The sequence below is a fragment of the Gracilimonas mengyeensis genome, from assembly GCF_900182705.1.
Taxonomy (GTDB): domain Bacteria; phylum Bacteroidota; class Rhodothermia; order Balneolales; family Balneolaceae; genus Gracilimonas; species Gracilimonas mengyeensis.
On the sequence record NZ_FXTP01000007.1, the window covers coordinates 115343 to 230685 of the forward strand.

The 115343-nt window shown below is 44.1% G+C and carries 93 protein-coding genes, 1 tRNA gene and 2 pseudogenes (2 of these 96 running past the window's edge); 52 read left to right on the forward strand and 44 right to left on the reverse strand.

Features of this window, described 5'->3' with window-relative positions; translation table 11 throughout:
- The 5 genes from FN815_RS09305 to FN815_RS09325 all read left to right on the forward strand — a co-directional run.
- Positions 1 to 367 carry the 3' portion of a PH domain-containing protein gene (locus FN815_RS09305; RefSeq protein ID WP_142454356.1) on the forward strand. The gene continues 119 nt to the left of window position 1, outside the view, so 367 of the gene's 486 nt are visible here — the last part of the coding sequence; its start codon lies off the left edge, out of view; its stop codon occupies positions 365 to 367.
- Positions 368 to 450: 83 nt separating this feature from the next.
- Positions 451 to 1350: a deoxyribose-phosphate aldolase gene (deoC, locus tag FN815_RS09310; protein ID WP_142454357.1), complete on the forward strand. Its 900-nt coding sequence runs from the start codon at positions 451 to 453 to the stop codon at positions 1348 to 1350.
- Between the two features lie 337 nt (positions 1351 to 1687).
- A complete protein-coding gene (locus FN815_RS09315) occupies positions 1688 to 3190 on the forward strand; it encodes an aldehyde dehydrogenase family protein (protein ID WP_142454358.1) in 1503 nt (500 codons plus the stop codon).
- Positions 3191 to 3287: 97 nt separating this feature from the next.
- A complete protein-coding gene (locus FN815_RS09320) occupies positions 3288 to 4157 on the forward strand; it encodes an aldehyde dehydrogenase family protein (protein ID WP_142454359.1) in 870 nt (289 codons plus the stop codon).
- Positions 4157 to 4696, forward strand: coding sequence for an SPOR domain-containing protein (locus FN815_RS09325; RefSeq protein WP_185957238.1), 540 nt, complete (start codon positions 4157 to 4159; stop codon positions 4694 to 4696). Before FN815_RS09320 ends, FN815_RS09325 begins: the two co-directional genes overlap by 1 nt.
- A gap of 102 nt (positions 4697 to 4798) precedes the next feature.
- Here FN815_RS09325 and FN815_RS09330 read toward each other — a convergent pair whose 3' ends face one another.
- Positions 4799 to 6925 carry an elongation factor G gene (locus FN815_RS09330; RefSeq protein WP_142454361.1) on the reverse strand — a complete coding sequence of 709 codons (2127 nt, stop codon included), beginning with the start codon at positions 6923 to 6925 and terminating at the stop codon, positions 4799 to 4801.
- Between the two features lie 214 nt (positions 6926 to 7139).
- Between FN815_RS09330 and FN815_RS09335 the strand changes: the two genes are divergently transcribed.
- From FN815_RS09335 to FN815_RS09355, 5 genes are all read left to right on the forward strand, one after another.
- Entirely contained in the window at positions 7140 to 8138 is a 999-nt protein-coding gene (locus tag FN815_RS09335) for an asparaginase (protein ID WP_142454362.1), read from the forward strand.
- Between the two features lie 150 nt (positions 8139 to 8288).
- Positions 8289 to 9275, forward strand: a complete 987-nt coding sequence (locus tag FN815_RS09340; protein ID WP_142454363.1) for a Gfo/Idh/MocA family protein — start codon at positions 8289 to 8291, stop codon at positions 9273 to 9275.
- A 150-nt stretch (positions 9276 to 9425) separates the two neighbouring features.
- Positions 9426 to 10142, forward strand: coding sequence for a ribonuclease H-like domain-containing protein (locus tag FN815_RS09345; protein WP_142454364.1), 717 nt, complete (start codon positions 9426 to 9428; stop codon positions 10140 to 10142).
- 39 nt (positions 10143 to 10181) lie between these two features.
- Complete coding sequence (locus FN815_RS09350) at positions 10182 to 10520, forward strand: DUF6883 domain-containing protein (RefSeq protein WP_142454365.1); 339 nt, start codon at positions 10182 to 10184, stop codon at positions 10518 to 10520.
- Positions 10517 to 10732 (forward strand): DUF4926 domain-containing protein, encoded by a 216-nt coding sequence (locus tag FN815_RS09355; protein WP_142454366.1) that lies wholly within the window; start codon positions 10517 to 10519, stop codon positions 10730 to 10732. The genes FN815_RS09350 and FN815_RS09355 overlap by 4 nt, the downstream gene beginning before the upstream one ends.
- Before the next feature lie 9 nt (positions 10733 to 10741).
- On the opposite strand, the gene FN815_RS09360 is transcribed toward FN815_RS09355, so the two are convergent.
- Positions 10742 to 12226 (reverse strand): dihydrolipoyl dehydrogenase family protein, encoded by a 1485-nt coding sequence (locus tag FN815_RS09360; RefSeq protein WP_142454367.1) that lies wholly within the window; start codon positions 12224 to 12226, stop codon positions 10742 to 10744.
- A 213-nt stretch (positions 12227 to 12439) separates the two neighbouring features.
- On the opposite strand from FN815_RS09360, the gene FN815_RS09365 reads away from it, so the two are divergent.
- From FN815_RS09365 to FN815_RS09405, 9 genes are all read left to right on the forward strand, one after another.
- Positions 12440 to 12521 (forward strand) — tRNA-Leu (locus tag FN815_RS09365).
- A gap of 142 nt (positions 12522 to 12663) precedes the next feature.
- Positions 12664 to 13248: a hypothetical protein gene (locus FN815_RS09370; RefSeq protein WP_142454368.1), complete on the forward strand. Its 585-nt coding sequence runs from the start codon at positions 12664 to 12666 to the stop codon at positions 13246 to 13248.
- A gap of 103 nt (positions 13249 to 13351) precedes the next feature.
- On the forward strand, positions 13352 to 13585 hold the full coding sequence (locus FN815_RS09375) for a cold-shock protein (protein ID WP_142454369.1): 234 nt from the start codon (positions 13352 to 13354) through the stop codon (positions 13583 to 13585).
- Between the two features lie 18 nt (positions 13586 to 13603).
- Positions 13604 to 13939 (forward strand): hypothetical protein, encoded by a 336-nt coding sequence (locus FN815_RS09380; RefSeq protein ID WP_142454370.1) that lies wholly within the window; start codon positions 13604 to 13606, stop codon positions 13937 to 13939.
- 234 nt (positions 13940 to 14173) lie between these two features.
- Positions 14174 to 14578: an acyloxyacyl hydrolase gene (locus FN815_RS09385; protein ID WP_246075220.1), complete on the forward strand. Its 405-nt coding sequence runs from the start codon at positions 14174 to 14176 to the stop codon at positions 14576 to 14578.
- 5 nt (positions 14579 to 14583) lie between these two features.
- The gene (locus FN815_RS09390; protein WP_142454371.1) at positions 14584 to 15114 is read left to right on the forward strand and encodes a peptidylprolyl isomerase; all 531 of its coding nucleotides are present in this window, start codon (positions 14584 to 14586) and stop codon (positions 15112 to 15114) included.
- Positions 15115 to 15300: 186 nt separating this feature from the next.
- Positions 15301 to 16875 carry a hypothetical protein gene (locus FN815_RS09395; RefSeq protein WP_185957239.1) on the forward strand — a complete coding sequence of 525 codons (1575 nt, stop codon included), beginning with the start codon at positions 15301 to 15303 and terminating at the stop codon, positions 16873 to 16875.
- Positions 16876 to 17262: 387 nt separating this feature from the next.
- Positions 17263 to 17829 (forward strand): peptide-methionine (R)-S-oxide reductase MsrB, encoded by a 567-nt coding sequence (gene msrB, locus FN815_RS09400; RefSeq protein ID WP_142454372.1) that lies wholly within the window; start codon positions 17263 to 17265, stop codon positions 17827 to 17829.
- An 81-nt stretch (positions 17830 to 17910) separates the two neighbouring features.
- Positions 17911 to 18435: a PH domain-containing protein gene (locus FN815_RS09405; protein ID WP_142454373.1), complete on the forward strand. Its 525-nt coding sequence runs from the start codon at positions 17911 to 17913 to the stop codon at positions 18433 to 18435.
- A gap of 439 nt (positions 18436 to 18874) precedes the next feature.
- Here the strand turns inward: FN815_RS09405 and FN815_RS09410 are convergent, their stop codons facing one another.
- From FN815_RS09410 to FN815_RS09420, 3 genes are read right to left on the reverse strand one after another with little or no spacing between them, the layout of a single operon-like run.
- A complete protein-coding gene (locus tag FN815_RS09410; protein WP_142454374.1) occupies positions 18875 to 20197 on the reverse strand; it encodes an amidohydrolase family protein in 1323 nt (440 codons plus the stop codon).
- Positions 20198 to 20217: 20 nt separating this feature from the next.
- On the reverse strand, positions 20218 to 21615 hold the full coding sequence (locus tag FN815_RS09415; RefSeq protein WP_142454375.1) for an amidohydrolase family protein: 1398 nt from the start codon (positions 21613 to 21615) through the stop codon (positions 20218 to 20220).
- 2 nt (positions 21616 to 21617) lie between these two features.
- Entirely contained in the window at positions 21618 to 22955 is a 1338-nt protein-coding gene (locus FN815_RS09420; protein WP_142454376.1) for an amidohydrolase family protein, read from the reverse strand.
- 274 nt (positions 22956 to 23229) lie between these two features.
- Between FN815_RS09420 and FN815_RS09425 the strand changes: the two genes are divergently transcribed.
- Positions 23230 to 23934: a metal-dependent hydrolase gene (locus FN815_RS09425; protein ID WP_142454377.1), complete on the forward strand. Its 705-nt coding sequence runs from the start codon at positions 23230 to 23232 to the stop codon at positions 23932 to 23934.
- 163 nt (positions 23935 to 24097) lie between these two features.
- Here the strand turns inward: FN815_RS09425 and FN815_RS09430 are convergent, their stop codons facing one another.
- Entirely contained in the window at positions 24098 to 24292 is a 195-nt protein-coding gene (locus tag FN815_RS09430; protein ID WP_142454378.1) for a hypothetical protein, read from the reverse strand.
- Positions 24293 to 24614: 322 nt separating this feature from the next.
- Here FN815_RS09430 and FN815_RS09435 point away from each other — a divergent pair, with 322 nt between their 5' ends.
- Entirely contained in the window at positions 24615 to 25028 is a 414-nt protein-coding gene (locus tag FN815_RS09435) for a DUF6567 family protein (protein WP_142454379.1), read from the forward strand.
- Positions 25029 to 25194: 166 nt separating this feature from the next.
- Here FN815_RS09435 and FN815_RS09440 read toward each other — a convergent pair whose 3' ends face one another.
- On the reverse strand, positions 25195 to 25689 hold the full coding sequence (locus FN815_RS09440) for a cupin domain-containing protein (RefSeq protein ID WP_142454380.1): 495 nt from the start codon (positions 25687 to 25689) through the stop codon (positions 25195 to 25197).
- Positions 25690 to 25757: 68 nt separating this feature from the next.
- Positions 25758 to 26228: an aminoacyl-tRNA deacylase gene (locus tag FN815_RS09445; RefSeq protein WP_142454381.1), complete on the reverse strand. Its 471-nt coding sequence runs from the start codon at positions 26226 to 26228 to the stop codon at positions 25758 to 25760.
- 233 nt (positions 26229 to 26461) lie between these two features.
- On the opposite strand from FN815_RS09445, the gene FN815_RS09450 reads away from it, so the two are divergent.
- Positions 26462 to 27709 carry a PorV/PorQ family protein gene (locus FN815_RS09450; protein WP_142454382.1) on the forward strand — a complete coding sequence of 416 codons (1248 nt, stop codon included), beginning with the start codon at positions 26462 to 26464 and terminating at the stop codon, positions 27707 to 27709.
- A gap of 277 nt (positions 27710 to 27986) precedes the next feature.
- Positions 27987 to 28565, forward strand: a complete 579-nt coding sequence (locus tag FN815_RS09455; protein WP_185957240.1) for a hypothetical protein — start codon at positions 27987 to 27989, stop codon at positions 28563 to 28565.
- A 122-nt stretch (positions 28566 to 28687) separates the two neighbouring features.
- On the opposite strand, the gene FN815_RS09460 is transcribed toward FN815_RS09455, so the two are convergent.
- Positions 28688 to 29494 (reverse strand): carbon-nitrogen hydrolase family protein, encoded by an 807-nt coding sequence (locus FN815_RS09460; protein WP_142454383.1) that lies wholly within the window; start codon positions 29492 to 29494, stop codon positions 28688 to 28690.
- A gap of 245 nt (positions 29495 to 29739) precedes the next feature.
- On the opposite strand from FN815_RS09460, the gene FN815_RS09465 reads away from it, so the two are divergent.
- On the forward strand, positions 29740 to 31785 hold the full coding sequence (locus FN815_RS09465) for a M3 family metallopeptidase (RefSeq protein ID WP_221930295.1): 2046 nt from the start codon (positions 29740 to 29742) through the stop codon (positions 31783 to 31785).
- 884 nt (positions 31786 to 32669) lie between these two features.
- Here FN815_RS09465 and FN815_RS09470 read toward each other — a convergent pair.
- Entirely contained in the window at positions 32670 to 34487 is a 1818-nt protein-coding gene (locus FN815_RS09470) for an AraC family transcriptional regulator (RefSeq protein ID WP_142454385.1), read from the reverse strand.
- 201 nt (positions 34488 to 34688) lie between these two features.
- Here FN815_RS09470 and FN815_RS09475 point away from each other — a divergent pair, with 201 nt between their 5' ends.
- The 3 genes from FN815_RS09475 to FN815_RS09485 are packed head-to-tail and all read left to right on the forward strand — an operon-like array spanning position 34689 to position 42093.
- Positions 34689 to 35747, forward strand: coding sequence for an efflux RND transporter periplasmic adaptor subunit (locus FN815_RS09475; protein WP_142454386.1), 1059 nt, complete (start codon positions 34689 to 34691; stop codon positions 35745 to 35747).
- A gap of 13 nt (positions 35748 to 35760) precedes the next feature.
- On the forward strand, positions 35761 to 39063 hold the full coding sequence (locus FN815_RS09480; protein ID WP_142454387.1) for an efflux RND transporter permease subunit: 3303 nt from the start codon (positions 35761 to 35763) through the stop codon (positions 39061 to 39063).
- A 9-nt stretch (positions 39064 to 39072) separates the two neighbouring features.
- Entirely contained in the window at positions 39073 to 42093 is a 3021-nt protein-coding gene (locus tag FN815_RS09485) for an efflux RND transporter permease subunit (protein WP_142454388.1), read from the forward strand.
- A gap of 63 nt (positions 42094 to 42156) precedes the next feature.
- On the opposite strand, the gene FN815_RS09490 is transcribed toward FN815_RS09485, so the two are convergent.
- Positions 42157 to 43638 carry a methyl-accepting chemotaxis protein gene (locus FN815_RS09490; protein ID WP_185957241.1) on the reverse strand — a complete coding sequence of 494 codons (1482 nt, stop codon included), beginning with the start codon at positions 43636 to 43638 and terminating at the stop codon, positions 42157 to 42159.
- Between the two features lie 570 nt (positions 43639 to 44208).
- Here FN815_RS09490 and FN815_RS09495 point away from each other — a divergent pair.
- The 5 genes from FN815_RS09495 (at position 44209) to FN815_RS09515 (ending at position 48216) form a co-directional block, all read left to right on the forward strand.
- Positions 44209 to 44397 (forward strand): hypothetical protein, encoded by a 189-nt coding sequence (locus tag FN815_RS09495; RefSeq protein WP_142454390.1) that lies wholly within the window; start codon positions 44209 to 44211, stop codon positions 44395 to 44397.
- Between the two features lie 239 nt (positions 44398 to 44636).
- A complete protein-coding gene (locus FN815_RS09500; RefSeq protein WP_185957242.1) occupies positions 44637 to 46196 on the forward strand; it encodes an acyl-CoA carboxylase subunit beta in 1560 nt (519 codons plus the stop codon).
- A 14-nt stretch (positions 46197 to 46210) separates the two neighbouring features.
- Positions 46211 to 46636: an OadG family protein gene (locus tag FN815_RS09505; protein WP_185957243.1), complete on the forward strand. Its 426-nt coding sequence runs from the start codon at positions 46211 to 46213 to the stop codon at positions 46634 to 46636.
- Positions 46637 to 46645: 9 nt separating this feature from the next.
- Positions 46646 to 47071, forward strand: a complete 426-nt coding sequence (locus tag FN815_RS09510) for an acyl-CoA carboxylase biotin carboxyl carrier protein subunit (protein ID WP_142454391.1) — start codon at positions 46646 to 46648, stop codon at positions 47069 to 47071.
- Between the two features lie 8 nt (positions 47072 to 47079).
- The gene (locus FN815_RS09515) at positions 47080 to 48216 is read left to right on the forward strand and encodes a sodium ion-translocating decarboxylase subunit beta (RefSeq protein ID WP_142454392.1); all 1137 of its coding nucleotides are present in this window, start codon (positions 47080 to 47082) and stop codon (positions 48214 to 48216) included.
- Positions 48217 to 48328: 112 nt separating this feature from the next.
- Here the strand turns inward: FN815_RS09515 and FN815_RS09520 are convergent, their stop codons facing one another.
- A complete protein-coding gene (locus FN815_RS09520; RefSeq protein WP_142454393.1) occupies positions 48329 to 48874 on the reverse strand; it encodes a DinB family protein in 546 nt (181 codons plus the stop codon).
- 203 nt (positions 48875 to 49077) lie between these two features.
- Here FN815_RS09520 and FN815_RS09525 point away from each other — a divergent pair, with 203 nt between their 5' ends.
- Positions 49078 to 49590 carry a hypothetical protein gene (locus FN815_RS09525; protein WP_142454394.1) on the forward strand — a complete coding sequence of 171 codons (513 nt, stop codon included), beginning with the start codon at positions 49078 to 49080 and terminating at the stop codon, positions 49588 to 49590.
- Between the two features lie 4 nt (positions 49591 to 49594).
- On the opposite strand, the gene FN815_RS09530 is transcribed toward FN815_RS09525, so the two are convergent.
- The 19 genes and pseudogenes from FN815_RS09530 to FN815_RS09615 all read right to left on the reverse strand — a co-directional run bounded on the left by FN815_RS09530 (position 49595) and on the right by FN815_RS09615 (position 70586).
- The gene (locus FN815_RS09530) at positions 49595 to 49993 is read right to left on the reverse strand and encodes a response regulator (RefSeq protein WP_142454395.1); all 399 of its coding nucleotides are present in this window, start codon (positions 49991 to 49993) and stop codon (positions 49595 to 49597) included.
- A gap of 44 nt (positions 49994 to 50037) precedes the next feature.
- Positions 50038 to 50442: a hypothetical protein gene (locus FN815_RS09535; RefSeq protein ID WP_142454396.1), complete on the reverse strand. Its 405-nt coding sequence runs from the start codon at positions 50440 to 50442 to the stop codon at positions 50038 to 50040.
- Between the two features lie 226 nt (positions 50443 to 50668).
- Entirely contained in the window at positions 50669 to 51127 is a 459-nt protein-coding gene (locus FN815_RS09540; RefSeq protein WP_142454397.1) for an energy transducer TonB, read from the reverse strand.
- 101 nt (positions 51128 to 51228) lie between these two features.
- On the reverse strand, positions 51229 to 51774 hold the full coding sequence (locus FN815_RS09545) for a chemotaxis protein CheW (RefSeq protein WP_142454398.1): 546 nt from the start codon (positions 51772 to 51774) through the stop codon (positions 51229 to 51231).
- A 140-nt stretch (positions 51775 to 51914) separates the two neighbouring features.
- Positions 51915 to 53075 carry a hypothetical protein gene (locus tag FN815_RS09550; RefSeq protein ID WP_142454399.1) on the reverse strand — a complete coding sequence of 387 codons (1161 nt, stop codon included), beginning with the start codon at positions 53073 to 53075 and terminating at the stop codon, positions 51915 to 51917.
- A 110-nt stretch (positions 53076 to 53185) separates the two neighbouring features.
- Entirely contained in the window at positions 53186 to 54904 is a 1719-nt protein-coding gene (locus FN815_RS09555) for a methyl-accepting chemotaxis protein (RefSeq protein WP_142454400.1), read from the reverse strand.
- Positions 54905 to 55539: 635 nt separating this feature from the next.
- Positions 55540 to 57234, reverse strand: a complete 1695-nt coding sequence (locus FN815_RS09560) for a methyl-accepting chemotaxis protein (protein ID WP_142454401.1) — start codon at positions 57232 to 57234, stop codon at positions 55540 to 55542.
- A 377-nt stretch (positions 57235 to 57611) separates the two neighbouring features.
- Positions 57612 to 59294 carry a HAMP domain-containing methyl-accepting chemotaxis protein gene (locus tag FN815_RS09565; protein ID WP_142454402.1) on the reverse strand — a complete coding sequence of 561 codons (1683 nt, stop codon included), beginning with the start codon at positions 59292 to 59294 and terminating at the stop codon, positions 57612 to 57614.
- 1064 nt (positions 59295 to 60358) lie between these two features.
- Positions 60359 to 61093 (reverse strand): annotated as a pseudogene (locus FN815_RS19325) (methyl-accepting chemotaxis protein); the annotation flags it as partial.
- A 399-nt stretch (positions 61094 to 61492) separates the two neighbouring features.
- Positions 61493 to 62062, reverse strand: a pseudogene (locus FN815_RS19330) (MCP four helix bundle domain-containing protein); the annotation flags it as partial.
- 1186 nt (positions 62063 to 63248) lie between these two features.
- Positions 63249 to 63629: a response regulator gene (locus tag FN815_RS09575; protein ID WP_142454404.1), complete on the reverse strand. Its 381-nt coding sequence runs from the start codon at positions 63627 to 63629 to the stop codon at positions 63249 to 63251.
- A 27-nt stretch (positions 63630 to 63656) separates the two neighbouring features.
- Positions 63657 to 64730, reverse strand: a complete 1074-nt coding sequence (locus FN815_RS09580) for a protein-glutamate methylesterase/protein-glutamine glutaminase (protein ID WP_142454405.1) — start codon at positions 64728 to 64730, stop codon at positions 63657 to 63659.
- Entirely contained in the window at positions 64727 to 65233 is a 507-nt protein-coding gene (locus tag FN815_RS09585; RefSeq protein ID WP_142454406.1) for a chemotaxis protein CheX, read from the reverse strand. The genes FN815_RS09580 and FN815_RS09585 overlap by 4 nt, the downstream gene beginning before the upstream one ends.
- 15 nt (positions 65234 to 65248) lie before the next feature.
- Positions 65249 to 65659 carry a response regulator gene (locus FN815_RS09590; protein ID WP_142454407.1) on the reverse strand — a complete coding sequence of 137 codons (411 nt, stop codon included), beginning with the start codon at positions 65657 to 65659 and terminating at the stop codon, positions 65249 to 65251.
- Positions 65660 to 65670: 11 nt separating this feature from the next.
- The gene (locus FN815_RS09595) at positions 65671 to 66192 is read right to left on the reverse strand and encodes a chemotaxis protein CheD (RefSeq protein WP_142454408.1); all 522 of its coding nucleotides are present in this window, start codon (positions 66190 to 66192) and stop codon (positions 65671 to 65673) included.
- 13 nt (positions 66193 to 66205) lie between these two features.
- Positions 66206 to 67039, reverse strand: a complete 834-nt coding sequence (locus FN815_RS09600) for a CheR family methyltransferase (protein ID WP_142454409.1) — start codon at positions 67037 to 67039, stop codon at positions 66206 to 66208.
- A 34-nt stretch (positions 67040 to 67073) separates the two neighbouring features.
- On the reverse strand, positions 67074 to 69587 hold the full coding sequence (locus FN815_RS09605) for a chemotaxis protein CheA (RefSeq protein ID WP_142454410.1): 2514 nt from the start codon (positions 69585 to 69587) through the stop codon (positions 67074 to 67076).
- A gap of 33 nt (positions 69588 to 69620) precedes the next feature.
- Positions 69621 to 70121: a chemotaxis protein CheX gene (locus FN815_RS09610; protein ID WP_142454411.1), complete on the reverse strand. Its 501-nt coding sequence runs from the start codon at positions 70119 to 70121 to the stop codon at positions 69621 to 69623.
- A 12-nt stretch (positions 70122 to 70133) separates the two neighbouring features.
- Positions 70134 to 70586, reverse strand: a complete 453-nt coding sequence (locus FN815_RS09615; protein WP_142454412.1) for a response regulator — start codon at positions 70584 to 70586, stop codon at positions 70134 to 70136.
- A 798-nt stretch (positions 70587 to 71384) separates the two neighbouring features.
- Between FN815_RS09615 and FN815_RS09620 the strand changes: the two genes are divergently transcribed.
- Positions 71385 to 71807, forward strand: a complete 423-nt coding sequence (locus FN815_RS09620; RefSeq protein WP_142454413.1) for a hypothetical protein — start codon at positions 71385 to 71387, stop codon at positions 71805 to 71807.
- Between the two features lie 3 nt (positions 71808 to 71810).
- Here FN815_RS09620 and FN815_RS09625 read toward each other — a convergent pair whose 3' ends face one another.
- Positions 71811 to 72629, reverse strand: a complete 819-nt coding sequence (locus FN815_RS09625; protein ID WP_142454414.1) for an ATP-binding protein — start codon at positions 72627 to 72629, stop codon at positions 71811 to 71813.
- Positions 72630 to 73359: 730 nt separating this feature from the next.
- Here FN815_RS09625 and FN815_RS09630 point away from each other — a divergent pair.
- Positions 73360 to 75018: a PAS domain-containing hybrid sensor histidine kinase/response regulator gene (locus FN815_RS09630; protein WP_142454415.1), complete on the forward strand. Its 1659-nt coding sequence runs from the start codon at positions 73360 to 73362 to the stop codon at positions 75016 to 75018.
- Positions 75019 to 75062: 44 nt separating this feature from the next.
- Here FN815_RS09630 and FN815_RS09635 read toward each other — a convergent pair whose 3' ends face one another.
- The 5 genes from FN815_RS09635 to atpD form a co-directional block, all read right to left on the reverse strand.
- Positions 75063 to 75947: a cell division protein FtsX gene (locus FN815_RS09635; protein ID WP_142454416.1), complete on the reverse strand. Its 885-nt coding sequence runs from the start codon at positions 75945 to 75947 to the stop codon at positions 75063 to 75065.
- Between the two features lies 1 nt (position 75948).
- Complete coding sequence (locus FN815_RS09640) at positions 75949 to 77868, reverse strand: putative porin (protein ID WP_142454417.1); 1920 nt, start codon at positions 77866 to 77868, stop codon at positions 75949 to 75951.
- 35 nt (positions 77869 to 77903) lie between these two features.
- Positions 77904 to 79193 carry a competence/damage-inducible protein A gene (locus FN815_RS09645; RefSeq protein ID WP_142454418.1) on the reverse strand — a complete coding sequence of 430 codons (1290 nt, stop codon included), beginning with the start codon at positions 79191 to 79193 and terminating at the stop codon, positions 77904 to 77906.
- 138 nt (positions 79194 to 79331) lie between these two features.
- Positions 79332 to 79595, reverse strand: a complete 264-nt coding sequence (gene atpC / locus FN815_RS09650) for an ATP synthase F1 subunit epsilon (RefSeq protein WP_142454419.1) — start codon at positions 79593 to 79595, stop codon at positions 79332 to 79334.
- 34 nt (positions 79596 to 79629) lie between these two features.
- Positions 79630 to 81132: a F0F1 ATP synthase subunit beta gene (gene atpD / locus FN815_RS09655; protein WP_142454420.1), complete on the reverse strand. Its 1503-nt coding sequence runs from the start codon at positions 81130 to 81132 to the stop codon at positions 79630 to 79632.
- Between the two features lie 239 nt (positions 81133 to 81371).
- On the opposite strand from atpD, the gene FN815_RS09660 reads away from it, so the two are divergent.
- The 11 genes from FN815_RS09660 (at position 81372) to FN815_RS09710 (ending at position 100467) form a co-directional block, all read left to right on the forward strand.
- Positions 81372 to 82115 (forward strand): hypothetical protein, encoded by a 744-nt coding sequence (locus tag FN815_RS09660; RefSeq protein WP_185957244.1) that lies wholly within the window; start codon positions 81372 to 81374, stop codon positions 82113 to 82115.
- Between the two features lie 317 nt (positions 82116 to 82432).
- Positions 82433 to 83752: a 16S rRNA (cytosine(967)-C(5))-methyltransferase RsmB gene (rsmB, locus tag FN815_RS09665; protein WP_142454422.1), complete on the forward strand. Its 1320-nt coding sequence runs from the start codon at positions 82433 to 82435 to the stop codon at positions 83750 to 83752.
- 88 nt (positions 83753 to 83840) lie between these two features.
- Positions 83841 to 84215, forward strand: coding sequence for a GxxExxY protein (locus FN815_RS09670; RefSeq protein WP_142454423.1), 375 nt, complete (start codon positions 83841 to 83843; stop codon positions 84213 to 84215).
- A 50-nt stretch (positions 84216 to 84265) separates the two neighbouring features.
- Positions 84266 to 86944 carry a valine--tRNA ligase gene (locus FN815_RS09675; protein WP_142454424.1) on the forward strand — a complete coding sequence of 893 codons (2679 nt, stop codon included), beginning with the start codon at positions 84266 to 84268 and terminating at the stop codon, positions 86942 to 86944.
- A gap of 327 nt (positions 86945 to 87271) precedes the next feature.
- On the forward strand, positions 87272 to 87652 hold the full coding sequence (locus tag FN815_RS09680) for an endonuclease domain-containing protein (RefSeq protein ID WP_142454425.1): 381 nt from the start codon (positions 87272 to 87274) through the stop codon (positions 87650 to 87652).
- 397 nt (positions 87653 to 88049) lie between these two features.
- A complete protein-coding gene (locus FN815_RS09685; protein WP_142454426.1) occupies positions 88050 to 90338 on the forward strand; it encodes an ATP-dependent helicase in 2289 nt (762 codons plus the stop codon).
- Between the two features lie 222 nt (positions 90339 to 90560).
- Positions 90561 to 92078, forward strand: a complete 1518-nt coding sequence (locus FN815_RS09690; protein WP_142454427.1) for a DUF5723 family protein — start codon at positions 90561 to 90563, stop codon at positions 92076 to 92078.
- Between the two features lie 135 nt (positions 92079 to 92213).
- A complete protein-coding gene (lon, locus tag FN815_RS09695) occupies positions 92214 to 94781 on the forward strand; it encodes an endopeptidase La (protein ID WP_142454428.1) in 2568 nt (855 codons plus the stop codon).
- Between the two features lie 853 nt (positions 94782 to 95634).
- Entirely contained in the window at positions 95635 to 96147 is a 513-nt protein-coding gene (locus tag FN815_RS09700) for a fascin domain-containing protein (protein ID WP_142454429.1), read from the forward strand.
- A 442-nt stretch (positions 96148 to 96589) separates the two neighbouring features.
- Positions 96590 to 97171 (forward strand): CPBP family intramembrane glutamic endopeptidase, encoded by a 582-nt coding sequence (locus tag FN815_RS09705; RefSeq protein WP_185957245.1) that lies wholly within the window; start codon positions 96590 to 96592, stop codon positions 97169 to 97171.
- Positions 97172 to 97383: 212 nt separating this feature from the next.
- The gene (locus FN815_RS09710) at positions 97384 to 100467 is read left to right on the forward strand and encodes a beta-L-arabinofuranosidase domain-containing protein (RefSeq protein WP_221930296.1); all 3084 of its coding nucleotides are present in this window, start codon (positions 97384 to 97386) and stop codon (positions 100465 to 100467) included.
- Between the two features lie 201 nt (positions 100468 to 100668).
- Here the strand turns inward: FN815_RS09710 and FN815_RS09715 are convergent, their stop codons facing one another.
- A complete protein-coding gene (locus FN815_RS09715) occupies positions 100669 to 102300 on the reverse strand; it encodes an acyl-CoA carboxylase subunit beta (protein WP_142454431.1) in 1632 nt (543 codons plus the stop codon).
- A gap of 108 nt (positions 102301 to 102408) precedes the next feature.
- Here FN815_RS09715 and FN815_RS09720 point away from each other — a divergent pair, with 108 nt between their 5' ends.
- From FN815_RS09720 to FN815_RS09745, 6 genes are all read left to right on the forward strand, one after another.
- Positions 102409 to 103785 carry a GWxTD domain-containing protein gene (locus tag FN815_RS09720; RefSeq protein WP_142454432.1) on the forward strand — a complete coding sequence of 459 codons (1377 nt, stop codon included), beginning with the start codon at positions 102409 to 102411 and terminating at the stop codon, positions 103783 to 103785.
- A 711-nt stretch (positions 103786 to 104496) separates the two neighbouring features.
- The gene (pdxA, locus tag FN815_RS09725; protein WP_142454433.1) at positions 104497 to 105501 is read left to right on the forward strand and encodes a 4-hydroxythreonine-4-phosphate dehydrogenase PdxA; all 1005 of its coding nucleotides are present in this window, start codon (positions 104497 to 104499) and stop codon (positions 105499 to 105501) included.
- Positions 105491 to 106273: a class I SAM-dependent DNA methyltransferase gene (locus tag FN815_RS09730; protein WP_142454434.1), complete on the forward strand. Its 783-nt coding sequence runs from the start codon at positions 105491 to 105493 to the stop codon at positions 106271 to 106273. Before pdxA ends, FN815_RS09730 begins: the two co-directional genes overlap by 11 nt.
- Positions 106255 to 106956, forward strand: a complete 702-nt coding sequence (ftsE, locus tag FN815_RS09735; protein WP_142454435.1) for a cell division ATP-binding protein FtsE — start codon at positions 106255 to 106257, stop codon at positions 106954 to 106956. The genes FN815_RS09730 and ftsE overlap by 19 nt, the downstream gene beginning before the upstream one ends.
- Positions 106957 to 107576: 620 nt before the next feature.
- Positions 107577 to 108530 carry a tRNA epoxyqueuosine(34) reductase QueG gene (gene queG, locus FN815_RS09740; RefSeq protein WP_142454436.1) on the forward strand — a complete coding sequence of 318 codons (954 nt, stop codon included), beginning with the start codon at positions 107577 to 107579 and terminating at the stop codon, positions 108528 to 108530.
- 177 nt (positions 108531 to 108707) lie between these two features.
- Entirely contained in the window at positions 108708 to 109043 is a 336-nt protein-coding gene (locus tag FN815_RS09745) for a hypothetical protein (RefSeq protein ID WP_185957246.1), read from the forward strand.
- 54 nt (positions 109044 to 109097) lie between these two features.
- Here the strand turns inward: FN815_RS09745 and FN815_RS09750 are convergent, their stop codons facing one another.
- The 6 genes from FN815_RS09750 to FN815_RS09775 form a co-directional block, all read right to left on the reverse strand.
- Positions 109098 to 109862 (reverse strand): LytR/AlgR family response regulator transcription factor, encoded by a 765-nt coding sequence (locus tag FN815_RS09750; protein ID WP_142454438.1) that lies wholly within the window; start codon positions 109860 to 109862, stop codon positions 109098 to 109100.
- Between the two features lie 839 nt (positions 109863 to 110701).
- A complete protein-coding gene (locus FN815_RS09755; protein WP_221930297.1) occupies positions 110702 to 111847 on the reverse strand; it encodes a sensor histidine kinase in 1146 nt (381 codons plus the stop codon).
- An 8-nt stretch (positions 111848 to 111855) separates the two neighbouring features.
- Entirely contained in the window at positions 111856 to 112386 is a 531-nt protein-coding gene (locus FN815_RS09760; RefSeq protein ID WP_142454439.1) for a hypothetical protein, read from the reverse strand.
- Positions 112387 to 112409: 23 nt separating this feature from the next.
- Entirely contained in the window at positions 112410 to 113135 is a 726-nt protein-coding gene (locus FN815_RS09765) for a hypothetical protein (RefSeq protein ID WP_142454440.1), read from the reverse strand.
- A 399-nt stretch (positions 113136 to 113534) separates the two neighbouring features.
- Positions 113535 to 114209 carry a tetratricopeptide repeat protein gene (locus tag FN815_RS09770; RefSeq protein WP_142454441.1) on the reverse strand — a complete coding sequence of 225 codons (675 nt, stop codon included), beginning with the start codon at positions 114207 to 114209 and terminating at the stop codon, positions 113535 to 113537.
- 24 nt (positions 114210 to 114233) lie between these two features.
- Positions 114234 to 115343, reverse strand: the 3' portion of a protein-coding gene (locus FN815_RS09775; RefSeq protein WP_142454442.1) for a TonB-dependent receptor. Its footprint extends 1035 nt past the window's final position; 1110 of the gene's 2145 nt are visible here — the last part of the coding sequence; the start codon falls outside the window, past its right edge — the gene reads right to left on this strand; its stop codon occupies positions 114234 to 114236.

Below are 115343 nucleotides of genomic sequence, written 5' to 3' on the forward strand. Positions count from 1 at the left end.
TTGGGGAATCATTTTAGGTACTGCTGCTTTCGGGGTTTATGGATATAGCGTCCAAAATGAAAAATTGAAGATTTTGAGATTGGGATGGTCTAAAGACCTGTCGTTCTCTTCCATCAAAAAAATTGAATACACTCCCAATGCCATGTTGGGTTCTATCCGCACCTTTGGGGTAGGCGGACTGTTTTGCTATCTCGGCTATTTCAAAAACAGCGTATTGGGCAGCTATAAAGCTTATGCCACACACCGCAAGCGTACGGTGGTTGTCACAACGCAAGACGACGACCAAATCGTCCTTTCACCGGAGAAGCCTAAAGACTTTGTTGAAACTATTAAAGAAAGAATGGAACAAATAGAGCAAGAACAATAGCCCGTCCTAAACAAGATTCATCTTCTTAGCTTTTCCTGAACTTTTCTTACCTTCCTGAAAACTATTCAATACAAATTCGCAGCATGAAATACCCTGATTTTAATCAGACCATACCTATTGATGAAATTGGTGTGAAAGAACGAGTGGCACGGCTCAATTCCCGAAGCATCAAAAAAGAATCTAAAGTACAGGCGCTAAAGATGGCGCTGAGTATGATTGATCATACCACACTGGAAGGAAAAGATTCGCCCGGAAAAGTGATACAGCTTTGCAAAAAAGCCCGTCAGCCCCATCCCGCGATGCCGGATTTGCCTACGGTAGCTGCTGTTTGCGTGTATCCACGGATGGTGAGCGTGGCAAAAAATGAACTCAAAGACACCGATATCAATGTGGCCAGTGTGGCAACTTCATTTCCCAGCGGACAGTCTCCCCTTTCCCAGCGTATTGAAGAAACCAAATTTGCCGTAGATGAAGGTGCTGATGAAATTGATATGGTCATCAGTCGCGGGGCCTTTTTAAATGGTGAGTACCAACTCGTGTTTGATGAGATTGCTGCCATCAAGGAAGCCTGTGGCGAAGCGCATCTGAAAGTGATTTTGGAAACCGGCGAGCTCCACACCCTCGAGAATGTACGCAAGGCCAGCGATATCGCCATGCATGCAGGGGCTGATTTCATCAAAACCTCTACCGGAAAGGTAAGTCCTGCCGCCACCCAGCCCGTTACCCTTGTGATGCTGGAAGCCATCCGTGACTTTTACTATGAAACCGACAAGATGATCGGCATGAAACCGGCCGGGGGTATCCGCACGGCGAAACAAGCTATCCAATACCTGGTTATAGTGAAAGAAACCCTGGGTGCTGCCTGGCTGAATAAAGATTATTTCCGCTTTGGCGCCAGCTCCCTCACCAACGATATCCTGATGCAAATCGTGAAGCAACAAACCGGCCACTACCAGTCGCTGGATTATTTTAGCAATGATTAATTGATGTATACAATAAGCCAAATACATACTAATACTGGAAGAAATTTCTCCTCTTGGGAGGAGATTAAGAGGTGGGTTATGTCGCAATCTACATCACAGACTTCCCCCACATCCACCCTCTCCTTAATCCTCTCCCAGGAGAGGAAACGTTTTGGTGAATTTAGTTCTTTAAAGCAGACACCAACGCTTACTATCAATCACGACAATTCACTACCGGCCAATAATTTCCCCGCTCGGGCGGGGATTAAGGGGTGGGTAAATGTCCCCAAAGGCACTATGTTTGATACTTGTCCCCCATCACCCCACAACAAAGAATATTTGAATTAAGCATACCATTATGTCCCACACCGAAACCAAAGAAGCCGCCTACAAACCTACTTCCCCCAACTCCAAGCTGGATTTCCAGTCGGTTTGGGAATATGCACCGGCCCCGCAGGATGCCGATTTTGCGGAAGTAAAAGAACAATACGACCTGTTCATTGGAGGCAAATTTGTTGAACCTTCCAAAGGTCGTTATTTCAAAAGCACGAACCCGGCTACCGAAGAGGAAATCACCGAATTTGCCGAGGCTACCCAGAAAGATGTTGATAAAGCGGTGAAAGCTGCCCGGAAAGCCTATGAAGGTGAATGGTCAAGTATGTCAGGTAAAGAGCGTGGCAAGTACTTGTACCGCATTGCCCGCATGTTGCAGGAGCGGGCTCGGGAGTTTGCCGTGCTTGAAAGTATGGACGGCGGAAAACCCATCCGCGAATCCCGCGATGTAGACATCCCGTTGGTTGCCGCTTATTTCTTTTACTACGCCGGCTGGGCCGACAAGCTGGAATATGCTTTTCCCGGTAAGAAGCCAGAACCTTATGGCGTATGCGGGCAAATCATCCCCTGGAACTTTCCGCTGCTGATGTTGGCCTGGAAAATTGCGCCTGCTCTGGCTACCGGAAATACCGTGGTACTGAAACCGGCAGAAACCACTTCTCTAACCGCTCTCAAGTTTGCAGAACTGGTAAAAGATTGTGGATTGCCGGATGGAGTGATTAACATCGTAACCGGTGCCGGACAAACTGGTTCTGAAATTGTGAACCATAAAGATATCGATAAAGTGGCTTTCACCGGCTCCACCAACGTGGGTAAAATTATCCAAAAATCACTGGCCGGTACGGATAAGAAATACACCCTGGAACTGGGTGGCAAAGGCGCACTGGTTATTTTTGAAGATGCGCCTATCGACCAAGCCGTAGAAGGCATTATCAACGCTATTTATTTCAACCAGGGGCATGTTTGTTGTGCCGGATCCCGACTGCTGGTACAGGAAGGTGTGGCTGATAAAGTGATCCAAAAGCTGAAAGACCGTTTGGAGACTATGATTGTTGGCGATCCGCTGGACAAGAATACCGACATCGGCGCCATCAACTCCAAAGAACAATTTGAAACGGTAAATAAATACCTGGAGATGGGCGTGGATGAAGGCGCGGACATCTATCAAGCCAAATGCGATATCCCCGAAAACGGATATTTCATTCGTCCTACCCTGTTTACCAATGTGTCGCAATCCAACCGTGTGGTGCAGGAAGAGATTTTCGGCCCTGTTCTCACCGTTCAAACCTTCAGAACTGCGGACGAAGGCATCGAAAAGGCCAACAACACACCCTACGGACTTGCCAACGGCGTATGGACTGACAAAGGCTCCAAGATCTTTAAGATGGGAAGCAAGATGCGATCAGGAGTGGTTTGGGCCAATACTTACAACAAATTTGATCCCACTTCCCCCTTTGGCGGCTACAAAGAAAGTGGCGTAGGACGCGAGGGCGGAATGCACGGACTGGCTGCATACATCAAAAATTAATCTTAGAAATTAGTTAATGGTTAATAGTAATTGGTGAACTGTTCTCATAAAACAACCAGTCCCCTATTAACCATTACACCATTAACCAATACCGAAAATGGCTGAAGAAAGAATTGACGTTAGAAAGACTTACAAAATGTACATCGGCGGTAATTTTCCGCGGACGGAATCGGGAAGAACGTATAAAGCCCTCGATTCAGAAGGTAACCTGCTGGCCAACGCCTGCCAGGGTTCTCGCAAAGATTTCCGGGATGCCGTAAAAATTGCTCGTGGTGCTTTTGATGGCTGGAGCAGCCGCAGTGCCTACAACCGGGGACAAATCTTATACCGCATTGCCGAGATGCTGGAAGACCGTCGCGATCAATTTATGAAAGAGCTCGGACCCATTGGCTTTACTACGGCCGAAGCAGAAGCCGATATTAATGCCGCCATCGACCGGTTGATTTATTATGCCGGATGGACTGATAAATACCAGCAAGTTTTTGGTTCAGTGAATCCCGTGGCCAGTTCCCACTTCAACTTTAGTATGCTGGAACCAACAGGTGTGGTAGCCGCTTTCGCACCGGAAAATAGTCCGCTGCTGGGTTTGGTTTCGGTGATTGCGCCTATCATCGCTGGCGGTAATACCTGCATCGTGTTGGCATCTGAAGAATATCCCCTGCCGGCCATCAGTTTCGCAGAAGTACTGAACTCCTCGGACGTGCCCGGAGGCGTGGTTAACATTCTTACCGGATTCCGTGAAGAATTAGCGGAACATTTTAGCTCCCATATGGATGTAAATGCTATGTGTTACACCGATGATCTTCCTAAAGAGATGAAGAAGACCATAGACGAGAATGCATCGCTTAACGTTAAGCGTATTGTAAAACGTCCGGTGGATGATTGGTATGATGAAGAGGCACAGTCGCCTTATTTCGTCACCGATTTCCAGGAAACTAAAACCACATGGCACCCCGTAGGATTTTAATGAACTATTTTAAATACCTAGTACTTTCTACTTTTTTGTTGATTGGAATTGCAGGTTGTTCTGCTTCTGAGAAAACTGTCTCTGACGACCAGAAAGGTCCTCAGGAAGAATACACTATATCTGAGGAAGAGAACTCTTACCTCTCAGATTATCGCAGCCGCCTCTCTGATACATACGCGAACCGGGAGAATGTCATCCCACAGAATTTCCAGCGCATTCGAACACAACAGCAAGAAAGGGATCTTTACGAAGGCTATCGCGTCCAAATTTACTCTGGTGAAGAAGTTTCACGGGCTGATATGGTCGCAGCAAAGTTTCGACAGTGGGCCGACTCTACCTTTACCGGCTACCAGCCAGAAACATATGTCTTTTTCCGAACGCCCTATTACAGGGTCCATGTAGGTGATTTTCATGACCGGGACCGTGCATTGGCCCTATCCAACATGATCAAAAAAATATATGAAGATGCCTGGGTAGTCTATGATCGTGTGACCCCGGAAAAAGTTCCGGCAGACAGCATCCGGATTTCAACCCAGTAAATTTATTTCTACCTGAACCACTTGTTTACTATAAAAAAAACGCGGCTCAAAAGGCCGCGTTTAGTTCTTAATTGAATATTCAGTGTTTGATATTCAATGTTCTTATGCTTCCTCCAGCTCCAGGTTTTCTTTCACTACTCTTTCCTGCACATCATGCGGAACTTGCGCATAATGAGCAAACTCACGTGTATAACTGGCACTACCCTGCGTCATTGACTTAAGGCGTGTTGAATAGTGATCGAGTTCTTCCAGTGGTACGAAGGCTTTGATCTTCTGAATAGATCCTTCCCCATCCATGCCCTGAATCTGTCCGCGGCGGGTACTCAAATCGCTCATCACGTCGCCCATGTAATCAGAAGGTACGGTGACTTCGATTTCATATACCGGCTCCATCAGCTGTGGTTTGGCTTTCATAAAACCATCCTTAAAGGCCATTCGGGCTGCGGTCTTAAAGGCTGCTTCGTTAGAGTCAACAGAGTGCATAGATCCGTCATATACAGAAACGCGGATATCGCGGGCGCGGCATCCACTCATTGGACCATTTTCCATTTTTTCCATGATGCCTTTTATGATAGCCGGCATGAAGCGGTTGTCAATCACACCACCGACAATACAGTTTTGGAAAACAAGTTTTCCGCCCCAGTCAAGCTCAATCTCCTGCACATCCCGGACTTTTAAGTCATCCGGAGTGTCCATGTTTTCTTTAAGAGGCTCAATAAGCAACTGCACCTCGGCAAACTGTCCGGCACCACCCGATTGTTTTTTGTGCTTATACTGCGTGCGAACCGACGAAGTAATGGTTTCCCGATAAGGTATTTTTGGGGTAATGAATTCCACATCCAGGTTAAAACGATTCTCAAGCTGATCTTCTATCACACTGAGATGTTCTTCACCCTGACCGTGAATGATCACCTGTCGTAACTCTTGGCTATGTTCGATAACCACAGAGGGGTCTTCGCGATGAATCTGGTGCAAAGCATGGCCCAGCTTATCCTCATCGCCTTCTTTGGTAAGTTTTACCGCGGTGCGGATAGTGGTTGGCGGAAACTCGATGCCTTCCAGTTTTACATCATCTCCTTTTTCATGAAGGGTATCGTTGACTTCACTGTCTTTCAGTTTAACCACCGCACCGATATCACCGGTTTTTATTTCATTGATTTCAATGCGTTTGTGGCCTTCAGTAAGGAATAAGTTACCAAGCCGGACTGAGCTGGAATTAGAACTGTTCACCAAATCCATTCCTGGTTGAACCGAACCGTTATACACTTTAAAGTAAATCAAATCCCCAACATGAGATTCCGAGTGGGTTTTGAAAAGAAACATCACCGGCTTGCCATCTGGATCCAATTCAAAGACTTCCCCTTCTTGCGTTTTAGGCGGATTGCCTTGTAATGGATTAGGCGCAACATCATCCAAAAAGCCCATCACACGGCCTGTACCCATATTAAGTGAGGCACAAGAGCAAAACAGTGGAAAGATCTGGCCATTTACCAATGAAATATGTAATCCCTTTTCCATCTGTTCTTCATCCAGCTCGCCCTGTTCAAAATAAATATCCATCAGGGTTTCGTCGTTTTCAGCAATCGTCTCAACCAGTTCCTGGTGAAGTTTTTCGGCCTGGGGTTTCAGTGAATCCGGGATCGGAAGCTTGTCTGGTTTTCCGCCACCCTCAGGGAATTCGTACATGGTCATACGCAACACATCAATAATAGCATGGAAGTCAGAGCCCTCACTATAAGGAAACTGAACCACGGTAACTTCCCGACCAAATTGCTCGCGGGCCTCATCCACCGTTTTCCAGAAGTCCGACTGATCGGTATCCAGCTTATTCACCACAAACATGGAAGGAACGGTATACTTCTGCACGTATTTCCACAGCGAATTGGTAGCTGTCTCCACGCCCTGTTCAGCGTTCAATACAAAAATAGCCGTGTCGGCAATCCGAACGGCTCCAGCTACTTCCCCGATATAATCCGAGGTGCCCGGGGTGTCAATGAGATTGATTTTATGGCCCCTCCAGTCAAGGTTTAAAAAAGAAGAATAGATCGATTTCTGTTTCTCTTTTTCTAAATCATGATAATCAGAAACCGTATTTTTTTCCTCTACCGAACCTCGGCGGTTTATAGCTCCGGCTTCGAAAAGCATCGTTTCGGCCAACGTTGTTTTTCCGGAGCCGGAATGCCCCAGCAGAACTACATTACGAATGCGGGTGGGATTGTATACTTTCATAGGAGACTCCATTTTTTTGGATTGCCACCTTTACGTAATGACACGAAATTTTAATCATATATTTAGGGTTCCGTGCATAAGTGGCATAATGTTACGTATGGTTTTAACTTCAAAAAAGCGCTTACTGCTCGCGCCATGATTTCAATGAACTGTACTCATTCTCTTTGAATGATATGTGAAGAATAAAAATAAACGGACGCACGAATAAATCAACATGAAAAAAATACTGCTGATACAAACCGGCGGAACCATAGCGATGAATGCCAAAGGAGCCGGCGTAGAGCTGGATCCCGAATCATGGTCAAAGGTTTTATACAAAGAAATACCCGAGTTATCCGAGATCGCTGAACTCACTACCATTCCCCTTTTTTTTGAGGATAGTTCTGATTTGAATGCATCCCACTGGAAAAAGCTGGCAAACTGTATCCAGGAACACTATGAACAGTACCAGGGCTTCGTAATTCTGCACGGCACCGATACTATGGCTTACTCCGCCTCAGCCCTGAGCTTTGGGCTTAGAAACCTGGCCAAACCCGTTATCTTCACCGGCAGCCAGTTGCCCATGAGTTCCATACGAAGCGATGCCCGCCGCAACCTGGTTAATGCCATTGAATTGGCGACCATGAACTTTCAAGAAGTGGGAATCTGTTTTAACGATGCCCTCTATCGGGGCAACCGTTCTACCAAAATGAGCATTGGTGATTTTGACGCTTTTGGTTCACCCAATTTCAGCCCACTGGCCGATATTGGCATCAAGATTAAGGAAAAAGTACTGGAAAGCTTTGGCGCTGGTGAATTGAAGAATCTCGCAGATTACTCGGATGAAGTGTTTGTCCTCACGGTCCACCCTAACCTAAATCCTGCCTTACTTGAAAGCTTACCACTTGAAAGACTCCGGGCTGTTATCATCAGGGCATTTGGCAGCGGCAATTTTTGTATCAAGGGCCCAAACAGCCTGTTGCCCTTTCTGGACCGGTGCCTGGATGCCGGAGTTGTCGTAGCCGTAGTATCCCAAGCTGATTATGATTCTGTGGATTTAAGCCAGTATACCGCCGGGCGCGCTGCCCTTGATCACGGGGCCATCAGCGGGAATGACATGACCCTGGAAGCTGCCCTAACCAAACTCATGTTTTTATTAGCACATTATGGGAACAAAACCGAAATTGAGAAATATTTCCAGCAATCACTGGTCGGGGAATTGACGGAGAAATAGGTTTTAAGGTTCAAGGTGTTAGCTGCAAGGTTCAAGTAGTTCACTGGATATAAATAACTTGCACCTTGCACCTTTCATTTTTTGATTTCTATACCCCAAGCTTTTTTAAGTATCTTCCCTTTAATCAATCCAAAGAACAAATTGCAGAAAATGGACAAAGTGAAATGGGGTATTATAGGTTGCGGGGATGTCACGGAAGTAAAAAGCGGCCCGGCCTTCAGCAAGATTGAGCATTCTGAATTAGTAGCCGTGATGCGTCGCAATGCCACAAAAGCCGAGGACTATGCCAAGCGTCATAAGGTGCCCAAATGGTATGCTGATGCGGGCGAGCTCATACATGATCCTGATGTGAATGCCATTTATATCGCCACGCCGCCCAACTCGCATGCTCAGTACACCAAACAAGCTGCAGCAGCTGGCAAGCCGGTGTATGTGGAAAAACCTATGGCCCTCAATTACGCAGAATGTAATGAGATGATCGAAGCCTGCGATGAAGCCGGAGTTCCTCTTTTTGTGGCTTATTACCGGCGGGCACTCCCCTATTTTTTGAAGGTAAAGGAGTTGCTGGGTGAAGAAGCGATTGGCAAAGTAAATTCTCTGCAAATCAATCTGTTGCAAGCTCCCAAACCCGATGACTTCAAATCTCCGGATCAACATAATAACTGGCGTACTAAACCGGAGATTTCAGGAGGAGGATATTTCCATGACCTGGCCTCCCATCAGCTGGATTTGGTTGAATTTTTATTGGGGGAAATCAAAGAAGTCTCCGGTCATGCCACCAACCAAATGGGTTGGTATGAAGCCAATGATGTAATTTCTGCCTGTTTCAAGTTCCAGAATGGGGCAACTGGCAATGGCTTGTGGAATTTCACAGTGCAGCCGGAAGAGCAAAAAGATGAGATCATCATTATCGGGCGTGAGGGTTCCATTACCTTCAGCACCTTTAATGATGAGAACCCGGTGATCTTGAAGAACGCTTCCGGTAAAAAAGAATTCCAACTGCCTTATCCTCCACATGTACAACAGCCGCTTATCCAAACTGTGGTGAATGCATTAAGAGGAAAAGGTGATTGTGCCAGTACCGGCAAAAGCGGCGCCCGGGCCAACCTGCTCATGGATAGGATTTTGGAAAGCTAAATGTTCTGCTCAAAAACAATATAAAGGACCGTTTTCAGCAGTAATGATCCGTTAGAAAATTGAAACAGTCACAAGGTTTTAGGAGCAAGCTTCAAGGAATCCTTGTCCTAAAACTTGTACCTTGCACCTAAAACCTAACACCTCCCAACCATGTTTTTCATTTTTGATTTAGAAACCATTCCTGACATCGAGTTTATTCGCCGGGTACTGAATGACCAGGAATCAGAAGAAGATCTTTTACTTGAAAAGGCCAGTGAAGAGCTGGCCAGGAATTCCTCAGGCTTCCTTCCTCCCATGTACCATCGAATGGTTTCCTGGGTGGGTTTATGGATTGAAAATACCGGGGGGCCCAAGCAAAAAGTAGCCTGGAGTGGTAAAGATGAAAAGCAGGGTTTGTTGAAGATTTTTGATGCCATCGGGACTTACAAAGACTTTGGGTTGATCCACCACAATGGCAAAGGCTTTGATATCCCCGTACTCACCTACCGCGCCATGAAGCACGGACTGCAAATGCCGGTTCGTATGCACGACTATGACATCCGCTACCGCTACAGCCGGCACAATGTGGACCTGGTGGATGAATTCAGCAATTACGGGGCCAGCTCGTGGCCTAAACTCAAGCACCTGGGACAGCTCATTGGCATCCCTTTTAAACAAACCGGTGAAGGTAATGAAGTGTATGCCATGTATCAGCGGGATGAGCTGGACCTGATTGAGCACTATTGTTACGAGGACGTAATGGCCACCTACATCGTTTGGCTATACCACGAGTACACCGCGGGACACATTCCCGAAGATCAGTTTGAGAACTTGAGAGACCGTGCCATGAAGAAATTGGAAGAGATTCAGGCTGGTCCACCGAAGTAGACTTGACTAAAATCGATAAAGTTCGAAATCTGGTCATACATGTTACTACCAAACTATCAAAACGCGATCATACCGGATGAAAAGCTTAGAAATTATTGTTTAGATTTTGATCACCGTACAGGGAAACACAAAGCTATTCTTTTTCAATCAATATTGAATTTTGAAAAGAAGGATTATAAAGAACTAAAGAAACTAATTCTTGAAGGGGTTTCTATGCACGAAGCCGTACTTAGAAATAAGGATCGGTTTGGAAAGAGATACTTCGTTGACATTTCATTAAATGAAATTTATTCACATATTCTAAGAACAGCATGGATTATTAAGAATGAAGAAGAAAATCCTATTCTGACAACCTGCTATCTAAAACAAAAACCATGAAATCTTCCCTGAACATATTAGATGTTGTTGCCACTAAAAAGGCATTCCCAAAGCATCATTTATTAGATGGACAGGTAGGTACTGTAATAGAAATATTGGCAGATGGATTTGTGGAAGTAGAGTTTCATCTAAAAAAGAAAGATGATCCAACGCTAATTCCTCTTCATGAAAAAGAACTCATAAAACTTCATTTCGAGCTTAAGCAAGCCTGAAATACTTTATCAAACCACCCGATCCGGATCACTGAAATCCGGCACCTCTCCCCGATAGCCGAACAGTGTTTTGATCAGCTTTACCGACCACTCACTTTGGTTTTTTATGTACCATTGGTCAGCCGCACGGCGAGCTCCCAATCCCCAGCTTGGATAGGGATGTATGGTATCCGCAATGCCACGCATGGATACCCCGTTTTTTATGGCCACGGCATATTCCGAGATGAATTCCCCGGCATGAGCGCCCACCACTGAAGCTCCCAGTATTTTACCCGATAATTTCTTCGCAAAAATCTTAACCAGTCCGGTAGTTTCTCCCTCAGTCACCGCCCGGTCAATTTTGGAATAAGGAAAACGGTATACCTCAAACTTTTCCCCGGCCTCTTTTAATTGCTGCTCTGTCTTGCCCACATGTGCCAGCTCAGGCTCGGTGTAGGTCACCCAGGAAAGCATATCATCTTCAATCTTCATAGGAATGAATTTCAGGATTGCTTTGGTGGCAGCAATCTTGGCCATGTGCTCACTCATATGGGTAAACTGATATCGTCCGGTTACATCTCCGGCCGCATAAATGTGTTTTTGGTTAGTCCGGCAACTATCATTTACAATTACCTGACCGTTTTGGGTAGCAACTCCGGCCGCCTCGAGATTTAACACGGCCGTATTCGCCTTTCTGCCGGTAGCCACCAGCAAGGCATCTCCTTCCAAAACAAAATGTTCTCCTTCTTTTTTGATATGAACCTGGATGTTTTTTCCATCCTGCTCAACTTTTTCTACTGATGCATCAAGGGCATACTTCACTCCCTGCTCCTTCAATTTTTGCTGCAAAATGTCTACAAGCTCAGGATCATCTTTAGAAAGAATCCTCGAAGCCATATCAATCACCGTAACTTCTGATCCCAGGTTCACAAAAGCCTGCGACATTTCCGTGCCAATAGGTCCCCCCCCAATAATGAGCAACTTTTCAGGAAGGTTCTCAATCTCAAACAGACTTTCATTCGTTAAATAATCGACGCTATCTAAACCCGGAATCTCAGGCACAAAAGATTTTGCCCCCGTTGCAATGATGAATTTCTTTGAGCTTACCGCTCTCCGCTTCCCTTCTTTGGTTTGAATCTCAATGGTATGCGGATCCAAAAAAGCAGCTTTGCCATGGACTACATCAATCCCCATATCCTCGAAAATCTCCGGCCGGTCGGCATCTTCGTAAACCTCCTTCTTGACCTCATCCACGTGTTTCATTACTTTTTTGAAGTTTATTTCTGGTTCATTATCAACCAAACCGTATTTACCGGCATCTTTAATCTGGCGTGCAACTTTAGAAGCTTTAAGCAGGGTTTTGGAAGGGATACAGCCCGTCCAGGTACAATCTCCACCAAGCCGGTCTGCCTCCACCATCATGGTTTTAGCCCCAAAATTTGCAGCAATGCCCGCGGCTGTCAGTCCAGCAGATCCACCGCCGATTACAATCATGTCAAACTCATAGGAACTCATATCAATATTTTTTTGGAGTGATGAGGGAGTATACTGATTTCCTGCTTTAGCAAATAACACAGAACTATCATTCCTGCAGCTCTAAAAAGCCTAAACTTTCAATGGTTTGGGACTATTCCCCAATCAGCATAAAGAAGACAAATACAATAGAATTTCTGAATTAGCCTTTGTGATTTACCCTCAGGTAGTCTTATCTTAGGAGCCTTCACTTTTGCCAAAGTGGCGGAATTGGTAGACGCGCGCGACTCAAAATCGCGTTCCTTCGGGAGTGAGGGTTCGAGTCCCTCCTTTGGTACTTAAAAGCTCTGCAAACTATTGCAGAGCTTTTTTATTTTAGGCTTATCTTCAAACCCAAAAAATTTGATTATTAAAAATTTATAATAATTATGTAACATCATGGGGATGATAGTACTCTTGATGTAAAAGAAGGACTGCATATGCTCAAATACATCGTTCTCTGCATAATGGTTATTGCCGGATATTTGGTTTACATAAATTACCCGGTTTCACATGGCCCTGGCAAAGTAGCTAAAGAGGCACCCAAAATAGAATCAGCCCGATGGGAAAAACCCTTTGAATTTAAAGGCGCCACCCTCACCCCGAAAAAAAAGATTGCCGCCAAAGTGCGGGTTATCAAAAAGGAGCCCTATTATTTTGATGACTTCACTGAATTTTCGCCTATGGACGTGCTTGTGGGCTGGAATGAGCTTTCTGACGAACGGAATCTTGAGTTCATCTATTTTTCACTTCAAGATCGTAGCTACGAGGTTGAACTTACCCGCCCCCCTTTGGAAGTTTCAACTATCCACCGTGAAAGTGATTTATGGCACCTGATTCCTTCCTCCTCAAAAATCAAAGATCAAATTAAAGAGATCAGAAATGGACACGTCATATCCATAAGCGGCATGCTGGTTGATATTGACACCTCGGGTGAGTTTAACTTTACTACCGATACCGAAATAACGCCCCGACAAAATGAAAACGGATTTGGTATCTGGGTTGAAGAAATGAGTATACGTTGACATAATCACTCGGGCTATTGACTGTATTGGCTTCAAAAATTATTTTAGCCACATAAAGAGGTGACTCTTTAAAAGTAAAACAATCAAATTAATTCGGGAATATATGTCAGTTAAGCAAAAGGGTACGGTGAAGTGGTTTCATAACACCAAAGGTTATGGGTTTATTAGTACAAATACCGGGGAAGATGCTTTTGTCCACTACTCCGAAATTCAGGCCGATGGGTTTAAAAAACTGCGCCGTGGCGAAGAAGTAGAATTCATATTAGATGAAGGTGAAAAAGGATTACATGCAAAAGAAGTGGTATCTTTAAACCCTGTTGAAGATCAAGCGGAATAACATACACTAATTAAATATATGAGCTGGCTAAAAGATGCTGCCCTGGATTTTATCGTACTAATTATAATTATGGTATTAGCCTTTATGGGAGGCGATATCTTGTATGTTGTACTTTGGGTCTATTCAGCTCTGATGCTTCTAACCAAAATTCTGGCACAATTCATGCCAGCTCTAAAGCAAAAAGCTAACAAAACCAGTGCTCCCGCTTACGTTTATCATGGTATTTACGGGTTGATCGTTGCAATATTGATTGCATCAGGTTACTATTATCTGGCTGCCCCCTGGGCAATAATCTGGATTTTATCCTTTTATAATCGCCCAAAGGTCAGTAAAAAATCGCAAGCTGCCTCCTAAACGGTCACCCTTTTGTTGAAGATATTTGAGAAGTTCTTCAGTTCTTTTTCTTACCCTCTGCTCGTGCTAGGGTGCCTGATCTTTGTGGTATTCCCAAAAAACGGATTCGCCCAGAAATCCCCGGCTCACCATTATTACTCCCTCTGGGGCGGTTATTCGTTCAATTCAGTAAAGTTTTTAGGAAAAACAGGGAATTCCCAGACAGGCATTTTTGCCATCGGATACAGGCATCAATTGAAAAAATTCCATGGAGAGGGCAATGTATATTATACCACCGACCTCATTCCTTACGTACATTTTGATTATCCCAAAAGAGATGAAAACGACCGAAGAGTCTCCAGAAATGGTTTTGGTGTATCCCCTGTTGGTTTTATGTGGAAAGAAGATGAATTGGATACCGTAGTCCCCTTTGCGCAAATCAGCGGAGGACTTATATATATGGAAAGCGAGTTTCCCACAGATCTATCCAGAAAGTTAAATTTCACCTTTGATATCACCGTTGGTACAGACATCAAGGTGGGTTCTATCTTTGAATTTTCTTTGGGATATAAATTCCATCATATTTCCAATGCCGAAACAGGTAAACATAACCCTGGCTTAGACTCGAACTTTTTATTTCTATCAATTTCAACCCAATAAATTTTATGGATATACAAGCTGCTTTACATACCAACAAAGGCACCATCAACCTCAAGCTTTTTGCCGACCGTGTGCCTAAAACGGTTGCAAATTTTGTAAACCTGGCCTCTCGCGGATTCTATGATGACATTAAATTTCACCGTGTGATTAATGATTTTATGATACAGGGTGGATGTCCCAACGGTGACGGACGCGGCGGACCGGGTTACTACATTGACGATGAGTTCCAGGACGAGCTGATTCATGACGAACCCGGTAAATTGTCGATGGCGAATGCAGGGCCAGATACAAATGGAAGCCAATTCTTTATTACTCATGTTGCCACCCCGTGGTTGGATGGACGCCACAGCGTATTTGGTGAAGTGGTTGATGATGAAGACCAGGAAATCGTTGATGCTATTGAACAAGGTGATACCATTGAAAAGGTAGAACTCGAGGGCGATGTAAAAGAACTCCTGGAATCAATTGACGAGGTCCAGATGTGGAATTCAACTCTCGACGACAAGTTTGAAGACCTGAAAGATCCCTTAGTTTAATCCATTCTTTTTTATAAGCTATCCCGGTTTACTATAAAACCGGGATAGTTTTCTTTATGCCCTTCTCATTTATGTCAGCTCCTTTTGAGAATTTGCAGCCTGATCATAACTTCTCCCTAAACTTTTACAGAACATTTTCGTACGGCTTTTCCGAAACAAATTTTTGAATCTTAAGGCAAAACAGAAATGAAGAAAAAGATACTTTTGCTGGTCGCATTATGTAGTATGATGATCCCCTTACAAGTTATGGGGCAACACTCGGGAGAAGAAATAGAGCTGGAATATCGAAAATGGCGTGTAACTCTTTTCCCTCCTTTAAGCACTAACGGCCTGGAAGCTGTTGATTACACCGCACGCTACTCTATTAATATCTTAGGTGGCTATCACGGAGGACTGGATGGCGGAGAACTGGGAGGACTTATCAACTATAACAAATATTACACCCATGGCGGACAGCTTGCCGGGCTCGCCAATATAAGCGGCGGCGACATGCAGGGAGTAAACATTGCCGGAATTGGTAACTTTTCAAACTACTCCATGTCAGGCATTCAGGTAGCGGGCCTTGGTAACGTTTCCGGTGCCGAACTGGAAGGTATTCAATTTGCCGGATTGCTTAATTCGGCGGCAGAAGGCTCCAGCGGTTTACAGTTTGCCGGACTGGCGAACGTAGCCGGTGGCGATCTGGAAGGCTTGCAATTCGGTGGGCTCATAAATGCAACTGACGGTAGTATTTCCGGATTGCAAGGCGCTGGTATTACAAACCTTGCCCGCAATGATGTAGAAGGTCTGCAGGCCGCTGGTATTCTAAACTTTGCCGGTGGCGATATATCAGGTGTTCAGGCCGCAGGGGTTGCAAACATTGCTCGTGATGATGTGGAAGGCCTGCAGGCTGCAGGAGCCATCAACTTTGCAGGGGCCGATGTTTCAGGACTGATTGCTTCCGGTGGTGCAAATATCGCATTAAAAAATATTGAAGGACTTTTAGTAACCGGCGGTGCTAACATCGCACTTGAAGATGCCAGTGGCTTTCTGGTAGCCGGCGGACTTAACGTTGCCCGACAAATGGAAGGCTTGATGATTTCAGGCGGTGCCAACATTGCTCAAAACATGGAGGGGCTTCAGTTTGCCGGTTTCTTAAATGCTTCACAGACTGCAAAAGGTTTACAAATTGGAGTGATCAACATTGCCAAAGAGTTTGAAGGTGTTCCCATTGGCCTCATCAGCTTGTATGGCAATGGTCGTAAAAATATGGACGTACGCTACTCTGATGGCGGATTCACCGATATTGGTATCACATTAGGAACTTATCGGGTGTACAATGCAGCTATCCTTGGGTACAACACATCCTTAGACAGGGATGTATATCGTGTGGGGATGGCCGTTGGGCTTGAGAAGAACATTCAGGATGCTTTTGAGAATTGGAATGATAAATCCATGTATGTAAACCAGGAGTTCTCCGTTCTACATCATTTTGAGGATGAATGGTCTGACAAGCTAAATCTGCTTTATTCTTATAAATATCATATCGGTAAGCGTTTTAGCAGTGGATTTTCAATTTATGGCGGCCCTACCTTTAACATGCTGGTAAGCCGGGTTGATGGCGCTTCTGACTACAGCTGGTACAGCCTATGGTCGCCCAAGTGGAAAGGACGAGATTACCGTTTCTGGGTTGGCTTTACAGCAGGTATTCGCTTGTTCAAACAGAAAGAAATGAAACGCTTTAGAAACGAATTTCAAAGCTGGGACATTGACTGGAACTGATGAATTGTTAAGGTGAGAATTTCCCTGAACATATATCATTTAGGTTTGTTGATATCTGTTTGGGGAATTCTTGATTTCTGAAGGTTTTTATTTTGAGGTGCTCTATCCAGTTCTTCGTCTATCGTCTGACAACTACAGCTCGTCCGACGATTGAATACTGGCAAGCCTTTTTGTTCTGGCTTACCAGCGTAGTACCATAAACGATCGCCAGACCACTTTCTTCTGGATTCTCGCGATGTATCCTGCATTATTTCACGTACAAGTTCATCCTAATTCCCCTTTCTGTGGTCGGGCGAAATTCTTTAGTTTATATCCTGCCCCATCCAAACTTTATTGGTTTTCGTAGTGTTATTTGAACGCTATTCAAAATGAACCAACACTACTGCTATGAAATATTCCTTTGTTACCGGTTTAATAGTCACACTACTGCTTTCTCTCTTTTTTCTTTATCCAGGTCATTCAAAGTCTTCTGAACGACATACCCATACATCCGCAACCACATTCACTGCTGAACGAGATACTACGCCTGAAGGTGAATATCCCGTACAAAAAACAGAAGCTGAGTGGAAAGAAATTTTAACCTCTAAAGAATACCGGATTCTCAGGGACCGGGGCACGGAACTTCCCTATGTAAATGAATTTGACGGATTCGATAAAGACGGCATTTATGTGTGTGCTGCTTGTGGACAGAAACTATATAGCTCAGAGCATAAGTATGACAGCGGCACTGGCTGGCCAAGTTTTTGGCGTCCTATTGCAGATTCATTGGTGGGCGAACGTGAAGATAACAGCTGGTTTATGACGCGAACGGAGATTGTGTGCTCCAATTGTGGGAGCCATTTAGGTCATGTGTTTGACGATGGTCCCCGCCCTACCGGACTTCGCTACTGCATGAATTCTGCTGCTATGGACTTTATCAGCGAAGAGGAAATCTCATCAAACCAACAAAACTAAAATAACAGTTGTTTTTTGCGGCAACCATTTGGATTATCTGACGTGTACCACTCACGGTATTAATCTAAAATGCATATTGTCATGTCGCAAAAAGCTACCATTCTGTATGAGGCGGAATTTAATCCCAAAATCAAAACCTACCTGAATACCATTGGGATTCTGGTTTGTGTGATTACCGTGGTGGGAATTTTCCTACTCCCCCTTTGGCTAATTTTCGCCTCATTTTATTTTAAGCGATACTTTGAACGGCTGGAATGTGAGCTTACCACTCGCGCCTTACGCTTCAAAAAAGGATATATCTTTCATACTGAGCGCACTATTCCACTGGATAAAATTCAGGATCTGACATTCAAAGAAGGGCCAGTACTGAAATATTTTGGATTGAGTATCCTTAAAGTGGAAACGGCCGGTGGCAACACCCAAACAGGTTCAGACCTCTCCCTCATAGGTATACAATCTGCATCAGAGTTTCGACAAATGGTGCTGGATCAGCGTGATAAAGTAACTGACAATGTTTCTTCATCTAATTCGGACACTGAGTCCACTGCGGAATTGCTAAAGGATATCAGGGATTCCCTGCAGCGCATTGAAGCCAAGATTAATTAGCACTGATTTTCAGAAAAAGCTCTAATTGCGAAAGAACTGTGGAGTAAAATTCCCCTTTTGGGAGGGAATTAAGGGTGTGCGTAATAATCCACCCTGCCCTGAAAGTGCATGGGTTTGGTTGAAGGCTAAAAGTCCCGAACTCTTTCCACAATCTCGGTCATCCATCCCGAATTGCTCGGGACGATGGACGTTGCATTTCGCGGAGCCTTTTCAACCTATTTTTTGAGCAATATTACCAGTGGCTAAAGCGGTGTTGCCAATGGCAGGTTGGGAATCATTTTGTGGCTAAGATTCTTCAGCGGTAGCTTCTGAATGACCCATGATCTACGCAATTATTTTTTTTCGGAATTTTAAAACCCGAGCTTTGCCTCATAAAAAAACCCGTCAGATAATGATACCTGACGGGTTCCTATCAAACCAACCAATCAATTGGTCTTTACTACTCTTCTGTTGAAACGGCGTCGCGGTCTAAAAATTCTTCATAAAGTTGAATATGGCGACTATCCATAGGAATTTTATATCCTTTAATAAATACCTGTTCAATATTGGTCATAGGCTGTAAAGGATCTCCATCAGAAATAAACAGGTTGGCCTGCTTGCCGGCTTCCAGAGAACCTAGCTTATCATCCACCCCAAATATCTCTGCAGGGTTGATGGTGAGTGCTTTGATAGCTTCCTCTTTACCCAATCCATAAGCAGCAGCATAACCGGCTTCAAATGGGGCGTTGCGGGAATTCTCAGTATCATCTGAAACAATAGCCACCTTCACTCCTGCTTCCGCCATCAGTCCGGGGTTTTGGTAGGGACGCTGGTAGTTGTCGTAATCGCGGCTTGGCGTATACAAGGTGGTAGTAAGCACCGGGATTCCAGCCTCGGCGATTTCTTCTGCCACACGCCATCCTTCTTCCACACCGGCAAAGATAACATTCAGTCCTTCCTGACTCTCTGTCCATTTGATAGCTTCAAGAATTTCCTGTTCGCGACCTACTTCAATCACCACTGGTACTTCGCCAGATAATACTTCCCGCATGGCTTCCATTCGGGGATCGTGGTCCGGTTTAGTTTTTCCTGAAGGATTACCCTCATAGGCAGAAACCATTCGGTCATAAAAGCGGGCTTTCTCAAAGAAATCATTGATTTCCTTAATCTCCTGCTCATACTCTTTTTTGATCTCTTCCTCGCTGCGGTCATCCCACCAGCCACCACCGGTTGAAGACGGAAGCTCCATCACCAACGCACCGCTTTTTGCAACGGCCATGGAATCCGGAGAATATCCCCATAAATCCATTACGGCCGCTTTACCGGCAATGATGCCAGAAGACGGAGCGGAAAGCACAGTGGTAACTCCACTCACCCGGGTTACAGGCACCGAAGCGCTATGCGGGTTGAAAGCCGTAAAGGCATACATGTGGGGGTTAAAATCTCCCAGTTCCTGGTTATCCACCGTTACTGCTACAGCAGAAACTTCTACCAGCCCAAGGGCGGTCCACCCATCGATAAAGCCGGGATAAACGTGCTTGCCGGATGCATCAATTCGCGCATAATCGTCCGTGATTTTTGCGTTTTTCCCAACAAAGGAAATCTCATTTCCATCGATAAGAATAATTCCGCTTTCAATGGTACCGTTTGTAACGGTATGGATGGTTGCGCCCGTAATGGCATATTTACCAAAGCCGGGCTTCTCTGTGATTTGTGCCTGGGCGGCCGCATGTAATCCAAACAGCAGCGCAGCTACAACAATAAAAATATTGAGTTTTTTCATGATTCTGTCTCCTGTTTAGATTAATTATGTTGCTGGGCTGATTGCTCGCCAAATAAGATGAAGGCATCCTGCAGGCAGGCATCGGCTTCTCTTCGCGATACGATTTCGCGCATGTGCGAACCATCTTCAAACTTGGTGCCCGGTTCAATGTGGATGCGCATGTCATCGGCATCATTCGCCAGATCGAAGTACTTTTTGCCATCCACAAAAGTCATCTCGGCTTTACTGTAAATGTCAAAAGGATGTCCACTCCAAATGGCCACGTCCCCGTCTTTACCTTCTTCGATGCTGCCTACCCGGTCATCAATACCTAACTGGATAGCGGGATGCAAAGTAATCATCTTGAGCGCATCATTAACCGAGGTATTTCCATAACGTACTACCTTGGCCGCTTCATGATTCAAGGTACGCTGGAGCTGATCGTTATCACTGTTAATAGAGTTAATCACTCCATTGGCATTTAAAATAGATGCGTTGTATGCAGTAGAATAATACACTTCAAACTTATAGGCCCACCAGTCAGAGAAAACCGAAGTATGAGCGCCATGTTTAGCCAATTCCGGGGCTACTTTAAATGCTTCATTCGCATGTTGGAAGGTGTAATTTTCAATCCCATAATCATTGAAAACGCGCACCAGCATCAGGATTTCATCGGCACGGTACGAGTGACAGTGAACCAGGATTTCTCCTTCGATGATGTCATTCAATATTTCGTACCGTAGGTTTTTGGCTACGGGTACCGGAGGTGTTCCCCGTCCATTGCGGTCAAAACCTTGTTTGGCTTCAAGGTAAGCTTCGCGCTTTCTTTTGTAATCCAGTGCTTCGTCAAAGTGATTTCGGATAATCTGTTCCACGCCCATGCGGGTTCGGGGCTGGATACTATTCCCCTGGCCATGGACACGAGTTGGATTTTCACCCAGTGCAAACTTAATCGTTCGTGGAGCATCCTCAAACTTCAGGCCTTCCTGATCGGCACCATAGCGCAACTTCAGGGTCTCACCCTGACCGCCGATTACGTTGGCAGAACCGTGCATCAGGTGGATGGAGGTAACCCCTCCGGCCAAAGAATGATAAATTCCCACTTCGTTAGGGTCAACCGATTCTTCCATTGTTACTTCGGCTGTGACCGGATTGCGAGGCTCGTTGATATCCACGCCGTTCAAATGCGAATGCGCATCAATAATACCCGGCATCACATATTTGCCTGAAGCATCAATGGTTTCCACGCCACGAGGAGCGTTAAGGTCTTTCCCAATACGTTCAATGATACCGTCCCGGATCAATACGTCCGTATCTTCCAAATCACCATCCGTAATGGTAATAACGGTGGCGTTCTGGATGAGCACTGAGCCCTTTTCCTGAGCTTGGGCAGTCCACCCAAACGCGACAATCAATAAAAATAATGTCAATTTCTTCATGCTTACTCTCCGTTAAATTCGTGAATAGTGCCGTTTGAGATGCTGTGCAGCACCTTCGCCTTTTCTTCTGAAAACGGCTTACTGAAAACCGAGAAACTGGCATTTTTTCCTTTTTCCAGGCTTCCAAGTCGATCACCCAGTCCAAGGATTTCAGCGGTATTTTGTGTCATTAGCTGCACGGCCTCTTCTTCTGATACGCTGCCTTCATTCAACAGGATCTCCAGCTTGTCGGCTAAATCTTTTAGTTCCAGTCCTGCGGAAGCATATCCTACCGAAACACCAGCGTCCATGAGTTTGCGGATGTTCGTGACTTCTGCCTTCCAGGCTTCCATCTGTTTATCACGATAGGCTTGTTCTTCTTCGGAAACTTCTTCTTCCTCAGCTTCCTCATCGGAGTCTTCGGCTTCTTTTTGCTTCTTATACCAATCCGGCATGTCCGTAAAATCGATACTGGCCAGCACGGGGATGTTGCGATCTTTAAGCTCATCTGCTTTGGCGTATGCCTCTTTACCAGACACTATCACCACATCAAAGCCAAATTCATCCTTAAGCTTAAGCAAGCGTTCAATGTGCTCTTTTTGATCCACTTCAAAATAAAGCGGTACTTCTTTATTGAGCAACGGAAAAAGGGATTCAATCACGGGATCGCGATCGGGTGCCGGCATCTCGGGATTTTGAGAATAATACTTGATGTGCTGTTGCAGCGCTTCGGCATCAAACATCAACTGGCGGAATTTCGCCATCACTCCCATCAGCGTTGATGGATATACACCACGTGTCCATCCGCCGGGGGCTTCCTCAAAAGAACCGGACTGAGCCAGCTGCTCATGCAGCAACTCAACAGATTCCAAATCATCGGACAAATAGAAAACCTCCACTTGTCCGGGTAACATATATCCTTTGGGAACCAAAGCGGCCGTTGTGAAACCGGCCTTCATTCCTGTTTCAAAATTCTTATCGCTTTGTAGAACCACAGAAGGTCTTCGGTCGGGTTGAATGCCGGCTCGATCGTAAGGGGGATTGCCGGGATCGTCTACGGGTTTTAAATCGGTGGGCAAATCAGGACTTCCCCAAACTGAGAAACCATCGATGAAGCCCGGATATACATGCAGGCTGTCGCCGCCGTCAATCTCAAAGGCATCAAATGGAATGTTAACGTTGGAACCGGCAGCTTCAATAACGCCATCTCGCCACACCAGGGTAGCAGATTCGTCAATCGAGCCATCGGCATGGTGAATAGTAATGTTTGTGAGCGCGTGCGCGGGAGTAGTCTGAGCCACAGCGGCTTCAAAGCTCACCCCTAAAAACAACAGCGCTAACCATAGTATCTGTTTTTTCATAGCATCTCATATGATTAGTATTTGCAGGCCCGAAATAAGCGCATTAATTCGCTATTAATAAAGGCGGGCTGATCTAAATTTTGTAAATAATGCATGCATTAGTATCAACTGTACTTTTATAACATCATTCTATAGTCTTCAGAAGATTCTCGCGTAGTCGTGATTTTTTATTTGATATAATCCTAAAAACCGTGAATCATTTTTAGACGATTTCCATTTACTTAAGTAGATTGAATTAATTAGATAAAGGCTAAAACTTAAAAAACGGAGATTCATGAATACACAAGTCAAAGCACATTGGTTGGGACATTCGGCTTTTAAGCTGGAGAGTCAAAGCGGAAAGATTATTTACATTGATCCTTTCCTAAAAAATAATCCTTCAACTCCCGATGAATTTAAGGAAGTAAGCAAAGCAGATTATATTCTGCTCACCCACGGCCATGAGGACCACGTTGGAGATACCGTAGAGATTGCTAAGAACACCGGAGCTAAAGTAGCCGGAATGGTAGAACTTATAGGTTTATTGCAAGAAGAGGGATTACCTGAAGACCAGGCCATTGGCTTTAACAAAGGCGGAACCGTGCATTTTGATGATTTTTCCGTGACAACGGTTTCCGCTAACCACAGCTCTTCGTTCAAAGGCAAGTATGCAGGGGACCCCGGCGGACTCGTACTTTCTTTTGAGGATGATATCTGCATTTACCATATGGGTGACACTAACATTTTTGCAGATCTTGAATTATATGGAGAGATGTACCGACCGCATGTGGTACTGGCCCCTATTGGTGATCATTTTACCATGGGACCTGAAGAAGCAGCTTATGCTGTTGAACTCATTGGTTGCGAAACAGCCGTACCCATCCATTACGGAACTTGGCCTCCAATTGACAGCGACCCGGAAGAATTTAAAGAGATTCTTGAAGGCATCACGGACACTGATGTAGTGATCCCTGAAAAAGGCGCTAACTTTTTAGGATGATGTTCCCGACAATAATGGAATAACATTTGAGGAACATAATTTCTCGCCTATTACAAAATATTAAAGCCACAGGCTGATAAAGTCTGTGGCTTTTCTTTTTACTAAAATGATATCATCTGGCAATCATCATGTTAGTCATAAGTTGGCAAATAGAAGAGTGAATTTACCCCCTCTCTTTATCCCCAAAATATTTTTTATGCTCTTGCAACTCATTGAAAACCAATGCCCCCTGACCAACAATAATGCCACCATAGGCAAGCCATTTAACGCTGGCATGGTTTGTAAACAAAATCACTGAGGCTAAGAGAATGATGAAGAATGAAAAGAAGATTATGTTGATCGGTGATCTTTCTCGCATAAATATATTATTCGGTTTTAACTTCTTTATAATACAATTTAATAATTAAACTGAATTGTATAAAAAAATTACATATATAAATATTTGAATTACAATAATTAAAAGTAATCAATATTTTTATAATAAAAATAATATTATTTATATGCATTCAACTATTAATTATTACTACCTAACAACCTCTCTGCACTTAAACTATTTGGGCTTAACACCATCAAAATTTTGCTGCTTATTTTTATTGAAGTATCACATTAATTCATAAGAACTACATAAATTTGGCTAAGATTCAAGGTTGGTCTAATCCATTAACTCAAAATTTATTACGATGAAATCATATCAATTGGGTGCATTATTTTTACTTGTCTTGCTATTTACCGGCTGTTCAAATTCAGGAATGTTTATTGCCAGTAATAGCACCGAAGTACAATTAAACGAGGGGAACTACACTATCGTGGCCAAAAATGTGACCGGCAGTGCAGAATCGGCCTATATATTAGGGGGAAGCTTTTCCTGGGGCATGGCTACCAATTCATTTGGGCTTATCCCATTAGAAGGCAGCAAAACACTGTATAAAGACGCCCGCGAAAACCTCTGGATCAATTTTGAAGCCGAACATGAACCGATTGAAGGCAAAAAACTGGCCTTGGTAAATGTTCAGTACGATGGAGCTACCTCGAATTTTATTCTATATACCAAAGCCAAAGTAACCATCACTGCTGATGTCATAGAATTTGAGTAAAAAAACAGCCAAGGTTTATTGTCATCCAACTGAGCACAACTGGCTTACATCGGGCCTTTTTCCTGACCCAATTTGGATAAGCCAGCTAAAAAACATCTTCTCATTTATAAACTTCAGCACTGAAAGCTATAAGACAAAGAGGAAATATGTATTCTTCCTCTTTGTTCTAGATCTCGTTCCAGATCTCCACCAGTCCCCCGTTTTTTCCTACCACCGGATCGGTTTCTGGGATGGGGACTTCAGCAATATTCTTGTCCGCTTGTGGACGCTCACCTGGTTTGCCGGTTTTTAAATCGTAACCACTGCCATTTGGATAAGCACCTACTACTCCGAAATCCGCACTACTCTGCAGGTTTTTGTGGCCCACACCTGCGGGGATGATGATGACGTCCCCGAATGCTACATCTACTATCTTTCCGTTCTCTCCTCCGAGTTGAAGGCGGGCAGTACCAGAATACACACCCAACACTTCATGAGCATTACTATGGTAGTGATGATAACTGAACACCCCATTTTTCCAGGCATTTGACCATGAGTGTTGCCTGAAATGATCCATCAGACCCGAAGCACCTTTATTCAAAGCATCCCGATAAAGAAGTAACGGAAGCTTGTTGTTCGGAATGTTTCCGTCGTCATCAAAAAAATATTTCTCTGGCTGCATACAATTTGTACAGTTTAGATAATGAAATATTTTTAATTGGTTTAACTGATTCTAAATTGCTCTAAAAGCTAAGCTGTTTTAACTCCTAAAGGAAAGACCTTCGGCTTTTCGAGCTCTTCAAAATCCGCATAACTCATTTTTACCAATTCTTTATGCGTGCCGGCATTAAAAGCAATCTCCTTGTCCTCGGCTAAGGCTTCGGATACCAAGGTATCCATATCGTATAAATTACCAAATGGCGGCATAGCTCCTACTTCGCAATCCGGAAACATGGATTCGAATTCATCTTCGGTAGCCAACTTTACGGTTTCGGCATTTAACGCATCTTTTATAGCTTCGAATTCAACATCATGAGTGGAAGGCAATACTACCATCTTAAAATCCCCGTCCACTTTAACGATAACCGTTTTAGCCATTTCCTTGCCCGGTATATGAGCGGAAGCAGCTACTTCCTGTGCCGTAAAAGCTTTGGAATGCTTGATAACTACGTATTTTTTGTCGTGCTGATCTAAGTAGTCTATTAATCTGTTAAGTGGCATAATTCCTCCTGATTAATTGGTTAGACACTATATAATATACTTTAAAATCAGGCGATTATACAGCTACAGGCTCTATTTATTTAGGCTTTAACTAATGAACTATTCATTTATAACAGGTAGTTATTTCTATAAAAATATTCCAGAATACATTAATATTATTGGGATTTTTTCTGTAAGGTTTTATTATACTTACTAATAAGTATTACAGAGCAGGAACCATTTATTTACAGGTCATGAAGATACCCGAACAACAAGAGAGCATCATGTTCACCTTTCGCAAACAGTCCATCCTTTTATGTTTGATTTTAGGGATCATGTGCTTCTTTCAATCTCAAAGTCAGGCCCAGGTTGCCATTACTGCCGTTCCGTTTCTTCAGATTAATAATGATGCACGGAGTATGGGCATGGCCGGGGCTAATGTTGCCATGCGAGGAGCTCGCTCAGGAATCCATTTGAATCCAGCTGCTTTTGGAAAGCCTGGAAAAATAGAATTTACATCACAGTTAAATCTAAGTGGCAACGGTGATTTGTTTGGAACTCAGTGGCTACCTAAATATTGGAGTTCAAACTTGAACATTTATAGCCCTCAATTTATTGTCGGATTTAATAATTACTCAATTGCATACCAATACACTCATTTCGATCTGGGCAAACACTATAATGCAAATCCCACTAACCCTGAACCTAAGGATTCGTTTCAAAGTTACGAAAATGCTCATACACTATCCGCGGCTTACCACTTGAGTCCATATGTATCGGTGGGTATGGGTCTCAATTTCATTAGAAGCAGTTTGGGCAGTGGCACTGTCGTAAGTAGCTATAAAGTAAAGGATGCAACGCGGATATCCCTGGATTTGGGCGTATATGCCGATTATCCTATGCAACATAATTTTTTTCAATTAACTCCATCATTTGGCTGGTCCATCACCGATATAGGCAGACCTGTTAAATATACAGCTAATGTTAACGGTGATCCCATGCCAATAATAATGAGAGGTGGTATAGGATTAGATATAGCCGTAATGGAAAAGAAGTATGGGCTTGAAGTATTACAAGTTAGTGGCTATTTAAGCCTTGATAAAATTATGGCACGTTCGGAACCCCACATAACACAAAATGGGGATACTACTCGTAAAGCTATGGGACCTATTGAAGCCCTTTTCAACTCCTGGGATTCATACAGCCTGTATACAGGATCAGAAACTGTAAGTGTACCCCTTAAAGATCAGCTTAGGCGACATAGTGGTTTAGAAATCACTTTATTGGAATACGTAAGTCTGCGTTTTGGACGATACTGGGAGCATGAGCACAATGGAAATCGCAAATATAACACCTATGGATTTGGCATCAACCTAAAGTATCTTTCCATTGATTATTCCAAAATAAACACCGATGTACGCTATCATGCACTCGACCAAACTAGCTTCTTCCAATTCACAGCCAAAGTGCCATTTGATGATATTGAGCATTGGTTTAACTGAGATGTAAATCTCAATGGCCCCTCCATCAAGCCTCACTTCAGCCTGATTTGAGGGGGAATTTTCTTCGACAGATTTTGCGACTCCTGGTATAAAAATAGTTCCCCATTATTGGAAATAATCATACTATTCAGCTTCTAAATTCAGGAGTTGTCTGCGTATGTACACTATCGACTATCTTCTCAAAAATTCTAATCTGCCGGGACCTCGGGCTAACTTGGAGTTACTCAATAAATCCTCAAAAGAAACGGATGATGTCCTAATCCAAGAATGCCTGGCTATGATAAAACCAGACACTGCCAATTCCCCGGAAGAGGTTGTTGGGATGTGTGGAGTTTTGGGATACGCAGAGATCAATAAGGCTAACCCAATAGCTGCTCTGGATTATTTACGTCCTTATGCTTCCCATAAAAGCTGGCGAATCAGGGAAGCCGTAGCTATGGCTATACAGGTTCTTGCGAAAGAGAATATCCGGATGATACTAAGACATATTCGTTCCTGGGTCAATGACAATGGATATGAACAACGTGCTGTCATTGCCGGTTTTTGTGAACCTGTAGTTTTGGTAGATGAAAGTCATAATCAAACCATTCTGAAAATAATCAGAGAGATTACCGAAAACCTGGATCACAATGACCGATTAAACGAGCCAGAAATAGCTCTGCGAAAAGCATTGGCTTATGGATGGAGTGTTTTCATTGTAGCGTCCCCTACTGCTGGAAAGAAACAGTTTGAAGCACTCTTCGACCTAACTGGTAAGCACATCAAATGGATTATCAAACAAAACCTAAAAAAGAACCGCTTGCTAAAATTAGATCCCGAATGGGTTGAAAAATGTCAGTCCACGTTAATCGACTAAGCCTCTTCTTTTAACATAAAACCGCCCTTCAATCATTTAGCATCTACAGCAATAACAAATTCTTAAACCTGGAAAAGAGCTTCCACCCTAACCACTAAAACCTCATAACTAACACCTAAAACCTAAAGCACCCTGTGCCTCAATGAAGGCAATTTCTTCCTCACATCCTCCAAATAATCCAAATCAACTTCCGCAGTGATAACGCCCGGCATAATTCCGGCATCGGCCAGCACTTTACCCCAGGGATCAATAATCATAGCATGGCCAAAAGTTTTGCGGTATTCTCCGTGCGTACCCGTTTGAGCGGGGGCAATCAGGTAGGCCGTATTCTCTATCGCCCGGGCCCGGAGTAATACTTCCCAATGGTCCGAACCTGTAGTTTGAGTGAAAGCTGATGGAACCGTTAGCAATTCGGCACCTGCCTCAGCTTGTTTGCGATACAATTCCGGGAAGCGAACATCATAACAAATAGAAAGGCCCATTTTGGGCAAGTCTGGGGTGCCTACAACCACCGGTTCCGGTTTACCCGCCTGCGTGTAATCCGATTCACCGTATTTCTCATCTTCCGAAAGGCTCACATCAAACAAATGCATTTTATTATAGCTGGCGATGGTCTCTCCCTCCGGATTTACCATGATAGCATGATTGTACACTTTTCCATTTTCTGCTGGAACGGGATATCCGCCTGCTAAGATATATACACCAAACTCCTGAGCCCATTCGGGAAGCTTCTCTTCAACTTGCCCCGATATTTCTGATGCCTGAGATACCATCGCCTCATCATCCCCGTAAAACGCAAAATTTTCAGGTAAACCTACCAGCTTGGCTCCTTCTTCGGCGGCTTCTTTAATGAAATGATAAATTTGATCCAGGTTTTGATTCAGCTTTGGTTGGCTGTTGAGCTGAATGGCAGCAATGGTGGTTTTCATGGTGATGCTTTTATCTACAGTTCAATCTTAGTATAGTAATTACAGACATCAGGTGAGAAATCACCTCAACACATTTCAAGTGTAAGAATAACTAAAAATTCATACGATTTTTATAATTCGGCCGTAAGCTTTTCTGATATCCCTTTTTCACCAACTGCCTCATTATGAAAATTATTTTCTCCATTCCTCTCCTGATACTTGTTATCTTTGCGGGCCTCATTTCCTGTTCAAAATCAAATTCTACAATGACTGAAGCCCCATTCCAAAACCCCAGCTCTTTACCTTTCGAAGCTCCTGACTTTTCAACTATTGAAAACGAGCATTTTAAGCCGGCCTTTGAAGAAGGCATGAAAATTGAGCTTGAAGAAATTAAAGCCATCGCGGAGAACCCTGAAGCTCCTACATTTGAAAATACCATAGTTGCCCTTGAGAAAACCGGTCAATTATTAAACCGAGCTCAAAGTGTGTTTTATAACCTTACCTCTGCCCATATAAATGATACCCTGCAGCAGATACAAAGCGAAATGGCTCCGAAGTTTTCGGCTCATTTTGATAATATTCTCTTAAATAAGCAGCTGTTCCAACGTATTGAAACCTTACATGAGAAAAGAGAGGAACTGGGTTTAGATGGTCCTTCACGGAAACTGCTTGAAGACGCTTACCGGGATTTTGTCCGCGCAGGAGCCAAGCTTAATGAGAAGCAAAAAACTCGCATAAGGGAAATCAATGAACGTATCTCATCACTGACAACCGATTTCCAGGAAAAGCTGTTGGACATGAACAAAACCCGGGTTGTAGTACTGGATGATGAAGAAGAGCTGGCAGGACTAAGTGATGCACGGATTGCCGCAGCGAAGGAAGCTGCTGAAGAACGCGGAATGGAAGGCAAATACTTACTCACCATCAGCAATACCACCCGCGTACCGGTTCTTGCAAGCCTTGAAAACCGTTCTGTTAGACAAAGGTTATGGGAAGCATCAGCAAATCGTGGTGTGGGCGAAAATGGCGGCGTTGATACCCAACCCATCATCCTTGAACTGGTAAAACTGCGGGCCGAAAGAGCCAGGTTGCTTGGTTATGATTCCCATGCGGCTTATGTGTTGGAAGATCAAACAGCTCAAACTCCTGAAAGAGCGTTGGATATGCTTTCTGATCTCGTCGATCCGGTACTTAGAAATTCGGCCGCAGAGCAGGAAAAAATCACTCAAAAATTACATGAAGACGGCATTGACGGCGAATTAGAACCTTGGGATTGGGAATATTATGCCGAGCAAGTGCGCAGCGAAGAGTATGACATCGATGAAACTGAAGTACGCGGATATTTCGAGCTGGACCGGGTACTGAAAGACGGTGTGTTTTACACCATGAATAAATTATTTGGTATCACTTTTAAAGAGCGATATGATCTTCCTGTTTATCATCCAGATGTACGTGTATTTGATGTGCTTGATGAAGACGGTGAGCAAATAGGCCTATTTTATGGCGATTATTTTGCCCGGGATTCTAAACGCGGCGGTGCCTGGATGAGTTCTTTTGTAAGCCAGTCGCATCTGCTGGATAAAAAGCCGGTAATTGTAAATGTGCTGAACATCGACAAACCAGCCAAAGGCGAGCCTGCTCTAATCAGTTTTGACAACGTAACTACCCTATTTCACGAGATGGGACATGGTGTGCATGGTTTATTGTCGGATGTAAAATATCCTTCCCAGTCCGGAACTTCTGTCCCCAGAGATTTTGTAGAATTCCCCTCCACTTTTGAAGAAGACTGGGCCATTCAACCTGAAATCCTGCAAAACTACGCGATACATCATGAAACCGGCAAGCAAATTCCACAGGAGCTGCTCGATAAGGTGATAGCAGCCCAAACCTTTAATCAGGGTTTTGATACGCAGGAATACCTCGCAGCTGCCCTGCTTGATATGGAATGGCATCAACTTACCTTGGATGATATACCTACCGATGTGCAGGCTTTTGAAAAAACGGCCCTTGGCCGATACAATATGGACTCTGCTGTCATCCCTCCCCGTTATAAATCCCCTTATTTTGCGCACGTTTTTTCCGGAGGATATGCAGCTGGATATTACGCCTATATTTGGAGTGAAGTACTGGCCGCCGATGCCTTTGCCTTTATGAAAGCAAATGGTGGCGCTGTATTGGCAAATGGAAATGCCTACCGCGAGCACATTCTTAGCAAAGGCGGTAGCGAGGATCCAATGCAATTATACCGGAGATATCGAGGACAAGAGCCAGATGTGAAGCACCTCTTGCTTCGCAGGGGCTTGGATCAATAGAAGGATCATCAAATTCAAAATTTTAGCCCAAAAAAAGAGACCGTTCCTGTTCAGGGAACGGTCTATGGTTAGGGTATGATAAAACCTGAGATTACTCTTCTATAAAATAAGTTGCTTTGTTTGTTACGGAGAAAGGCCCTGCTGAAAAATCGAAAATGTTGCGGATAGAAAATGCAGTTCGCTTTGGGCAGGGTGGTTTTGGAACTTCAACTCTACCCACAACATTTCAATATTCTGATCTATTTATAATTCTTACCATCATAACTGAAAGAAATACCCGGAGTTCAAAGAATGATTTAACTCCGGGTGCTCATATTACTCCTTATTAATTTCTTTCTACCCCATTACCTAATTGCGTCATTCCGATAATTAGTGATTAACTTTGATGTTTTTGTTTAACCTAACACCAAAAATGTAGGAGAAGCAGGTCTTTCAATCATCCGAATAAGTGACAAATTTGTTCGGAATTCCTACAAAAAGATCTGAATAAGTGTATTCAGGCACTTTTTCGTACAACCGCTCTATGCCATCCACTAATATTAATTAACGTGAGTTCGATATAAAACCGGTCATTGCGAGGTATTCAGCGACCGAAGGGGAGCAAATACCGTGGCAATCTCCCGGATAATGCCTCTGAGCGTTGATAGGGAGATCGCTTCGTCGGTACGTATAATATCTTATACATATAAATGGGCTCCTCGCGATGACAGGCCTGTTTTTTGTGTTATTCTTATGTCGAACTCACGTTTATTAGTTTTTCTTGAGGTGATGGATCTTCAATTCACCGGGGTTTGGAGGAGTCAAAAAAAGTTCGCTTGCCTGTTTTTTGAAGAATAGATTCCGGCTAACACAGAACTTTAGATTGGAAATTTTATCTGTTTCATCTAAGCCCTTTGCGACATTTTTCTGTATTGATTGGGGGTCATTCCACTCACTTTATCAAAAGCCGAATAAAAAGTGGAACGGGAAGCAAAACCACTGTCTTCCATCACGGCTTCAAGGCTAAGATGATTTTTAGATTCGTCTTCCAGGGCTTTCATTGCATCCACCACCCGAAACTCATTGATGAAGTGATTAAAAGACAATCCTGAATAATAGTTGATAGACTCCGATGCAGCTCTGGATGAAACACCGGCCTCCGCTGACAAATCAGCAAGGGTTAAATTAGGATCTTTATACAACTCCTTTTCATCCATTAAATCATTGATCTTGCTAAAAATCCAGCGTTCGGCCCTATCCGGTTTATCCTCAGTTTCTTGGGGATCATTTTCAGGAACCTCAGCCACTATATCCGCTGCATTTTCTTCTGCCGGCTTCGTAGAATTCTTCTCAACAGGAGCCTCTTCTGCAATTAAATCAGCTTCATTTGTCTTTTGATAAAAACGCTTATGCTGGGTAACTACTCGCTTGTTAACCTGGTACAGTTTCTTCAGTTTTTGATCGCGGTACCGGAAAAATATAAAGCCTCCTATAAGTACTATACCCAGAAACGAACTCAGGTAGATATAATTTCTGTTCTTGGTTCGCTCTTGCTGTAGCGCTATGGTTTGTTCTCTCATTTTGGCAAGATTTTCGCTCACCTTCAGCTGCAATTCAAGCTCATTGATTTCTGTTGTTTGCCGGGCGATATCCCTTTCCTCTCTGATCTTTTCATATTCCCTAAAGGTATCCATCACCTCTTCAGCCTTACCCATTTGGGCATACGCCTCTAATCTGCTTTCATAAAGCTCCATGGGAAAACTGGAATAGGTTTCCTCAAACTGTGCAATGGTGGAATCGGCAACATCAAAATATTTAATAGCGGATTCAGGATTCTTTTCCAGCAGTTCAATACGTCCAAGCTGTATATTAAGCAATGCCCTTTGTACCGGTACCTGGTAGGTAAAAGACTCTTCAATGGCTTCTTCGATGATGTCGCGCGCCTGCTGGTATTCCCCGGTGTCAATATAATTTATACTTTGGTTGTATTTGCTTTGCAGAATACTCCGGTGAATATCATGTTCTTCAAATATATCGATGGCATTTTGGGTCGCCTCTTTAGAATCTACGAACCGCCCCATGGCCTTATACACAATCCCCAAATTTTGCTGAATAAGTCCTCGGGTATACCCCACAGATAGACCTTCTACCAAAGATTGAGCCGTCTTAAAGTTCTCGAGTGCTTGTTCATATTTATTTATAGAATGATATACTAAGCCAATATTAATATACATGTCAGCCATCTCTGCCGGATCGCCCCTCTCCTTTTCAACTTCAAGGGCTTTATGATAGTTACGAAGTGCCTCGTCGTGCTCCTTCAATTTATCATGGCAAACTCCCAGGTTATTATAAATGCGTACCTGGAAATCCTGGCTATTTTGGGCAAAGCTGGTGGTAAGAGCTTCTTGATAACTCTCAATCGCCATATTGTAATAGTCTTTATAGATATACCCCACGCCTTCTAAATACTTTACGGTGGTGTATAATGAGTCATCACCCTGAACTTCTGTCCGATTAAGTAACTGATCCGTTACAAAAAGCAAACTATCGGGATGGTTAGGTATAAACCCTTTGGCCCGCTCAATTAAAGAGGAAACAGATTCCGAAGTTTTCTCTTTATCAAATACCTGAACAGAGTCGTTAGCCTTGAGAGTTGACGTATTGACAATAAGTAATACACTTAGATAAAAAAATAGCCCCATTTCCGCTGAATGTCCTAACATTGTAAATTTTGGATCGCTAAAATAATAGCTTGGCCTTTTAATATCTATACATTAATCAACAGTTTATTCTTTTTCTTTGCTCAAGAAATACAATGGTAAATATTGTAATGGAAGAAATTCTGTCTAATCAATCCGTAACAATTTTTTTATAGCAGCGTAGCCATCAACCGTTGTACAAAACTAAAAAACGGTTGAAACCTCATGAAAACTCTACGCAAATTTATTCTTTCCTTACTACTGTTCGCTGGTATCTTTTTAAGTATTACGGCTTGTAACAATGGCGAAGAAGAAGCCAATCTAAATGAAGATGAGAAACTGGTGGTTCCCGTTGAAGTCAGCCATGTAAGCCGTGGCAATATCTCCGCTTACTATGCCAATACTGCCACTCTGGAAGCCGAGCAAGAAGCCACCGTAGTATCAAAAGTGCGCGGAATTGTAAATAAAATATATGTAGAGGAAGGTGATGTGGTTCAGGAAGGACAAGTCATCGCCAAGATTGAGGATGAACAATACCGCATTGAAGCCGCCCGCGCCGAAGCCACCCTCAATCGACTGAAAAGTGAATACGAACGCAACAAGCAACTCTTCGAGCGTAATCTTGTATCTGCTGAAACCTTTCAAAATGCTCAATACGAGTATGAATCTCAGAAAGCAGAATATGAATTAGCTCAATTGAATCTAGAATATACTTCTATTGAATCTCCCATAAGCGGCGTGGTCTCCGAACGATATGTGAAACGCGGTAATATGGTTACCTCAGATGAACAAGTATATCACATTACCGATTTCTCACCCCTTCAGGCTATCCTCCACGTCCCGGAACATGAAATGTCCAAAATCAGAAAGGGACAGTCTGCTCAATTACAAGTAGACGCCCATCCAGGAGAAACATTTGCAGGACACGTAGAACGCATCAGCCCCATTGTAGACTCCGAAACTGGAACCTTTAAGGTGACGGTATACGTGGATGAAACCAAAGACCTGTTGCGTCCCGGAATGTTTGGGCGTGTAAAGATTGTGTATGACACCCGCCAAAACACCCGCATGATTCCCAAGTCGGCCGTTATTTCTGAGGATCTTTCCAAAAGTGTATACGTGATACGGGACTCGCTGGCTTTCAAAAAATCCATCCAAACCGGTTATACCAATGGCTTAAATATTGAAGTTGTTGAGGGACTTGATGATGGAGAAACCGTGGTAACCATTGGACAGGGAAGCTTACAAGACAGTTCAAAAGTAAACGTAATCAACAACCTGTAAGCCCCGGATTATCATGAAAATTGTCGATCTCTCCATACGCCGGAAAGTTACCATTGCCATGTTCACCCTCGGGGTGCTGCTCTTTGGCATGGTTTCCCTCTCGCGCTTAAATGTAAACCTGCTTCCCGAACTCAGTTATCCCACTCTTACCATCCGTACTGAATTTGAAGGTGCCGCTCCTGTTGAGGTAGAGAATCTGATTACCAAACCGGTAGAAGAAGCTGTAGGCGTAGTTAAAGGTGTACAGCAGGTTCGCTCAATCTCTCGCGCCGGACAATCGGATGTTGTGTTGGAATTTGCCTGGGGCACCGATATGAACATCGCCAACCTGGATGTTATGGCTAAACTGGATGCCATCCAGCTTCCTTTAGATGCTGAAAAACCGGTCACCCTTCGCTTCGATCCTACCCTGGATCCTATCATGCGATATGCACTTTATTACAATGAAACGGGAGATAGCGAATCCACTCCGGAAGACGATGTACAAATAGACTATGCCTCTCTCGAAGAAGACCTGTCCAGTGAGGATGCTATTTCCCGGTTAAAAGGATTGCGCGTACTTGCAGATGAACAACTAAAGAAAAACCTGGAATCCTCATCAGGGGTTGCTTCGGTAAAAGTAAGCGGCGGACTGGAAGAAGAAATTCAGGTTAATATTGACCAGCGTCGCTTGTCCTATCTAAATATTCCCATTGAAAGTGTAACTCAAATTCTGGCGGCTGAGAATGTGAACTTGTCCGGCGGACGTCTGGAAGAAGGCGCTCAGCAATACCTGGTGCGTACCCTGAATGAATTTAGGACGGTTGATCAGATTCGGGATGTAGTCATTACCCGAAACGGGGAAAATACCGTGTACCTGAAAGATGTGGCCACGGTTGAACAGGCCTATAAAGAACGCGAGGCGATCACCCGGTTGAATGGAGCGGAAGCCGTTGAAATTGCTATCTACAAAGAAGGAGATGCCAACACGGTAGCCACTGCCGAATCGGTGGATTCCCGCATTTCAGAAATCAGGGAAATACTGCCGGCAAATATGAAGCTGGAAAAAGTATATGACCAGTCGGTCTTTATCTCCTCAGCAGTGAATGAAGTGAAAAATGCCGGAATTATCGGTGGTATTTTGGCTGTGTTAGTACTGTATCTCTTCCTTCGGAATTTCTGGACTACCGTCATCATTTCCGTATCCATCCCCGTTTCCATCATCGCCACATTCAATCTGATGTATGGGAATGATATTTCACTCAATATCATGTCTCTGGGTGGTATAGCCTTGGGTATTGGTATGTTAGTAGATAACTCCATTGTAGTACTTGAAAACATTGCCCGGCATAGGGAGATGGGAAAAGGAATGTTAGAATCGGCCCGGGAAGGCGCCGGTGAAGTGGGCATGGCGGTGATTGCCTCTACCCTCACCACGATTGCGGTTTTCTTCCCGCTGGTATTTGTGCAGGGCATTGCCGGCCAGTTATTCCGTGACCAAGCACTCACAGTAACCTTTTCCTTACTGGCATCTTTGGTTGTTGCCATCACTCTGATTCCAATGATGTCGTCCATTGGCGGGAAAAAATCTGAAGTAGAACCTTTGGATTTAAAAGAACCCAAAACCAAATTTGGGCGTGGTTTGCGAGCCGTACATATGTTCCTTTTCTATACCATACCCACGGCTATTACCCGCTTTTTTAAGTTTATATTTCGATGGATTGGCAAAATTACCAGAGCGCTCTTCGCTCCGTTTGTATATGTATTTGATAAAAGTTATCAATCCGTAGAAAAATCTTATGCCTCCGCCCTGCAGTGGTCACTGGATCATAAGTTTGCGGTATTAGGCTCGGCTCTGCTGATTTTTGCCGGTACGCTGGCGCTGGTACCACGTATTGGTATTGAACTCATTCCTCAATTATCACAAGGGGAATTCTCTGTAGAATTTAAGCTTCCTCCCGGCACCCCTATTGAGAAAACAGACGGAGCCCTTCAGGCTGTTCAAAATTCTGCCAAACAACATGATCACATCCAAACTACCTTTGCCGTAGCCGGTACCGGAAACCGCATGGACGCCAACCCGGACGAAGGTGGTGAAAATTGGGGTGAACTCAACGTAACGCTGGCTTCCGGAGCTTCGGTTTATCAAGAAGAAAATGCCATGGATAACCTGCGTACCTCATTAAGCCAGGTTCCTGGGTTGCAGTACAAATTTGAACGACCAGCCTTATTCACCTTTAGCACACCGGTTGAAATTGAAATTAGCGGCTTTGATCTGGATAAACTTAAACAAGCCGGCGATGCTGTAGCCCGCAAACTCTCCAACAATGACCGTTTTGCCGATGTAAAAAGCACCATGGAAACCGGCAGCCCTGAAATACAAATCCTGTTTGACCGTGATAAAGCGGCTGCATTGGGCTTGCAAGTGCACCAGGTGGCTGATCGTGTGGTGAGTAATGTCCGCGGTGATGTAGCCACTCGCTACTCCTGGAGAGACCGGAAGATAGATGTATTGGTACGTGCCCGCGAGAACGACCGTGCTTCCATTGATGAAATTCAGCAGTTGGTGATTAATCCCGAAAGCGAGCGCCCCGTGCCCTTAAGTGCAATTGCAGAAGTTCGGGTAGCCGAAGGCCCGGGAGAAATCCGCCGGGTTGATCAGCAGCGTGTTGCCATTGTATCTGCCAACCTGAATTATGGAGATTTGGGCGAAGCTGCTGAAGAAGTGGAACAAGCGTTGGCCGAAGTCACTCTCCCCACAGGCATTTTAGCACAAATAGCCGGACAGAATGAAGAGATGTCTGAATCCTTCCGCTCAATGGTCTTTGCTCTGCTATTGGCTGTATTCTTGGTGTATTTGGTGATGGCCTCACAGTTTGAATCACTCCTTCACCCTTTTATCATCCTCTTCACCATTCCGCTGGCTTTGGTCGGAGCAATCTTAGCTCTGTTTATAACTGGCACCACCATTAGTGTGGTCGTGTTTATCGGATTGATATTATTGGCCGGCATCGTGGTAAACAATGCCATCATTCTCATTGACCTGATCAACCAGATGCGTGAAAAAGGCATGGAGAAGCTGGAAGCCATCAAAGAAGGCGGGAAATCACGCTTGCGCCCTATTTTGATGACCACGATGACCACTTCGCTGGGCTTGCTGCCCCTGGCCATTGGCTTTGGAGACGGGGCCGAATTACGAGCCCCGATGGGTATCACGGTAATTGGCGGTTTATTGATATCAACCCTGTTAACACTGCTGGTTATTCCCGTGATGTATTCCCTGCTGGACCGCAAGCAATACCCCACCGCTTCTGAAACTCAAACCGAAACCGCGTAACTCATAGCCATGCATATTACCGAACTTTCTCTTCGTCGTCCGGTTACCACCCTCATGGTTTTTGTGAGTCTGTTGGTAGTAGGTTTGATAGCCACGCGGATGGTGCCCATGGAATTCATGCCTAATATCACCTTTCCCGGTGCTTTTGTTAATATTCCATACCCCAACTCAACTCCAGCCGAGGTAAATGAAAACATTGCCCGCCCTATTGAGGAAGTGTTGGCCACCATAAGTGGTATTGAGCAGATCAACTCCAACTCCGGCGAAGACAATGCCGGTGTGATGGTAACCTTTAAGCAGGGCAACGAAATTGACCTGAAAGCCATCGAGATCAAAGAGAAAATCGAGAGCATTCGCCATCAGTTGCCAGATGACTTCGAGTACTACCAAATACACAAATTCCGGGATGGTGCTGACGCTACCCTTATGCTTCGTATTTCCAGCGAAAGGGACCTCTCCGATGCTTACGAGCTCCTGAACCGAAATATAAAACAGCGCATCGAACGCATCCCAGGCGTGGGACAAGTTGAACTTTATGGGGTAGAGAAAAAGGAAGTACGGGTTGAAGTCATTCCGGAACGTATCACCCAATACAATATCGACCTGAACGAGCTCAGCAACCAGTTGCGGCAAGCTAACTTCTCCATTTCTGCCGGTAAAATTACAGATGCCGGTCTGCGATACATGGTACGTCCCGTAGGTAATTTACACACCACGGAAGATATCGAAAACCTCATCATCGCCGAACCTACCCTGCGGGTAAAAGACATTGCCAATGTAACCTACACCTCCCCGGAACGGGACTATGCCCGCCACCTGGACCAAAAATATGCCATTGGTCTGGATATCACCAAAGAATCCACTGCCAACTCGGTAGAAGTAGTAAACAACATTTTGGCTGAAATTGAAGAGATCAACAAGCTGCCGGAAATGCGGGGTATTGAAATCTATGAGATGTTCAATGAAGCCGATGGCATCTTAAGTTCTCTTCGTGAGCTGTTTAAATCCGGGATGATTGGTGCACTACTTTCTATCATTGTACTGTACATATTCCTGCGTCAGTTTAGTACCACGCTGATTGTAGCTACGGCCGTCCCCTTTTCACTTATTGTAACACTGGGCTTTTTCTTCTTCCTTGATATTTCCCTCAACATTCTTTCTATGATGGGTTTGATGCTGGCTATTGGTATGCTAGTGGACAATGCCGTAGTGGTAACGGAAAACATTCACCGTTACCAAAGGTTGGGATATAATGCATGGAAATCGGCCGTATTTGGAGCTAAAGAAGTATCCATTGCGGTAACGGCCGGTACCCTTACTTCCATCATTGTATTTTTGCCCAATGTGGTGAATGAAAGTTTTATCTCGCAGCATATGTATTACATCGGGATGGCTATCATCATTGCTTTGTTGGCATCTCTGGTCATATCCCTGACTGTGATTCCACTGCTGGCTTCCAAAATCGCCCCCCCTGAAGAAAACAATAAGCGAACCATCATTGATAAATTTTCAGATAAGTATGCCAACCTGTTGGAATGGTTCCTGGCCCGGCGAAAAACATCCGTTGTATTCATAGCGCTTTTGTTCTTAAGTGGAATTATTCCAGCCTCATTTATGAGCGTAGATATGTTTCCACGGGTTGAAGAACGCCAGCTTGGGCTCACCTATAACCTAAACGCATCCTACACCCTGGATACGGTAAAAGAGTCAGTAGACCGAATTGAACAATATCTTTATGACAATCAGGAGAAGTTTGAAATCGAATCAGTGTACACCTACTACACTCCGGATTATGCCGAATCAACTCTTAACCTAACCGCAGACGACGAAGCCACCAAATCCGTATCACAGATCAAAAAAGAAGTCGCAGAGAATCTTCCACAAATCGCTATTGGGCAACCCGCTTTTGAGTACATCAGCAGAAACAACGCCGAACAAGTGCGGGTTTTTGTGCAGGGAGAATCGATGGACGTACTGGAAGAACTGGCCGAACAGGTAGAATGGCAACTCGGTCAAATTGAAGGCTTTGCGGACGTTCGCTCCGAAGCTGAAACCGGCTCTGATGAAGTTCGCTTAACGGTAAACCACGACCGGGCCCGCAATTTTGGGCTTACCTCTTCACAGGTGGCCAACATGGTATCCAACTCCGTACGGGGACAAACCGTGCAGCGCATCCGGGGTGAGAACGGTGAAATTGATGTAGTGCTTGCTTTCCAGGATGTGAACCGTCAAACCGTAGACGATCTTAAGAACCTTCCCATTGCCATTGGTGAACAGACCGTTCAGCTGGCCTCCCTGGCTGATTTTGAACAGAGTCAGGGCGCCGGTCGCATCATCCGACAGGATCGCAGGACCTCGTTGGGTATTGCTATCAATTTAGAGGACATTACTCCAGACGAAGCACGCACTGAGATCTCCAAAGTGATGAATCAAATAGCCATGCCCACAGGTTATGAATGGAGCTACGGTCGAAGTTTCGGGATGGACCAGGACGTTATGGGCTCGATGCTTTTTAATATTGGCATAGCTTTCTTCCTGATTTATTTGATTATGGCATCGCTATTTGAGTCGCTGTTGTATCCTACCAGCGTGATCTCTTGTATCTTCTTTGGAGTGGTTGGGATTTTCTGGTTCTTCTTCATCACCAATACCACTTTCGATCTGATGGCTTTTATTGGTATTCTGATTCTGATGGGGATCGTGGTAAATAACGGGATCGTACTTATTGACCATATTAACCATTTGCGTAGCGAAGGCTTATCACGGCGTGATGCCGTGATTCAGGGCGGCCGCGACCGCATGCGTCCTATCCTGATGACCGCCGCCACTACTGTATTGGGCCTTGTTCCACTTTGTATCGGCACTACCCAAATTGGTGGAGACGGTCCTCCCTATTTCCCTATGGCGCGGGCCATCGTGGGCGGGCTCACATTCTCAACTATCGTAACCCTTCTGGTACTGCCTTCTATTTATGTGATACTGGATGATATCCGCTTATGGTCTTCACGCATTTTGCATGCCGCAAAATAATTAGCCCATTAAACGGGAAGAAACCAAACCACTCTTTTACGCCTATTTATATCTCAGTTTTACTCACACTTGTTCAAGCATGCGTGAACCATTTTTAATCAAGGCTTTCTCAAAGCGACCATTTTCTTTACGATGGCTAACGGTTGGTTTATAATAGTTGTCCTTTCCATATCGCGATCCTTTATATGACTGTTCATATTTAGAGCTATTTATTGAGGCAGCTCCTTCAATAATTCTTGACAGTGCTGCTACCATAATCTTCAGCTCATTTGACTGAGCTGAAAGTTCCTGACTGGCACTGGCTGTTTCCTCCGCACTAGCCGCGTTTGCTTGAACTACCGAATCCATTTCCATTACAGCCGCATTAACCTGGGTAAGGCCAGAACTCTGTTCTCGGGAAGCTTCAGCTATTTCCGTCACTAAAGCGGCTACTTTCTCTGCATTATCAGCCACATTTTTTAAGGAATTAGCCAGTGACTCCGTCACAGCCACACCCGATTCAGCATTATGCTGAGACTCTTCTATCAACAGCGTAGTACTGCTTGCTGCTTCCGAACTTCTTTTTGCCAGCGATCTCACCTCCTCTGCTACTACAGCAAAGCCTTTTCCTGCATCCCCGGCACGGGCAGCTTCTACAGCTGCATTTAAAGCCAAAAGATTAGTTTGAAAAGCAATGTCATCAATGGTTTTAACAATGGCTGCGGTTTGGTTAGAAGAGTCACTTATTAGCGAGATTTGCTTGCTCATTTGCTCCATCTCCTCCAAGGTCTGACTCAGAAGCTTCCGGGTTGTCTCCATCAAGGTGTTTGCCTGTTGGGCATTTTCCGAGTTTTGCTTTGTCATTACCTCTAATTCCTCATGAGATGAAGCCATCTCCTCCAAGCTTGAAGCCTGTTCACTTGCGCCTTCTGCCAATGATTGGCTTGCTCCTGACACTTGCTCCGAGGCCGAAGCAACTTGTTCAGATACAGAGGATATTTGGGTAGATGTTTCTCGTAATTTTTCACTAAGATTGCGAGAGAATATAAACGTTGCCACCATGGCAAGTCCCATGGCAATAAGTGACATTAATGTCAGATATAAGCCAGCAGACCAAACTGTTGATTCTACATCATTGATATACACCCCAGTTCCGAGAATCCATCCCCATGGGGCAAATTCAGAAACATAAGAGAGTTTAGGTTCTACGCGGGATTTATCATCATAATATTGCCATTGATATGGAACAAAACCCCTGCCGTTTTTTTCGCTCGTTCGTACGAATTCAACGAAAATTTTGATCCCGTCCGGATCCTGTACATTCGAAATGTCCTGACCTTCCAAATCTCCACGAAAAGGATGCATAATCATGCGTGGATGAAAGTCATTAATCCAGAAGTAATCTTTTCCCCGGTCTCCAAATCGCAGAGCTTTAATGGTTTCCTTCGCCATAAGCTGAGCTTCTTCTCTGCTTAACTCGCCCGACTTTTCCATTTCATAAAAGTGTTCCAAAGTAGACAAGCCCACCCTTACCAACTCGGTGGTTTGGGTTTCCTTTTCCTTCATTATTGAGCTATTTAACAGATACAGCCCCAGTATGATAATCAGTATTCCTGATGTTAACAGTGTTCCCGTAGTAAGGGAAGTTATCTTTGCCTTTAGTCCAGTCCTTTCCCACATAATTCTCCTAGCTGTTTAAATTATCACCAACTATGCTTTTACCGATGAACCTAACTTTCTTTATAAATCGGCACTGCACTTTAAAATGTCCTTCATCATGCAGGCATATTTACTTTATTTATCGGACTTAAAGAATGCAAACTTAAATATATGGCGCAGAGCAACTTAAGCGATCTGCAAATAATTCATTTGGACTAATTCATTTATTTAGCTCAATTTACATCGAGCTCATAAACAACTCTTTCACGACCGCCTTCATCAAAATATAGTGTAGATATGCTTAACGGCCATATCATCCCTAAAGAAAACTTTGAGAGAACAAAACTCCTCCCCGCCCGTAAGCCCCTCTTGTATTTATGTTTTTCGTGATACTGCCGATAATATAAATACCGGCAGTATTAGAGAAGGTACAAATGGTCTAATGGCCCCTGCCAAATAGAAAACTCAGGAGGTTTTATGCATACTTTATTACACGATCCCCGGGTAGAGTTACCAATACGACTGCTTATCCTTGCTATAATTATTCTGGGCCTGAACTACTGCAACATGACAACCTCCGTCAATGAAGAATCCATATCTTCTTTTACTTCCTCTCAAACAACTTTGACTATTGAATCACCGGTTGAAACCAATTTTGGTCCCTAATTTTTACATCTCTATTACGCCAAGCCTTTAGTTGCTATTCATTGTCCAGTAGTTTTATAAAACTACTTTCACCTCTCTTTGCTCTTCACACATAATTCATTTCACCTCAGTATTTAACAGCTGTTTATTTGAGGGCTTCAAAAGCGCTCAAATAAAACGCGTTCTTATCAAAATAGTTACCAGCAACGCCACTTTTGGCTGTTGCTGATATAGACCCAAAACTCACATCACACACTCATATGGGCACTAAAGAAGACATCAGGAAACTGGTTGAATACCGAGAAAAAGCGCGACTTGGCGGCGGCGAGAAGCGCATCGAATCACAACACGAAAAAGGAAAGTTTACAGCACGCGAACGAATCGAATTTTTACTGGACGAAGGTAGTTTTGAAGAATTCGATATGTTTGTGACCCACCGAACCAAATCATTTGGATTATGGGATAAGCGCATTTTATCCGATGCCGTAGTAACCGGTCATGGTACGATTGACGGACGTCTGGTTTACGTTTTTTCCCAGGATTTCACCGTATTTGGCGGCTCCCTGTCCGAGGTTTTTGCACAGAAAATATGCAAGATCATGGATCAAGCTATGAAAATGGGCGCTCCCCTGATCGGAATTAATGACAGTGGCGGCGCACGGATTCAGGAAGGCGTTCGCAGCTTGGCTGGTTACGGCGACGTATTCCAGAAAAACATCGAGGCCTCCGGGGTCATCCCTCAAATATCAGCCATCTTTGGCCCTTGTGCCGGTGGCGCCGTGTACTCCCCCGCTCTTACCGACTTCACCATGATGGTGGAAAAAACCAGTTACATGTTCGTAACCGGTCCCAAAGTTGCTAAAACAGTAACCGGGGAAGACATCACCGTTGAAGAGCTGGGCGGCCCCAACGTTCATGCTACCAAATCAGGTGTAACACACTTTGTGGCAGAAAATGAAGAGGAAGGCCTTTTAATGCTTCGCAAACTGCTGAGCTACCTCCCTCAAAACAACCTGGAAGATCCTCCTATCACCAAATGCGAAGATCCTATCGACCGGCTGGATGATGAGCTGAATGAAATCATTCCTGACAGCCCACAGGTTCCATATAACGTGAAAGATATCATCTACACCATAGCAGATGATGGCGAGTTCCTGGAAGTTCACCGGAGATACGCCCGTAATATTGTAGTTGGCTTTGCAAAATTTAACGGGATGCCTGTAGGTATTGTTGCCAATCAACCCAACTACCTGGCGGGTGTGCTAGATATTGAGGCCTCAAGAAAAGCAGCTCGTTTTGTACGCTTCTGCGATGCCTTTAATGTACCTCTGGTTACCTTGGTTGACGTGCCCGGCTTCCTGCCCGGTAGTGCCCAGGAATATGGCGGTATTATAACACACGGTGCCAAATTACTGTATGCGTATGGTGAGGCCACGGTTCCAAAAATCACGGTAATTCTTCGTAAAGCATATGGCGGTGCCTATGACGTAATGAGCTCCAAGCATCTGAAGAGCGATATCAATTACGCCTGGCCTTCTGCAGAGATTGCTGTTATGGGTCCCAAAGGAGCTGTAGAGATTCTTTACGGAAGAGAAGCCAGAGATATCGAGGACGAAGAGGAACGTGCCAAGTTTATGGCCGAAAAAGAGAAGGAATACAAAGACCGCTTCTCTAATCCCTACGAGGCTGCCCGTTACGGCTACATTGATGATGTAATTGAGCCCCGAAATACCCGCTTCCGCATTATCCGGGCCCTGCAATCGCTGCAAACCAAGAAGCAGGTTAATCCACCCAAGAAACACAGTAACATTCCACTTTAAGGACAGGAGCAACTATGTTTTTTGACCGATTAACAGAACTGGACTTTTCCCTGGTCACAACCGAAGAAATCTTCATAATGATTGAAGGTTACGCGGTGGTATTTGTGGTTCTTTCACTACTGTACCTTGTGTTCCACAACATGCCTAAATTCATAGATCTGGGTAAAAGTTTGAAGAAAAAACTGCAAAGCCGAAAGCAATCTATTGTAGAGGCTGCTGAAAAGCGAATGGGCAAAAACGGTAACGGTGCTGCTAAGGAGCAGGATCAGGCCGTACCTGAAATATCCGGAGAAGTAAACGCTGCTATTGGCGCCGCCATACACATGTTTGCAAACGAGCATCACGATGAAGAAAGCACGGTGCTTACCATCGAAGAAGTATCGCGCCGCTATTCTCCCTGGAGTTCAAAAATTTATTCCGTAACCAATCTCAGACGGTAATCACTCATCATGAAAAAATATCAATTCGAAATAAACGGAAACAACTACGACGTTAAGATTCGCACTTTTGAAGATAACGTTGTAGATCTGGAAGTAAACGGCACCCCTTACAAGGTGAACCTGAAACAGGAAGTAAAGACCAAGAAAACACCTCGCTTGGTTCGTTCTAAGACCCCGCCTCCTTCTACCAAAGACAATAAACCGCTAACCCGTGGTGGCAAGCTTTCTACGATTAAAGCACCACTTCCCGGTAAAATACTAACGGTATTGGTTAAAGAAGGCGACACCGTCAGCAAGGATCAAAAGCTGATTGTAATGGAAGCCATGAAAATGGAAAACAACATCCAGTCCGATACGGATGGTGTAATCAAATCCATTAAAGTCAGCCCTGGCAGTGCCGTACTGCAAGATGACATCTTATTAGAAATCGAATAATTACTTCCATGCAAGGCTTAGAGAACTTTTACCACTATACCGGGTTTTACAACGTAACTCCCGGGCACCTGATTATGATTGCTGTGGCCTGTTTTTTCATTTATCTGGCCATAAAAAAAGGATATGAACCTCTCTTACTGGTACCTATCGGTTTTGGTATCATTATAGGAAACATCCCCTTTTTGCAAGGCGCGGATCTTCAGCTTGGTATTTATGAAGATGGCAGCGTGATGAACTACCTGTACCAGGGTGTTTTAAAAGGCGTGTACCCACCCCTTATATTTTTGGGGATCGGAGCCATGACCGATTTTTCAACCTTAATTTCGAACCCAAAACTTGTGCTGTTAGGTGCAGCTGCCCAGATCGGGATTTTCCTGACCTTTTTTGGAGCCATTGCGCTGGCTTTTAATACGGGTGCAGCCGGAGCTATCGCCATCATTGGTGGTGCCGACGGCCCTACTGCTATTTTCCTTTCATCCAGGCTGGCTCCTGATTTAATTGGACCTATCGCTATTGCTGCCTATTCGTACATGGCGCTGGTACCGGTTATACAGCCCCCGATTATGCGTTTGCTTACCAGCGATAAAGAACGCCGGATCCGGATGAAACCGCCTCGCGCAGTATCTAAAATTGAAAAAGTACTGTTCCCCATCATTGGTTTGCTGCTTACCGCTTTTATTGCTCCGGCAGCTCTTCCTCTATTGGGAATGCTCTTTTTTGGAAACCTGCTGAAAGAATCTATGGTAACGGAACGACTGGCTGAAACCGCCCGTAACTCTATGATTGATATCGTTACTATTCTTCTGGGACTTACCGTAGGTGCTTCCACACAAGCCACTACTTTCCTTACCCCGGAATCTATATTGATCTTTGTGCTGGGCGCCCTGTCATTCATGATTGCAACAGCTGGCGGTGTATTGTTCGCCAAGTTCATGAACCTGTTCCTTCCGGATGATAATAAAATCAATCCACTGATTGGTGCAGCGGGCGTATCTGCCGTACCCGATAGTGCCCGTGTGGTACAGCATGAAGGCCTCCGCTACGATTCCTCCAATCACCTGCTGATGCATGCCATGGCCCCTAATGTAGCTGGTGTTATCGGATCAGCTGTAGCAGCCGGTTTGCTGATGAGCTTCTTGATGTGACCTCTGGGTTTTTCGGAACATCAACATGACCAAAAAACCTCTATCTTGTTTGAGATAGAGGGTTTTTTATTGAAGAGGGTTTTTATTTGAACTCACGCTTTATTAGAAAATACTAGCGAGACCAGGGCGGTGTGATCTCATTCATGCGGGCGTACGCTATAGATTGGCCAGTATGTTCGCTCATATGCGTCTGAAGCTGGAATAGTACTTGCCAACCTGGTACTGTTCGTCCATAGAGCTCGGTCTCTGCCTGCAGTTCGCTTGCGGTCATGGCTCCTATGTGTTCCTTGATATGTTCTACCGATTGTTTCAGGTGTTCAATCACTACCTCTTTATCGGCGAGCTCTTCCATATCATCCAAATCTATATCTTCTGGCACCTCTATACCCAAAGAGGATTGCGGATATAGAAAATTATACCGTGCAATATGCATGTAAACTTGAGCAACGGGCATTGCTTCCCCATCAGGACTCCAGGTGTAGCTATCGGCCGGCATGGCTTCTGCCAGAGATACAAGACGATTTGTGGTGTAGGTAAACTGCCCAAGGAAGGCTTCTTTAAAATCGCCTGGCTCACTTTGTGCTGTAGCCAGGTTTCCTCCGCTAAGAGTGGCTGCCAGAATTAGTATCCCTGTAAAAATCTTTTTGATGTCGTTCATTATAGTTCGCTGTTTTTGGGTTGATGATTTGTCTTTTTAAATAACGAACAATTGAGAATAAAAACAGCAGGTGCTTTGTGCAGGATGGTATTCGTTGCTAATCACCAGCTTAGAAATAGCGGTTTATCATCATAATACCGCATCCGTATGCTATTTCAGACCCGGCATGTATCCGGTTTATTACTTTTAAAACCGGAGTATTTATGCTTTACAGATTATCTCTCCCAAGTGCCCTCATAATTCTAATGCTTTTTACAGGCTGTAGCTATATCGAGTATAATGGGCAGTGGCCACCCGCCGATTACACATCCAATAAAAACACTTATAGGGAACAGATTTTTATCTCACCAAATGCCCGCTATTTTACTACGGGAGAACGGATTACTGCCGTCTATACCAATCATACCTCTGATACCGTATATGTATTCAAACCTGATGGTAGTGGTGATGATCCTTTAAAAAGACGGACAAATGATGGCTGGAAAGCCGTAAAAACTAAACCCGAAAGCGTAGCATATATACAAGTGGCTAGTTATATCCCTATAAAGCCTGGGGGTACGCGAAAACTCATATTCCCTGAAGCACGACTAAGGGAAATGGGCAAAAAAGTTACCGGGACTTATCGGTTTTCTTTTACTATTACCTCAAAAAAACATGATGGCAAGAGTACTACTGTTCACTCCAGAGCATTCACCATTCGGGAAACTCTGGATTAACAGCTTATTCCGATTTCGCCTGGTGTTTCTCCATGATAGCCTTCACCTTATCCTTCAGCAACACATGAGTAAGCGGTTTGTGCACAAAGCCAAGTCCTTTGCGCATGATAGCATCAATCCGGTCTTCATCGTTTTCAGTGGAAACAACAATAGCGGGGATGTCCTTCCATTCTGGATGATCGTAGGTGTATTCCAACATTTCCATCCCGTCCATAATGGGCATATAGATATCCACAAGCATGAGGTCTATCTTCTCATTTTCAAGTACGTCCAGCCCTTCTCTTCCGTTTTCAGCTTCATAGATTTCACCGATTTCAATTCCATCATCCACCGAAAGCACGGTGCTTCTTAAGACAACCCGCATGGCAGCATCATCTTCCACTATCAAAACGTTAATCTTCATCTTTTTCCAATTTCCTTTTTAATATTTTTTGATGATCACTGGTTTTACAACAACAACGCCAACCCGATGGATATAATTGATATAACCAAAGCCGTTGCAGAGATTATGATAAAAGTTTCAACTTTCTTTTTCTCTGTTTTAAGATCTGCTAACACAGCGGCCACTAAGGGGAAGTTTACACTAAGTCCCTCGAATTTATCCGTTATAAAAAAAGTGGTAATCTCTCCCTTCTCATCCCTGTAGCTGTACTTTTTATTGAAGTGATAAAACATACGGCCAAAAATCATGTCTTCTGAAACACCACATTCCTTAGCTACTTCTTTCACATCAACAGGCACGCGGATACGGGCAATACGATCGGGCTCTTCTCGGGCGTATTTCTTAAACTCATCGTAATACCGATAATAAATGTCCTCAAGAATTTCGAGGTCCGTAGGTATTTTGTCCATTTTGTATCTCCGTTATTATAAATAGAAAACTTACTGCATCTGGCAATAAGTCCTTATGTCATTATCGGCTGAAAAGGCAAATACTTAAAAATTCCCTCCTTCCCTACCAAACATTCTTTCATTTATACAACAACCCTCAACTGCAATAAATAAAAAAAGCACCGCCCATTCAGAACGATGCTTTTACAATTATCAGGGATATATAGGGATAGATATATTCAGATAATTAATCAGTAATTTGAAAATTGATCGGCATCGTGTAATACACTTTTACCGTTTTACCCTGATGTTTACCAGGAGTAAATTTTACTTTTTTAATCCCTTTCACGGCTGCTTCACCGCAACCAGCGCCAATGTCTTTGAGAATCTCCGGACTTTCTACATCGCCATTTTCATTCACAATAAATTTTATGAATACACGGCCTTCAATACCTCTGTTTGATGCAGAAGTTGGATATTCAATGTGTTTATAAATTTCAGGGAGGCCTCCTTCCACCTCCGGCATTTGGTCAACTACCGTATAGATTTCAGAAGAATCGGCTATAGCATACCCAGCTTCACCGGTAGTCAGAGCATCAGGACTTGCAAAAGCTACTGTTGAGCTCAATAAAAAGGCTGCCAGCACGGCTACTGAAAGCAAAACTGTACGTTCTGATTTGTTGGGAGTAGAGAATAAATATTTCATGATAATGTATCTATTGTTGTGTTTTTTCCGAAATAACTGCTCTTTATTTGGCTTGTTATTAAGGTTATCGGCACAGCCTGAAATTTCTTAAACACTTTTTATTATTCTGCTTCAGACTGCTCCAATACCTCTTCCTGAGCCACAGCATTTGCAGGTGCTTTCACCTCATCAGCTACGTCAAAAACTACCTTGTGTACATCTACAATCATCTTCACAGAATCCTGCACTTTGGCGATACCAGCCAGGTAATCGGAATTAGCTTCAATACCGAAAGAAGGCACTTCTTCAATTTGGTTGGTGATGATGTCGGCTACTTCCGACACTTTATCTACTAAAACACCCATCAGGTATTTACCGTCTTGCACTACAATCACACAAGTCTCGTCTGTGTCTTCCACCGGCTGCAGACCGAAGCGAAGCCTCAGGTTCATTACCGGTACAATTTTTCCTCTCAGGTTTAATACACCTCGTATGTATGAAGGCATTTTTGGTACAGGCGTAATGGGCATCAAGCCAATAATTTCCTGTACTTTAAGTATCTCAATTGCATACTCCTCTTCTCCAAGAAAGAAGCTCAAAAACTTGCCTCCTTCAATACCGGCTTCGTTGAGCTCAGTCTCTTTTTCTTTTACAACTGTTTCTTCCATGATCTGAATGTTTTGATATATATTTTTGGAACAATCTCAGCAGTTACTTTTCATCCTGCTGAATACTTTAATTGTTTCACTGTGATTCTTATCGGTGTATTCCGAGTTTTCTTAAACGATATTTTAAAAATTGATTTGTATTACAGATTTAATATCAATCCAATATTAAACTGTGCATGCCCTGACTTATCGGCCGAACGCAACCACTGGTAGTCTGTTTTTATTTCAATTCGCTTAAAAGGCTGATATAGCAGCCCCAGCGTATATTCTTGTCGCTGATATTTGGGTTCGTCTTCAAAGCCCTCAGTTCTATATTGGGTGTCATATGCTTCCATACGACCGTACGCAATCAAATGCTTTCCTTGTTTTCCAACCTGGGCATTGTAGAGAAAGTCGTAGCTAAGCTCTGCTAAGACACCATACTGAGCTGAACCGATATGCTCATGAAGGGCATAATTAATCTTTTCCGTTTCCGCTATGGCACTATACACTCCAACTATTCTCGTCGTCACAGCTCCGGTTTTATAGGATGCAAAGCCTTCAAACATCGTATAGCTTGCTCCTTTGAGCTCGCTCCCATATTCCTGGTTGCTTTCCAAGCCTGAGTAAAGTACGGAAGTACCCAAAGTCAGATGATTATTCAGTTTATACTGTAGCTGTCCTGCTGCGGCAATATTATTTATTGAAGAAAATAGCCGGCTGTTTCTGGCATAGTATATTCCATATTTGCTGGATATTTCTGAAGCTTCAAGCCCTGTAGTAACACTGGCCTGATAACTTAATTTACCGCTCAAATCACCATACATTAATATCCCTAGTTCCCTCCAAGCGTAAGACAGGTACTTCTCTACGGGAGCCAGCTCCACACCGGCATACATCTTTGAATGCGAAGCCGTAACTGGAAGGGACACCAATCCCGCTTTAAAACCGACTTTTTGGGTTTTGTGATAATCCAGATAGGCCTGTTTGAAGAAAGCATCCCCTCCATCATACTGGCTATCAAACACATGCTCTACTTCCAAAGCCGTCTTTATCTTTAGATGTTTATTCACCTTGTAGCCAGCTTTAAAATGAAGTTCATGGAAATCCAGCTCTCCTTGTTCAATTAGACCATATTTCCCGTCTACTGCATCATTGTAATGCAGTTCTGTGAGAATATTATAACTGAATTTTGATGCAAACTTCTCAGTGTACGGATCTTTATGCAGTTCATTATGCTGAGCCTGTACGTGAAAACAAGGCTGGGAGAAAATTCCTACCAACAGAACTATTGGCAGGTATTTTGAAACGTTAGAGTTCATAACAATTAGCTTTTGTGATATTCTTGGGATGATTTTTTATTCATTTTTTGATGTATCTCAGAAGAGTTTCTAACAGCTTTAGCGGGCTCTCCTGAGAAAGAGAATTCTTCTTAAAAATCACCGAAGTCATCGTCATCAAATGGAATCAGTTCTTCTACCCGGCTTTTCTTAGGAGCTACCTTATCCATGGGATGTAAAAAACCATTGCCTTTTTTAACCGTATTTCCTGTGACAGGTCTTTTTGGTGTAATAAATTCAGAGAAATTCATTTGGCTGTCTGCAGATTCGAAGTATTTATTTGAAATCTGAATTTCTTCTGAAGTGGCATTTTTCCCGGATACCAGGCTTACCATCTCACTTACAATAGAATCCAACTCATTGGCCTGGGAGGATAACTCTTCGGCAGCACTGGCAGACTCTTCAGAAGCAGATGCATTGTCTTGTACCACATGATCCATTTCAGACATAATCGAATTCATCTGCTGAATACCAACGGACTGTTCTTTAGATGCCGCTGAAATTTCTTCTACCAGCGTATGTACATTGCCTATACTCTGTTCAATTTTCTTGAGGTTTTCGGATACTTCTCCCGCTACTCCGGTACCACGATCAGAGTTTTCTTGTGATTTTTGTATTAACTCTGAAGTACTTTTAGCTGCTTCTGCACTACGCTGTGCCAAGTTTCTAACTTCTTCAGCTACTACTGCAAATCCCTTACCGGCTTCCCCTGCCCGTGCAGCTTCTACTGCTGCATTCAATGCCAGCAAGTTGGTCTGAAAGGCAATATCATCGATAGTTTTAATAATCTTGGAGGTTTCCTGCGAAGAATTTCTAATTTCATCCATTGCATGATTCATACGCTCCATAGCCTCTACCCCTTTTTCTACCATCGGCCGAGCTTCCCGCATGGCTGATTCGGCTTCTGTTGAATTTTCGGCAGAAGCTTTGATCTGTGACGCCATTTCTTCCAGTGATGAAGTAGTTTCCTGGAGACTCGCCGCCTGTTCGCTTGAACTTTCAGCCAACGACTGGCTGGCTGTTGATAACTGATCTGAAGAAGCCGATACCTGCTCAGATCCGCTCTTAAGTCTTTCGATAATCCTTTTGAGGATACCACTTATCGACCTGCCAATAAAAAAGCCCAACACCATTGCTATAGTAACCGCGATGAGTGAAATAAAACCGATAATCCATGTATAATTGAATACGGTGTGCTCGGTATTGATGGCCATTTGCCTAGCTGATCCTTCAGCTGACTGACGCACCTGAACAGACTTTGCCAGTAAAACTTCGTATTCCTTTTTCGCAGCCTGACGGGATGAAGTGAGTATTTGTGTAAGCTCAGCAGTCTTGGTACTGTCCTGGTTCTCTTCCAGGTTTTGGGTGGCTTGTTCATAGTTAATGAGATACCCTTCATAAAGATCAATTTCATCTTTCAACCCAACCAATTGCTTTTCAAGTACGGGAAGGTCATAATTATCAGCAAGTACTACCAGGGTATCATGATATCGGTTGATATCGGAAATGCGGGATAAAGCTGATTCAATATACTTCTCATCCCCTGTATTCGTATATGTAAGATGTTCATATCCGGCATTACGAACTTCGGTCTCAAATGCTGAGGCAGAGCTCCACTCATTCAAATAGACTTTACTTAAGTCTTTTGAATAAGTATCAATTTTGTACAATGAAAAGATGGCAATGGCACCTAATAATAGTGTGATGCCAGAAGTAATTATCGTCAACGAAACAATACGTTGACCTATGGTTCTTTGGGCTCTGCCAGTTCTTTTCTGGTTATAGCCACCTGAATGAATGTTGGATGTCATGATATGGATGATTGGATTATAGTTGACAAAGGCAGATTATAAGTCCAGAGCTTCATTCTGAATGCGTATGATTTGTACTGTACGATTTGGATCCCATGGGAATCCCTCTTTGCTACAGAGAAATTCCATCGCATAATTAATCCTTGGGTATACTTTTTTGTCCTTCTTAAAAAAATCAAATGGAGTTGATCAAACCCTAACTTCACTTGATGAATCATTTGCACCAGTTGTATAGCTAAAACCTAAAATCTATCTAGCACTATTTTTATCGGACACGATTAAACTTTACTTAAACATTAAACAATTAGAGCTTGAAGCAATAAGCCAATCAGTGAATAGTGAGCTATGAGTTTCGTATTGTTTTGCCTTATATACACTTACAGCGCCTGCAAAAAACGATGTATGTGTACTTTACGGCAAAAAACCGCATCATCTTATCAAGCTGATAAATTTTCTGTATCCCTTTTTCTCTATTTCTGAGCTAAGGTGAGATTAATACAGTTCTAATAGAATAGAGAAACAGAATATGAAACCGGATCAAATATCCATAAAAAAACCGGACAGAATCTGTTACTAAGATCCTGTCCGGTTTTGGTGGATGACCTGAAATTTATTTATGTGTTTACAGCTTCTTTCTAAAAGTCACTGAAGTCATCGTCATCATCAAAGGGAATCAATTCAACAGCTGATTGTTTGTGATCTTTAGCTGGTTTCCCATTCTTGATTTCCTTTTTGGGTTTAGCGGGTGCAGACCAATTATCCTCCCCGGATTCTGCCGCGAAGTTATATTTTGGACTGCTACTGATATTTTCCCTTTGAAACGTCACTGACTCGTGGATTGCATCATGATTAACATTAGCTCCAACCAGTTCCTGCAATTCGTCAACAATGGTTTTTAGCTCATGTGCTTGTGAAGACAGTTCCTCAGCCGCACTCGCAGATTCTTCTGAAGAGGATGCATTATTTTGGACCACCCCGTCCATTTCAGCCATCGCGGAGTTCATCTGTTCAATGCCCACCGATTGTTCTTTTGAGGCCGCTGAAATTTCAGCAACAAGGGTAGCTACCTGACTAATGCTTTCCTCGATTTTTTCCAGGTTCTCCGATACTTCCAAGGCCACGCCGGTCCCCCGGTCGGTACTTTCCTGGGACCGCTGAATCAATTCAGAAGTATCCTTGGCTGCTTCGGCACTGCGCTGGGCCAGGTTTCGCACCTCTTCAGCAACTACGGCAAAGCCCTTACCGGCTTCACCTGCCCGGGCCGCTTCCACGGCTGCGTTTAATGCCAATAGATTGGTCTGGAAGGCAATATCATCAATAGTTTTAATGATTTTGGATGTCTCCTGCGAGGCACCTTTAATTTCACTCATTGCCTTAGACATCCGCTTCATCGCCTCCACCCCATTGGCCACATAAGGCTGCGCTTCGCTCATGGCCGTTTCAGCTTCCCGGGCATTGCCTGCATTTTGTTTTATCTGGGATGACATCTCTTCCAGCGAAGAGGTAGTCTCCTGCAAATTCGCAGCCTGCTCGCTGGTACTTTCAGCCAGCTCCTGGCTAGAACCCGAAAGCTGGGAGGAAGATGCATTCACCTGATCTGAACCACTGTTTAAACGGGTGATGATATGCATTAAGATTTTATTAATGGCGTTGCTAAAGTACCATGCTACAAATGATCCACCCGCAATAATCAACAAAAGTATAAGTCCGGTGTTTCTAATAATTGTATTACGCGCCTCCGCGATAAGGCCGTTTACTTCATTCATTGGAATTCCAACAAACAGAATACCTATCACCTCGTCCCGGCTATTAATTACCGGATCGTATGCGGTGATATAGGAAATGCCTAAAATATCAGCCCGGCCAATATATAATTCGCGGTCCATAATGGGTTTATAAGCAGCACTTTGTGTGCCCAGCTTGGTACCCACTACCCTTTTCCCGGCATCGTCCCTGATACTGGTTACTACGCGGGTAAAGTCATTGCCTTCCCTTTTAAAAATAGTTGCTACAGCTTCGTGTTCACTTGCAAATTTGTCCACTGCCCGCTCATCGGTTCCGATGATATTGCCATCGGCATCGACCAAATTACCGTCAACCAGTTGCAGATCACCAAAATTATGTGCAGCATAGGTGTTCATTGAGCTGATGTCCCCATCGAGCTTCATTTGAAGGGTGTGGGTGGTCAGGTTTCTTAAACCCTGATTGGCCGTAAAAATAGTTGTGATCACCAGCAACAAACCCGTAATAGTGATTAGTGTAGTGGTGAGCGCTATAATACGTTTCTTGATCGTCCACTTTTTAGCAGACGGTATGGTGTTTTCCAGCATAGTCTTACTCCTTAAATAATATTTTGATGTTGCCCTGTCTTAAGACAACATCATACCTAATCATTAATTCAGTGGCTTCTACACTTTTAATACCTGAATCTAATGATTGTATTAAGGTATCAGCCCCTGCATTACGGTCCATATACCTTCAGGCCGTAATATCCTTCATCATTATTATCGGAGATCTCTATTAACACTTAAATGTATGAGTAGCCGTCAATTAGAGTTGGAAAGCTTATACTATTTAATAACAATAATTAAAGAATAAGAAAATTTTAGTAACCCCTTCATATCCATTCAATCAAATTGAAAAAAGGCGGTAGTTTTTCAATACTACCGCCCATTGGTTTCACTGCATGGCAAATGCAATCTTAGGATTAAAATTCGGCTAAATCCTCCTCAAAAGGAATCAAGTCTATCGCTTCATGGCTCACCTTCGACTTTTTACTAAGATCGTTTTCCTGATTTTGTTCTTTATTAGGATTTTTTGAAGGCTTTAATACCTTAACCGTTTTTTTGATACCTGATACAGCCCGTGATTTACGGGTAAATTTATTCGGAGATTTGGGTTTTTCATTGGCCGTACCAACCAGTTCCATCAACTCTGTTACCACAGATTTTAATTCATGAGACTGAGATGACAACTCCTCTGCAGCACTTGCGGATTCCTCGGATGTGGAGGCATTTTCCTGGACTGTATCATCCATTTCCCCCATTGCGGTATTCATCTGCTCAATGCCGATTGACTGCTCTTTAGAAGCCGCTGAAATCTCTGCAACCAAAGAAGCCACGCTATCAATACTTTCTTCTATCTGGTGAAGGTTATGGGATACTTCAGAAGCGACTCCCGTTCCTTTATCCGAACTTTCCTGGGAACGCTGAATTAATTCAGAAGTATTCTCAGCGGCTTCTGCACTTCGCTGTGCAAGGTTTCGTACTTCTTCGGCCACAACGGCAAAGCCTTTTCCAGCTTCACCGGCGCGTGCAGCCTCAACCGCCGCATTTAAGGCCAGCAAGTTGGTTTGGAAAGCAATATCATCAATCGTTTTAATGATTTTTGAAGTTTCTTGGGAAGCTCCTTTAATCTCTTCCATGGTCTGGGTCATCCGTTTCATAGCCTGAACCCCATTGGCAACCATTGGTTGTGCTTCGTTCATGGCCGTCTCAGCTTCGCCGGCATTACCGGCATTTTGCTTAATCTGCGAGGACATCTCTTCCAGAGAAGATGTGGTTTCCTGGAGGCTGGCCGCCTGTTCGCTGGAGCGTTCGGCCAATTCCTGGCTGGCTCCTGAAAGCTGCACTGAAGCAGAGTTAACTTGTTCAGAACCGGTATTCAGGCGATCAATAATAGATCGGAGTGATTTATTTACAGAACGAGTGATGAAGTAGCCTAACAGAATAGAAATCCCCACCCCAATTATTAAAGCTATAATGCTTAGCCGCCTCAGTATTGCATTTTCAGTATCTGCTTTTTCAATTTCTTGATCCGCACTTTCACTGTTCATCGCAACCAATTCGTCAATGTCAGAGATATTCTGTTTTTTTGATTCCAGGTTCTCGTCTAAAAATTGGGTTCTTAATTTTTCAAGTATACCCGCAGATGTTTCATCGTCGTTTTCATTGGCATAGTCATTAGCAATACTCATGAATGTTTCATGGTCAGTTTTCCATTTCTCAAACGAGACAAGGAATTCGGTCCATTTCTCTTTTTCACTCCCGGTTTGAGGCAAAGATTCATAAACCGCCCATTCTTCCTCCAGGATATCCCAGTTTAAAGCAATATTTCCTTCTACATCTTCTCTTTCACTGAAGTTAAGTAAGGGGTTTTGCAATGCTTCTTCTCCGGCATTTATTTCCGTTAGAGCCTGGCTCATTTTTAATAATGATTCAACTCCCTGCAAACTCACAACACCTATGTCGTAAATAGTTTCATCACTGCTTTTTGCACCATAGTAGCCTATAGCACCAAGTATTAATACAATAATTGCCAACCCGGAAAATGATGCGGTAAGTTTCTTTCCAATAGTCCACGCTTTGTTTTTTGAATCTTGAGCGTTCATGATTATATCCTTAATAGAGTTTGTTTTGTTTATTAAATCGTTGGATACGAATCGCTAAAGTCTGCCCTCTTTAGGTTGATGTTCAATCTGCCTTTAAAGCACTATTACCAATAGGTATAGCGATCTTACTCAAAGTCAGATCTCTCTGATTATTCCGGCAATTTTTCGTTAAGCGGTTATTGAGTTTTAATGCCATGCCTCTCGAATTCTTGCCGGGCAATAAGGCTTTGCTAAGGCTTTTGCGCCTCTGTTAATAGCAAAGTTTGGGTGCACCTTGTAAATGCACTTCCATTATTAGAGGGTTTGGGAATAGAAATAGCAGATATTTTTAATTAATACCATACCTCATCTTCACTGATTGAATCCTTCTTGATGTTCATTTTAAGGATAGAGCTACTCTTTCTATCTTATTCAGCTAATGATTCCCTGATCATTTTATGATCGATCACATCTCCAACAGTATGTAAGTAAGTGTTATTCTGAATTCCAGTATGGACGTTCAGTATCTACCCGACTTTACGGGTTTAGTTAGCTTTGTAAATCGACTGGCTTAAAACGAATGCTCTCTTGAAAAACCGAAACTTGAACGGTTGTAGCAGTTTTTAATAAGTCAGTTTTTTCTTCTGTTACTACTTATCGGATTGGTAGAAATAACCTTAAAAACTTTTTCACTCCCCAAATATCATGTGCGACATATGTTTAAAAGACACTTTTAGCAATTTTAAAGAGTCATTTTTTTGCATTTTCACATTATAGAGGAGATCAAATCAAAGCATAGAAAATCAAGAAAAGAGGAATATTTAAGATTCGCTGAGCGCGCCCGGGTTTTACACCGTTCGGGAATAAAAAAAGCCGGATAACTTTCCAAGTTTGGTTCAGTTACCCAGCTTTCAAGTGGAACTCTCTTTGTTCTTGACCAGCCAACTTGCACTAAAATTGTTATAAAGCCTGAATGACGATTCAACTTTCTGGATAGTTTTCCCAACCAAGTCTTTTTTTTAAAATGGGGCGGTAGGCTTTGTCAATACTACCGCCCAGTTTTTCACTGTATGATGATATCAGGTTTAAAAATCAACCAAATCATCTTCGAAAGGAATCAAGTCCATTGCCTTAGTGGTAACTACTTGTTTCTTAGTTTGATTATTTTTTTGAATGTTTCCATTCTTAGCGCCATTGGCTGAATGCTTAACTTTAGTTACTGCTTTTTTAATACCTGAAACAGCCCGTGATTTGGGCGCATAATTGGTATATGACTCAGTATGTACATTAGCACTATTACCGTTAGCTGTTCCAACCAACTCCATCAGTTCATTCACTACGGTTTTTAGTTCCTGGGCCTGGGATGAAAGTTCTTCTGCAGCACTGGCTGATTCTTCAGAAGTAGAAGCATTATCCTGCACCACGTCATCCATTTCTGTCATGGCTGCGTTCATCTGCTGAATACCAACCGCCTGCTCTTTGGAGGCCGCAGATATTTCTGCTACCAGAGCCGCTACATTGTTAATGCTTTCTTCTATCTGATGCAGGTTGTCCGATACTTCCGTAGCTACACCGGTACCCCGCTCAGAGCTTTCCTGGGAACGCTGGATCAAATCAGACGTATCTTTTGCAGCTTCGGCACTTCGCTGGGCCAGGTTTCGTACTTCCTCTGCAACCACCGCAAAGCCTTTACCGGCTTCCCCGGCACGAGCCGCTTCTACCGCTGCATTCAGGGCTAACAGGTTGGTTTGAAAAGCAATATCGTCAATGGTTTTGATAATTTTCGAAGTCTCTTGCGAGGCTCCTTTAATCTCTTCCATAGTTTTGGTCATACGCTTCATGGCCTGAACTCCGTTTGCAACCATGGGCTGCGCTTCGGTCATAGCCGTTTCAGCCTCTCCGGCATTACCGGCATTCTGCTTAATCTGGGAAGACATTTCTTCCAGCGAAGAAGTGGTTTCCTGAAGGCTTGCTGCCTGTTCACTGGAACGTTCAGCCAATTCCTGGCTGGCACCGGATAATTGGGTTGAAGCCGAATTCACCTGTTCAGAACCACTATTCAATCGTTCGATAATAGAGCGGAGAGATTTGTTGATAGAACGGGTCATGTAATAGCCTAACAGCACAGAACCGGCAAGGCCTAAAATCAACCCAAGAATGCTAAGTGTTTTTAACACGGTACTTTGGGTGCTGGCTGAACTTATCGTGCCGGTGGCCTGATTTTGATTAATGTTTACCAAACCGGTCAATTCATTATTAACCTGATTAAAAGTTGGTATGATATCGGCCACGAAAAAACTGGTCAGGTTCTTGTAATCAGTACCGGTGCTATCCCTGCTAATTATGGCTTGATCAAATTTTCCAGAAAGAACTAAGAATTGCTCATGCGTATTCTGCCATTTCTTAATACTTGGTTTAAGTTTTTCCCAGGCAATATCTTCTTCCTTACTATGGGGCAGATCAATGTATTCACTTTCAGCCTGCTGAAATCTTTCAAAACTACTGTTTATGATATCATAGATTTCCTTTCGGCGGTCTAAAGTCAGAGTTTGGTTCTGTAATGCTTCCTGAAAAGCATACACCGTAACCAACTCAATGTTCATATCCTGAAGCGTTTGTACGCTGGGTAATATAGCAGTACCGATTTCCTGTATGGTTTCTTCACTTTTATAAGCGCCGTAGTATCCAATACCTCCTAAAACAAATACAACCGTTGCCAATGCAGTAAATGAAACCGTGAGTTTTTTACCAATGGTCCACGCTTTTTTATTAGTGTGTAGAGCGTTCATAATTTTAACCTTAATAGAATTATTGTTGAGTGAATTGGATAGAGTCAGGTAATCTCTGTTGATACCCTGCTTAGTTAGTCTGCATCTCTTAATGAGAAGCTCCCGGTTTTGTTAACAATTACCGGATTGATGCATTCTTTTAAGAAGTGAGCACAAGGAATTTTCTGTAAATATTCCTTGAATACCAATGGTTCAGAATTCGACTTAAGAGGTATCATCCATAGCTATAAAGACAGAATCTCTTATAGCTGAGCGTTGAAAAAGCCCTACTCATACTCTCCTTTTCAACGACTCTACCGCCCTAATCAAACTGGCCGTCTCGTTTCCAACTGTATGTTTATATGTTTATGCTGAAATCCTCTTTTGGAAATTCAGTATCTACCTGAAATAACAGGTTCATTTTGTCTCAAATAAGCTGGCTTAATAGGAATGCCCTCTTGAAAAACCAATTGTTTTAGGTTGTAGCAATTTTAATAAGTCAGTTATCTCATCTCTGATTATTTATCGGACTAATAGAAAAAACCTTAAAAACAATTTTATGCCTAAACATCATGTGCGACTGAAACTTAAAAGACTCTATTTACGGCTAAAATTGAATCCTTTTACTTCATTTAAAATCCTTATTACATCGTATTTTTTTAGGAATCCCAAAAAAACCAAAGATATCTATTGTTACTTGTGCGAGCCTGGATTTCAAACCTCCCGGGAATAAACCATCCTGCACTGAAAGTACAGGGGTTTGGTTGGAGACTGAAAGTCCCAGCCTCCCCACCATCCCGGTCATCCAGATCCTACCGGCGAAGGACCTTGCATTTTGCAAAGCTCCACACCTCCTATTCCTTGAAAACCATCCCCAGTGAATCACACTCTATCACCAATGGTACGTCGGTAAGCATGTTCTGGCTCAGGTTCTTCGGCAGTAGCCTCTGAATGACTGCATGATTTTAGCCATTAGACTTTTTCGGAATACTAAAGTGCCGAATTTGAAACCTCTCAGGAATAAAAAAAGCCGGAATAACCTGCACTTAAATAGCTCAGTTATCCGGCTCACAAATGGGGACTTTCCAAATTCTTGATCAGCCCTCTCCTCTAAAACAACGAACTTTAAAAATCACAACAGCACTTCAGTTTATTAAACATAAAACTGAAGAACCTCTTATCATCTCTTTAATAAAACCTCATGCCTTTAGTCTAATACTCCTAAAACAGACAGAATCTTTTCGCGGAGTTTTTCCGGGGTAAAAGGTTTATGCACGAATCCAGCATTATGTTCATTTATCCACTCAATACGTTGTTTATTACTTTCTGTGGATACAATAAGAACGGGTAAATCACGGGTATCCGGTGTATTACGGATGATGTCCAGCATTTCCATACCGTCCATAATAGGCATGTTCACGTCTATAAAGAGTAAATCAAGCCAGTTTTGGTCCAATATGTCCAGCCCTTCCTGTCCGTTGCTGGCTTCATATATATCGCCTACATCCACATTACTGCGGTGTATGGTCTTCTTTATCATACTGCGCATTACGGCGCTGTCGTCTACTACGAGTATATTTATAGGCATCTTAAGCTCCTGCCAGGGATTTTCTAATTACGCTGTTGGCTGTTTGGTTTGTTGTTTCATATGGCTTACAATAGAACCGGCAATATTTTGCAAAGGAAGTACCTGTTCTACCGCGCCAATGTTGTAGGCCTCTTTAGGCATTCCGTACACCACCGATGTGGCTTCATCCTGCCCGATAGTAAAAGCGCCTTTGTTTTTCATAGCAAGCAAACCTTTGGCACCGTCTGCTCCCATTCCCGTCAAAATAACACCCATGGCATTCACACCGGCAGCGTCGGCTACCGAGTTGAACATTACATCCACGCTTGGGCGTTGATGATGCACCTGGGGCCCTTGCTTGATACGGGTATAGTACTTGGCTCCACTTTTTTCCACCAGCATGTGGAAGTTACCGGGAGCAATAAGCACTTTACCTGGTTCAATAAGGTCACCATCTTCGGCTTCTTTAACCGTGAGAGCACAAATTTGATTTAAGCGATCGGCAAAACTCTTTGTAAAAACCGGAGGCATGTGTTGTACGATAACAATTCCGGGTAAATTAGCCGGCAAATGGGTCAGCACGGTTTCCAGTGCTCGTGTACCTCCTGTTGATGAGCCAATGGCGATCAACTTGTTGGTGGTATGTACCAGGTTATAATTGCCCGTTACACCATCTGTTGGTTTAGCTACTCGGGTTCTTCCATTTGAATGAACAGCCGATTGTCGGTCAAGTCGCGCGACGGAAGCCGTACGCACTGCGCGGATGATATCCTGAGAAATATTTTGAGTAGAATAAGCCGATCCTGGTTTACAGATTACATCTACCGCTCCCAGGCGTAATGCGTTCAGTGCATTCTGGCTGTTTTTAGGGGTCAGTGAACTCACCACCACTACCGGCATAGGAAAGTGCTTCATCAGCTTTGACAGGAACGACAGCCCGTCCATACGGGGCATCTCCAAATCAAGGGTAAGCACATCCGGTTTTAGTTCAATAATTTTTTCCCGGGCTATGTACGGGTTCATTGCCGTACCAACCACTTCAATATCTTTTTGTTTATTCAGATCTTCGGTTAAAAGTTTCCGAACCAAAGCTGAATCATCTACTACCAGAACTTTGATCATAGGTCTTCCGCGTTATAATAAATAGAAATTTCTGCGATGCCCTCATCCAGCAGCACTTCCACATCTTCTCTGGTCATGCCTTTAAATAATTCGTCGGTATCTTCACCCTGAGCGGCAATTCGTGGTGGCCTGATGTAGCAAATCTGTTCATCATGAGCAAATAAAGGCACGGTGTTGCCACAAATGATATTGGCTATTTCACACAGTGCACCTTCCTTTTCCTCATCATTGGCTTCTTCCACCCCAAGCATATTGGCTGCCAGGGCTTCCAACAAATCTTCAGAGGGTGATATAACCATCGCTCCTTCGGCTGCACCGTCAAAACGTACTATCGAACGAACGTTGCCATCGGGGCGCTCCAGTTCACCTGCATCTTCCAGTTCCCATTCTTCCATAGGAAACATGTAGCATGTGAGTTCAAAAATATTGTATGCAATCTCCTGTATCTGGTCTTGATAGCCCGCAGAAGGTGATTGAGTTTTATTTGTTAATTCTGTTTCCATGTCAATAGCCTTAATTTATTTTGGTGCAGCGCCTGGCCTTATTATCGATTGCTTCTCTAAAATCTTAAGCATTTTATCCCGAAGTGCTTCTACACAAAAGGGTTTATGCACGAAACCTTCGGTTATGTCTGTTATAATTTCCACCCGGGTTTCGTTGCTTTCAGCAGATACGGTTAGTACGGGTACATATCGCAGGTTATCATCCACACGCATTTCAGCAATCATCTCTGCTCCGTTTTTAACCGGCATATTCAGATCTACAATTGCGAGGTCGAAATCCATATTTCTTACCCATTCCAATCCTTCTTTACCATCTCCGGCTTCAATAACTTCTACCGAATCAAATCCGCAAAGCTCTACGGTGCGTTTAATAATCTTTCGCATCACCGGGCAATCATCTACTATTAATACTCTTACATCCATCATTCTCTCCGCGGTTAAACGCTTTTGATATATTGGTTAGTCACCGAAGAAGCTCTCTTTGGTGCATTGATAGGTTGTTTATTTATTGTGACTACACCATCTGCCACAGAGAGTGTCATGGTCCGTGAGATATTTCCTCCCACATCCTGATGGGCAATCATGAATCCGTTTTTCCAGAGGAGCTTACGAAGAGTGGTAAAATTTCTCTTCCCAATCTTAAAATAATCGTCGCCATCCCCTCTTTTCATGCTGGCTCCACCCGCAACAATGATCTCAATATTATCTTTGCGGGCACCAAGGTCATATACCTTGTGCAATAGCCATTGCAAACCGGTATCCACATACATGGCGGGCTTTTGCTTTGCTTTTTCCGGATCAGCCTTAGATAGTGGAAGCATTACATGCACCATTCCACCCACTCCGGCTACCGGATCAAATGCCGTAATCCCAAGGCAGCTACCCAAAGCATGGGTTATTATTATCTCCCCGGGATTATTCGAAACCTTTAAATCGCTTACTCCTACTACTTTTCTCATTTAGCCGCGTTTATCATCGTTTTTGGTAAACCGCAGGGGCCAAATTCACAAAGCTCCTGTTTTCTTTCGGGATACTCTCTGAGTGTCCTAAAAATAAATAGCCGCCCGGTTCCAACAGTTGATGAAACTTAGCTACCAATTCCTGTTGTGTCTGCCTGTTAAAATAGATCATCACATTCCGGCACATAATCACATTAAACGGACCTTTTAGCGGCCACCTGTCCATCAGGTTTAAGCGCCCGTAGGTAATCATCTTGCGTATTTCATTCGATACATGGAAATGTCCATTATCGTGAGAAAAGTACTTACGAAGAATATCCTGGGGTACGCCAGCCATTTTTGAAGCGGGATACACACCCTGTTTGGCAACTTCCAGCACGTCTCTGGAAAGATCCGTAGCCAGGATTTTTACCGAACCCCAGCCTGTATGTTGTTTGGCTTCCAGCAAGGTAATGGCCGTCGTTATGGGCTCTTCTCCCGTAGAACACCCGGCATTCCACCATTTCACAGAACGTCCCCTCAGTTCAGGTAACACGCGGGATTCAATAAAATCGAAGTGTTTGGCTTCTCTGAAAAAATTCGTCTTGTTGGTAGTGATTACATCTACCAAAGCAAGAAATTCTTCCCCGGAAGAATCTGAATCTACATAATTCAGATATTCCTTAAAGCTTGAAAGTCCCAGTTTTCGTACGCGTTTCATCAGTCGGCTCTGTACCAGAGCCTCCTTGCCTTCTTGTATAAAAATACCGCTGTATCCATGAATGATTTTCCGAACTTTCTGGAATTCATCATTTGTCAGCTTTAGCCCACCCACGGGCCTGGATACTTGTTCAACCGAGGACCTCATATTCTTACTCCTTTTTCCTTTGAATTATAGCTCTTTATTCCATCAGGGCGGCAGTATCAAGAATCAACCCTACGCGACCATCTCCCATAATGGCGCCTCCGGAAATATGATCCATCTTCGCCATGATATTTATTGATTTACCTACCAGTTGCTGCTGCCCAATCACCTCGTCAACCAACAGTGCATAGCGCTTGTTGTTGTTTTTGATGACTAACAAAGTGCCTTCAGTCAGCTTCTCGACCGCACCTTTAATTTCAAATAAACGGTGCAGCCTGATTACCGGTACCGAATGGCCACGGAAGGATACCTGCTCTGAGTTACCCATCACCGTAAATACATCATTGTTTTCGGCACGGAAGGTCATGTCAATATTGATGGTTGGGACGATAAAGCGATCCTGCCCAACCCGTACCACCATACCGTCGGTGATAGCCAGGGTAAACGGAAGCTCAATGGTTATCGTGGTTCCTTTACCCAGTTCAGAGTTCACATCCACTTTACCTTGCAGCTGTTCAATGGAACGGCGAACTACATCCATACCTACTCCACGGCCCGACAAGTCGGTAACTTTCTCAGCCGATGAAAAACCAGGCAGGAAGATGAGATTGTAGATCTCTTTATCTGACAGTTTCTTGTCAGGATCAATCAGGCCTTTTTCAATGGCTTTATTCAGGATCACATCTTTGTTGATACCACGGCCGTCATCTACAATCTTGATCACTACTTTACCGCCTTCCTGAGAAGCTGAAAGCACAACTTCCGCTACCTCATCTTTATCGGTTTTCTTACGCTCTTCGGGTGTTTCTATACCGTGATCCAAACTGTTACGAAGCATGTGGATCAGCGGCTCGTTGATGACGTCCACCATGTTACGGTCAATCTCGGTGTCTTCACCAACGGTGATCAACTTCACATTTTTACCGGCTTTGCGGGAGATATCCCGTACCAGGCGGTTCATCTTGTGGAAAGTGGCTTTCAACGGTACCATGCGCAGGGTCAAACTGGTGTCCTGCAGTTCACGGATAATTTTTGTAGCGTGATTTACTTTACGCTGTAACTCAGAATCCTTGGGAATGGCCTTGTCTTGCGCCACTACCGAGTGGGCAATTACCAGCTCGCCAACCATGTCAATCAGACGATCCAATCGGTTTACGCTTACCCGTACCGATGACTCTGTTTCAGCACCTGAAGATTTATCTCCACCACCGGTTGATTCACCATTCACTTTTTCTGCTGATTCCTGAGCATCTGAAGCGGCTTTAAGTTCAGCTTCTTCCTCAGCGTCAGCTATCGCATCTGCAATGTTTTCAGCTTCTTGTTTAAAAGCATCTTTGGGTTGTACATTTTCTTCTGATACTGCATGAAGCACTTTCATCATTGGGGCAAAAGCAGGAGGTTCCGGTAGCGGATCTCCACCTTGAGCCTGCTCCACCACGGCCAGCATCTGGTTTATAATATCAATGGATTCCAGGGAAATATCGGCACAAGCCCGGTCAAAACTCAGTTTGCCTTCGCGTACCATACTCAGGAATGTTTCCACCGAGTGGGTAAATTCGGAAATGGGATCCAAGCCCATAAAAGCCGAAGTACCTTTGATCGTATGGAAAGCACGGAATACCGTGTTAATCAGCTCTTCGTCATCAGGACGTTCTTCAAGGTCCAGCAAAGCACCTTCCGCCATCTGAATTAGATCAGAACATTCCGTCACAAATTCGCCCACCATAGATATCTCAATATCCTGTGGGATGTGAAATACTTCAGTTTCAGCTTCTTCAGTAACAGGTTCTTCCTTCGCTACTTCGGGCTCCGCTTTTGCGGGTTTTTCTTCGGATGAAGCCTGAGATTCTTCCCACTCCTCCTGTGATTCCGCCTCGATAGCCTGTTCGGTTTTATCGGATACCTGGGTGAACCAGTCGTCATCGCCGTTGCCTTCAGCAACTTTTACAATAACTTCTTTAGCCTCGTTAAGGGCTTTGGCACTTTCACCGTCAGCTTTTGCTGCAAGATGATCAATAAGAGCCGCCAGTTGCTTGATCTCATCATCTTCCACAGAATCTTCATTCAGTGTCATGATAAAGGAAGCCAGATCATCAAGCGTAACACCATCCTGGTTGCCGGAAGCTTTTTTCTCTGCTTCTGCCTTTTCCAGGTGAGCCTTGATTTCTTCGTCGTCAAGCTCAATTACGGTATCCGCAGATTCGGCTCCTCCCAAAAGGGACTTTTCCAGTTCTCCGTATGATTTTTCAAATTCCTCTACCTTTATATCGCCGTCCTGGACAATATATTCACGAATAGTGTTCACGGCCTGCATTGTTGCCGCTTTCACCATCATAAAGTATTCGTCTTTTTCGTAGAGGTGCTTCAGGCCGTCCCAGGAAAGGTTGATCAGCTTTTGCATCTGACCAAAATTCTGGTCGAAGTTGTCTATTACCTGTTCAAATCGGGCACCTGCTTCTGGCAGGTTTTCACGATCGGCAGGCCAGATATCGGCCATAAGCCGGATAATAGCACCCAGCTCTTCCGTCAAATGTTCTTTGTTATCGCTCATAATACTCCTTTTTCCTGGATTCCTGACTTTGTTTTATTTTGATTCACTCATAGCCATGTTGAGCATGAATTGCCCACAAGGACTATTGAAAAGCATTTTTTCTGTTGGTGGTTTGTTGGGCATAAACAAGGTTAAGTCACTGCCCCGTGTAGCTGTAGGTAAAGACGATTGGCCTCTAAATCCTACTTTCTCAATATTAGCAGCTACTTCGCCAGCCAGAATATTGGCAATTTCCCCAATCAGGTCGCCCATATCATCGCTGTCGAAAGGAAGCTCCATACCTAAAAAGGCATCAGATATTTTTAGTGCCGTATCTTTTGGCAATGCCATCATTAATGAAAAAGTAAGCTCTGGGTTAAAAACCGCAATATTTCCGATTATACCGTTTAAAGGTCTTGATCCCACTTCAGGATCATCTACGAATTCAGGAGCTTCACCACAAATAGAGGCAAATGTATTAATTACCGATTCTCTAACTACTTCTGTAACTTTTGCGGGTATATGGTCCGCTTTCTTTAATTCTTCTGTGATCATTTTACCCGATTATTAAGATTTAAGGATGCTGCTGAAGAAGCTTTTCTTTTCGTCGCCCTCTTCCTCACCACCAGTTGCGATTTGTCCATTGTCATCAAAGTAACGGCTGATGGCTTTGCTCATCTTATCTGCCGTAAATGGCTTGGTGATGTATTCGTTGGCGCCACCTTCATTCAGCGCTTTATCCACCTTACCCATTGACTTCTCTGCGGTAACCATGATTATGGGAATTTTGTCATATCCCTTATCACGTATGGCTCTGGAAAATTCTACACCGGTCATTTTCGGCATATTCCAATCCACAAACAGTATGTCTATGTCATCATTAAATTTCTCGAGGGCATCCTCGCCGTCCATTGCCTCCTCATATTCAAATTCAGCAATCATTAATTGGTCAAGTGCTCGTTTCACCTGACTTCTCATGATCTTTGAATCATCTACAACAAGTGCCTTAATTTTACTCATATTTCACTCCTGGTTTACTTGGCTAATTGTAACCTGATATCCTGGTTCTGTTTTAAAATTGATTTATGTACCAACCCGCAGAAATGTCTGCGAATGCTATTGGATTACGGCTGTTATCGGTTGGGATCAAAATTCCTTAAGAAGATTGGCCAAGTTTTTTGTTGTTCTAATCCTATATTTTTCTCTCTGTCTACTTCCGGTTACTTCTCTGCAGCGAAGAACTTATTGGCTAATAATAGATTAACGTCAATTCGAGATAAGAAATAAGTTGCTCCGGCCTTCAGGCCGGAGCAATTACCCTGAAAGTTGAGATTTTATTTCGAACTGACGTTAGATTACAAGTGATTATACTAAACCACCCTGCACTGAAAGTGCAGGGGTTTGGTTGGGGACTGAAAGTCCCGGTCGCTCCACCATCTCGGTCATCCAGAGGGTACCCCCGATGGACCTTGCATTTTGCGGAGCATCTTCAACCAATTTCCTGAACTATATTTCCAGTGGCTCATGCGCTATTGCCACTGGTTGGTTGGCAATCATTTCTTGGCTAAGGTTCTTCAGCGGTAGCTTCTGAATGACCCCATGATCTTAGCCATTTAGATTTTTTCGGAATACTAAAGTGCTGCACTAAAAGTGCAGGGTTTTTAACCTTCGGCTGGGACCAATAAATCAGATTAGTTTAACCGAAGCTCCCAATACCTCCCTATCGTTCAAAGTTAACCGATTCTAACTGCATTCTTTATGCGTGCTACGTATTATTTAATCAGTAACAGTTAGGGTTATACAATTTGATTTTGATTTATGGGTGTTAATAAAACTTATACTGCTTTATTTCAATCTGCCATTCAGCAGAACGGCCAGTCTCAATTGTTTGAGGCTCGTGTCATGTACAGGGAGACCAGCTCCGGGCAAGAAGTGCATAGCTTGCCTTTTCATTCAGAAGATGCAGAAAACTCAGGTCAGCAAGCTTATCAAAATAACAGTTCTTCTAATAACGGGCATCAAAAGAGAGCTTCTTATTTAGAAATTTTAGAAAAACTTAGCCAGGATAAGGAACGGCGGAAAGAGGAAGCTCTAACGCATAAAACGCCTGCTTCAGAGAGAGTAGCATTAACACAGTATCAAAACGGACACGGAAGAGAGGCTCGCAGAAGAAACCATTACAACCAATACATGGCTGAATATTACGCCCCCAAAGGCGAGTGGTTAGACTTCAAAGTATAAAACTTAGCAGAGAGGCAAAGATAATTCCAGCTTACCCCGGTCATTATCAACTCTTTTAAATGCAATATGTCCGCCTACTTGCTTTACTAAGCGGGTGCTGGCAAATAATCCCTCGTTCATAGAATTGTCTTTTATCAGATCACTTGGATTTTGCTTGGGATCATACTGCACAATCTTGTCAATTTCTTCACTTTTGCACTCAGATACATTAAAGTATACGGCAAAAGTAGCCATCTCATCCCGCGACAACGTTCGCAGGCGTACAATATCTTTACTGGAAGAACATTTAGTGGCATAACTAATCATTTTAAAAAGGATAAGCTTGGTCACATATAAATCAGTTGTAATGTGCAATGCGCCGTTTCCGATTTCCATCTCTAATTCGGAATTTTCCAGGTGCATCTCATTGCAAACATCACGTACCATCCAGTTCAAGTCAACAACCAGAAGTTCTTCCCCCTCTTCCAACAAGTCAGATTCTTCACTGTAAACCTGCTGCAGCTGTTCAATGATGCTGTTTACTTCCTTTACCCCACTTTCAATTTTCTTCCGGTAGTAATCAATCTGATGTATATCGGCATTATCGTTGAGGGATAAATCAATCAGTTCTAAGTAGCCAGAGATGGCACTTAGGGGAGACATTGCATTGTGCATATTTTGCCGAACAATGCTTTTTTGTAGCTGTTTGATAATTCTATAGTGGGCAAATTTTTGCTTTAGCCCATTGTACTCATTCTGATCTTCTTTAACAGGAGGTTGTTCCTGGAAATAAAAACCCGAATTCAATGGTAATACTTTTGCTTCCATTTCTGATCGTCCCATATACCTGATAGTACTTGTTGCCTTCCTTCGTTTATTTCAATCAAACGGCAATTTTGAAGTAAGCCAAAGAAAGATTTATGTAAGCCAACATAGTTCTTAAGTAATGCTTCAATTATACCGTAATTGAGTTTTTGCACAACTATAATAAGAAATTCCCAACCATTAAAAAATTTTAATGTTCCAAATTCTAATAAAACTATCCATAAGAACCATACACCTAACTGCTTTTAATTCAATAGATTAATATTTTCTAATACTTGCTATACCTTTCATTCACACAAAAAATTCATGTACCTACTTTAGATTCTGTGCGCAAAATGGTTTTTAACTGGCAGCTTTGTTTTGCTCACAATTCTTCATTAATTATACCAGCTAATTTCAGAGCTGTTGATCCTAAACTTGCAGTAAATTATCAGATTGATCGAATTATTTTCAGGTGAAATAAAAAACATGGTATATATAGTTTACCCCATTTCAGCTAATTTCTGGGTATCATACATACAACTTTTACTTTATTGATGATGAATATGAGAAAGTCATGCACACAAATTGGAACTATCTATAGTCTAAAAGCAATTTCATCTACTACAATTGAAAATAACTTTGATACCAGCCATGGGATTCCTGCGAGGGAATTCATTTCTCCACTTTTCAAAAGCCACACTCATATCATCAATAAAAAGCAATAAGAGTCCGGCATTGGATAGAATGTGAAAAAGGATATTATTATATGAACACATCTAATGAAAATGATTTGTTACATGCCATATTAGATCGCAGTACAAATGAATTCTTTTTGATGGATGCGGATACATTCCGGTTTGAATTTGCCAATGCGGCGCTCCTAAGCAATATGGGTTATTCTCATGAAGAGTTTCTCTCCCTCTCTTTTGAAGACACCATAGCCAAGCATCATCAAACTATGGTTGATAACATGCTAAATGATTTTTGGCAAGGCCGTGAACAACAAATCACTTTCCAAAAAGATACTCCCCGAAAGGATGGCAGCTGTTATCCGGTACGGATACATATGGAATATATCGAGGAAGCTGGCCGAAAGCTTATATCAGCAGAGTGTTTTGATTTGAGTCATCAAAAAAGGCAATCAGCTATTTTAGAGCAGCAGAAAAAAATTACCAGGGAGCTTCGCTTAAGTAACAAATTTAAGTCCAATTTCTTTGCCAATCTCAGTCATGAAATGCGCACCACGCTGAATACGGTGCTGCTGTTAAGTAAAATCTTGTCTGAAAATAAAAACCTCAACCTTTCCGAAGATCAGCTGAATTACGCTGAGTCTATCCATAATTCAACAAACAGTCTGCTGGCACTGTTAAATGAAGTGCTGGATATGTCAAAAATTGAATCCGGGAAGATGAGTATCAACCTGGAGTATGTGGATATTAATGACTTTTGTAAGGAATTAGAACGACTATTTCAGCCGGTAGCCCGGGAAAAAGGCATCCGTTTTTTATACCAGGATCAACTGAAAGAAGAGTTACCCTTTAAAACCGACCATCTGCGGATGGAGCAGGTGCTTAAGAATTTGATCTCCAATGCCCTCAAATTTACCAAAGAAGGGTTTGTTCAATTGACATCGTATCGCCCTTCCAAAGATGAAATTGCTTCGGTGTTTCCTGAAATACCCTATCCCATGGTAGCTTTCGAAGTGCAGGATACCGGTATTGGTATTCCCCAGGATAAACTGGATCGAATTTTTGAAAGCTATTCCCAAGCCGATGATGAGGAAACCACCCGTGAATTTGGAGGAACCGGCTTGGGGCTTGCCATATCAAGCGAAATCGTTAAAATACTGGGCGGCAAGATTGTGGTGAAAAGTCAGGAACGGGAAGGCAGTACCTTTACACTATATGTTCCTGTTGATTCAAGCCCGGCTATTATACAATATGCCCGGGAAGGCAAAATCAAGCTATCTACCGCCCCCTCACCTACTCAGGAACCTTCCCTTCAGGAAATCAAGGCTAAACAAAATGGTGCCGGCAAAATTAAGGGCACCGTGTTGTTAGTGGATGATAATATGAATCATAACCTGGCCCTGAAGGAATACCTGGAGTTTAAAGTTGAGAACTGTTTAACAGCACAATCAGCAAAAGAAGCTTATGAAATGCTTAATGAGCAGCCTGTAAACTGTATTATCCTCGACATGTATTTGCCTGATACCGACGGTAAAGAAGTAGCGAGGAAGCTCAGAGGTGAAGAAAAGTTCAAAAGCTTGCCCATCATTATCTACTCCGGTAAAAACCTTAGCCAAAGTGAGGAAGAAGAGATGGAAACCATCGTGGATGCCATCATTCAAAAAAACGTGCTGAGTTATAAAACCTTACTTTCTAAAATCACTGGTATTCTGCATAAAGCCAATTACGAAGGGTAATTGTTATCGTAATCGTGATAGTTAAATTATTTCAATTCAGCAGATCAGCCCGAAATATAGGTTTCCTTGATAAAGCGACGAGCTGCCCAGCGGCTACCCCACCAGCCCATCAGTATGGAAAGCAGCAGCATAGCCCCGCATAAGAAGTACCAGCGCCCAAAGGGCCAGTCTATCACTCCAAGATCTACCAGGTAGAATGGAATGATGAACTCAAAAAACAGGAATACGGTAATGATGGCCATCACCCCAGCCAATAAACCCTGTAAAATGCCCTCTACTATAAAAGGACTTCTTATAAACTTGTTGGTTGCCCCAACCAGTTTCATAGCCCGGATTAAATCTCTCTTGGCGTAAATGGTGAGCCGGATGGTATTGTACACTAATATTAGTGCTGCCAGCAGGATAAGCACCGCTATACTACCCCCAATCAACGAAAAAGTATTCAGATTGGATTCCATCATACGCAGTAAAGCCGCATTGTATTCTACTTCATCCACGCCCCGATAATTTTGAATACGGGATACCAACGTCTCAATTTGATCCACCCCTGCCTCTGTATCAACGGAAAGGCGAAACGAAGCCGGTAAAAAATTAAGTTCTACCAAATCTTCAGCCCCGGCCCCAAACTCTTTGCGCATCACTGCAGAAGCACTGTCTTTTGAAATGTAACTTACGTCTTGAACCAGTTCTTCGCCTTCCAACCTCTCGCGCAGCTGATCGGTAGTTCGTTGGTCAACATCAAACAAAAATACTTCCACTTCAATCAGGTCTTTGATAGACATGGCCTGACTGTATACATTAAAACCAATACGGGTGAGTACCCCAAGCAAAAGTACGGCTATGAATAATGAAAATATAGAGGTAGTGGCTGCCAGTTTAGCCCTTTTAATACCTGCAAATCCTTCTCGTACTATATATTTTATACTCATATTAATTTCTGAATTGTGCTCTAATTCCAACCATTAAACGCCTTGGCGGCATGGGGTAACCGGCCGCCTCAAAGTAGCCCGCCTGACCAATACCGTCAAGCGCATTTTCCCACCGAATTACCACCATAATAGCTCTGACTCTGGCCGATAATTCAGCATCCAGCCTGAAAAACGGTGGCAGATCATTGTAAGTGCTGTTGCCCTGCCAAAAATTGGCCCCGGCATTATAAGTTCGGGCGGCATAATAGAATGGAGATAATAAGGTTTTTGCGCCCAACTTCAGATAGGCCGCCCGGTCAAAAACATATCCTTTTACAAAAGCCGAGTTTCTCAACCACAGTATCTGATCTCGGTTATTGAGCATAGCTACCGGAGAGCTTTCATCGCTATATGCAAATTGCTGAACGGTTGCCGAGCTTTCTATTTCAAACCGGTGGTTTTCAAAGGCTGCAAAGGCGGTTCCTGAAACACTCTCAAAGGCTTCGCTATTGGTATAACTGCTATCCGGGGTGATAAAAACTGCATTTTCGGCTGATTTGTAACGACCTGAGACACCGATATCCAGTGATGGAAATACTTTTAACTGTACTTTGCCTGCTGCCGAAAATCCCGTCTCGTTATCCAGTGCTTCATTGCCGGAAAAATCATACGAATTCCAGTATAGAGACTGCATGGACGGCATCCTGCTAAAAGACGACAATGCCATGGTAAAACGAAGAGGTCCGGGAGCTCCTTTTAAGCCGCCGGAAAGTTCATATCCGGAAAAATCATCGCTTCTTCGCTGCCATCTATTCATCCCAAAAAGTTCTACCTGATTACCCAAATAATAACGTCCAGAGACATCAGCTTCCAGTATGGTCCAGTTCCTATTTGTTAATACATTTTCACCGGACGAAGAGTGACTCCAGAAGTCAGCTTCTCCCCTAATTTCAAACCTGTTAAAACGATAAGTCTTAAAAAGGCCGGTATTCAAAGACCATACGTCCCATGCCAGGGTATCGCCCATGCCCGTCTGTTCCTTATTATTCTTTGATATGGATATTTCCAAACCGGCATCTTCCATTGACGAAGTGTCTGCGCGGTGATAAATCCCTCCTACCAGATCCCAGCGTAAAAAATCAGCGTTGCCATTTGAGCTTACCGGAACAGAACGAAATTCATCAAAAGCAAAGGTTTCGGGGTTTCCTATGTTGTACCCAAAAGGTTCATCCCTTTGAAGTTGATTGCGCAGGTACATTCCCCGAATGAGATAATTTGGACTGAGGTGATGATAGATCCTTCCCATAATCTGGCTGCCTTCGACTTCACTATTGGGGTAATAGCCGCCACCCCTTCGGTCCCAATACGAAAGCTCCACATTGGTGCGCTCGGTAAAATTTCGGGCTACTAAAAATTCAAGATTTCGGTAATTGCCGCCGGCCTCATCATAATTTAAAAAGCTGATCGGTTTTACAATGTAATAATCCCTGATATTTATAGATGAGCGATAGCCTCCGCCGAAATTTTCAGAAACACGCCCTATTTTACGATGCGGCACCAGGTTGTAATTTGGCAGCCCCGTAACGGGATTGTTGAGTAACAAGCCTTCCATTTTCAACTCCTGCTCGTGCGGCTCATATCCATTTATATGATAGGCATCTACCCTTCCGCTTGTGCCCTGTCTGAATGAAATTACATCCCGACGGTAAGCCTGGTAGTCGCCCCAGCCGGGCCAAATTTGCCATCTCATCAGGCTGTCATTAGTTACCGGGTTTGCGCCTACAGGCACCGGCTCTTCCCAAATAGCCACATCAAATGCTTTGGGTTCAGGAGGTGATTCTTGAAAGGAACTATCAGTACGAACCGCCTGCAGTGAATCTATCTCTGCTGCAGGTATTGTTTCAGTGCTATCCTGCTGTTGGGCGTAAAGCGGCAAAGCCATACCCAAAAAAATGATATGTAGTATCCATCGATAGCTCAAGGATATTGCTTCTCCAGGTCATAAGGCATCTCGGGAATTCCTTTTAAAACACGGCGGGTGATTTCCATCAAAACCATCATCGTACGCTGTTTATTCATCAGGCGGTCTTTAGTGAACACCGTTTTAACGGCAAAGTGGGCTCCATCTTGTTGATAAAATCCCATCCAGACGGTACCAACTGGTTTTTCATCGGTTCCGCCATCCGGACCGGCAATGCCTGTGGTTGAAATACCTATAGAAGTGCCCAAACGCTCGGCGACTCCTTTTGCCATCTGCAAGGCTACGGGTTTACTTACGGCTCCAAACTGCAGCAGATCATCTTCAGCAACTCCCAGTTGTTGATGTTTTACTGCATTATCATAGGCGATGATGCCCCCCTGAAAGTAGCGACTGCTGCCAGGCACATCCGTAAAGGTATTGGCTACCAGTCCTCCGGTACAACTTTCAGCAACTGAAATATATTTACCTTGTTCATACAGCAAGTCCCCCACCGCTTCACTAATCGAATAATCTTTTCCTTCACCATAGATATATTTTTTGGCTTTGGTATAAATCAGTTCTGAAAGATCGTTGAGATTGCCTTTGGCTTCCTCTTTGGTTTTACCGGTGGCCGTTAACCTCAGGTTTACACCTCCGCCCGATGGAAGAAAAGCCAAACTTACTCCATTGGTGAAATACTCGGATAAATCTCCCAACACCTCATCACTTAACGTGCTTTCTCCAATACCCGCCGTTTTAATATAATGGAAGTAGACGAACTGAAGGTCTCCAAAAATTTCTCTCAGTTTGGGAGCAGCCCTTTTTTTCATCAGGTACTTCATTTCGTGGGGCACGCCGGGCAAAACTACCAACACACTACCATTTTCTTTAAACAACATGCCCGGTGCCGTACCCGCTTTGTTAAAAAGCACTTCGGCATTTTTGGGGACTTCCGCCTGGGCATAATTAGATTTAGAAAACGGGATATTTCTTTTTTTGAAGATAGAGCGAATGTATTCTAGCGTTTGCTCATCCCGCAAAAAGCCTACATCAAATAGTTCTGCCACCGCTTTTTTGGTAATATCATCATGGGTAGGTCCCAAGCCTCCGGTGGAGATGACCAAATCCGCTTTTTCCATAGACTGTGTGATGGATTCCTTGATAAGGTCTGCCTCATCAGAAATCGTCTGAACCAGTTTTACATCAAAACCCATACCGGTTAAGAATTCGCCGAGCCATGCCGCATTGGTATTGATGGTATCACCAATTAGCAGCTCATTGCCAATAGAAATAATGTGTGCTTTCATAGACGTAAATTCTATATATGATCACCCAATATCCACAGAAATATTATCGGGTAAGCAGTTCAAAAATAGGGCTATAAAAAAAGCCGGTGAAGATAACACCGGCTTTTTCAAAATTACTTTATGGCTTAACAGACTCAATCATCCGTTTTCTTCAACTGATTCTGCCAGCAAGGTAAGTTTGTTGTTATTCACTTCCACAAATCCGCCGGAGATTGTAAACGTGGTATCTCCACCGGTAGCTTTACGCACCAGTACTTCTCCTTTCTCAAGGGTTGATACAATAGGAGCGTGATTGGCTTTCACTTCAAAACTTCCCAAGGTTCCTGGCAGCTTCACCCCGCTTACTTCCCCTTCATACAGGGAACCTTCAGGGGTCAGAATCTGTGCGTTGAATTTGCTCATGATAAATCTATTCGTTTTTTATCGCTAAGGGTGACTATGCAGCTTCTTCTTGTTCTTCAGCTTCAGCCAGCAGTTTTTTACCTTTTTCTATGGCTTCATCAATATTTCCTACCATGTAGAAAGCATTTTCAGGAAGGTGATCAAGCTCGCCGTCCAGAATCATCTTGAAGCCTTTTACGGTTTCGTCCACTTTCACATATACACCAGGCTGACCGGTAAACTGCTCGGCCACGTGGAAGTTTTGTGATAGGAAACGCTGAACACGACGTGCACGGTGTACCACCTGCTTGTCTTCGTCAGAAAGCTCATCCATACCCAGGATAGCAATAATGTCCTGAAGGTCTTTATAGTTCTGCAGCAAACGGGTAACACGGTTGGCTACATCATAATGCTCTTGTCCTACTACCTTAGGCTCCAGAATAGTTGAGGAGGAATCCAATGGATCCACCGCAGGATAAATACCGATCTGTGTCAATGCACGAGAAAGTACGGTAGTGGCATCCAAGTGAGTAAAGGTGGTAGCCGGAGCAGGGTCAGTCAAGTCATCGGCAGGTACATATACAGCCTGTACAGATGTAATAGATCCGTCTTTGGTAGAAGTAATACGCTCCTGCAAGTCACCCATTTCGGTAGCCAGTGTAGGCTGGTACCCTACAGCTGAAGGCATACGTCCCAACAGGGCTGATACCTCGGAACCGGCCTGGGTAAATCGGAAAATGTTATCAATAAAAAGGAGGATATCACGGGAAACTTCATCACGGAAGTACTCAGCTACAGTAAGACCTGAAAGTGCTACACGAGCACGGGCTCCAGGAGGCTCATTCATCTGGCCAAATACCAGCGTAGCCTGAGATTCTTTTAATTTCGTTTTGTCTACTTTGGATAGGTCCCACTCGCCTTTTTCCATAGACTCAATGAACTCGTCGCCGTAGTTGATAATACCAGACTCGAGGAACTCACGGAGCAAGTCGTTTCCTTCACGGGTTCGTTCACCAACACCGGCAAATACGGAAAGTCCACCGTGCTGCTTGGCGATGTTATTAATAAGCTCCTGGATCAATACGGTTTTACCTACACCGGCACCACCGAATAATCCAATTTTACCACCTTTGGCATATGGGCAAAGCAAGTCAACTACCTTGATACCGGTTTCCAGCATCTCGGTTGAGGTAGCCAGCTGATCAAAAGCAGGGGCTTTACGGTGAATAGGATAAGAATCTTTACCTTCGGGAGCATCGATACCATCAATAGACTCACCTACTACGTTAAACAATCGGCCGCGGATATCTTCACCCACAGGCATTGAAATAGCTTTACCGGTATCAACCACTTCCATGCCGCGAACTAATCCGTCGGTCGAATCCATTGCGATCGTACGCACGCGGTCTTCGCCAAGGTGTTGGGCAACCTCAAGGGTAAGGGTTGAGCCGTCGTCCATCTTAATTTCAAGAGCGTTAAGAACGGCGGGGGGTTTGCTGTCTGTAAAATCAACGTCCACTACAGGCCCGATCACCTGTGCGATAGTTCCTTTATTCATGTGCTAAATCGCGATTTGATTAACTTTTCTTTTAAAAATTTTTAGATCTAAATATGCGCTATGGCAAAGGTCGGTTAAGATAGGGAGATACTTAAAGAGAGGCAATGAAAAATATCTAACCAACGGGTATTAGCTTTATTCGTTCTGATCTGGCATAGCTGTAATTTACTTAAAGGTGTCGAATTAACATTTAAATGTGATTCTTATGAAATCTCGTCTATTCTATTTTGAAAAGAAAAATGACGAGCCATACTTCTTTTCTGACTATTACCCTACTCGCACTTTTTGTCGCCGCGGGATGCGCATCTCCTCAACCCATTTCATTATTGGAAGGTGATTCCGAAGAATCAAAATTCTGGCATCAGGGACAAGAATTCCTCACCTACACCACCAAAGGTATCACTGCTGAAATAGCTTATAGCCGCGAGGCTGGTGAGCTGTATATTTTTGATGTGGCTGTTTACAATGAAACGGATACAGAGTTATTGGTTGACCCTGCCTCCTTTTATTATCGACCCGTTCGAAACTTTCAAGACTCGCTTTTACTGGTTTATGCTGAAGATCCAGAGAGTCGCCTGCTTGAGATCGATAAAGACTTATCCCGCCTGAAGGCAGAGGAGATTAATCAATCTATTTCATCTGCTTTGATGGCAACCGCTGAGCTTACCGCCGTGGTAGCTTCTGAAGTGGGTAAAAGTACGGAGGAGGAAAAAGATGAATTATACCAGTCTATTGAATACAGCACACATGAACGTAATCTTGAAAGAACTAAAATTGAGCTGGAAAACATGAATGCCCGCCAGCAAAGGGACTTCTGGAAATCCCAGACGCTTCGAAAAACAACCTTGTTTCCTAATCAGTACATCACCGGTCAAGTATTCTTCCCCAGAAACATTAAGGCAGATGAAGTCATCCTCATTTTACCTCTTGCCAATAAGGAATTCTCCTTTAAATACCGGCAAGAGCTCGTTGAGGTAGATTAAGTATTCTGCTAAAACATCCGTTTAATTCCCGCCCCTTTGTTTTTAAGGAATAGCTTTATCTGTTTATGAAACGGAGATCAAATCACTAAAACCTGAGTTGTAGCCTTACCAGAATTGGAGTTCCCCTGATATCAATCACAAAATACTGCAAAACCTCTTATATACATTAGCAACTCCCACCTTAAAATTTTATCTTTACAAGCTCTTGAGCCGCGCCTAAAAACGTGGCTTGTTTTTATTGCATCATCCATGTAGCAAAGGTGACGACAATCACCTTTTTTTGTAGCAGGCAACCACAATTTAAAATCCTTACTCCATTGGAAAACGAATTATCTGAACGCTCGGTAAGCATTGACATCCTGATTAACTTTGATGAAAAGAAGAAACTGGATTACTCGCTCGCTGATGAACTCGAAACCCGTGAACGTGCACAGGTTCGGGAATACGTACAGAACATTTTACGCAAACGCAGCTATCTTGACTTTTTGATTGGGGAGTTTTCCAGTGTGGCCGTAGAAGAAATGAAGCCTGGCCTTAAAAATATTCTCCGCCTTGCGGTGTACGATTTACTGTTTATGGACAGCACCCCTGACTATGCCGCCATCAACGAAGCCGTTGAGGTAGCAAAGAGAAAACTCGGCTCCAAAACCGGCGACCTTGTAAATGCCATTATGCGCAACTTACAGCGCGACCGCGACAACCTGCCTAAGCCTGCTTTTAAAGATCGTAATAAACTTGTAGCTACCACTTTTTCTCATCCCGAATGGATGGTTGCCCGATGGCGCAAACGTTTTGGTGAGCGAGAAGCTTTTAAGCTGATGCAGGCAAACAACTCCCGCCCTCATTATTATGTACGGGTTAATACTTTGCGTACCAAGCCCAAGAACTTTGAGCTGCGCATGGAGAAAATGGATATTCCCTTTCAGCCCAGCGACTGGCTGCCCTATTATTATAAAATTGATTCAGTTCAGCCCTTCATTTCCAAAGGATTATTAGAGAAGGGCATTTGCCTGGTACAGGATATTGCCGCGGGTTTTGCCCCTACTATTCTTGATCCTCAACCCGGTGAAAAAGTTTTTGATCTTTGCGCTGCCCCTGGCACTAAATCAATTATGATGGCCGACCTAATGCAGGCAGAAGGTGAAATCACTTCGGTGGACATCTCTCCGGAACGACTCCAGAAACTGGCGGAAAGTGCCCTGAACTATCAGGCTGAAAATATTAAAATCCGTGGTGGCGACGTTCGTGAAGTAAGTATTGGTTTAGCCGACGCCGTATTACTGGATGCCCCTTGTACCGGCACCGGTGTATTGAGTAAACGCGCCGACCTGCGCTGGCAACGTGATGAAGAAGGCCTTCAAAATGCCGTGGAACTTCAGGAAGAACTGCTTGAAGAAGCTGCAAACATGGTTAAACGTGGCGGACGTTTGGTTTACAGCACCTGCTCGCTGGAGCCTGAAGAGAATATGGAGCAAATCACCAAATTCCTCGATAAGTACGACAATTTTGAGTTGGAAATCCTTGAAGATTATCTCCCCGAAGAAGTACTGGCTGAAGATAAGCTCTCATACCAGACTTATCCTCACACGCACGGATGCGACGGACACTTTGGTGTTCTGCTAAAACGAGTTAAGTAATTTTTTATTAACCGCAGAGGACTCTGAGTATCGCTGAGTTTTTTTATTTGCACCATTTTAATTTGTTTAGATGAATTGAATTAATTCCATGGCATCTCTAAATATTCTTACAGATAAGGTTATTGGATCTGCTATTCGGGTTCACCGTGAGTTAGGTCCAGGTCTGTTAGAGTCAGCTTATCAGGAGTGTTTGTTCTATTTATTAAATAAAGAGGGCTTATTTGTGGAAAAAGAAAAACCAATTCCTATCAAGTTTGAAGAAGTTGAATTAGAATGTGGATATCGAATAGACATTCTAGTTGAAAAGAAATTGGTTCTTGAATTAAAATCTGTTAAAAAGCTTAATAAAGTTCACTTCGCACAAGTTTTAAGCTACTTAAAGCTCGGAAATTTCCCCCTGGGTTTGCTATTAAATTTTAATGTTTCCCTAATGAAAAAGGGCATTAAACGAATTATTAACTAAAAATACATAATCTCAGTGTACCTCCGGGTGCTCTGTGGTTAGAACTGTTGATGAGTAAAGAAATTCCCGCACAATACGACGCCTCTCAAGTTGAAGACAAGTGGTACGCCCACTGGATGGAAAACAACTATTTCCATTCTGAGCCCGATGATCGTGAGTCCTTCACCGTTGTTATCCCTCCACCTAATGTAACCGGTGTGCTGCACATGGGACACATGCTCAACAACACCATTCAGGATGTATTGGTACGAAGAGCACGTATGCAGGGCTACAATGCCTGCTGGGTACCCGGCACCGATCATGCTTCAATTGCTACGGAAGCCAAAGTGGTGAAGCGTCTGCGCGAAAAAGGCATCAAAAAAGGAGATTTGAGCCGGGATGAATTTATGGAACATGCCTGGGAATGGACCCATGAGCACGGCGGGATCATCCTGGAGCAGCTAAAGAAATTAGGTGCCAGCTGCGACTGGGACCGTACAGCTTTCACGATGGACCCCGAGTATTCCGAAAGCGTCATTGACGTTTTTATTGACTTGTACGAAAAAGGTAAAATCTACCGCGGTGCCCGGATGATCAACTGGGATCCGGTGGCCAAAACCGCCCTCAGCGATGAAGAGGTGATTCACAAAGAAGTGAATTCCAAGCTGTATCACGTGAAGTACAAGATTGTAGGCGAAGATGATTATGTAACCATCGCCACCACGCGCCCCGAAACTATTTTGGGCGATACGGCCGTGTGTGTGAATCCGGAAGACGAGCGTTACACCCATCTCAAAGGCAAAAAAGTAATAGTACCGCTGGTAAACCGGGAAGTGCCCATCATCCAGGATGAGTATGTAGACATGGAATTTGGAACCGGCTGCCTGAAAATCACCCCGGCCCACGACGAAAATGACTACAATATCGGGCAAAAACACGATCTGGAAACCATCAACATGCTGAATGAAGATGGTACGGTGAGCGAGGAAGGTGAGCTGTACATTGGCAAAGACCGCTTTGAAGTGCGCAAGCTGATTGCCAAAGACCTGGAAGAAGCTGGTCTGCTGATCGAAGTAGAAGACTATAAGAATAAGGTCGGATTTTCCGAGCGAACCGATGCCGTTATTGAGCCGCGGCTTTCGCTTCAATGGTGGGTTTCTATGAAAGAGCTGGCCCAGCCTGCCCTCGAAAATGTGATGGATGACACCGTGGAATTTCATCCCGCCAAATTTAAAAACACCTATCGCCACTGGATGGAAAATGTGCGCGACTGGTGTATCTCGCGTCAACTTTGGTGGGGGCATAGAATTCCCGCTTGGTATAACGAAGATGGCGACTTTGTGGTAGCCAAAAACGAAGCCGAAGCCGAAGAGAAATTCAAGATTAAAAATTTAAAATTTGAGAATTTAAAGCAGGATGAAGACGTGCTGGACACCTGGTTCTCTTCCTGGCTGTGGCCCATTTCGGTATTTGACCCGAAATACATCGGCGAATACGACGAGCGCGATCCCAACAGCGAGCTGGATTATTACTATCCAACCAAAGACTTGGTAACGGCTCCCGAAATCATGTTTTTCTGGGTCGCCCGCATGATTATTTCCGGTTACGAGTTTATGGGCGAAAAGCCGTTTGATAATGTGTATTACACCGGCATTGTGCGCGACAAGAAAGGCCGCAAGATGAGCAAGAGTTTGGGAAATTCCCCTGATCCGATTGAGCTCATTGGTAAGTACGGTGCCGATGGCATTCGCATGGGGATGCTGTTTGCCACTCCTGCTGGTAACGATCTCCCCTTTGATGAAAAACTTTGCGAACAAGGACGAAATTTCAGTAATAAAGTCTGGAATGCTTTCCGCTTCCTTACTATGAACATGGAAGAGGGCGTGGATTATGAACCGACCCTGACCATCAACGAAGACGATATTTCGGATCGCTGGATGGCTGCCCGAATCCAGGAAACCATTGCCGGTGTCAATGAAGACTTTGACAACTACAAGCTGAATGACGCGCTTAAGAAAGTGTACTCCCTGATTTGGGATGATTTCTGCGACTGGTACATTGAGTTGGCCAAGCCGGCTGAGTATGGGCAAAACATTCCCAAAGAAAAACTAAATACCGCGCTTGGATTTTTTGAGCAATTGATGAAACTGCTCCACCCGTTCATGCCATTTATTAGTGAAGAAATCTGGCAACACATTCAGGAGCGCTCCACAGACGAGGCCCTGCTGGTTTCCGAATGGCCAAAAGTGGATGACGCCAAGCTGGACGAAGATGATCTCAAGTTGTTTGATACCCTGCAGAGCATGGTTTCTTCCCTCCGTAATATCCGGGCAGAAGTGAATGTCTCCCCCAAAGAGGAACTGGACGTATTCATTCAAACCAACAACCAAGATACGGCGGACGCTATCCTGGCCAACCGCATTGTGATTGAGAAACTGGAAAGTATCAAGTCGCTCCAGGTTGGTCCTGATGTACAGAAGCCAGAAGTATATTCTTCGGCCATTGTGGATGGCAATGAGTTGTATGTGCCACTGGAAGGACTGGTAGATTTTGAGAAAGAGCGGGAGAAAATTCAAAAAGAGATTTCCCGTTTGGAAGGATTCCTGAAAGGTATCAACGGCAAGCTATCTAATGACGGCTTTGTGAATAATGCACCCGAGGCAGTGGTGGAGCGCGAGAAGAAAAAGCAGTCGGATACCGAGGAGAAAATCGCCAAGCTGCAGGAGCAGTTGAAGGATTTTGAAGGGTGATTTTTGGTTGAATAGTGAGTTGGGGTGAAACCTAAGTCGCCATCTCACATCCCCCTGCAAAATCAGCGAGCTGATTTTCCGGTCCCTCTTCGAAGAGGGAATTTCTCCTTAAAAGAGGTTAGATATGATTACTAATATCTGAGCTTGATATTATTTTAGATGTATTATCCAATAATTCTCCCTGTGAAGGGAGACCGATTGAGAGCTTCAGCTTTCAATCAGAAGGATGTAAGATGTCGAATTTAAGAAAATGAATTATTTGCGACATCATATTTACATACACTATACACTAATTATCTGCCTTAATATGGAGTTACGTATTAAATTATGCCAAACAAAATTCTTCCATACAACCGAAAGCTAAAGCGTTTAGCCCGGCAGTTACGGAAGAATAGCACCCTCAGTGAAGTATTACTTTGGGAACAGATTAAAGACAAGGCCCTTGGCGTAGAATTTCATCGGCAAGTGCCTATTTTGGATTACATTGTTGACTTTTATTGCCACGAACTTATGATGGCTATTGAGATAGACGGTATTAGTCACAACACACCGGAAAAGTTTTCGGAAGACCAAGTTCGGCAGACGAGAATTGAAGCGCTTGGTGTTACTTTTGCAAGGGTTGGTGATGTGGATGTCAAACAAAATATGCATAATGTATTGACATACCTGGAAGGTTTTGTGAGGCGGTTGGAAAAAGGGAAGTCCTGAATCACCATCGCACATCCCCCTGCGAAATCAACAAGTTGATTTTCCGGTCCCTCTTCAAAGAGGGATTTTTTCTTTGGTAGATTCAGTATTAGTTTTGACATTTGGACTATCAAAATATGATAAGATGTAAGTTTTAACACTTGAGTCTAACACTATCTGTATTGTACTATGCAATAATTCTCCCTTTGAAGGGAGACCGGTTGAGTGCCTTGGCACACAACCAGAAGGATGTACGATGGTGGACGCGAAAATAATATGTTAGCAAGCATCCCCTACTCCTTCAACCAACGTTATAAATGAATCACGATTTTGAATAATCCTTCTTTGCGCTCTTCGCGTTTTTAGCGGTTTACTTTACCGCAAAGAGCGCAAAGAGCGCAAAGGGAATAAACTTCTTATGAAAACATTTTCACTTCCATCAGAGGGGCCGAAAGAGCGGCCTGATTTTTTAGCACAGCTAAATGCACAGCAGAAACAGGCGGTGACTCATACCGATGGCCCCCTGCTGATTGTAGCTGGTGCCGGTTCCGGGAAAACGCGCGTACTTACTTACCGGATTGCCTACCTGCTGCAACAATACAAAGCCGCTCCTGAACAAATCCTGGCCCTCACTTTTACCAATAAGGCGGCCCGCGAGATGAAAGAACGGATCAAGGACCTGATTGGCGATAAGGCCGGAAAGCTATGGATGGGTACCTTCCACTCTATTTTCTCCAAGATTTTGCGATTTGAAGCTGAAAAAATTGGCTTTGGCTCTGACTTCACCATTTATGACACCAGCGATTCCCAAACCGTGGTGAAGCAAATTCTCCAGGAACTGAATTTTGACACCAAGGAGATCAAGCCCAAAACCATCCACAACAAAATCAGCGATTCAAAAAACCAGCTGATTACCGCCGATACTTTCCAGGAAAAATTCATCAGCAGTACGTTGGATGACATCACTGCACGCGTCTATTCCATCTACAACAAGCGGCTGAAACAGAGCAACGCCATGGATTTCGACGACCTGTTGGTGAAACCGATTGAGCTGTTTCAAAAACATCCAGATGTACTGGAAAAATACCAGGACCGCTTCAAATACATCCTTATTGATGAATACCAAGATACCAACCACGCCCAGTACAAAGTGACAAAAATGCTGGCGGATAAATACCAGAACATCTGTGTGGTGGGCGACGATGCACAGAGTATCTACTCCTTTCGCGGGGCCGATATCTCCAACATCCTGAACTTTAAGGAAGATTATGAAGAAGCCACCCAGGTGCCGTTAGAGCAAAACTATCGCTCTACCAAAGCCATCCTGCAGTGTGCCGATTCTATCATCAAGAGAAATACCAAGCAGCTCGATAAAACACTTTGGACCGAGCAGGGTTATGGCGAACGCATCACCCTGTTGGAGAATTTTGACGAACGCGATGAAGCCAACCGTGTAGCTAGCCATATCCAGAACTTGAAGATGCGTCATGGCTACAAGAACAATGATTTTGCGATATTATATCGTACCAACTATCAGTCGCGTGTATTTGAGGAGTCACTAAGACGAAAGGATTTGACCTACCAGCTGGTGGGCGGTCTCTCATTCTATCAGCGTAAGGAAATCAAAGATGTGCTGGCCTATTTAACGCTGTTGGTAAATCCTCATGATGAGACCAATCTCCTGCGTATCATCAACGAACCCAGCCGTGGAATAGGCAATAAATCTATACAGGATTTGCTGGGGCAGGCTCGGGATGAAGGACGTTCTATCTGGAGCATCATACAAAACGTAGAAAGTCTGGATGTGTACAAACCGGCCAAGGCACGTGTTCGGGAATTCGTGGATATGATCAACCGGCTGCGAAACAACCTGGAAAATGGTGAAACCCTTACCGATACTACCAAAGCGGTATTGGAACAGTCAGGATATATGAAGGCTCTGGTTGAGGAGAACTCACAGGAATCCATGATGCGCCGTGATAATATCATCGAGCTTCAGAATGCTATATCCTACTACGAACGAGGCGCCAAAAATGCCTCATTGAGTTCCTTTTTACAGGAAATCAGCCTGATTACCGATCAGGATAAGTTTGATGAAGACAAACCGGCTATCACCCTGATGACGGTACACGCCTCCAAAGGATTGGAGTTTCCGGTGGTATTTATCGTAGGGCTGGAAGAGAACCTCTTCCCCGTTGGTGCCCGTCAAAATTTTGATGTGGATATCGAGGAAGAACGCCGATTGTTTTACGTGGCCATTACCCGGGCTGAAGAACGACTTTATTTCAGTCACTGCCGCAGCCGTTTTAAGTTTGGGGAAGAAACCCGACAGGCCCGTTCGCGCTTCTTAGAGGAAGTAGATGCCGGAGTAGTACAGACCGAAACCGGGGCTACCATCACCCAAAAGAAAGACCGGTTTAGTGACGATGGCAACAGCAGCGGCTCTGATTACACGGTGGATTACGACTGGAAAGAATCACGCACAAAAAAAACACACAGATCCCCTTCTGCTACCATTCATTATGATTATGAAGATGGAGAAGATCCCTTCCAGGTAGGCGTCAGAGTAGAACACAAGAAATTTGGCCCGGGCAAAATCATCTCCCGCAGCGGATCAGGCACGGATGCCAAAGTTGTTGTATTTTTCAAAAACAGAGGACAAAAAAAACTAATGTTGCGGGCGGCTCCGCTTCAGGTTATTGATTAATGCATCCACCGTATAAAGGAACTCATTTTACAGGAGTAACTTTGCAAAGCTTTAACCGCCAACTGGTGTACCGAATAACCCGGGACGTAATTTGTACCAGTACTTTATTTCAACAGTCTCAAAGTAAACACTTGAGGCGGGTTAAGAGTCAACCGATAAAGGCGTTGATTAGTCAATTTATACAGCACACATTCTAAACAGTTAGTAGTTAGGAAGGATATTATGCGGCAGTTTTTGTTTACACTGCTATTATTTTGTCTGTCTTTGCCGGTCATGGCTCAGGCGGTACTTACTCCCCGCAACATGGCGCTGGGTGGCGGAGGCAGCACGTACATCACTGATGCCAATGCCAACTTTTACAATCCGGCCAACCTGATGATTCAGGACCGAGAAGGAGACTTTTCCTTTATTTTGGGAACCGGCGGCCTTTTTATAGATGCGCTTCAAAATTACACTGATCTGGAAGATCAGTTAGAAAATATCCAGCATCACATAGATGTATATGATATGGACAAGTCTGCGCCCGGCGTAGTGGATACCGACCGGATTGCCATGATCAATGATCAATATCCCGGCGATAACACCCTTTCCGATAATCGCGCACGCTATGACCTTACCCTGTTGGGCATCAAGTGGAAAAATAATGAGCGAGCATATTCCATTGCCTTGCGCTCCCGCACTTCGTCGAGTTTTCGGGTAGGGCGCGGCTGGTACGAAAATACTTTTATAAGTAATGATAATGCTCGCCCCCTTCATAACCGAAGCTTGATTCACCGGTACCAGAGTTTGTATGAAATCTCTTTTGGATATGCCGAGTCTTTCCAGTTTTTGACGGGCCTCACCCCAAGACTGGATAACTTTACCATTGGGATAGCACCCAAATTTGTACTGGGCGGCGACTACCAGAATGCGGAGTGGAAAAACCACTACGAACAGCAAGAAGGCACCGACTCCCTCTCCCATATCCAATCTTTTAATTATGATGCCAGCGGTGATTTTGGCTCATCCACCAGCTCTTACCTGCGCGGCATGACTCTGGAAGTAGCAAACAGTGGCTCTTTTAGTAATAACATGGCTAACATAAACGGGCTGGGTGCCGGGCTTGATATCGGGGTTACCTATTTGATTACGCTGGGTGATGATCTTACCGCCGTACAAGGCAACGAGTCGCCCACTAAGCGCTCTCTCCGCCTGTCCTTTTCGATGACAGATATTGGTTTTATGTCCTATGCCAGTAAGGAAATAAGCATGACCTCTGAAGAAGATACGAACACGGTAGCTTCTATCCCTGAATTGCAAGCTGATGAATCTTTCACTGGTGCCCGGGGACAATATTCTACCTTTATCCAAAAATTCAGCAACCAGGACCCATTTTTGTCGGCCGAGCGTTCCTATCAGAATTTTTCTACCCTGCTTCCAATGGCCCTTCATGGCGGTATGATGCTGGAAGTAAACCGCTTTAAGCTGATGGGAGACGTAAGTGTGGGGCTAACCAATAATGCCTTTAATTCCACCAAACTTATTTCAGCCCTTGGTGTTGAACTTCGCCCCATCTCCTTTTTTCCATTACGCGGTGGTGTACAGTTTAAAGCTGATGAATTAGATTTTTTTTGCCTGGGTTTTGCCTTGGAAACACGCCACTGGGATTTTTCGGTGGCCGCACAACTTACCCAGTCTTCCTCCACCGATCAGCCCGCCGTTGCCGGAGTAACTCTTGGCGCATTTCAATTCCACTTTTAAAGCCTGACACTTTGCCCTACTTTACTGACAGGCAGTGTGTGAACCTGACGCTTTGTGAAAGATGAACGGTATGGCTTCGTATTTGCCTTATAAAGGTAGAAAAAACAAAAAAATTGCAGACTCAGACCCTAATTTATGACTCAACGATTTGAATTACTTCAAAATTTGGACCAGTCGGACGACCTGGATGATTTTGAACAAGCTATTCCATTAATGTCGGAAGAGGAAGAGAAGGAACTAACTGAAGCCGAAATTCCTGATAGTCTCCCCATTCTTCCCCTTAAAAACACCGTTTTATTTCCTGGTGTAGTGGTCCCAATCACAGTGGGACGTGACCGCTCCCTATCCCTGGTAAAAGAAGCCTATGAAGGCGACAAAATTATTGGTGTTGTTACCCAGAAAAACGAAGATATTGAAGAGCCCGAATATAAAGACCTTCACACCGTAGGTACGGTGGCTCAGATTCTCAAGCTCATCAAAATGCCCGACGGCAGCAAGAGTATTGTGATTCAGGGCAAGTCAAATTTTCAGGTAAAGGATTTCACCCAAAGTGAACCCTACTTCAAAGCTGATGTAGAGCCTTTTCCCAAAGAAATGGATATTCAGGGACTGGAGCTTGACGCTTCCGTACGGAATATCAAAGAAACGGCGACCAAGATTATCAACATGTCGCCCAACATCCCATCTGAGGCTTCTATTGCAGTCAATAATATCAACAGCCCTACTTTTCTGCTGAATTTCATTTCATCAAACCTGAATGTTTCGGTAAATGAGAAACAGGAGTTGCTTGAAATACGCAAGTTTTCCGATAACCTGGATAAGGTGATGGAATTTCTGGAGAAAGAAATCCAGGTGCTTGATATGAGTGAGAAAATCCGCACCAAGGTGAAATCGGATATTGATGACCAACAACGAGAGTTCTACCTGCGCCAGCAGATGAAAGCCATTCAGGAAGAGCTGGGTGAAGATGCTGAAAAGCAGGACATTGAAAAACTGCGTGAAAAACTGGCTAAAAAAGATCTTCCTGAAGAGGCTAAAGAAACAGCCGAAAAAGAGCTGCAACGTTTGGAAATGACGCCCAATGCCTCGCCAAACTACGGCATCATCTATAGCTACATTGAATGGATTTTAGATCTCCCCTGGAATGAATATTCCGAAGACAAGCTGGATCTTGGCTATGCCCGCAAAGTATTGGACGAAGATCACTACGGACTGGAAAAAGTTAAAAAGCGTATTGTTGAATACCTGGCCGTCCTGAAACTGAAGCAGGATATGAAAGCGCCTATTCTTTGCTTTTATGGCCCTCCGGGTGTTGGTAAAACATCGCTGGGTAAATCTATTGCCCGCGCGCTGAACCGTGAATTTGAGCGCTTCAGTCTTGGTGGTATCCGGGACGAAGCCGAGGTTCGCGGTCACCGAAGAACGTATATCGGTGCCCTGCCTGGACGTATTATTCGTTCCATGAAGAAAGCTGGAAAAGGCAACCCAGTCATCATGCTGGATGAGATTGACAAAGTTGGCGCAGATTACCGTGGCGACCCTACCTCTGCCCTGCTTGAGGTGCTTGATCCCGAGCAAAACGACAGTTTCACAGACAATTACCTGGAGCTGGAATATGATCTTTCCAAAGTGATGTTTATCGCCACAGCGAATTCGCTGGATACCATTCCGGCTCCGCTGAAAGATCGTATGGAGATCATCAACATCAGCGGGTATACGCTTGAAGAGAAAACGCAGATTGCCAAGAAGTACCTCATCCCTAAACAAATTAAAGAAAACGGGCTGAAAGAAGAGCAAATCTCGTTTACCGACGATGCTATTGAGCGACTTATTGACCGCTACACCCGCGAATCAGGCGTACGTAACCTGGAGCGACAAATTGCTGGTGTATGCCGTGGTGTAGCTGCCAAGATTGCCTCTGACGAAATCGAAGACTTTGACGTGGACGACGAACATGTTGAAGAATTTCTGGGTAAGCGCAAATACTTCAGCGATGCAGCCGAACGCACAACCGTGCCCGGCGTAGCTACTGGTATGGCCTGGACGCCTTACGGCGGCGACATCCTCTTTATTGAGGCCAGCGTTTCCAAAGGTTCCGGTAAGTTAAATATTACCGGTCAGCTGGGTGATGTGATGAAAGAATCGGCCATGCTTGCCGTCTCGTATCTGAAGGCACATTCTGACAAATTTGGTATCCCTGAAGAAGCCTTTAAATATTGGGATCTCCACGTACACGTTCCTGCCGGAGCGGTACCGAAAGATGGTCCTTCTGCCGGGGTGTCCCTGATGTCGGCCATTGCTTCCATCTTTACGCAGCGTAAAGTGAAAGGCACTATCGCGATGACGGGTGAAATTACCCTGCGCGGACTGGTACTGCCTGTGGGCGGTATCAAGGAAAAAGTGCTGGCTGCCAAACGTGCCGGTATCAAGAAAGTGCTACTGCCTAAGAAGAATGAGAAAGACGTGGATGACATCGAAGAAGATGTACTCGGCGACTTGAAAGTGCAGTATCTCGAGCGTATGGATCCGCTGCTGGATATTGTACTGGAAGATGAACCCGAGGCTGATCCGCAGAAATTCTTCAGCGTCAGCGAAGCACACAAAGCTTCCGTATCCGGTAAAAACGGCCGAGCCGATGATTCGGTAGAAGTCGTAAGCCGCGACGATGATAAAGACAACAACCCCCGGGTTCCCAATAAATAACCGGGTGGGTTCAGCCAATTTATTGAATAATCGAGATTCTAAGGCGGACAGTTTTGTCCGTCTTTTTTTATTATTACTGATTTAACGGATTGTAATTTTTTTACTCATTTTTCAGTTGAACCAAGATCTTTAGGATAAGATTGATTTACAGGATTTTCACAAATCCTGTTCATCCTAAAATCCTGGAAATCATGGTTCAAAATGGAAAAATTGGCATCTCAACTGGTGAAGCTTTCCTCCAGCTCAATAGCCGTTGGTTACAGGACCCTAACCCTGTCCCTTCTGCTCCCTTTTTTGATATTAGATTCTTTGGCCCCGCCGCAGGGCAAGGGGACGCTTTTGTGACATCAATAACTACTTCGCAAATCGATAGTCGCTAATCGGTCACTCGACAATCTGTTGGAAATGGCTTTCTGTACTAATAAGTGGATAATACACTTTCCGGTTGAACCAGGATTTACAGAATGAATTGATTTCCTTGATTTTCACGAATCATGGTCATCCTCTAATCCTGTAAATCTTGATTCAAAATGGAGGATTGATGCTGCCACTTATGAAGCCATAAACCGTCTCGATACCTGTTTGTAATTATTTAACTTTGATCTTCCTTACTGAAAGTATAGATAGCCTATTCGAAACTTCAGCTACCTAATTTTTCTCCATTTTATTCATCATTTATCCTATAACACAAACCATTATTAGAAATAATTATATGAATTATACTTTACCATCTATTGTAGTAACTACTTCTTTTGTGTATATATATCTCAGTGATACCCTAATATGGAGTCAAAAGCTTTAGGTGTCATTCACATCTTATAACAATTATCAATAAATAAAATGAGGTAATACAATGGGTACAACAGAGGTAAATGAACATACAATTGCTGATTATTCTAACGGCGACGTTTTCCTGCGCTTAGACGGCTCCGGGGTTACGAATTTTATGCCGGATGGCGGAGGAGAAGTTAATTGCCAGGTCACAGCCGGACCATGGGAGAAGTTTAAACTCGCAAAAGGTTCGGATGGCTACTATACGATTGAGTCTATTGCGTTTCCGGGTGTTTTCCTGCGGATGGATGGAAGGAATGTATCAGAGGCTAATCCTACCGGAGGAGTGGTAAACTGTCAATTTGGTGCCGGACCCTGGGAAAAATTCAAATTAACCACTCATCAGTATGGGTATTCTATTGAGTCAGTTGCGTTTCCCGGAGTTTTTCTTCGTATGAATAGCGATAATTGCGAAAAAAACTCAGCTCCTGGTTGTGGACAAGTTAACTGCAGCTGGGGTACCAGCACAACTACTCCAATAAGGGAGTGGTTTATCATTGCCCCGCCAGTTCAACTCAGTAAAACCGGTACCTAATCATTAATGTTAACATGGAGAACAAGCTTAAAAACTCTTTTTAAAAACTTGTTCTCCATTTCTTTTCTTACATACATCTGCAAAACTCCTTCGCATGCTCTTCCAACTCAACCCACGGGAAATACGTGATGGGAAACCCCGGCTTTTTAATGAATTCTTTTCTGTAAATGAGTGATGTGGCTTTCCACACCGAGAGCTGGTTTTCACTTGATATGCGATAGATCGATGGACCGATGTTCGATGGACAATTTTTTTAATCCTGTTCATCCTGAAAATCATGGTTCAGAATGAAAGAATTTATGCAGGAAGCGGTGAGACCATGCAGCAATCTAAAGCAGTATTTTTAAAGAGATTTTATAGTATATGATGCAACCTGGTTTCATCATTATCCGTAGTTCTTCCGGTACTAAAATTCCTTCAATAATTTCAAATGAGTATCGGTATGGATAATAATCAAACACCCGGATCGATTCCTTTATTAGGAATGATTGCAGCACCAGGACTGGCCTTAATCCTGGGAATTATATTGATCTATTTTACAGAGGTGTCCTGGGGATTTGCTCCAGGCGGAATAGGTTATTCTATTATTTTAGGAGCGTTGGGAGGTATCCTGATGTATCTCCTTTTGGCCGGCTTTAGCAGACTTCCCGTCGCAGAGTCGTTTGGGGAAACGGTAGCCCAACTTCGTCCTATATTTAAAGATATAAAAGTTTCCCATGTATTGATTCTGTCACTCACGGCTGGCATCGGTGAAGAGGTTTTATTCCGGGGATTTATCCAAACGTGGCTTTCTGGGTTTATAGGGATTGAGCTGGCTATTTTAGCCGGGGCTATCGGGTTTGGCATGCTTCACTTTGCTTCTATAGGTTATTTCTTGATGACTACCCTGATAGGCGTAGTACTTGGAATTGTCTATCATCTTTCCGGGAGTTTATTATTAGTGATGACCTGGCACAGCATCTACGATGCAATTGCCATCTGGGTAATCAGCCGGTACCCGGAACTGGTTGGGATAAAGCCATAGAAAGAACCGAATTGAATATCGGATAGTGAAAATTAAAGTCAACTTTACGGATTGTATAACGGGATATTACTTACAGAGGAAATGCTCTTCTTTAATCTCATCTGCCCTATACGTTTAATGTATTTTACAAAAGTTCTCAAGTCCATTTCATTTTATTATTTTGGTGAAGCTTTTTCCCGTAAAAGAGCATAACCAGAATTTAATCTACTGCCATGATGAAAAGAGAATCACTGAACCTCAGAATGAAAATCAGTTCGCTTTTTTTACAATTCATAGGAGGATTATTTCTCATGGCATTGATAGCTCCTCCGATCATGGCTCAAGGCGGGGATCAGATGTTGGATGGAATCGGAGAAACGGCTCTGATTGTCCGGTACACTTTACAAGAAGACCTAAGAGATGCCTCCCGAAATAATTTACATGCCAACATTCAGGGAGGCTATGATTTCGTAAGTGACAGCCTGTTCAATTCTGTACTTACTATATCAGACGAAGATGAAACCTACATCACCCTACCGGGTGAAGCCCTTGAAGGCCTGCAATCACTCAGTATCTCGGGATGGATATTGCCCCAAGCTAACCACAATGTACAGCCCCTGTTTGATTTTGGTACCAGTCCCGACTCCCGTTTTTCTGCTATTTCTTCAGGAACTGGATCAGATGACGGTTTTAAAACTCAGATCTTTACTGAATCTGACAGCTATTCATTGAGTGCTCCCTCTCTGGAATTAAATCAGTGGAATCATCTCGCCATGGTTATCGACGTACCCGCAAAAACCTTCAGCTTATATATTAATGGTGAGCTGGCCGATGAAGTGTCCGGGATGAGATTAGAGCTGGACGATCTGTTTGGAAGGGCAAAAGAGAATAAACTATACATCGGCAAATCACTATCTGAAGAAAAAGCACATTTAACTGCCCGGTTATATGATTTCAGGATTTATAGTATACCACTTTCAGACGAGCAGGTTAGCACCATACGAACCAATGCTTTAAGGGCTGGGCAAGAAGAAGCCGAACAGAGAGAAGAAACAGCTCAAAGTCTTCCTGAATTTCCCGATTCCACCCCGCAATTGTATACTGAATACCTGATGGATATCGCTGACATTGAAGTGGAAACCGTGGTTGGCCATCTGCCCCGCTTACCACGCTTCCTGAAGGGCACTTATCGTAATGATATCAATGGACCAGAAGTAAGAGTAATCTGGCCGGCTCCGGAAGACAACAGTCAGGTACAGAGTCCGGGCACCTATACGGTTACTGGACATGTACCGGGAACAGATCTTCGGCCACAAGCCACCATCACCATAAAAGATAAGGAAGCACCATCACCCCCCAAGCGAAAGCTTGAGCCCTTTAGCCTAAGCCATGTAACCTTGAACAGGGATTCGAGGGGAAACCGGACTAAATTCATGGAAAACCGTGATAAGTTTGTCAATGGTCTGGCTCATACCAACCCAGACAGATTTCTCTACATGTTTCGGGATGCTTTCGGGCAAGAGCAACCTGAAGGCGCAGAAGCCCTAAATGGCTGGGACAGCCAGGAAACCAAACTACGCGGTCATGCCAGCGGGCACTACCTCTCGGCCATTGCACAGGCCTATGCCAGTGTGGGTTATGATCCCTCCCTCAAGGCCGAGTTTGCCGACAAGATGGAGTACATGGTGAATACGCTGTATGAATTATCTCAGTTATCCGGGAAACCCAAAAACCCCGGAGGAGAATACGTATCCGACCCTACAGCTGTGCCCCCGGGCCCCGGTAAGGAAAAGTATAACTCCGACCTGAGTAAGGAAGGTATCCGGACAGATTACTGGAACTGGGGCGAAGGTTTTATCAGTGCCTATCCTCCCGATCAGTTTATCATGCTGGAACACGGAGCCACCTACGGAACGGATGAAAACCAAATCTGGGCGCCCTATTACACCTTGCATAAGATTTTTGCGGGCTTGATGGATATTCATGAAGTCACCGGCAATGAAAAGGCACTGGAAATAGTGACTGGAATGGGAGACTGGGTTCACGCCCGACTGAGTAAACTTCCTCAAGATACCCTCCTGAGCATGTGGAACCGGTATATAGCCGGTGAATTTGGGGGAATGAACGAAGCCATGGCCCGGCTGTATCGGCTCACGGGTGAATCTAAGTATCTTGAAACCGCTCGTATATTTGATAACATACAAATGTTTTACGGGGATGCAGATCATTCCCACGGCCTGGCCAGGAATGTGGATACTTTTCGAAGTTTACACGCCAACCAGCACATACCCCAGGTTATGGGCGCACTTGAAATCTACCGGGATTCCGATGCCCCGGAGTATTACCGGATTGCTGACAATTTCTGGCATAAAGTCACCGGTGATTATATGTATAGTATCGGAGGTGTAGCGGGCGCACGTCATCCAAATAATGGCGAGTGTTTTGTAGCCCAACCGGCAACGCTGTATGAAAACGGCTTTTCAGCCGGTGGACAAAATGAAACTTGTGCCACCTATAACATGCTTAAATTAACACGGAGCCTGTTTTTCTTTAATCCTGATGCAGAACTCATGGATTACTATGAGCGCGGACTGTATAATCACATCCTCGCTTCCGTGGCAGAAAACAGTCCTGCAAACACCTATCACGTACTTTTAAGACCAGGTTCCATCAAACGATTCAGCAATGACGACATGAGCGGTTTTACCTGTTGCAACGGCACGGCTCTTGAAAGCAGCACTAAACTCCAAAACTCGATTTATTTTAAGAGTATTGATGATCAGGCCTTATATGTAAACTTGTTTATCCCTTCTACCCTGGAATGGACAGCAAAAGATATCACTATTACCCAGGAAACAGCTTTTCCCAAAGCAGACCGAACCAAACTAATTATTGGAGGAAACGGCCGCTTTGATCTCAACATACGCATCCCAAAATGGGCCTCGGAAGGCATTTCAGTATGGATTAACGGGGAGCAACAACAGGTAGACGCCGTACCCGAAAGCTATCTTAGATTGAGTCGAAGCTGGGAAGATGGAGATACGATTGAACTTCAGTTGCCCTTCCATTTTTACCTGGAACCGGTGATGGATCAACAAAACATAGCCAGTTTGTTTTATGGCCCCGTACTACTTGCTGCCCAGGAATCCGAGGCAAAGAATGAATGGCGCAAGGTGACGCTGGATGCAGAGGATATCAGCCGATCCATATCAGGCGATCCTGCGCAGTTGGAGTTTACCATTGATGGAATTAAGTATAAGCCTTTTTATGAGACCTACGGGCGCCATTCGGTGTACCTAGATGTGAATTTGGAGTGATTATAGGCATAGCTGGTTTATACTAATTCATCCTAAGGCAACCGCCGAAGATCCAGGAAAATGCGAAATCACGTTCGCTGTATAAGTACCTGTTTGATATCTGAAGTGTATCAGACGATGAACTTACCAGCTAGTTTGAAACCATTGTATAACCAAAGTTGATTGCTGCCTTTCTGAATATATTCTTACTAGGTGAAAAACCTACGTCTGCATCACCCCGGTTTTAAACTCCGGGATATCAGGATTCAAATTAGCACAGGCAATGGATTTGGAAATACGCTGCCGTGTTTCCGTTGGGTTGATGATACCATCCACCCATAAACGAGCCGCCGCATACCGCACATCGGTTTGCGTGTCGTAGCGGTCGCTGATTTCTTTCATGATTTCCTGCTGTTCTTCCTCGCTCACTTCTTTGCCCTTTTTCTTCATAGCAGCTACCTGAATCTGCATCAGGGTTTTGGAAGCGGAGGCCCCGCTCATTACGGCAATTTTTGCCGTTGGCCAGGCATACATAAAACGCGGATCGTAGGCACGTCCGCACATGGCATAATTACCCGCGCCATAACTGTTGCCCACCACAATGGTGATTTTGGGCACCGTGCTGTTACTCACCGCATTCACCATCTTTGCCCCGTCTTTGATGATACCGCCATGTTCACTTCGCTTGCCAATCATAAAGCCGGTCACATCCTGCAAAAAGATGATCGGAATTTTCTTTTGATTACAATTCATGATAAAACGTGCGGCTTTATCTGCACTGTCGGAATAGATGACCCCGCCAATTTGCATCTCGCCCTGCTTGGTTCGGTTCACGGTGCGCTGGTTAGCTACAATTCCCACGCTCCAGCCATCGATGCGGGCATAACCGGTAATCAGGGTTTGGCCATAGCCTTTCTTGAATTCGGTAAAGGTGTCAGCATCTACAATACAATCCAGCAGCTCATACATGTCGTACGGACTGGTACGCGATTCCGGCAATATATCAAATACATCCGCAGGTGGACGTTTGGGATCTTTCGCTTCTTTTCTGTTGAACCCGGCCGTTTCATACGGTCCCAGTTTATCCACCAAATCCCGGATGGTTTCCAGTGCCTCGTCGTCGTCTTCCATTTTATAATCTGTCACCCCCGAAATTTCGGTGTGAGTCGTGGCTCCGCCCAGCGTTTCATTGTCCACATTTTCACCAATGGCTGCTTTTACCAAGTAACTTCCCGCTAAAAATACACTTCCCGTACCATCTACAATCAACGCTTCATCGCTCATGATGGGCAAATATGCACCGCCTGCCACGCAACTCCCCATAATGGCTGCAATCTGCGGAATGCCTTTGGCAGAAATCACGGCGTTATTGCGGAACATCCGGCCAAAGTGTTCTTTATCCGGAAAGATTTCATCCTGCATCGGCAAATACACCCCGGCTGAATCCACCAGGTAAATGAGAGGGATGTGATTTTCGATGGCTATTTCCTGTGCGCGCAAATTCTTTTTTGCAGTGATGGGAAACCAGGCTCCGGCCTTCACGGTGGCATCATTGGCAACAATCATACAATCACGTCCACTAACCTTGCCAACTCCCGTTACCACTCCGCCAGAAGGACATCCGCCTTCCTCTTCGTACATCTCATAGCCTGCCCAAAGTCCCAGTTCAAAAAAGTCAGAATCCGGGTCTGTCAGCTTTTCAATGCGTTCACGGGCAGTAAGTTTTCCTTTACTGTGCTGTTTCTCAATGCGTTTCTCGCCGCCTCCTTTTTTTATGGCTGATTCAGTATCATTTAATTCCTCAATCAACTCGTGCAGCCATTGCTTGGTAGCGCTTCCAGATGTAGTGCTCATAAACCGAATTTTTGTCTTAATAATAGTTTGATGAAATGCTGCGTTGAAAATAGGCATTATATTTTATGATTAAAGCCCGATATTACAACAATTAAAAAAATCAGTTTTATGCAGAAATCATTTTTCGTATTCCTTCTTCTTTTCGGGATTTCCGTTTCCGCCTTTGCCCAGCGAATCTCGTATCCCCAGCTGGTGCAGCGTACAGAGCGCCCAACTTTCTTTATTGATGATTTGAGCCTGCCTGGAGAAAATGGTAAGACCAACCTTGTTTTCACCTTCCGGTTTAACAATAATTTCATTCCTTTTCGAAAGCTGCCGGTTCAGCATACTTTCAATGCTCCTGAGGATGCCGGCTTCTACTCTACCCTTCGGCTAAACACTGAAATTTTTGAGGGTAAATTAAAACGCCGGGGCGAACCAGCCGTTAATTCTGTTTCCCGGGATGTATGGGCTGATACGGTGTATACATCTACTTTTGAGGAAACTCAATCAGCTGATCAATATGCCTCCGGGGTGTTAAGCGTAAATTTGGATCCAGGGAACTACCATTACATCTTTCAGCTCAGCATGTTGCAAGAAAAAAATGAGCGCAGCACTCAGCGCCGAAACATCAAGATTGAAAATCTGCGAGAAAAGGAAACCGGAGAAGTTTACTTGTTGAAAAAAGTAGAAAACCGGGATATCGAACTGAATCTTCAGCTCATGAATATGGCGGATAATGTGCCCTTCGGAGACGATTTCACCACTCTCATCCGCATTCCGGAATACGAAGAGGGAGCTGAATACCAGCTTAAAATCAATCGGGCACGCGAGGTTCGGGACGATACTACCACCGGGGCTGAAATCTACACCTACTCACTCAAACCGGCTGAAATACACGCACAATCAACGGTAAAACTGGCATCCTCTGAAGAACCAAGTCTGTCGCTTACCAAAGGTAATCATCCCTACACGTACGCTTTGGTTTCTGTACCGGGTAGTACACTTGAGAATGCCTTTTACCAAATGACTCTTCACAAAAACGGTTCTGAAGATGCATTGGCAACCGGCTATTTCCGCTCTTATTGGCCTGATATGCCTGCCAGCCTTTACAACCTCAACATTGCAATCGAGCACCTGAAGTTCATTGCCAGCGAGAAACAAATCGAGCAAATAGATAAAGGGAACCGAAAGGAAAAGGAAGAAAAATTCCGGGCATTCTGGGGACAGCGTGATCCCACTCCTAATACCGTATATAATGAACTGATGGCCGAATACTATCGCCGCATTGATTACGCCTTTAAAGAATTTGGGTCCCAGGAAAACCCAATGGGACATGAAAGTGATCAGGGCGAAGTGTATATCAAATTCGGTCCGCCAAACAGTAAAGAACGCGTTTTCCCTCCCGGTGGCACCACCCGGGAAGTCTGGAAGTATCCCAACCGATCTTTTGTGTTTGAAGCCACCACCGGTTTCGGCGATTTTAAACTGGTGGGTACTAAATAATCCATTCCCTACACACCTTAGATCTTTTCAAGTTGTACTTGAAAAGCCTAAGTCACAGAAGGCTTAGCCTTCACTTACTTTTTCTTTCGAGGTACAACCTCGAAAGATCCGGAACTGTGATAGGTATGATTTGTATGTGATGTACTTTGATGATCTTAATCCATTCTATCACAGCATATCAGCACCATCACAGGCATCACAGTTTTACTCTTTGGCGGACTTATAGCCCAACCTCAGGCAACCATTTTTCCCCTGGCACCACCCGGGCGGAGGTTTGGGGCTGTTTGAACCTATTATCCTCCGGACTGCGCCAGCTACCGCTGTCTTATCCGGGGCTACCTATCTGTTGATCCTACGGATCAATTATGCGTTCCAGCGGAACATATGGTAGGAAGAACAAACATAAAGACAGGAAATAAATTTTCGCCCCCATGATTGTGTTGAGATTTCTCCTTGGCGAAAATTGGTAAAATATCTATCAAAAGATTAATCCTGTACATCAAACAAATCCTCTTAATCCCGGTTCAAAAACTAATCTAATCCGCCAAATGTCCGTAATACGCGATTTGTAAAGCGATGGTAATAGAAGGCTTAGCCTTCACATGCTATTACTTTCGAGGTACAACCTCGAAAGATCCGGGGAAACCCAAAATAATTTCCCCCCTTCCCCGTCTATAAATTTGTAATTATTAGCTGTACCTTTTGTGCACTATGATCAAGAAAAACATTCCACGCATTGCTGTTTCCATTGGAGATTTCAATGGCATCGGACCCGAAATTGTACTAAAAGCACTTGGACAGGCTGAACTGAATGAGGCCACACCGGTGATTCTGACCCTAAAATCTGTAATGGACTTTTATGATGATTTTAGATCACCCCAACAAGAACTGCATATTGCAGAAAAAGCCGATGAAATTGAAAACGGACACCTGAATCTGCTGCAGATTGGTGGGGACGTAATTGAAATCACACCAGGTACCCAAACCGAACAAAGCGGGCGTGTGGCCATGAAAGCCATTGAGAAAGGCATTGAACTTTGCCTGGATAAAACGACAGACGCCCTGGTTACGGCCCCTATCTCTAAAGAAGCCGTGAATATGGCGGGCTATCATATACCGGGACACACAGAATTTTTGGCCGAAAAGACCTCTACTAAAAATGTCTTGATGATGCTGGTGAGTGGAAATCTCAGGGTTGCGTTAGTGACAGCCCATACTCCGATCAAGGATGTCTCGGAGGAAATTACGGCCCAGTTGATTCGAACTAAAATAGGTCTTCTGCATGAAAGTTTACGAAAGGATTTTGGGATTGATAATCCGCGAATAGCTGTTTTTGGGCTGAATCCGCATGCGGGCGATGGCGGTGTGATTGGGACTGAAGAAGTGGAGTTGATTGGTCCTTTGGTACAAGCTTTACGGCATGAAGGTATGGGGGCAGACGGCCCCTTCCCTGCCGATGGCTTTTTTGGGCAACAATTGCATAAAGAATATGATGCCATACTGGCGATGTACCATGACCAGGGACTGGCACCTTTTAAATTATTATCGTTTGGCCGGGGCGTGAATTTTACCGCCGGACTTCCTATCATCCGCACTTCGCCAGACCACGGCACCGCTTTTGATATTGCCGGAAAAGGAAAAGCCAACCCGTCATCATTTACAGAAGCCTGGAACCTGGCCATCGAACTCGCAAATAAGAAGCTACGTGAGCACTAAAAAAGCCAACATTTATTCGGTATTAGCCCATTTGTACGACACGCTGATGGAAGATGTGGATTACGAAATGTGGGCAGACTTCATCGATGAAGTCATTCTTACCCATCATCCAAAACCCGATGAGGTGTTGGAGCTTGCCTGTGGTACCGGGGCTATCTCTCTGAACCTGGCCAGGTTTGATGAATATCACCTAACGGCTACCGACCAATCGCTGGCTATGATTCAGGAAGGACGCAGAAAAGCGAAAGTCAATCAGCTGGATGTAGAATTCCGAACCATGGATTTCCGGAATATTCATTCCGATCATCCTTTCGACATCATTTTTTCGGTATTTGACAGCGTAAATTACCTGCATTCCAAAGAAGAGATCATGGATATGCTGATGGGCTGTTATAAGATTTTAAATCCCGGCGGCTTGCTCATTTTTGATTTTTCCACCCCGCAAAATTCCCTGGAGGCCGTGGATTACCTGAACAATGAAGAGGGTATGGCCGGAAAATATCGCTATTTCCGGGAAAGCCGGTACGAACCGGACACTCATTTTCACTTTAATGAATTTGATATTGAAGAACTGGGCGAAGACCGAAAAACAGTGATCAATCGCTACAAAGAAGTCCATAAACAGCGCATTTATACCCTTCAGGAAATGCTGTCAATTGTGGAACAAACCCCCTATCATCAAGTGGCTGCTTATGAAGGTTTTGACCTGATTCCAGCTAACGACAAAAGCACACGTGTAACCATGGTACTCCGATGGCAGAAACAGCAGTAATTGAACTTAAGGACGTCACCTTACAGTTCGGTAAAAGTAAAATTCTTGATAACGTAGATTTCAAACTCTATAACGGTGAGTTTGCCTACCTGATTGGCCCAACCGGCATTGGCAAAAGCTCTTTTCTTAAGCTCTTATATCGTGATGTATTACCGGAACGCGGAACCGTTCGGGTTACGGAGTATCCCGTGAATAAGATCAGCGAACGTGAAGTGCCCATGCTGAGACGGCGACTCGGCATCATCTTCCAGGATTTTCAACTGCTTGAAGACCGTAATGTACATGACAACGTCGCCTTTTCCCTGCAAGTAACCGGCGAAAAACCCCGCTTTATCAAACAGCGTGTGCTGGAAGTTTTGACGATGGTAGGCTTGAGTCACCGTCGTAAACACATGCCGCGTGATCTTTCCGGCGGTGAACAGCAACGCGTGGTCATAGCCCGTGCTTTGGCCAATGAGCCGCGCATCTTACTGGCTGATGAACCTACCGGGAACCTTGATCCCAAAGCCACCAAAGAAATTATGGAGCTGCTAAAATCCATCAACAACCGTGGTATGGCCGTATTGATGGTGACCCACGATTATGCCGTTGTTAAAAAATACCCCGCCCGTACGGTACGTATGGTCAATGGCAAAACGCAGGACTTGGTGTGGAAAGGCGAAAAGCTGGTACCGGCGAAGTGATTTAAGATTCAAGATTAAAAATTGAAGATTGGTGTGGGTTTAAGAATTCAGAACCCGGGATTTGGAATAATTTTGAATGCTAAATTTTAAATGTTGAATTAACCCCGCTTATCTGGCTAGTATTCAATTCATAATTCAACATTTATAATCCATAATTTCACATCTTTAATTTTTGGCCTCGTTCCACATGTTCAGCGTTGGAACGTGCGGTTGGCTTCCTCTATAGATGGTTTGTGAGGCAGGAGATTGGGAACCAGCCTTCACATATTAGCAAAGCTAAGCCCTTTACCACAAACACCCTCCGCCGGTTTTGGCAAGCCAAAACTAAGGCACCTTCCTCAAGGAAGGACTCATCCGTAATGGAATTCATCTTGCCTTGCCTAATCTAACATAATACCTTTTAAACCCCTCAGGAGAAGTCTCTCCTCGAGGAGAGTTCGATCAATTCAATGAGTTCTTGAATTGATCGTGAGAGGTGTTGGCGCCAAAGCCTGTCCCCGCTTTCTCAATTTTTGATTCAAATACAAAACACCCGAACTTACTTTCATCCTCCGCCGCAACATGCCTATCTTGCCATGTTCAATCTTTAATCTTGAATTTTTAATCTTCAATCCCCCAACGTGCTGAAGCAGCAGAAAATAACCGAGCAAATCCGAGCCCATGCCCTACAGCTGGGTTTTGATGCCTGTGGGTTTGCCCAGGCGCAGCATTTGCCGCAGGAAGCTCGGCGATTGGAAGAATGGCTCACCCAGAATCGCAATGGCGAAATGGGCTGGATGGAAAATCACTTTGAAAAGCGCGTAGACCCTACCCTGCTGGTGCCTGGCTCCAAGACCGTGGTTTCGGTATTGGCCAGTTATCATCACCCCAAACACAACGAACAAATTGGAGTGACCGACCGGCCGTTAATCTCGAAATACGCGCAGGGACGTGATTATCACAAAGTGCTTAAAAAAAAGCTGAAGCACCTGTTCCAGTTTACTGAAGAGCTGTTGGGCGGATTGGAAGGCCGCATCTTCACCGACTCGGCCCCGGTATTAGATAAAGTATGGGCGCAGCGGGCCGGGCTTGGCTGGATTGGCAAAAACTCCAACCTGCTAAATAAAAACATCGGCTCTTTCTTTTTTATCGGGGAAATGATTATCGATGCCGAGTTAAGCTACGATACGCCCGTCACCGACCACTGCGGCTCGTGTACACGCTGCCTGGATGCCTGTCCCACCGACGCCATCTACGAACCCTATCGCGTGGATGCGACCAAGTGCATCTCCTATCTTACCATTGAGTTGAAGGAGCAGATGGAAGAAGAGCTGCAATCCAAAGTACAGAATTGGCTTTACGGCTGTGATATCTGCCAGGATGTATGCCCCTGGAACAGCAAATCCATTCTGGCCAGCTTCACCGACTTACATCCCCGCGAGTATGTCACCGATCATGACCTGGAATACTGGAAAAACCTCACCCCTGACCAATATAACGATATTTTTGAAGGTAGTGCCATCCGCCGGGCGAAGTTTGATAAGTTTAGTTCGAATGTGGATGTGGTGGCCCGGAATTTGGAAAGGAAATTTTAAATTTTGGATTATGAATTTTGAATGGCCTTTTACCTCGTTCCACATGCTCTGAGTTGGAACCTAATGAGTTTTTCCATTTCATCTGCCGCTTTTCAACCATTTGTTTTTCATGGATATTTTTCGCAAAATCTGATATACGACTTCAATTAGAACGGAGTAACTGTTATGGCCGCCAAAATGAAAATAATAATCATCTCCTTCCTTCTTCTTTTGATGATTGGATGCCAAGGCAACAAGGGAACCAATGATTTCGACTTTGAGAAAGACACACCTCAATGGCTAAAAGCAGAGATTGATTCTATTTCATTGAACAGTTACTACCAAGTAATCAAAGTGTACCGATATACCTGGAAAGGAGACTTTGTCTATCATTTTGAAATCCCCATTAGTTCATGTGTATTCTGTGATTTGTATGATCAAAATGGCTCAAAGCTGACCTTCAATGATGATAAATTGTTTGAGGATTTTCTGGAAAATAAACATGATAAGGTGTTGATTTGGCAGAGGAAATAAGATTCACTGAATCTCAGAGTTGACTTCTGTAAACTTTTTTACACTTTATTCTTCTCAGCTTTCCGGGATGTTATCATCCATCCAGCGCTTAAAATCATCCACCCTGTTTCGGCTTACTAATATGGAATCATCATCACATTGTGCCAGGGTTATTTTTAGCCGGCTGTTAGAATAGATAAGCACATCTTGTATCGCCTCAATGGAAGCGATATACTGACGATTGAGCCGAAAGAACTTCCGTGGATTCAAAACTTCCTCCAGGTCACTCAATGCATAATCCACGATATAATTCTTTTTAGCTACAGTATGCAGGTAGGTAGCTTTATCCTGGCTGTAAATATATAGCACCTCCTCTGTTTTGATACTCTTAATCACCTCCCCCAACTTCACCATAAAACGGGACTTATATTTCTTTTGGGTACTTTGCAGTAATGCCTGGATGGTTTCAGCAGAAATAGACGAAGCCTGACGTTTTTCCACTTGCTGCATGGCATGCTTCAGTTCTTCAGGATCTACCGGTTTTAACAGGTAATCAATGGAATTCAACTTAAAAGCACGAATAGCAAACTGGTCGTATGCGGTGATAAAGATAAGCGGCGCCTCTACGGATACTTGATCAAAAATTTTGAAACTCAACCCGTCAGCCAACTGGATATCACATAACACCAAATCCGGTTTCGAGTTCGACTGAAACCATTCCACCGCTTTCCCAATACTTTCAATCGGCCCCAATACCATGGCCTCCGGTTTAATTTTACCAATTAATCGCTTGATGTGCTTTGCCGCAGGAGCTTCATCTTCAATGATCAGGATGTTCATTTTTCAACAACAGGTTTGTACCGTTTTAAATCAACTTCAACATATGCAATTTACCCTTTATTATCCTCGTACAGTGTATTGGTTTGATTATTTCATGTGGCGACATTTTAAAATAGGTAATAACGCGTTTACCGGTTTTTACTCCCTGTCAGAGCGGGAGCCTTGTATAAAGATGGACGGACGGGCAACAAAGCCCGCCTAAGAACACCCCGAAAGGGGTTTCACATGAATAGCCCCCGGTGAAATCCACTGCGTGGATGCAACCGGGGGATCAGATACCGAACACCGCAGAACCCTGAACAGGGTTCAACTCCAAAGCCACATTGTTTAACCCCCATTCGGGGGTTGCTTGTTTGTGTCAATGGCACCCTGAGCGCTGGCTCAGGGCTACCTCATTCTGTTTCCAGAATGGTTAGACACCTGTCGGTGTCTGCAATTGCCGCCATTTTTGTTTTCTTACCTACGATTTTGCTGAATCTTTGAAACAAAAAATTTAACTGGTAAACGCGTTAGATAATAGTGATTGTATAGTTTTCCTTTACAACTCATGAAATTCATTTTTTGAAGAAGACCCTGAAAGGGTCAAACCTCAATAGCCCAGGGTAAGACTGTGTAGACTTTCCCGCTTGTGGGAAGTAAACAGGCGCAACCCGGGGTTGAAAAAACCAAAAAAGAAGCTTCGCCCCATAGTTGGAGAAGTTGATAGTGTTAAACGAAGCTTTGGCAAACAATCCTCCAAAGCCATTTTTGCTAACCGATTCTATGCATTCATAGCTCAACACTACCTATGACAGATTTAAAGACAAAAGTGGTTTTTTCAAAAATCTTCCCAGTGCCGGTCAATTACTAACTTCCAACAAAGGAAGCCCGACCCTAAACGCTGCATCATCAGTAGTAATCAATATCTTTTTATCACTTAGCTGTTCATACCGCTTCTCGATATTTGTTAACCCAATGCCCTTGCTTTCCATCTTCGCAACTTTTTTGGGTTGATAAGTATTGGTTACCATCAGGGAGTCATTTTCCCTCCGAATAGAAATATGCAGCGGCTTCTCAGCGCTAAACGTATTGTGTTTGATAGCATTTTCGAGCAGCAGCTGAATAGAAAGTGGTGGTAAAAAGCGTTTATGGGTGTTGTCTACATCAATTTCATACATCAGGCTATCCTCAAAACGAATTTTTTGCAAACTCAGGTAATCACGGGCAAATCCCAGCTCTTTCTCTATTTCTATCAGCTCCTCGTACTGTACATCCAACAGGTAGCGGTAGATCTGTGAAAGCTTACGGATGAACAAGGCCGATTTGTCGGCATCTTCATACACCAGGTTTGATAAGGCATTGAGAGAGTTAAACAAGAAATGCGGATTCAACTGTTGAACCAGCGCCCGGTACCGGTTCTCAACCAATTCTGTTTTCAGCTGCTCGGATTCAACCTCTGACTTCTTCCACTCCACCAACCACGAGCGGGCAATAAAAACAGATATGATCACCAGCGCTATCCCCACACTGTAAAATGTATCCGGGAATATCATGGACCATCTGAATTCCTGCACACTGAAATGGGCATTCCCCATAAAGTTGTAGAGGCTCAACAAGAAGGCACTGGTTAGAAAGGCATAGAACAAATACGTAACCGTAGTTAACAGCAGACGCCTTGCGGGATGAGTGAGCCAGGAAATCCGTTGCTCAAAATAATGATCCACCCAAAACCCGCCCGCACTCAATGCAGCACTCATGGCAAAAGAGAGCAAAAAGTGGCGGACAAATGGTTGTATTCCTTCCATCCCCCAGGGACCATTCAATTGAATAAACACTGAAATCACTAAAGCAATGGATGCATTCAGCACAATAAATCGTGGCGCAGATCTAAAGAGCGATATTTGTTGGTCTGATTGTGTTTCCATGCGATGGTCTTCAGTAGTTTTTAGCTCCCTGCCGGGTATTAAGTTTTTTTTGATGTTCAAAAGGGCTCTGCTCGTATTCATTGGCCCTCCTAAAATAAACGATTTGGAAAAATAAGAAGCTGGATAAAATTGAATTCGATATTCGAGAATCGTATTCCTGCGTTATCTTGTACATCCAGCTCCAGATTTGGGAAATAGCGCAGGTTGGTGCGCAGTATAAACCATTGCAGTCGGTTGGGACGTATATCCCACCCAAAAGTAAGTCCGTAACCGAGCCGGGTATCGCTTGTATTAATCCGCCGGCCTTGTCGGTTATTCTCTTCCTTGAAAGAAAGCTGCTCGAGGGTAATCACCGGCCCTACAAAAGGCACAAAGCCATGATAATCGAACAAACCTTTAGTAAATTCGATACCCGCAGAACGCCTTTGCAGATTCTGTTGAATACCGTAGGTAAATATTTCCCTGGAATAGCCACGGTATAAAGCACTGATGCTCAGGTCTGGCCGGTGTAAATAATAGCCCAGGACCACATCGGGCATCAGCGAAGTTCCATAATTGGGAATAAAGGGGTGATTAGTAGAGTTGTGCGATGACTGACCCAGCCACCACGCAGATGACAAAGCCGCCCCGGCATAAAAACCGTTTAATGCCCCCCGTTGCCCAATCGTTTCGTCAGGGCTTGGGTTTCGCCCGACTGCCAGTCTTTCTCCGCACTTAAAGTGGTATCAAAGATATACCGGTAGGAAAAAGAAAAAGAAAGCGGCGGAGTTTCAATCGTGGTTTTCTCTGAGGCACTGATGTGATAGGAGATCTCATTGTTATACTTATAAGTGAGTCCCAATTCCAACAGGTGGCTCCCCCTGTTATATGTGAGTCCAGCCAGTACGGGTAATCGGACATAACTTTTATCAGGACCAAAAGTATCTCCCCGTCTACTGTTATCCTGGGAGTAGAAATATGGAAATAATGAGGTCCCCACATATGGGCGTATTTTTTTCTCTTCAATGCGCCAGGGATATATTTTCATTCCTGTTTCCACACCCGGACTGTTGGTGATCTCCTGCCCACTCCTCTGCATGGTAGGATTAGATAAAGGGATTGCGATATAAAAATCGGCATGACCCCAGAAATGCGTCCCGCCAATGATAACACGCGGGGCAAAAGACGGCTCCAGGGAAAGTTGTTCAATATTTCCCGATGCATTGATAAAGGAAGTAGTGCCTCCCCGGGAACTGTACAAATCCAAACCAACCAGCGTTTGCGCAAAACGGTGACGGCTCTGCTGCTCTACATACACTTGTCCCACAGCTATCCCATTGCAGCATGTCGCCGTTGTTAGAAATAAAATGGTGGTTTTTAGTTTCATCATAATCAATACATGTTAGTCGGCATTTCTGCGTACATCTCCTATCGCAGAAGCCATTTTCACAAAGTAGTATGCGAATGAAGTCAACTATCCATAGCCCCCGACTTCAGTCGGGGGTATAAAAAGAATAAGACCAAGCTTCGCCCCACCGGTGAAAGAGATAACTATGTTTTACGAAGCTTTGGCTACCGGAGTCCCAATAGGACTAATTGCCCAACCCTCGACAAGCTTCCATACTAAAACAACCTTTGAATCTCGGGTTACTATCTTTAGGTGGTTGATTACCCAGGGGTTGCACCCGCTTATGCGGCTTTACCCTGGGCTATTCAAATGTGAACCTTTCAGGGTCATTATTTTACCATGGGTTGCATACATTTTATTTAAGATCTCATTAATCAATACTCACATCGCAGCAACTTTCCCGCAGGCCCCTTCCATCTGTTCGGCCATATCATTGCCCCAGGCCGGCATTAACGCATTGCTGTCGGATCGGCCGGAGGCTTCTTTGGCAAATAGCTGTTGGGCCTGACTTACCATGCCGCAGGCATCAGTCGGTTTCTGTCCCATAAACTGGGCCATTCCATACTGCATGCGAGCCAGCATAATCAGGGCCCTGGGGTTATCTTCATCCATGTGCAGAGCTTTTTGAAAAGTGCCCATTACCCGGGGTGAAAGACTTTGTCCACGTGTAGCCGGTGAGGCATTCAGTTTACCCATCAGGATGTACCCTTTTAGGGCCACCAGCTCGGCATTGTTCTTGGAAAGCTCCATCGCCTGGTCGGCATATTTCTCCGCTTCATCAAACCAGGCATCAATTTTCGAGACATCCCCCTCACTCCGGTAGCCGATGTTGGCGTAGCTCAGGGATGCATAATACAGAGGCAGCCATTCCTCCGAATGCATCTTGGATATTCTTAAAAAAGCATTGGCTGAGGCTTGCAAATCCATAATGCTTTCGGCTGCATGCATGTTGTTGATTTGTTCTGTCATTGCCTCCTTGTAGGTCTCAGGATTATCCAATGCAGCCCAAAAAAGGGTACTTGCTAAAACAAACGAAGTTAAGAGTATTTTTTTCATGATCATGATGTTGTGAATGCGTGATTAAAGGTTGTTTAACTGGTTGGCGTTCTTGTCGCCGGAAAAGGTGATGAAGACCCCGAGCATAATAAACCGGGGAGCCGTCTGACGAATAGGGATGGCATCAAAGCCACCACCGGGTTCCTGAGACGGGCTGAAATCATAGCCAAAAATGTTATCCCGGCCCGGAATGTTAGAGCTTGCCACATGAATGATAATGTTCGGTCTGGGCAGATAGCTCCAGCTCAGACTCAGGTTGGCAAAAGGCTTGGTCCGGGCATTCATCTCACCCGGCTGGTTAGGGTTGGTGTAGGTATAGCCATCATTGACATTCAGCGATATCCCCAATTGCGATTTCAACGGACTGATAAATTTCTTAACCACTGCCGAGCCATTGTGCCGGGGCGCAAAGGACGGCTGCACCCTTTCTGAAAAACCGGCGTACTTGCGCTGGCTGTCAATGAAACTGTAACTCACCCAGTATTCCATCCCGGAAAAGGTAGTCTGATCCCTGAACAACATATCTAATCCTCTGGCAAAACCGTCGCCATCCTGACGGATATTTTCATACCGGAATCGCTGCCCTTCGTACTGCAACAGGTTCTCATAGTTTTTATGAAACAGTTCCACCCGGAAGGTTCGGTTACTTTTGCTCAGCAGATAATTCACAATCACGTGCTGCGACTTCTGCTGTTTGAGGTTCGGCTGAAGTGCCCTGAAAACCGGCTGCGGTGACTGGCTAAACCACCCTCCGGCCATAGAAATCTGTCCGTTATTTCCGGGCAAATTAAAGGCAAAAGAGCCCCTGGGCTGCAACCAGCTTTGGTTGGCCCGGGAGCTATGCCCTGCTCTTAACCCGCCCCGTACCACCAGCGAATTGGAGATGGTGAAATCGGCTTCGGCAAAGGCGTGATATTGGTAATCCGTATAGTGCCTGCGCACATCCTCCGTTCGGTAATCCTCCTCGTAATCCGTGATGGTAGATTCTAACCCGGTTTTAATAGAGAACCGGTCAGTAAAAATCTTGTCGGCCACCAGCTTGCCATGATAGAGCTGATGACGAGTATCAAAATTAAAGTCTTCAATCAGGTAATCGTCCCGGTTATCAGAAAAAGACAAACCGCCCCGCAGGAT

Excerpts from the sequence above, each read along its gene's own strand:
- deoC (WP_142454357.1), top strand. The coding sequence starts at position 451 with ATGAAATACCCTGATTTTAATCAGACCATACCTATTGATGAAATTGGT.
- FN815_RS09315 (WP_142454358.1), top strand. The coding sequence starts at position 1,688 with ATGTCCCACACCGAAACCAAAGAAGCCGCCTACAAACCTACTTCCCCC.
- FN815_RS09320 (WP_142454359.1), top strand. The coding sequence starts at position 3,288 with ATGGCTGAAGAAAGAATTGACGTTAGAAAGACTTACAAAATGTACATC.
- FN815_RS09325 (WP_185957238.1), top strand. The coding sequence starts at position 4,157 with ATGAACTATTTTAAATACCTAGTACTTTCTACTTTTTTGTTGATTGGA.
- FN815_RS09330 (WP_142454361.1), bottom strand. The coding sequence starts at position 6,925 with ATGAAAGTATACAATCCCACCCGCATTCGTAATGTAGTTCTGCTGGGG.
- FN815_RS09335 (WP_142454362.1), top strand. The coding sequence starts at position 7,140 with ATGAAAAAAATACTGCTGATACAAACCGGCGGAACCATAGCGATGAAT.
- FN815_RS09340 (WP_142454363.1), top strand. The coding sequence starts at position 8,289 with ATGGACAAAGTGAAATGGGGTATTATAGGTTGCGGGGATGTCACGGAA.
- FN815_RS09345 (WP_142454364.1), top strand. The coding sequence starts at position 9,426 with ATGTTTTTCATTTTTGATTTAGAAACCATTCCTGACATCGAGTTTATT.
- FN815_RS09350 (WP_142454365.1), top strand. The coding sequence starts at position 10,182 with ATGTTACTACCAAACTATCAAAACGCGATCATACCGGATGAAAAGCTT.
- FN815_RS09355 (WP_142454366.1), top strand. The coding sequence starts at position 10,517 with ATGAAATCTTCCCTGAACATATTAGATGTTGTTGCCACTAAAAAGGCA.
- FN815_RS09360 (WP_142454367.1), bottom strand. The coding sequence starts at position 12,226 with ATGAGTTCCTATGAGTTTGACATGATTGTAATCGGCGGTGGATCTGCT.
- FN815_RS09370 (WP_142454368.1), top strand. The coding sequence starts at position 12,664 with ATGCTCAAATACATCGTTCTCTGCATAATGGTTATTGCCGGATATTTG.
- FN815_RS09375 (WP_142454369.1), top strand. The coding sequence starts at position 13,352 with ATGTCAGTTAAGCAAAAGGGTACGGTGAAGTGGTTTCATAACACCAAA.
- FN815_RS09380 (WP_142454370.1), top strand. The coding sequence starts at position 13,604 with ATGAGCTGGCTAAAAGATGCTGCCCTGGATTTTATCGTACTAATTATA.
- FN815_RS09390 (WP_142454371.1), top strand. The coding sequence starts at position 14,584 with ATGGATATACAAGCTGCTTTACATACCAACAAAGGCACCATCAACCTC.
- FN815_RS09395 (WP_185957239.1), top strand. The coding sequence starts at position 15,301 with ATGAAGAAAAAGATACTTTTGCTGGTCGCATTATGTAGTATGATGATC.
- msrB (WP_142454372.1), top strand. The coding sequence starts at position 17,263 with ATGAAATATTCCTTTGTTACCGGTTTAATAGTCACACTACTGCTTTCT.
- FN815_RS09405 (WP_142454373.1), top strand. The coding sequence starts at position 17,911 with ATGTCGCAAAAAGCTACCATTCTGTATGAGGCGGAATTTAATCCCAAA.
- FN815_RS09410 (WP_142454374.1), bottom strand. The coding sequence starts at position 20,197 with ATGAAAAAACTCAATATTTTTATTGTTGTAGCTGCGCTGCTGTTTGGA.
- FN815_RS09415 (WP_142454375.1), bottom strand. The coding sequence starts at position 21,615 with ATGAAGAAATTGACATTATTTTTATTGATTGTCGCGTTTGGGTGGACT.
- FN815_RS09420 (WP_142454376.1), bottom strand. The coding sequence starts at position 22,955 with ATGAAAAAACAGATACTATGGTTAGCGCTGTTGTTTTTAGGGGTGAGC.
- FN815_RS09425 (WP_142454377.1), top strand. The coding sequence starts at position 23,230 with ATGAATACACAAGTCAAAGCACATTGGTTGGGACATTCGGCTTTTAAG.
- FN815_RS09430 (WP_142454378.1), bottom strand. The coding sequence starts at position 24,292 with ATGCGAGAAAGATCACCGATCAACATAATCTTCTTTTCATTCTTCATC.
- FN815_RS09435 (WP_142454379.1), top strand. The coding sequence starts at position 24,615 with ATGAAATCATATCAATTGGGTGCATTATTTTTACTTGTCTTGCTATTT.
- FN815_RS09440 (WP_142454380.1), bottom strand. The coding sequence starts at position 25,689 with ATGCAGCCAGAGAAATATTTTTTTGATGACGACGGAAACATTCCGAAC.
- FN815_RS09445 (WP_142454381.1), bottom strand. The coding sequence starts at position 26,228 with ATGCCACTTAACAGATTAATAGACTACTTAGATCAGCACGACAAAAAA.
- FN815_RS09450 (WP_142454382.1), top strand. The coding sequence starts at position 26,462 with ATGAAGATACCCGAACAACAAGAGAGCATCATGTTCACCTTTCGCAAA.
- FN815_RS09455 (WP_185957240.1), top strand. The coding sequence starts at position 27,987 with ATGATAAAACCAGACACTGCCAATTCCCCGGAAGAGGTTGTTGGGATG.
- FN815_RS09460 (WP_142454383.1), bottom strand. The coding sequence starts at position 29,494 with ATGAAAACCACCATTGCTGCCATTCAGCTCAACAGCCAACCAAAGCTG.
- FN815_RS09465 (WP_221930295.1), top strand. The coding sequence starts at position 29,740 with ATGACTGAAGCCCCATTCCAAAACCCCAGCTCTTTACCTTTCGAAGCT.
- FN815_RS09470 (WP_142454385.1), bottom strand. The coding sequence starts at position 34,487 with ATGTTAGGACATTCAGCGGAAATGGGGCTATTTTTTTATCTAAGTGTA.
- FN815_RS09475 (WP_142454386.1), top strand. The coding sequence starts at position 34,689 with ATGAAAACTCTACGCAAATTTATTCTTTCCTTACTACTGTTCGCTGGT.
- FN815_RS09480 (WP_142454387.1), top strand. The coding sequence starts at position 35,761 with ATGAAAATTGTCGATCTCTCCATACGCCGGAAAGTTACCATTGCCATG.
- FN815_RS09485 (WP_142454388.1), top strand. The coding sequence starts at position 39,073 with ATGCATATTACCGAACTTTCTCTTCGTCGTCCGGTTACCACCCTCATG.
- FN815_RS09490 (WP_185957241.1), bottom strand. The coding sequence starts at position 43,638 with ATGAAGGAAAAGGAAACCCAAACCACCGAGTTGGTAAGGGTGGGCTTG.
- FN815_RS09495 (WP_142454390.1), top strand. The coding sequence starts at position 44,209 with ATGCATACTTTATTACACGATCCCCGGGTAGAGTTACCAATACGACTG.
- FN815_RS09500 (WP_185957242.1), top strand. The coding sequence starts at position 44,637 with ATGGGCACTAAAGAAGACATCAGGAAACTGGTTGAATACCGAGAAAAA.
- FN815_RS09505 (WP_185957243.1), top strand. The coding sequence starts at position 46,211 with ATGTTTTTTGACCGATTAACAGAACTGGACTTTTCCCTGGTCACAACC.
- FN815_RS09510 (WP_142454391.1), top strand. The coding sequence starts at position 46,646 with ATGAAAAAATATCAATTCGAAATAAACGGAAACAACTACGACGTTAAG.
- FN815_RS09515 (WP_142454392.1), top strand. The coding sequence starts at position 47,080 with ATGCAAGGCTTAGAGAACTTTTACCACTATACCGGGTTTTACAACGTA.
- FN815_RS09520 (WP_142454393.1), bottom strand. The coding sequence starts at position 48,874 with ATGAACGACATCAAAAAGATTTTTACAGGGATACTAATTCTGGCAGCC.
- FN815_RS09525 (WP_142454394.1), top strand. The coding sequence starts at position 49,078 with ATGCTTTACAGATTATCTCTCCCAAGTGCCCTCATAATTCTAATGCTT.
- FN815_RS09530 (WP_142454395.1), bottom strand. The coding sequence starts at position 49,993 with ATGAAGATTAACGTTTTGATAGTGGAAGATGATGCTGCCATGCGGGTT.
- FN815_RS09535 (WP_142454396.1), bottom strand. The coding sequence starts at position 50,442 with ATGGACAAAATACCTACGGACCTCGAAATTCTTGAGGACATTTATTAT.
- FN815_RS09540 (WP_142454397.1), bottom strand. The coding sequence starts at position 51,127 with ATGAAATATTTATTCTCTACTCCCAACAAATCAGAACGTACAGTTTTG.
- FN815_RS09545 (WP_142454398.1), bottom strand. The coding sequence starts at position 51,774 with ATGGAAGAAACAGTTGTAAAAGAAAAAGAGACTGAGCTCAACGAAGCC.
- FN815_RS09550 (WP_142454399.1), bottom strand. The coding sequence starts at position 53,075 with ATGAACTCTAACGTTTCAAAATACCTGCCAATAGTTCTGTTGGTAGGA.
- FN815_RS09555 (WP_142454400.1), bottom strand. The coding sequence starts at position 54,904 with ATGACATCCAACATTCATTCAGGTGGCTATAACCAGAAAAGAACTGGC.
- FN815_RS09560 (WP_142454401.1), bottom strand. The coding sequence starts at position 57,234 with ATGCTGGAAAACACCATACCGTCTGCTAAAAAGTGGACGATCAAGAAA.
- FN815_RS09565 (WP_142454402.1), bottom strand. The coding sequence starts at position 59,294 with ATGAACGCTCAAGATTCAAAAAACAAAGCGTGGACTATTGGAAAGAAA.
- FN815_RS09575 (WP_142454404.1), bottom strand. The coding sequence starts at position 63,629 with ATGCCTATAAATATACTCGTAGTAGACGACAGCGCCGTAATGCGCAGT.
- FN815_RS09580 (WP_142454405.1), bottom strand. The coding sequence starts at position 64,730 with ATGATCAAAGTTCTGGTAGTAGATGATTCAGCTTTGGTTCGGAAACTT.
- FN815_RS09585 (WP_142454406.1), bottom strand. The coding sequence starts at position 65,233 with ATGGAAACAGAATTAACAAATAAAACTCAATCACCTTCTGCGGGCTAT.
- FN815_RS09590 (WP_142454407.1), bottom strand. The coding sequence starts at position 65,659 with ATGATGGATGTAAGAGTATTAATAGTAGATGATTGCCCGGTGATGCGA.
- FN815_RS09595 (WP_142454408.1), bottom strand. The coding sequence starts at position 66,192 with ATGAGAAAAGTAGTAGGAGTAAGCGATTTAAAGGTTTCGAATAATCCC.
- FN815_RS09600 (WP_142454409.1), bottom strand. The coding sequence starts at position 67,039 with ATGAGGTCCTCGGTTGAACAAGTATCCAGGCCCGTGGGTGGGCTAAAG.
- FN815_RS09605 (WP_142454410.1), bottom strand. The coding sequence starts at position 69,587 with ATGAGCGATAACAAAGAACATTTGACGGAAGAGCTGGGTGCTATTATC.
- FN815_RS09610 (WP_142454411.1), bottom strand. The coding sequence starts at position 70,121 with ATGATCACAGAAGAATTAAAGAAAGCGGACCATATACCCGCAAAAGTT.
- FN815_RS09615 (WP_142454412.1), bottom strand. The coding sequence starts at position 70,586 with ATGAGTAAAATTAAGGCACTTGTTGTAGATGATTCAAAGATCATGAGA.
- FN815_RS09620 (WP_142454413.1), top strand. The coding sequence starts at position 71,385 with ATGGGTGTTAATAAAACTTATACTGCTTTATTTCAATCTGCCATTCAG.
- FN815_RS09625 (WP_142454414.1), bottom strand. The coding sequence starts at position 72,629 with ATGGGACGATCAGAAATGGAAGCAAAAGTATTACCATTGAATTCGGGT.
- FN815_RS09630 (WP_142454415.1), top strand. The coding sequence starts at position 73,360 with ATGAACACATCTAATGAAAATGATTTGTTACATGCCATATTAGATCGC.
- FN815_RS09635 (WP_142454416.1), bottom strand. The coding sequence starts at position 75,947 with ATGAGTATAAAATATATAGTACGAGAAGGATTTGCAGGTATTAAAAGG.
- FN815_RS09640 (WP_142454417.1), bottom strand. The coding sequence starts at position 77,868 with ATGGCTTTGCCGCTTTACGCCCAACAGCAGGATAGCACTGAAACAATA.
- FN815_RS09645 (WP_142454418.1), bottom strand. The coding sequence starts at position 79,193 with ATGAAAGCACACATTATTTCTATTGGCAATGAGCTGCTAATTGGTGAT.
- atpC (WP_142454419.1), bottom strand. The coding sequence starts at position 79,595 with ATGAGCAAATTCAACGCACAGATTCTGACCCCTGAAGGTTCCCTGTAT.
- atpD (WP_142454420.1), bottom strand. The coding sequence starts at position 81,132 with ATGAATAAAGGAACTATCGCACAGGTGATCGGGCCTGTAGTGGACGTT.
- FN815_RS09660 (WP_185957244.1), top strand. The coding sequence starts at position 81,372 with ATGACGAGCCATACTTCTTTTCTGACTATTACCCTACTCGCACTTTTT.
- FN815_RS09670 (WP_142454423.1), top strand. The coding sequence starts at position 83,841 with ATGGCATCTCTAAATATTCTTACAGATAAGGTTATTGGATCTGCTATT.
- FN815_RS09675 (WP_142454424.1), top strand. The coding sequence starts at position 84,266 with ATGAGTAAAGAAATTCCCGCACAATACGACGCCTCTCAAGTTGAAGAC.
- FN815_RS09680 (WP_142454425.1), top strand. The coding sequence starts at position 87,272 with ATGCCAAACAAAATTCTTCCATACAACCGAAAGCTAAAGCGTTTAGCC.
- FN815_RS09685 (WP_142454426.1), top strand. The coding sequence starts at position 88,050 with ATGAAAACATTTTCACTTCCATCAGAGGGGCCGAAAGAGCGGCCTGAT.
- FN815_RS09690 (WP_142454427.1), top strand. The coding sequence starts at position 90,561 with ATGCGGCAGTTTTTGTTTACACTGCTATTATTTTGTCTGTCTTTGCCG.
- lon (WP_142454428.1), top strand. The coding sequence starts at position 92,214 with ATGACTCAACGATTTGAATTACTTCAAAATTTGGACCAGTCGGACGAC.
- FN815_RS09700 (WP_142454429.1), top strand. The coding sequence starts at position 95,635 with ATGGGTACAACAGAGGTAAATGAACATACAATTGCTGATTATTCTAAC.
- FN815_RS09705 (WP_185957245.1), top strand. The coding sequence starts at position 96,590 with ATGGATAATAATCAAACACCCGGATCGATTCCTTTATTAGGAATGATT.
- FN815_RS09710 (WP_221930296.1), top strand. The coding sequence starts at position 97,384 with ATGATGAAAAGAGAATCACTGAACCTCAGAATGAAAATCAGTTCGCTT.
- FN815_RS09715 (WP_142454431.1), bottom strand. The coding sequence starts at position 102,300 with ATGAGCACTACATCTGGAAGCGCTACCAAGCAATGGCTGCACGAGTTG.
- FN815_RS09720 (WP_142454432.1), top strand. The coding sequence starts at position 102,409 with ATGCAGAAATCATTTTTCGTATTCCTTCTTCTTTTCGGGATTTCCGTT.
- pdxA (WP_142454433.1), top strand. The coding sequence starts at position 104,497 with ATGATCAAGAAAAACATTCCACGCATTGCTGTTTCCATTGGAGATTTC.
- ftsE (WP_142454435.1), top strand. The coding sequence starts at position 106,255 with ATGGCAGAAACAGCAGTAATTGAACTTAAGGACGTCACCTTACAGTTC.
- FN815_RS09745 (WP_185957246.1), top strand. The coding sequence starts at position 108,708 with ATGAAAATAATAATCATCTCCTTCCTTCTTCTTTTGATGATTGGATGC.
- FN815_RS09750 (WP_142454438.1), bottom strand. The coding sequence starts at position 109,862 with ATGAACATCCTGATCATTGAAGATGAAGCTCCTGCGGCAAAGCACATC.
- FN815_RS09755 (WP_221930297.1), bottom strand. The coding sequence starts at position 111,847 with ATGAATACGAGCAGAGCCCTTTTGAACATCAAAAAAAACTTAATACCC.
- FN815_RS09765 (WP_142454440.1), bottom strand. The coding sequence starts at position 113,135 with ATGATGAAACTAAAAACCACCATTTTATTTCTAACAACGGCGACATGC.
- FN815_RS09770 (WP_142454441.1), bottom strand. The coding sequence starts at position 114,209 with ATGAAAAAAATACTCTTAACTTCGTTTGTTTTAGCAAGTACCCTTTTT.